The organism is Tepidimonas taiwanensis (assembly GCF_020162115.1).
GTDB lineage: Bacteria > Pseudomonadota > Gammaproteobacteria > Burkholderiales > Burkholderiaceae_C > Tepidimonas > Tepidimonas taiwanensis.
The window spans coordinates 2,648,049-2,750,000 of the sequence record NZ_CP083911.1 but is presented as its reverse complement, the minus strand read 5'-3'; the positions used below and the strand labels follow the sequence as shown (position 1 = coordinate 2,750,000).

98 protein-coding genes, 1 tRNA gene and 2 pseudogenes (2 of these 101 running past the window's edge) are annotated in these 101,952 nt (G+C 69.2%); 33 read left to right on the top strand and 68 right to left on the bottom strand.

Annotated elements, in window-relative coordinates; all coding sequences use genetic code 11:
- The 3 genes from LCC91_RS12995 to LCC91_RS12985 form a co-directional block, all read left to right on the top strand.
- A protein-coding gene (locus LCC91_RS12995) for an ABC-F family ATP-binding cassette domain-containing protein (protein ID WP_082007538.1) crosses the window boundary here: on the top strand, window positions 1-1,511 show its 3' portion. It extends 496 nt beyond the left edge of the window; 1,511 of the gene's 2,007 nt are visible here — the last part of the coding sequence; the start codon falls outside the window, past its left edge; the stop codon is at window positions 1,509-1,511.
- On the top strand, window positions 1,508-2,152 hold the full coding sequence (locus LCC91_RS12990; RefSeq protein WP_043700319.1) for a LysE family translocator: 645 nt from the start codon (window positions 1,508-1,510) through the stop codon (window positions 2,150-2,152). The genes LCC91_RS12995 and LCC91_RS12990 overlap by 4 nt, the downstream gene beginning before the upstream one ends.
- 224 nt (window positions 2,153-2,376) lie before the next feature.
- The gene (locus tag LCC91_RS12985; protein WP_043700317.1) at window positions 2,377-3,045 is read left to right on the top strand and encodes a histidine phosphatase family protein; all 669 of its coding nucleotides are present in this window, start codon (window positions 2,377-2,379) and stop codon (window positions 3,043-3,045) included.
- Between the two features lie 105 nt (window positions 3,046-3,150).
- Here LCC91_RS12985 and LCC91_RS12980 read toward each other — a convergent pair whose 3' ends face one another.
- Window positions 3,151-4,011 (bottom strand): creatininase family protein, encoded by an 861-nt coding sequence (locus LCC91_RS12980; RefSeq protein WP_143897712.1) that lies wholly within the window; start codon window positions 4,009-4,011, stop codon window positions 3,151-3,153.
- A gap of 217 nt (window positions 4,012-4,228) precedes the next feature.
- Window positions 4,229-5,467 (bottom strand): SAM-dependent methyltransferase, encoded by a 1,239-nt coding sequence (locus LCC91_RS12975; RefSeq protein ID WP_043700313.1) that lies wholly within the window; start codon window positions 5,465-5,467, stop codon window positions 4,229-4,231.
- Between the two features lie 188 nt (window positions 5,468-5,655).
- Between LCC91_RS12975 and LCC91_RS12970 the strand changes: the two genes are divergently transcribed.
- The 3 genes from LCC91_RS12970 (at window position 5,656) to priA (ending at window position 11,400) form a co-directional block, all read left to right on the top strand.
- Window positions 5,656-7,863: a protein-disulfide reductase DsbD family protein gene (locus tag LCC91_RS12970; RefSeq protein WP_082007537.1), complete on the top strand. Its 2,208-nt coding sequence runs from the start codon at window positions 5,656-5,658 to the stop codon at window positions 7,861-7,863.
- Between the two features lie 35 nt (window positions 7,864-7,898).
- Entirely contained in the window at window positions 7,899-9,011 is a 1,113-nt protein-coding gene (gene hemE, locus LCC91_RS12965; RefSeq protein ID WP_043700310.1) for a uroporphyrinogen decarboxylase, read from the top strand.
- Between the two features lie 262 nt (window positions 9,012-9,273).
- Window positions 9,274-11,400 carry a replication restart helicase PriA gene (priA, locus tag LCC91_RS12960; protein WP_082007536.1) on the top strand — a complete coding sequence of 709 codons (2,127 nt, stop codon included), beginning with the start codon at window positions 9,274-9,276 and terminating at the stop codon, window positions 11,398-11,400.
- Window positions 11,401-11,536: 136 nt separating this feature from the next.
- Here the strand turns inward: priA and LCC91_RS12955 are convergent, their stop codons facing one another.
- Window positions 11,537-12,487 carry an AEC family transporter gene (locus tag LCC91_RS12955; protein ID WP_043700308.1) on the bottom strand — a complete coding sequence of 317 codons (951 nt, stop codon included), beginning with the start codon at window positions 12,485-12,487 and terminating at the stop codon, window positions 11,537-11,539.
- A gap of 143 nt (window positions 12,488-12,630) precedes the next feature.
- Between LCC91_RS12955 and LCC91_RS12950 the strand changes: the two genes are divergently transcribed.
- The 3 genes from LCC91_RS12950 to LCC91_RS12940 all read left to right on the top strand — a co-directional run bounded on the left by LCC91_RS12950 (window position 12,631) and on the right by LCC91_RS12940 (window position 17,274).
- The gene (locus tag LCC91_RS12950; RefSeq protein WP_043700306.1) at window positions 12,631-14,682 is read left to right on the top strand and encodes an ATP-dependent helicase; all 2,052 of its coding nucleotides are present in this window, start codon (window positions 12,631-12,633) and stop codon (window positions 14,680-14,682) included.
- 67 nt (window positions 14,683-14,749) lie between these two features.
- Complete coding sequence (locus tag LCC91_RS12945) at window positions 14,750-15,280, top strand: molybdopterin-dependent oxidoreductase (protein ID WP_043700305.1); 531 nt, start codon at window positions 14,750-14,752, stop codon at window positions 15,278-15,280.
- Window positions 15,277-17,274, top strand: a complete 1,998-nt coding sequence (locus LCC91_RS12940) for a response regulator (RefSeq protein WP_052231512.1) — start codon at window positions 15,277-15,279, stop codon at window positions 17,272-17,274. The genes LCC91_RS12945 and LCC91_RS12940 overlap by 4 nt, the downstream gene beginning before the upstream one ends.
- On the opposite strand, the gene LCC91_RS12935 is transcribed toward LCC91_RS12940, so the two are convergent.
- The 4 genes and pseudogenes from LCC91_RS12935 to def form a co-directional block, all read right to left on the bottom strand.
- Window positions 17,225-17,560 (bottom strand): AzlD domain-containing protein, encoded by a 336-nt coding sequence (locus LCC91_RS12935; protein ID WP_043700303.1) that lies wholly within the window; start codon window positions 17,558-17,560, stop codon window positions 17,225-17,227. The genes LCC91_RS12940 and LCC91_RS12935 overlap by 50 nt on opposite strands.
- Window positions 17,553-18,362: an AzlC family ABC transporter permease gene (locus LCC91_RS12930; RefSeq protein WP_082007535.1), complete on the bottom strand. Its 810-nt coding sequence runs from the start codon at window positions 18,360-18,362 to the stop codon at window positions 17,553-17,555. The genes LCC91_RS12935 and LCC91_RS12930 overlap by 8 nt, the downstream gene beginning before the upstream one ends.
- Window positions 18,359-19,321: a methionyl-tRNA formyltransferase gene (gene fmt, locus LCC91_RS12925; protein WP_143897726.1), complete on the bottom strand. Its 963-nt coding sequence runs from the start codon at window positions 19,319-19,321 to the stop codon at window positions 18,359-18,361. The genes LCC91_RS12930 and fmt overlap by 4 nt, the downstream gene beginning before the upstream one ends.
- Before the next feature lie 122 nt (window positions 19,322-19,443).
- Window positions 19,444-19,974: pseudogene (def, locus tag LCC91_RS12920) on the bottom strand (peptide deformylase); the annotation flags it as partial.
- Between the two features lie 226 nt (window positions 19,975-20,200).
- Between def and LCC91_RS12915 the strand changes: the two are divergent.
- Both LCC91_RS12915 and dprA read left to right on the top strand, forming a co-directional pair.
- The gene (locus LCC91_RS12915) at window positions 20,201-21,352 is read left to right on the top strand and encodes a LysM peptidoglycan-binding domain-containing protein (RefSeq protein WP_043700302.1); all 1,152 of its coding nucleotides are present in this window, start codon (window positions 20,201-20,203) and stop codon (window positions 21,350-21,352) included.
- A 21-nt stretch (window positions 21,353-21,373) separates the two neighbouring features.
- Window positions 21,374-22,498 carry a DNA-processing protein DprA gene (gene dprA, locus LCC91_RS12910; protein WP_043700301.1) on the top strand — a complete coding sequence of 375 codons (1,125 nt, stop codon included), beginning with the start codon at window positions 21,374-21,376 and terminating at the stop codon, window positions 22,496-22,498.
- A gap of 18 nt (window positions 22,499-22,516) precedes the next feature.
- Here dprA and secF read toward each other — a convergent pair whose 3' ends face one another.
- The 5 genes from secF to LCC91_RS12885 form a co-directional block, all read right to left on the bottom strand.
- Entirely contained in the window at window positions 22,517-23,467 is a 951-nt protein-coding gene (secF, locus tag LCC91_RS12905) for a protein translocase subunit SecF (protein WP_143897710.1), read from the bottom strand.
- A gap of 24 nt (window positions 23,468-23,491) precedes the next feature.
- Window positions 23,492-25,372, bottom strand: coding sequence for a protein translocase subunit SecD (secD, locus tag LCC91_RS12900; RefSeq protein WP_143897708.1), 1,881 nt, complete (start codon window positions 25,370-25,372; stop codon window positions 23,492-23,494).
- Window positions 25,373-25,436: 64 nt separating this feature from the next.
- Window positions 25,437-25,757, bottom strand: coding sequence for a preprotein translocase subunit YajC (gene yajC, locus LCC91_RS12895; RefSeq protein WP_043700383.1), 321 nt, complete (start codon window positions 25,755-25,757; stop codon window positions 25,437-25,439).
- A 134-nt stretch (window positions 25,758-25,891) separates the two neighbouring features.
- A complete protein-coding gene (locus LCC91_RS12890; protein WP_043700298.1) occupies window positions 25,892-26,866 on the bottom strand; it encodes a DMT family transporter in 975 nt (324 codons plus the stop codon).
- Between the two features lie 173 nt (window positions 26,867-27,039).
- Window positions 27,040-30,678 (bottom strand): indolepyruvate ferredoxin oxidoreductase family protein, encoded by a 3,639-nt coding sequence (locus LCC91_RS12885; protein ID WP_043700297.1) that lies wholly within the window; start codon window positions 30,676-30,678, stop codon window positions 27,040-27,042.
- 285 nt (window positions 30,679-30,963) lie between these two features.
- Here LCC91_RS12885 and LCC91_RS12880 point away from each other — a divergent pair, with 285 nt between their 5' ends.
- From LCC91_RS12880 to LCC91_RS12870, 3 genes are read left to right on the top strand one after another with little or no spacing between them, the layout of a single operon-like run.
- Window positions 30,964-31,587, top strand: a complete 624-nt coding sequence (locus LCC91_RS12880; protein WP_043700295.1) for a MarC family protein — start codon at window positions 30,964-30,966, stop codon at window positions 31,585-31,587.
- A gap of 48 nt (window positions 31,588-31,635) precedes the next feature.
- Window positions 31,636-32,319: a response regulator transcription factor gene (locus LCC91_RS12875; RefSeq protein ID WP_043700289.1), complete on the top strand. Its 684-nt coding sequence runs from the start codon at window positions 31,636-31,638 to the stop codon at window positions 32,317-32,319.
- Complete coding sequence (locus tag LCC91_RS12870) at window positions 32,316-33,755, top strand: sensor histidine kinase (RefSeq protein WP_043700287.1); 1,440 nt, start codon at window positions 32,316-32,318, stop codon at window positions 33,753-33,755. Before LCC91_RS12875 ends, LCC91_RS12870 begins: the two co-directional genes overlap by 4 nt.
- Here LCC91_RS12870 and LCC91_RS12865 read toward each other — a convergent pair.
- The 4 genes from LCC91_RS12865 to LCC91_RS12850 form a co-directional block, all read right to left on the bottom strand.
- Entirely contained in the window at window positions 33,739-34,893 is a 1,155-nt protein-coding gene (locus LCC91_RS12865) for an ROK family transcriptional regulator (RefSeq protein ID WP_231572174.1), read from the bottom strand. The two genes, LCC91_RS12870 and LCC91_RS12865, sit on opposite strands and share 17 nt — an antisense overlap.
- A gap of 133 nt (window positions 34,894-35,026) precedes the next feature.
- Entirely contained in the window at window positions 35,027-35,824 is a 798-nt protein-coding gene (locus LCC91_RS12860; RefSeq protein ID WP_043700285.1) for an ATP-binding cassette domain-containing protein, read from the bottom strand.
- Window positions 35,824-36,792: an ABC transporter permease gene (locus LCC91_RS12855; protein WP_052231510.1), complete on the bottom strand. Its 969-nt coding sequence runs from the start codon at window positions 36,790-36,792 to the stop codon at window positions 35,824-35,826. Before LCC91_RS12855 ends, LCC91_RS12860 begins: the two co-directional genes overlap by 1 nt.
- A gap of 70 nt (window positions 36,793-36,862) precedes the next feature.
- Window positions 36,863-37,870, bottom strand: a complete 1,008-nt coding sequence (locus LCC91_RS12850; protein WP_143897706.1) for a sugar ABC transporter substrate-binding protein — start codon at window positions 37,868-37,870, stop codon at window positions 36,863-36,865.
- 174 nt (window positions 37,871-38,044) lie between these two features.
- Between LCC91_RS12850 and LCC91_RS12845 the strand changes: the two genes are divergently transcribed.
- The 7 genes from LCC91_RS12845 to LCC91_RS12815 all read left to right on the top strand — a co-directional run bounded on the left by LCC91_RS12845 (window position 38,045) and on the right by LCC91_RS12815 (window position 46,331).
- Window positions 38,045-38,965: a PfkB family carbohydrate kinase gene (locus tag LCC91_RS12845; protein WP_043700278.1), complete on the top strand. Its 921-nt coding sequence runs from the start codon at window positions 38,045-38,047 to the stop codon at window positions 38,963-38,965.
- Between the two features lie 96 nt (window positions 38,966-39,061).
- On the top strand, window positions 39,062-40,498 hold the full coding sequence (gene zwf, locus LCC91_RS12840) for a glucose-6-phosphate dehydrogenase (RefSeq protein WP_224440955.1): 1,437 nt from the start codon (window positions 39,062-39,064) through the stop codon (window positions 40,496-40,498).
- Between the two features lie 6 nt (window positions 40,499-40,504).
- Window positions 40,505-41,248 carry a 6-phosphogluconolactonase gene (pgl, locus tag LCC91_RS12835; protein ID WP_052231509.1) on the top strand — a complete coding sequence of 248 codons (744 nt, stop codon included), beginning with the start codon at window positions 40,505-40,507 and terminating at the stop codon, window positions 41,246-41,248.
- Window positions 41,249-41,252: 4 nt separating this feature from the next.
- Window positions 41,253-43,109: a phosphogluconate dehydratase gene (gene edd, locus LCC91_RS12830; RefSeq protein ID WP_052231508.1), complete on the top strand. Its 1,857-nt coding sequence runs from the start codon at window positions 41,253-41,255 to the stop codon at window positions 43,107-43,109.
- Window positions 43,106-43,774, top strand: coding sequence for a bifunctional 4-hydroxy-2-oxoglutarate aldolase/2-dehydro-3-deoxy-phosphogluconate aldolase (eda, locus tag LCC91_RS12825; RefSeq protein WP_052231507.1), 669 nt, complete (start codon window positions 43,106-43,108; stop codon window positions 43,772-43,774). The genes edd and eda overlap by 4 nt, the downstream gene beginning before the upstream one ends.
- 90 nt (window positions 43,775-43,864) lie before the next feature.
- Window positions 43,865-45,451 carry a glucose-6-phosphate isomerase gene (pgi, locus tag LCC91_RS12820; RefSeq protein WP_143897704.1) on the top strand — a complete coding sequence of 529 codons (1,587 nt, stop codon included), beginning with the start codon at window positions 43,865-43,867 and terminating at the stop codon, window positions 45,449-45,451.
- Between the two features lie 31 nt (window positions 45,452-45,482).
- Window positions 45,483-46,331: a MurR/RpiR family transcriptional regulator gene (locus LCC91_RS12815; protein WP_058616787.1), complete on the top strand. Its 849-nt coding sequence runs from the start codon at window positions 45,483-45,485 to the stop codon at window positions 46,329-46,331.
- Here LCC91_RS12815 and glk read toward each other — a convergent pair.
- From glk to LCC91_RS12785, 6 genes are all read right to left on the bottom strand, one after another.
- Window positions 46,322-47,302 carry a glucokinase gene (glk, locus tag LCC91_RS12810; RefSeq protein WP_143897702.1) on the bottom strand — a complete coding sequence of 327 codons (981 nt, stop codon included), beginning with the start codon at window positions 47,300-47,302 and terminating at the stop codon, window positions 46,322-46,324. The two genes, LCC91_RS12815 and glk, sit on opposite strands and share 10 nt — an antisense overlap.
- Window positions 47,289-48,320: an oxidoreductase gene (locus tag LCC91_RS12805; protein ID WP_058615885.1), complete on the bottom strand. Its 1,032-nt coding sequence runs from the start codon at window positions 48,318-48,320 to the stop codon at window positions 47,289-47,291. The genes glk and LCC91_RS12805 overlap by 14 nt, the downstream gene beginning before the upstream one ends.
- A 99-nt stretch (window positions 48,321-48,419) precedes the next feature.
- The gene (locus tag LCC91_RS12800) at window positions 48,420-49,490 is read right to left on the bottom strand and encodes an ABC transporter ATP-binding protein (protein ID WP_058615880.1); all 1,071 of its coding nucleotides are present in this window, start codon (window positions 49,488-49,490) and stop codon (window positions 48,420-48,422) included.
- A 5-nt stretch (window positions 49,491-49,495) separates the two neighbouring features.
- A complete protein-coding gene (locus LCC91_RS12795; protein WP_058615879.1) occupies window positions 49,496-50,353 on the bottom strand; it encodes a carbohydrate ABC transporter permease in 858 nt (285 codons plus the stop codon).
- Window positions 50,350-51,228: a carbohydrate ABC transporter permease gene (locus LCC91_RS12790; protein ID WP_043700262.1), complete on the bottom strand. Its 879-nt coding sequence runs from the start codon at window positions 51,226-51,228 to the stop codon at window positions 50,350-50,352. The genes LCC91_RS12795 and LCC91_RS12790 overlap by 4 nt, the downstream gene beginning before the upstream one ends.
- Before the next feature lie 125 nt (window positions 51,229-51,353).
- Window positions 51,354-52,592 carry an ABC transporter substrate-binding protein gene (locus LCC91_RS12785; protein ID WP_224441088.1) on the bottom strand — a complete coding sequence of 413 codons (1,239 nt, stop codon included), beginning with the start codon at window positions 52,590-52,592 and terminating at the stop codon, window positions 51,354-51,356.
- A 178-nt stretch (window positions 52,593-52,770) separates the two neighbouring features.
- Between LCC91_RS12785 and LCC91_RS12780 the strand changes: the two genes are divergently transcribed.
- Both LCC91_RS12780 and LCC91_RS12775 read left to right on the top strand, forming a co-directional pair.
- The gene (locus LCC91_RS12780) at window positions 52,771-53,295 is read left to right on the top strand and encodes a low molecular weight protein-tyrosine-phosphatase (RefSeq protein WP_043700260.1); all 525 of its coding nucleotides are present in this window, start codon (window positions 52,771-52,773) and stop codon (window positions 53,293-53,295) included.
- Window positions 53,292-54,605 (top strand): CaiB/BaiF CoA transferase family protein, encoded by a 1,314-nt coding sequence (locus LCC91_RS12775; protein WP_082668307.1) that lies wholly within the window; start codon window positions 53,292-53,294, stop codon window positions 54,603-54,605. Before LCC91_RS12780 ends, LCC91_RS12775 begins: the two co-directional genes overlap by 4 nt.
- A gap of 177 nt (window positions 54,606-54,782) precedes the next feature.
- Here LCC91_RS12775 and LCC91_RS12770 read toward each other — a convergent pair.
- The 20 genes from LCC91_RS12770 to LCC91_RS12675 form a co-directional block, all read right to left on the bottom strand.
- Window positions 54,783-54,859, bottom strand: a tRNA-Met gene (locus LCC91_RS12770).
- Between the two features lie 24 nt (window positions 54,860-54,883).
- Window positions 54,884-55,291: a 50S ribosomal protein L17 gene (gene rplQ / locus LCC91_RS12765; RefSeq protein ID WP_058615878.1), complete on the bottom strand. Its 408-nt coding sequence runs from the start codon at window positions 55,289-55,291 to the stop codon at window positions 54,884-54,886.
- A gap of 82 nt (window positions 55,292-55,373) precedes the next feature.
- On the bottom strand, window positions 55,374-56,360 hold the full coding sequence (locus tag LCC91_RS12760) for a DNA-directed RNA polymerase subunit alpha (RefSeq protein WP_043700255.1): 987 nt from the start codon (window positions 56,358-56,360) through the stop codon (window positions 55,374-55,376).
- Between the two features lie 115 nt (window positions 56,361-56,475).
- On the bottom strand, window positions 56,476-57,099 hold the full coding sequence (gene rpsD / locus LCC91_RS12755) for a 30S ribosomal protein S4 (RefSeq protein ID WP_043700252.1): 624 nt from the start codon (window positions 57,097-57,099) through the stop codon (window positions 56,476-56,478).
- A 237-nt stretch (window positions 57,100-57,336) separates the two neighbouring features.
- Complete coding sequence (rpsK, locus tag LCC91_RS12750; protein WP_043700250.1) at window positions 57,337-57,741, bottom strand: 30S ribosomal protein S11; 405 nt, start codon at window positions 57,739-57,741, stop codon at window positions 57,337-57,339.
- 21 nt (window positions 57,742-57,762) lie between these two features.
- On the bottom strand, window positions 57,763-58,128 hold the full coding sequence (gene rpsM / locus LCC91_RS12745) for a 30S ribosomal protein S13 (RefSeq protein WP_043700247.1): 366 nt from the start codon (window positions 58,126-58,128) through the stop codon (window positions 57,763-57,765).
- Window positions 58,129-58,146: 18 nt separating this feature from the next.
- Window positions 58,147-58,260, bottom strand: a complete 114-nt coding sequence (gene rpmJ / locus LCC91_RS12740; RefSeq protein WP_072242940.1) for a 50S ribosomal protein L36 — start codon at window positions 58,258-58,260, stop codon at window positions 58,147-58,149.
- Between the two features lie 34 nt (window positions 58,261-58,294).
- Entirely contained in the window at window positions 58,295-58,513 is a 219-nt protein-coding gene (gene infA / locus LCC91_RS12735) for a translation initiation factor IF-1 (protein WP_043700245.1), read from the bottom strand.
- Between the two features lie 4 nt (window positions 58,514-58,517).
- Window positions 58,518-59,834 carry a preprotein translocase subunit SecY gene (gene secY, locus LCC91_RS12730; protein ID WP_043700242.1) on the bottom strand — a complete coding sequence of 439 codons (1,317 nt, stop codon included), beginning with the start codon at window positions 59,832-59,834 and terminating at the stop codon, window positions 58,518-58,520.
- Window positions 59,835-59,863: 29 nt separating this feature from the next.
- Window positions 59,864-60,295 carry a 50S ribosomal protein L15 gene (gene rplO, locus LCC91_RS12725; protein ID WP_043700239.1) on the bottom strand — a complete coding sequence of 144 codons (432 nt, stop codon included), beginning with the start codon at window positions 60,293-60,295 and terminating at the stop codon, window positions 59,864-59,866.
- A 13-nt stretch (window positions 60,296-60,308) separates the two neighbouring features.
- Window positions 60,309-60,491 (bottom strand): 50S ribosomal protein L30, encoded by a 183-nt coding sequence (gene rpmD / locus LCC91_RS12720; RefSeq protein WP_043700237.1) that lies wholly within the window; start codon window positions 60,489-60,491, stop codon window positions 60,309-60,311.
- Between the two features lie 13 nt (window positions 60,492-60,504).
- On the bottom strand, window positions 60,505-61,023 hold the full coding sequence (gene rpsE / locus LCC91_RS12715) for a 30S ribosomal protein S5 (protein WP_043700235.1): 519 nt from the start codon (window positions 61,021-61,023) through the stop codon (window positions 60,505-60,507).
- A gap of 17 nt (window positions 61,024-61,040) precedes the next feature.
- Window positions 61,041-61,406, bottom strand: a complete 366-nt coding sequence (rplR, locus tag LCC91_RS12710) for a 50S ribosomal protein L18 (RefSeq protein WP_058615874.1) — start codon at window positions 61,404-61,406, stop codon at window positions 61,041-61,043.
- Window positions 61,407-61,417: 11 nt separating this feature from the next.
- A complete protein-coding gene (rplF, locus tag LCC91_RS12705; RefSeq protein WP_058615873.1) occupies window positions 61,418-61,951 on the bottom strand; it encodes a 50S ribosomal protein L6 in 534 nt (177 codons plus the stop codon).
- A gap of 25 nt (window positions 61,952-61,976) precedes the next feature.
- On the bottom strand, window positions 61,977-62,372 hold the full coding sequence (rpsH, locus tag LCC91_RS12700; RefSeq protein ID WP_043700228.1) for a 30S ribosomal protein S8: 396 nt from the start codon (window positions 62,370-62,372) through the stop codon (window positions 61,977-61,979).
- Window positions 62,373-62,392: 20 nt separating this feature from the next.
- Window positions 62,393-62,698, bottom strand: a complete 306-nt coding sequence (gene rpsN, locus LCC91_RS12695; RefSeq protein ID WP_043700225.1) for a 30S ribosomal protein S14 — start codon at window positions 62,696-62,698, stop codon at window positions 62,393-62,395.
- An 8-nt stretch (window positions 62,699-62,706) separates the two neighbouring features.
- On the bottom strand, window positions 62,707-63,246 hold the full coding sequence (gene rplE / locus LCC91_RS12690) for a 50S ribosomal protein L5 (RefSeq protein WP_043700222.1): 540 nt from the start codon (window positions 63,244-63,246) through the stop codon (window positions 62,707-62,709).
- 2 nt (window positions 63,247-63,248) lie between these two features.
- The gene (gene rplX, locus LCC91_RS12685) at window positions 63,249-63,569 is read right to left on the bottom strand and encodes a 50S ribosomal protein L24 (protein ID WP_043700219.1); all 321 of its coding nucleotides are present in this window, start codon (window positions 63,567-63,569) and stop codon (window positions 63,249-63,251) included.
- A gap of 9 nt (window positions 63,570-63,578) precedes the next feature.
- Window positions 63,579-63,947: a 50S ribosomal protein L14 gene (gene rplN, locus LCC91_RS12680; RefSeq protein WP_043700216.1), complete on the bottom strand. Its 369-nt coding sequence runs from the start codon at window positions 63,945-63,947 to the stop codon at window positions 63,579-63,581.
- 321 nt (window positions 63,948-64,268) lie between these two features.
- On the bottom strand, window positions 64,269-65,729 hold the full coding sequence (locus LCC91_RS12675) for an alanine/glycine:cation symporter family protein (protein ID WP_143897901.1): 1,461 nt from the start codon (window positions 65,727-65,729) through the stop codon (window positions 64,269-64,271).
- A gap of 183 nt (window positions 65,730-65,912) precedes the next feature.
- Between LCC91_RS12675 and proC the strand changes: the two genes are divergently transcribed.
- Window positions 65,913-66,764 carry a pyrroline-5-carboxylate reductase gene (gene proC / locus LCC91_RS12670; RefSeq protein WP_143897899.1) on the top strand — a complete coding sequence of 284 codons (852 nt, stop codon included), beginning with the start codon at window positions 65,913-65,915 and terminating at the stop codon, window positions 66,762-66,764.
- A gap of 176 nt (window positions 66,765-66,940) precedes the next feature.
- Here proC and ubiA read toward each other — a convergent pair whose 3' ends face one another.
- The 5 genes from ubiA to LCC91_RS12645 all read right to left on the bottom strand — a co-directional run bounded on the left by ubiA (window position 66,941) and on the right by LCC91_RS12645 (window position 73,328).
- Complete coding sequence (gene ubiA, locus LCC91_RS12665; RefSeq protein ID WP_143897897.1) at window positions 66,941-67,843, bottom strand: 4-hydroxybenzoate octaprenyltransferase; 903 nt, start codon at window positions 67,841-67,843, stop codon at window positions 66,941-66,943.
- Window positions 67,825-68,793 (bottom strand): hydrogen peroxide-inducible genes activator, encoded by a 969-nt coding sequence (locus LCC91_RS12660; protein ID WP_143897895.1) that lies wholly within the window; start codon window positions 68,791-68,793, stop codon window positions 67,825-67,827. The genes ubiA and LCC91_RS12660 overlap by 19 nt, the downstream gene beginning before the upstream one ends.
- Window positions 68,794-68,864: 71 nt before the next feature.
- Window positions 68,865-71,045, bottom strand: coding sequence for an ATP-dependent DNA helicase RecG (gene recG / locus LCC91_RS12655; protein ID WP_143897893.1), 2,181 nt, complete (start codon window positions 71,043-71,045; stop codon window positions 68,865-68,867).
- A 57-nt stretch (window positions 71,046-71,102) separates the two neighbouring features.
- Window positions 71,103-72,146: a GGDEF domain-containing protein gene (locus tag LCC91_RS12650; RefSeq protein WP_143897891.1), complete on the bottom strand. Its 1,044-nt coding sequence runs from the start codon at window positions 72,144-72,146 to the stop codon at window positions 71,103-71,105.
- Window positions 72,147-72,248: 102 nt separating this feature from the next.
- Window positions 72,249-73,328 (bottom strand): calcium/sodium antiporter, encoded by a 1,080-nt coding sequence (locus LCC91_RS12645; protein WP_143897888.1) that lies wholly within the window; start codon window positions 73,326-73,328, stop codon window positions 72,249-72,251.
- Window positions 73,329-73,456: 128 nt separating this feature from the next.
- Here LCC91_RS12645 and queA point away from each other — a divergent pair, with 128 nt between their 5' ends.
- On the top strand, window positions 73,457-74,539 hold the full coding sequence (gene queA / locus LCC91_RS12640) for a tRNA preQ1(34) S-adenosylmethionine ribosyltransferase-isomerase QueA (RefSeq protein ID WP_143897886.1): 1,083 nt from the start codon (window positions 73,457-73,459) through the stop codon (window positions 74,537-74,539).
- Between the two features lie 57 nt (window positions 74,540-74,596).
- Here the strand turns inward: queA and LCC91_RS12635 are convergent, their stop codons facing one another.
- Both LCC91_RS12635 and LCC91_RS12630 read right to left on the bottom strand, forming a co-directional pair.
- Window positions 74,597-74,980: a type II toxin-antitoxin system VapC family toxin gene (locus LCC91_RS12635; protein WP_143897884.1), complete on the bottom strand. Its 384-nt coding sequence runs from the start codon at window positions 74,978-74,980 to the stop codon at window positions 74,597-74,599.
- Entirely contained in the window at window positions 74,981-75,208 is a 228-nt protein-coding gene (locus tag LCC91_RS12630) for an AbrB/MazE/SpoVT family DNA-binding domain-containing protein (protein ID WP_143897882.1), read from the bottom strand.
- Window positions 75,209-75,314: 106 nt separating this feature from the next.
- On the opposite strand from LCC91_RS12630, the gene tgt reads away from it, so the two are divergent.
- The gene (gene tgt / locus LCC91_RS12625) at window positions 75,315-76,499 is read left to right on the top strand and encodes a tRNA guanosine(34) transglycosylase Tgt (protein ID WP_143897880.1); all 1,185 of its coding nucleotides are present in this window, start codon (window positions 75,315-75,317) and stop codon (window positions 76,497-76,499) included.
- A gap of 202 nt (window positions 76,500-76,701) precedes the next feature.
- Here the strand turns inward: tgt and ftsH are convergent, their stop codons facing one another.
- The 5 genes from ftsH to LCC91_RS12600 all read right to left on the bottom strand — a co-directional run bounded on the left by ftsH (window position 76,702) and on the right by LCC91_RS12600 (window position 81,909).
- Entirely contained in the window at window positions 76,702-78,543 is a 1,842-nt protein-coding gene (gene ftsH / locus LCC91_RS12620) for an ATP-dependent zinc metalloprotease FtsH (protein WP_058615858.1), read from the bottom strand.
- 14 nt (window positions 78,544-78,557) lie between these two features.
- Window positions 78,558-78,857, bottom strand: coding sequence for a hypothetical protein (locus LCC91_RS12615; RefSeq protein WP_058615857.1), 300 nt, complete (start codon window positions 78,855-78,857; stop codon window positions 78,558-78,560).
- Between the two features lies 1 nt (window position 78,858).
- Window positions 78,859-79,833, bottom strand: coding sequence for a DnaJ C-terminal domain-containing protein (locus LCC91_RS12610; protein ID WP_058615856.1), 975 nt, complete (start codon window positions 79,831-79,833; stop codon window positions 78,859-78,861).
- A 67-nt stretch (window positions 79,834-79,900) separates the two neighbouring features.
- Window positions 79,901-81,220: an FIST signal transduction protein gene (locus tag LCC91_RS12605; protein WP_143897878.1), complete on the bottom strand. Its 1,320-nt coding sequence runs from the start codon at window positions 81,218-81,220 to the stop codon at window positions 79,901-79,903.
- On the bottom strand, window positions 81,217-81,909 hold the full coding sequence (locus LCC91_RS12600; RefSeq protein WP_058615854.1) for a PhaM family polyhydroxyalkanoate granule multifunctional regulatory protein: 693 nt from the start codon (window positions 81,907-81,909) through the stop codon (window positions 81,217-81,219). The genes LCC91_RS12605 and LCC91_RS12600 overlap by 4 nt, the downstream gene beginning before the upstream one ends.
- Window positions 81,910-82,211: 302 nt before the next feature.
- On the opposite strand from LCC91_RS12600, the gene LCC91_RS12595 reads away from it, so the two are divergent.
- Entirely contained in the window at window positions 82,212-82,598 is a 387-nt protein-coding gene (locus LCC91_RS12595) for a TraR/DksA family transcriptional regulator (protein ID WP_043700186.1), read from the top strand.
- Here LCC91_RS12595 and LCC91_RS12590 read toward each other — a convergent pair.
- Window positions 82,559-83,518, bottom strand: coding sequence for a fumarylacetoacetate hydrolase family protein (locus tag LCC91_RS12590; RefSeq protein ID WP_052231499.1), 960 nt, complete (start codon window positions 83,516-83,518; stop codon window positions 82,559-82,561). The two genes, LCC91_RS12595 and LCC91_RS12590, sit on opposite strands and share 40 nt — an antisense overlap.
- A 359-nt stretch (window positions 83,519-83,877) precedes the next feature.
- Between LCC91_RS12590 and LCC91_RS12585 the strand changes: the two genes are divergently transcribed.
- A complete protein-coding gene (locus LCC91_RS12585; RefSeq protein ID WP_185974893.1) occupies window positions 83,878-84,768 on the top strand; it encodes a DUF3108 domain-containing protein in 891 nt (296 codons plus the stop codon).
- A gap of 153 nt (window positions 84,769-84,921) precedes the next feature.
- Window positions 84,922-85,212 (top strand): BTH_I0359 family protein, encoded by a 291-nt coding sequence (locus tag LCC91_RS12580; RefSeq protein ID WP_043700183.1) that lies wholly within the window; start codon window positions 84,922-84,924, stop codon window positions 85,210-85,212.
- A gap of 60 nt (window positions 85,213-85,272) precedes the next feature.
- Here LCC91_RS12580 and LCC91_RS12575 read toward each other — a convergent pair whose 3' ends face one another.
- From LCC91_RS12575 to LCC91_RS13950, 4 genes and pseudogenes are all read right to left on the bottom strand, one after another.
- Window positions 85,273-86,295, bottom strand: coding sequence for a cytochrome-c peroxidase (locus LCC91_RS12575; protein WP_224440954.1), 1,023 nt, complete (start codon window positions 86,293-86,295; stop codon window positions 85,273-85,275).
- A gap of 207 nt (window positions 86,296-86,502) precedes the next feature.
- On the bottom strand, window positions 86,503-87,018 hold the full coding sequence (locus tag LCC91_RS12570; RefSeq protein ID WP_043700177.1) for a Dps family protein: 516 nt from the start codon (window positions 87,016-87,018) through the stop codon (window positions 86,503-86,505).
- Window positions 87,019-87,209: 191 nt separating this feature from the next.
- Window positions 87,210-87,947, bottom strand: coding sequence for a methyl-accepting chemotaxis protein (locus LCC91_RS12565; RefSeq protein ID WP_143897874.1), 738 nt, complete (start codon window positions 87,945-87,947; stop codon window positions 87,210-87,212).
- Window positions 87,948-88,623: 676 nt separating this feature from the next.
- A pseudogene (locus tag LCC91_RS13950) lies at window positions 88,624-88,977 on the bottom strand (cache domain-containing protein); the annotation flags it as partial.
- A gap of 417 nt (window positions 88,978-89,394) precedes the next feature.
- On the opposite strand from LCC91_RS13950, the gene LCC91_RS12555 reads away from it, so the two are divergent.
- On the top strand, window positions 89,395-90,288 hold the full coding sequence (locus LCC91_RS12555; protein WP_052231496.1) for a ChaN family lipoprotein: 894 nt from the start codon (window positions 89,395-89,397) through the stop codon (window positions 90,286-90,288).
- A gap of 6 nt (window positions 90,289-90,294) precedes the next feature.
- Here LCC91_RS12555 and recQ read toward each other — a convergent pair whose 3' ends face one another.
- Genes recQ through hemB form a run of 3 tightly spaced genes read right to left on the bottom strand, consistent with a single transcriptional unit; the run spans window position 90,295 to window position 93,674 of the window.
- The gene (gene recQ / locus LCC91_RS12550; RefSeq protein WP_224440953.1) at window positions 90,295-92,214 is read right to left on the bottom strand and encodes a DNA helicase RecQ; all 1,920 of its coding nucleotides are present in this window, start codon (window positions 92,212-92,214) and stop codon (window positions 90,295-90,297) included.
- A complete protein-coding gene (locus LCC91_RS12545; protein WP_143897870.1) occupies window positions 92,211-92,624 on the bottom strand; it encodes a rhodanese-like domain-containing protein in 414 nt (137 codons plus the stop codon). Before LCC91_RS12545 ends, recQ begins: the two co-directional genes overlap by 4 nt.
- Window positions 92,625-92,645: 21 nt before the next feature.
- Complete coding sequence (hemB, locus tag LCC91_RS12540; protein WP_043700173.1) at window positions 92,646-93,674, bottom strand: porphobilinogen synthase; 1,029 nt, start codon at window positions 93,672-93,674, stop codon at window positions 92,646-92,648.
- Window positions 93,675-93,878: 204 nt separating this feature from the next.
- Between hemB and LCC91_RS12535 the strand changes: the two genes are divergently transcribed.
- Complete coding sequence (locus LCC91_RS12535) at window positions 93,879-94,580, top strand: hypothetical protein (protein ID WP_043700171.1); 702 nt, start codon at window positions 93,879-93,881, stop codon at window positions 94,578-94,580.
- A 34-nt stretch (window positions 94,581-94,614) separates the two neighbouring features.
- Here LCC91_RS12535 and LCC91_RS12530 read toward each other — a convergent pair whose 3' ends face one another.
- Complete coding sequence (locus tag LCC91_RS12530) at window positions 94,615-94,707, bottom strand: hypothetical protein (RefSeq protein WP_224440952.1); 93 nt, start codon at window positions 94,705-94,707, stop codon at window positions 94,615-94,617.
- Between the two features lie 411 nt (window positions 94,708-95,118).
- Between LCC91_RS12530 and LCC91_RS12525 the strand changes: the two genes are divergently transcribed.
- Window positions 95,119-96,081: a diguanylate cyclase domain-containing protein gene (locus tag LCC91_RS12525; protein WP_224440951.1), complete on the top strand. Its 963-nt coding sequence runs from the start codon at window positions 95,119-95,121 to the stop codon at window positions 96,079-96,081.
- On the opposite strand, the gene LCC91_RS12520 is transcribed toward LCC91_RS12525, so the two are convergent.
- Window positions 96,078-98,303 (bottom strand): malate synthase G, encoded by a 2,226-nt coding sequence (locus LCC91_RS12520; RefSeq protein WP_043700169.1) that lies wholly within the window; start codon window positions 98,301-98,303, stop codon window positions 96,078-96,080. The two genes, LCC91_RS12525 and LCC91_RS12520, sit on opposite strands and share 4 nt — an antisense overlap.
- 147 nt (window positions 98,304-98,450) lie before the next feature.
- Here LCC91_RS12520 and LCC91_RS12515 point away from each other — a divergent pair, with 147 nt between their 5' ends.
- The gene (locus tag LCC91_RS12515) at window positions 98,451-99,398 is read left to right on the top strand and encodes a LysR family transcriptional regulator (protein WP_043700167.1); all 948 of its coding nucleotides are present in this window, start codon (window positions 98,451-98,453) and stop codon (window positions 99,396-99,398) included.
- A gap of 64 nt (window positions 99,399-99,462) precedes the next feature.
- Here LCC91_RS12515 and LCC91_RS12510 read toward each other — a convergent pair whose 3' ends face one another.
- From LCC91_RS12510 to LCC91_RS12495, 4 genes are all read right to left on the bottom strand, one after another.
- Entirely contained in the window at window positions 99,463-99,885 is a 423-nt protein-coding gene (locus LCC91_RS12510) for a type II toxin-antitoxin system VapC family toxin (protein ID WP_043700163.1), read from the bottom strand.
- A complete protein-coding gene (locus tag LCC91_RS12505) occupies window positions 99,882-100,136 on the bottom strand; it encodes a FitA-like ribbon-helix-helix domain-containing protein (RefSeq protein ID WP_043700160.1) in 255 nt (84 codons plus the stop codon). Before LCC91_RS12505 ends, LCC91_RS12510 begins: the two co-directional genes overlap by 4 nt.
- 94 nt (window positions 100,137-100,230) lie before the next feature.
- Entirely contained in the window at window positions 100,231-100,956 is a 726-nt protein-coding gene (locus LCC91_RS12500; RefSeq protein ID WP_043700333.1) for a nitrilase-related carbon-nitrogen hydrolase, read from the bottom strand.
- A gap of 50 nt (window positions 100,957-101,006) precedes the next feature.
- Window positions 101,007-101,952, bottom strand: partial view of a flavin monoamine oxidase family protein gene (locus LCC91_RS12495; RefSeq protein WP_052231494.1) — the 3' portion only. Its footprint extends 746 nt past the window's final position; the window shows 946 of its 1,692 coding nt (coding positions 747-1,692); its start codon lies beyond the right edge, outside the window; the stop codon is at window positions 101,007-101,009.

The following is a 101,952-nucleotide window of genomic DNA, read 5'->3' as shown; positions in this document are numbered from 1 at the left end:
ACGTGCTGCTGCTCGACGAACCGACGAACCACCTGGACATCGACGCGATCGACTGGCTGGCCGAGCACCTGCTGGCGTTTCGCGGCAGCGTGGTGGTGGTGAGCCACGACCGGTATTTTCTGGATCGGGTGACGACGCGCATCGTCGAGCTGGATCGCGGGCGCCTACGGGACTACCCCGGCAACTACGGTCGCTACGAGGCGCTCAAGGCGGAGCAGCTGGCCCAGGAGGCGGTGGTGCAGGCGAAGGCCGATCGGCTGCTCGCGCAGGAAGAAGCGTGGATCCGCAAAGGGGTCGAGGCCCGCCGCACGCGGGCGCAGGCGCGCATCGAGCGGCTGCAGCAGCTGCGGCAGGCCCGCGCGGCGCGACGCGAGGCGCTGGGGCAGGTGCGGCTGGAGCTGGTGCGCGGACAGGCCAGTGCGCGGCTGGTGGCCGAGCTGGAGAACGTGAGCCTGTCGTTCGGCGAGGGCGAGCAGCGCGTGACCGTCGTGCGCGACCTGACGACGACGGTGCTGCGCGGGGACAAGATCGGCGTGATCGGCCCCAACGGGGCCGGCAAGACGACGCTGTTGCGACTGCTGCTGGGCGAGCTGGCACCCGACACCGGGCGCGTGCGGCTGGGCAGCCAGTTGACCGTGGCGTATTTCGACCAACTGCGCGCGGCGCTGAACCTGGACGCCACGCTGGAGGATTTCATCAGCCCGGGCAGCGAGTGGATCGAATGGGAGGGTCGGCGCACACACGTGCGCAGTTACCTGGCGGACTTTTTGTTTTCGCCCGCGCACGCGCAGCGGCCGGTGCGATCGCTGTCGGGTGGCGAGCGCAATCGCCTGCTGCTGGCACGGCTGTTCGCGCGCCCGGCGAACGTGCTGGTGCTGGACGAGCCGACCAACGATCTGGACATCGACACGCTGGAGCTGCTGGAGCAGCGGCTGGCGGCGTACACGGGAACGGTGTTTCTGGTGAGCCACGACCGGCGCTTTCTGGACGCGGTGGTAACGAGCACGCTGGTGTTCGAGGGCGATGGCGTCTGGCGCGAGTACGAGGGCGGTGTGGAGGACTGGATGGCGCAGTCGATGCGGCTGCACGGACGCGTGCCGGTATGGCCGTCGGCCTGGCGAGAGGCGGACACGGCCGTCCCGGCAACCGGCGAGGCCGCGGTCCCACGCCGCTCCCCCCGCGCGGCGCCGGAGGGGGCGGAGCCGGCACCCCACGGCGCTTCCGCACCGGCGCGCCGCCGGCTGGGTTACAAAGAGCGGCGGGAGCTGGACGGACTGCCGGCGCGCATCGAGGCGCTCGAAGCCGAGCAGCGCGCGATCGAGGCCGCACTGGCCGACGGCACCCTCTACGGCCGTGATCCGCAGCAGGCGCAGACGCTGGCACAACGGCACGGCGCCATCGAGCAGGAACTGATGGCGGCGCTGGAGCGCTGGGAGGCGCTCGAAGCGCTGACGAAAGACGACCCGAACGGCGCGCCCGCGCCGGCCGCCACCCCCCGGGAGGCCCGATGAGCGCGAGCGAATTTCTGGCGCTCATCACACTGGCGACGGTGACCAGCTTTACCCCGGGACCGAACACCACGCTGTCCACCGCGCTCGCGGCCAACGGCGGCCTGCGGCGGGCGCTGCCGTTCGTGTGCGCGGTGCCGGTGGGTTGGACCCTGCTGCTGGCGTTGTGCGCCGCGGGGCTGGGGGCGGTGGTGCTGGCGGTGCCGGCGCTGCGGCTGGGGATCCTATGGGGGGGCGTGGGGTATCTGCTTTGGCTGGCCTGGCGCCTGGCGCGGGCGTCGACGCTGACACAGGCCCGCACAGAAGGACTGCGGATATCGTTCGTGCGCGGGGTGGGTCTGCAGTTCCTCAATATCAAGGCGTGGATGCTGGCGCTGTCCATCGTGGCCGGCTGGATCGCCGGGCACCCCCAGGCGTGGGGGCGCTTCTGGCTGGTGCTGCCCGTGATGGTCGTGTACGCGTTCAGCAGCAACCTGACCTATGCGCTGGTGGGGTCGGTGCTGCGCGGGTGGCTGGCGGGCCCCATCGTCGATGGGCGACCGATCGGGCGGCGGCTGCGCGTGTTCAACCGGCTGATGGCGGGTGCGCTGGCGTTGACGGGCATGTGGATGCTGGCGAGCGGGATCCGGGCCCCTGCCGTCTGACCGGGCGCTGGGCCCGGGTCGCGATCCGCGCCTTCCGGCTCGCCGTGCCGCCGCGCTGTCGGGTGCGGATAGGGTGTAACCGGGGCGAGGGCACACGCCGGAGCCTGAGTGGCGCCCGACCGGGGTGCCCCCGTATCCCAAAACGGTGGGCGGCTGGACCGGGACATCGGCGCGCGTCGCCCGCGTGACGGGCGACTGCACGACAGCAGCCGAGAATGCCGCGCATGGGAACGATCCACCTCGTGCGGCACGGGCAGGCGTCTTTCGGCAGCGACGACTACGACCGGCTGAGCCCGCTGGGCTGGCAGCAGGGGCGGCGGCTGGGCGAGCACTGGCGCGCGCACGGCCAGCGCTTTGAGGCCGTGTACACGGGAACGCTGCGCCGGCACCAGGAGACGTGGCAGGCGATCCGGGAGGGATGGGGAGAGGCGCTAGAGGCCCAGGTCTGGCCCGGACTGGATGAATACGACAGCGCCGCGCTGATCGAGGCGCTGCATGCCCCGCCCCCGGGAGATCCGCACACGCCCGACGGGTACCGCGCGCACTTCCGGCTGTTGCGCGATGCGCTGCGGCAGTGGATGGACGGGGTGATCTCGCCGCGCGGCATGCCCGATTACGAAACGTTCCGCCGCGAGGCGGTGGCGCTGCTCGAACATGTGCGGCGCGCGCACACGGGCGACGTGCTGGTCGTCAGCAGCGGCGGGCCGATCGCGACGCTGGTGGGCCACCTGCTGGGCGCGCCGCCGGAGACGACCATCGAGCTCAACCTGCGCATCCGCAACACCGCGGTCAGCGAGGTCGCGCACACCCCCAAGCGCTGCGCACTGGTGAGCTTCAACGCGCTGCCCCACCTGACGGCACCGGAGCACCGCGACTGGATCACGCACGCGTGACGACCGGCCGCGGGGTCACGGGGGTGAAGGGTCACACCGGACCCATGGCATGCGCGCCACCCGTGGCTGGTCGCCCGATCGGAGGGCGCAGCAGCATCAGATAGGCTACGGCCACGCCGGGCCGTCGACCGCGGTCGCGAGCGGCAGCGCGACCACCTCCTGCAGCAGCTGCGCGAGCGACCGGCCGGCGGCGGCGATGGCGCGCCGGCCCCAGTCGGCGTCGGCGGCTGCGGCATGGCCCGCTGAACCCGCGGGATTGAGGTCCTGCATGGCCCAGGCGAATTTGGCGCTGCGCCCGTTGCCCAGCAGCGGGTAGCGCTGCGCCCGTTGCGCCGAGGTGGACGCAAAGTCCGCGCGGGCCGCATCGTGCACCCGCTCGGGCACGAGGGCCAGCATCAGCGCGGTTTCCACCTGGCCCGCGTGCACGCCGAAGCGCCGCTCGTGGGCCGACAGGTCCGCCTCCAGGTCGTGACCGTCGGGCTCGATGAGCGGGAGCTGGAACCAGTGCACGCTCCAGACGAGCAGGTCGTGGTGCGCGCGCAGCTCGCGCCCGACGACGTCCATCAGGCCGACATGCCCGCCGTGACCGTTGAAGAGCACGAGCTTGCGCACGCCAGCGCGCGCCACCGACGCGCCGATGTCGCGCCAGAGGGCCAGCGCGGTATCGGCCGAGAGCGTCAGCGTGCCGGGAAAGCGCGCGTGCTCGGGGCTGAAGCCGACGGGCTGCGTGGGCAGCACGTAGATCGGCGCATCGCCGGGGAGGTGCGGTCCCGCGGCGGCCAGCACCGCCTCGGCGATCGCGGTGTCCACCGCCAGCGGCAGGTGGGGGCCGTGCTGTTCGGTCGCACCCAGCGGCAATACGGCAACGGTGCGCTCCGGGTCGAGCGCGGCGACCTCGGGCCAGCGCAAATCGGCCCAGCGCTTGAGGCCCGGGGCAGCCACCGGGCTATCCGGGGAGGTATCCATGCGCACATCTTATTGCGCCGGCACGGCTTTGTCTTGAGCCCCCAGCTTTCCTCACGAGCACAGAACGCTGCGAGGGAGGCAAAACTTCTTTGCGCCGAATGAATAGCCGCGCGCGCCCCGGGGTGCAGCAGCCCGGGGCGGCGCCACCCCGAAGGGGCGTCGATTCAGTGCCGCGAGGGACAGCCAGTCGGCGCTGCCGTGGGTTGGCTTACCCCTATCACCCCCGCGGGGCGTAGATCCAGTGGCGCGACCACGGCAGTTCCTGTGCCGAGCGGCCCGCGGGGCGGCACAGCACTTGGAAAATGGAAATCTGGTCGTGCTCGAACGCCCACGCACAGCCGGCCAGGTAGACCCGCCAGATGCGCCAGATGCGCTCCGGCACCATCGCGCGCAGGCGCTCGGCCTTGGCCTCGAAGGTCTGGCTCCAGCAGGTAAGTGTGCGCGCGTAATGGCGGCGCAGGCTCTCGACGTCGAAGGGCTCGAGGCCGCCTTCCTGCATCGTGCGCAGCACCGTCGAGATATGCGGCAGCTCGCCGTGTGGAAAGACGTACTTGTCGATGAAGCGGCCGCCGCCGTGCGGGGTCTCGCCGTCGTGTGCGTCCGCCGTCGTGATGCCGTGGTTGAGCGCCCAGCCGTCCGGCGCCAAGCGCTCGCGGATGAGGCGGAAATAGTCGGCCAGGTGCTTGAGGCCCACGTGCTCGAACATGCCGACGCTGGTGATGCGGTCGAATGTGCCGGTGACGTCGCGGTAGTCCTGCAGCCGGATCTCGACCCGGTCGGCCAGTCCGGCGGCGGCGACGCGCTCGCGCGCGAGGTCGTACTGGGCCTGCGACAGGGTGATGCCGACGCAGCGCGCCCCGAACGCCTCGGCCGCACGCATCACCAGCGCGCCCCAGCCGCAGCCGATGTCGAGCAACGTCTGCCCCGGTTGCAGCCGGATCTTGGTCAGGATGTGGTCGATCTTTTTGCGCTGTGCGGTGGCCAGGTCCTCGTCGCCATGCTCGAAGTAGGCGCACGAGTACACCATCGCCGGGTCGAGCCATTCCGCGTAGAACGCGTTGGAGACGTCGTAGTGGTACTGGATCGACTCGCGGTCGAGCTTGCGGTTATGCGTGAACGCCTTGACCATGCGCTGCAGCGCGCCGGGGCGGCGGTCCTCGTCATCGGCCTGGGCGACGAGCGTGTGGGCCATCGCCAGCACGTCGTCGATGGCACCCTCGACGTCGATGCGACCCTCGACATAGGCCTCGCCGAGCGAGTCGAGACTCGGCGACAGCAGCGCGGGCAACGCCGCCACATCGCGCATGGCGATGGTCACGCGCGGCTGCGCGAAATCGCCCAGATCCCACTGCGGCCCGGTCTCGCCCCCGACGGCCCAGCGCACCCGCAGTGGCAGATTGACCCGCGCGCGCCACCGCCGCACCCAACCGTCCAATGCCTTGTCGATCGACAGCATGCCGTCTCCTCGCTCCGGTTCGTGGTGATGCCGATTGCGAGCACCGATTGTTGGCCAATCCGCCGGCGCTGAAAAGGTCCTGGACCCTATCGCGCGGATAGGCATGGCCGCGGTTGGCGGCTGGCGCACAATCACGGCGCAGTCCGCCCGGGGAACCTCCCGCGGTACCGTCCGATCCATCGTCCACCATGGCTGTTTTTGATTGGTTGCTCCGAGCCGGCGCGCGTGTTGCCCGCGCGTTCGCCCCGCTGTTGCTGGCCGCGGGCGTAACGGCGCTCGCACAAGGCGGCCCTGCCGCTGCTCCCTCGGCAGGCCCGACGGCACAAACGGAATACGCACGCGTCGAACTGTTGGTGCACGCGCCGCAGGGCGTGACCCCGGGGCAGCCGGTGTGGCTGGGCCTGCGGCTGGACCACGCGCCCGGGTGGCACACGTACTGGCGCAACCCGGGCGACTCGGGCCTGCCGATCGAGCTGCAGTGGACGCTGCCGCCGGGGGTGCGCGCGGGTGAGATCGCCTGGCCCACGCCGCGCAAATTCCCGCTTGGGGAGCTGGCGAATTACGGCTTCGACGGAACGCTGCTGCTGCCCGTGCCGGTGACGGTCGAGCCGGGGTTCACCGGCGACACACTGGACGTGCAACTGCACGCGACGTGGCTGATCTGCCGCACCGAATGCGTGCCGGAGGAAGCGTGGTTGCGGCTGCGTGTGCCGACCCAGTCGGCGCAGACGGCGCATGGCTCTCTGTTTGAATCCGCGTGGGCCGCGGCGCCGCGTGCGCTGGACGGCGCCAGCGGCGAGCTGCGCGTCGAGGGCGACCGGCTGTTGCTCGACATCACCGGGCTGCCCGCCGCGTGGCGGGGGCAGCGGCTGGAGTTTTTCCCGGAGACGGGCAACCTGATCGCGCCGGGCCTGCCATGGGAGCAGCGGTGGGACGGCGCGCGCTGGCAGGCGTCGGTGCCGCTGTCGCCGTACCGCAGTGAGTCGCCGACGCGGCTCGCGTTCGTGGTGGCGCCACCGCCGGCCGAGGCGCACGGCCCGGCCACCGCGGGGGTGCGGCTGGAGTGGCCGGTCGCGGGTACGTGGCCGGCGGTGGCGGCGCCGCCCGCGCCACGGGAGCCGCTGCCGGCACCGTCCGCCCCGGCCGGTGCCGCGGGCCCGACGGCCTTGGGCCTGGGGTTGGCGCTGCTTGGGGCACTGGTGGGCGGAATGATCCTCAACCTGATGCCGTGCGTTTTTCCGGTGCTGGCGATCAAGGTGATGGCCTTTCAGGCGCACGGCGCGGACCGGCGCGCCCACCGCGTCGGGGGGCTGGCCTACACCGCCGGGGTGGTCCTGTCGTTCGTCGCGCTCGGCGCGGCGCTGCTCGCGCTGCGCACGGCGGGGGAGGCGGTCGGCTGGGGCTTCCAGCTACAGAACCCGTGGGTGGTGGCGGCGCTGGCCACCCTGTTCGTCGTCATCGGCCTCAATCTGGCGGGGCTGTTCGAGTTCGGCCAGCTCGCGCCGCCGGGGCTGGCCGGGCTGCAACTGCGCCACCCGGTGGCGGACGCCTTCCTGACCGGCGTGCTCGCCTCGGTCGTCGCGTCGCCGTGTACCGCGCCGTTCATGGGGGCGTCGCTCGGGCTGGCGCTGACGCTGCCGGCGGCACAGGCACTGGCGGTGTTCGGGGCGCTGGGGCTGGGCATGGCGCTGCCCTACCTGGCCGCGAGTCAGTGGCCGGCGCTGGCACGGCGGCTGCCGCGGCCGGGGCCGTGGATGGTGACGTTCCGGCAGGCGATGGCGTTTCCGATGTTCGCCGCGGCGCTGTGGCTGTGGTGGGTGCTCGGCCAGCAGACCGGCATGGATGGGGCGGGCGCGCTGGGCCTGATCCTGCTGGCGCTGGCGTGGCTGCTGTGGGCTCTGGGCCGCCCGGGGGCGGCGCGGCGCTGGCTCGGCGCCATCGGCGCCGTGCTGCTGGCAGCGGCGCTGGTGTGGGCCGGCCCGTACGTGGGCCGGGAGGCGAACGCTGGCGCCACCGCCGATACGCGCGACGCCACGTGGGACGCGTGGACGCCGCAGCGGCAGGCCGAGCTGCTCGCTGCGGGGCGGCCGGTGTTCGTGGACTTCACCGCCGCGTGGTGCGTGACCTGCCAGGTGAACAAGGCCGCTGTGCTGTCAGACGCGGACGTGCTGGCCGATGCGCGCGCGGCCAACATTGCCCTGCTGCGCGCCGACTGGACGCGGCGCGACCCCGTGATCACCGAAGCGCTCGCCGCGCTGGGGCGCAGCGGCGTGCCGGTGTATGTGCTACACGTGCCAGGGCGCGCGCCGCAGGTGCTCAGCGAAATCCTGCGCAAGGAAGACGTGCGCGCGGCCTTCCGGGCGGCCGCCCAACGACAGGCGGCATCGGCGGGATAAGTGGCCGACAGGCCGCCCGACGATAATCGGGCGCCATGACATTCCCTGCGCTGCGCAACGACACCTTTTTGCGCGCCTGCCTGGGGCAGGCGACCGACCACACCCCGATCTGGCTGATGCGCCAGGCCGGGCGCTACCTGCCGGAGTACTGCGCCACGCGCGCCAAGGCCGGCAGCTTCATGGGGCTGGCCACGAACGTCGACTACGCCACCGAGGTGACGCTGCAGCCGCTGGAGCGCTACCCGCTGGACGCGGCGATTCTGTTTTCCGACATCCTGACGGTGCCGGATGCCATGGGGCTGGGGCTCCGTTTTGCCGCCGGTGAGGGCCCGCGCTTCGAGCGCACCGTGCGCACCGAAAGCGACGTCGCGGCGCTGGCCGTGCCGGACATGGAGCGGCTGCGCTACGTGTTCGATGCGGTCACGTCGATCCGGCGCGCGCTCGACGGACGGGTGCCGCTGATCGGGTTTTCCGGCAGCCCGTGGACACTGGCGTGCTACATGGTCGAGGGCGGCGGCTCGGACGACTACCGCCACGTCAAGACGCTGCTGTACAGCCGCCCGGACCTGATGCACCGGCTGCTGGCCGTCAACGCCGACGCGGTGGCGCTGTACCTGACAACCCAGATCGAAGCCGGCGCGCAGGCGGTGATGGTGTTCGACAGCTGGGGCGGCGTGCTCGCGGACGGCGCGTTCCAGGCGTTCAGTCTGGCCTACACGCAGCGGGTGCTGGCGCAACTGCCGCGGGAATACGCGGGGCAGGTCATCCCGCGCATCGTCTTCACCAAGGGCGGCGGGCTGTGGCTGGAGGAAATGGCGACGCTGGACTGCGACGTGCTGGGGGTCGACTGGACCGTGCATCTGGGACGGGCGCGGCGGCTGGTGGGTGGCGAGCCGGGCGGGCCAGGCAAGGCCCTGCAGGGCAACCTCGACCCGGCGGTACTGCTGAGTACGCCGGAGGCGATCGCGCGCGAGGCGGTGCGGGTGCTGGAATCGTTCGGCGCGCCGCACACGGACCGCACCCGGCGGGGCCCGACGCACATCTTCAACCTCGGCCACGGCATCAGCCTGCACACGCCACCGGAAAACGTCGCTGCGCTCGTCGAAACGGTGCATGCGCACTCGCGGCGCATGCGGGGCGGCGCGTAAACCTCGCCGCCGGAGCGGGACGCCGATGGGTTGTGCACAGCAACACAGGGGGCGGTCACGGCCGGCGGCGTTCGTGCAGCACCCGGGGCGCACCCGGGAGAAGCCATCAATTCATTGATTTATCGAGACTTTTTGGTGCTGCGTTTTTGCGCAACCCGACGCCGGGCCTTGAGAATCAAGGCTTTCCGCACGGCATCCGCAGCTTGCCAACAAACTTATCCACAGGATCTTGGGACAACCACGAAATCCCCGCGCCGATCATATGGTTGCCGAAGCATCCTGCGACCCCGTCGAAACAGGTGACGCCAACCCCGCGACCGAAGTCCTCCTCGACGTCGTGGTTCCGACGCCGGCGCACAGCGGGCTCGGGGACCGGCTGACCTACTGCCACACCGTGGCGCTGCCGCCGGGCACGCTGGTGCGCGTCCCGCTCGGTGCACGGGCGGTCGTCGGGATTGTGTGGGGGACGCCCGCCACCGCGCCGGCGACGCCGGTGCGTCCGATCTCGGAAGCGTGGCAGGCGCTGCCGCCGCTGGCCGCCGAGTGGCGCGAGCTGGTGGGCTTTGCCGCCCGCTATTACCAGCGGGCGCTGGGCGAGGTCGCATTGGCGGCGCTGCCGCCGGCGCTGCGCGAGCTCGACGCGGCGCGGCTGCAGCGGCGCCTGCAGCGGGCCCCGGAGCCGGTACCGCCGGTCTCCCCGCCACCGGCCGAGACGCCACCGCCGCTGACGGATGCGCAGGCCGCGGCGCTGGCGGCGATCGAGACCGTCGACCAGCCGATCCTGCTGTTTGGCGCCACCGGCAGCGGCAAGACCGAGGTGTACCTACAAGCCACGGCGCGGCTGCTCGCGCGCGACCCGCAGGCCCAGGCGCTGGTGCTGGTGCCGGAGATCAACCTGACGCCACAGCTCGAACAGCGCTTTCGCGCACGCTTCGGCGACGCGGTCACGACGCTGCACTCGCGCCTGACGCCCGCGCAGCGCCTGCAGCACTGGCTGGCCGCCCACCTCGGCCACGCACGCATCGTTTTGGGCACGCGCATGGCGATCTTCGCCAGCCTGCCGCAACTGCGGCTGATCGTCGTGGACGAGGAGCACGACCCGAGCTACAAGAGCCAGGAAGGGGCGCGTTACTCGGCGCGCGATCTGGCGGTGTACCGCGCGCGGCTGGGCGCCGACGCGGGCTGTCGGGTCATCCTCGGCTCGGCCACGCCGTCGCTGGAGTCGTGGCACGCGGCAGACAGCGGCCGCTACCGGCGCGTGCACATGGACGACCGCATGGGCGGCGCCCGCTGGCCGCGGCTGCGTCTGGTGGACCTGCGCCAGCAGCCGCGGGGTACGCTGCTGGCCCCGCCGTTGCAGGCCGCGATCGAGGCGCGCGTGGCGCGCGGCGAACAGGCGCTCGTCCTGCTCAACCGCCGCGGCTACGCGCCCGTGATCGCCTGCGACGCCTGTGGCTGGAAGAGTGGCTGTCCGCACTGCAGCGCGCACCTGGTCTTTCACAAGGCGGACCGGCGCCTGCGCTGCCACCATTGCGGCCACACCGCCCCGATCCCGCGGGCCTGTCCCGATTGCGGCAACGTCGATCTCGCGCCGCTCGGGCGCGGCACGGAGCAGCTCGAGGAGCAGCTTGCGGCGGCGCTGGCGACGCTACAGCGAGCAGACGGGACACCCGTGCGTGTGGGGCGACTCGATGCGGACACGTCACGGGCCCGCGGGGCGCTGGAGCGCACGCTGCAGGCCGTGCACGACGGCGCAATCGACGTGCTGGTGGGCACGCAGATGATCGCCAAGGGACACGACTTTCGCCGCATCACGCTGGTGGCCAGCGTGAACACGGACGGGGCGCTGTTTGCCAGCGACTGGCGCGCGCCCGAGCGGCTGTTCGCGCTGCTGATGCAGGCGGCGGGCCGCGCCGGGCGCGACGCCGCCTTCGTCGCGGCGCAGGGCAGCGCCGTCGAGCTGTGGGTGCAGACCGCGTACCCCGAGCACCCGATGTTCGCGGCGCTGGCGCGGCACGACTACGCGGCATTTGCCGCGCAACAGCTGGAAGAGCGCCGCAGCGCCGGCATGCCGCCGTTCAGTCACCAGGCGCTGCTGCGCGCCGAGGCGCGCCAGCTGGAGGCGGCGCTCGCCTGGCTGCGCCACGCCGCCGAGGCCGCGCACGACCTTCCCGGACGGGCACACGTCATGCTCTACGCGCCGGTGCCGATGGCGCTGACGCGCGTGGCCGGCATCGAGCGCGCGCAACTGCTGTTGGAAAGCCCCCACCGCCCGGCGTTGCAGGCGCTGCTGGCCGCGTGGATGCCGCGCCTGCACGCGCTGCGCGGCCTGCCGGACACACGCGGCCTCGTGCGCTGGGCGATCGACGTCGATCCGTTGAGTTTTTGAGTGTGGTTATTGATCCGGAACCAAGACGTTTCGTGCCCCTCCGCAGCGTCCAGTACCGGTGATGAACGCCGGTGTCTCCAGACAAACCCCCCAGCCATGCGGAAGCGGTCGTGTGCGCGACCTCACCCGCACACCCTCACCGCAGCCACGCCACCGCCGCGGAAAAGCTGAAAAACGCCAGCGCCGTCGACACCAGGATGATGCGCGCGATGCGCCCGTTGTCGGCGCCCATGCGCTCGGCCAGCAGCGAGACGTTGCTCGCGCTGGGCAGCGCGGCGGTGAGCACGAGCACGGTGAGCGCCGTCGGCTGCAGCGGCACGCCGAGCTGGATCGCCGCAGCACCGAGCAGCAACACCAGCAGCGGGTGCAGCACGAGCTTCATCAGCGCCAGCGGCACGTAGTCGCGCCACGGCATCGGGTGATCCGCCTGCATCTGCGAGCGCGCCAGCACCGCCCCGATCGTGAACAGCGCCACCGGACTGGCCGCGTCGGCCAGCAGCGCCACCGTCTTGTCCAGCGGTGCGGGCAACGTCAGCCCCCTCGCCGAGGCCAGCGCCCCGAGGCCGATCGCCCACGGCATCGGGTTGCGCAGCACCCCCAGCAGCGCCTGCTTCAGTGCCGCGCGCGCGCCGCCCTCCCCCGCGTCCAGCCGCGACAGCGCGATGCACAGCGAGCTCGTGATCACCATGTCGACGACGATGACCACGATCACCGTGCCGACCGCCTGCGGCCCGAGCAGCGCGGCGATCAGCGGCACGCCCATGAAGCCCGAGTTGGGGAACGCCGCCACCAGAGCGCCAAACGCCGCGTCGTTCCAGCGGATGCGCCCGCCCAGGCTGACCGCGACCGCCAGGCCGACGACGAGCAGCGCGCACAGCAGCCACACCCCCGCCACCGCCGCGTCGAGCAGCTGCGCGATCGGCGTCGACGCCCCGAAGCGGTACAGCATCGCGGGCAGCGCAAAAAAGAGCACGAAACCGTTGAGCCCGGGGATCGCCTCCAGCGGCAGCCAGCGCCGGCGTGCCGCGCCATAACCGGCCGCCACCAGCGCAAAGAACGGAAACGTCACCAGCAGGATCGAGCCCATGGGCCGCGATGGTAAACGCGCCCCCGCGGCGGGGCTGTCGCCCGCTGGCGCCGCTATCATCACGGCCCTCGCGCAGCGAACGACCGGCCCCCGTCCCGCGGGGCCGTGCCCCGACGATCGCTGCCCCTCCACGGTGCCGGCCGATGCACGACACGCTCAACCCCGCCCAGCTCCAAGCCGTCTGCCACCTGCACGGGCCCTCGCTCGTGCTCGCCGGGGCCGGCTCGGGCAAAACGCGCGTCATCACCCACAAAATCGCGCGCCTCATCCACGCCGGGCTCGCCCCCGAGCGCATCGCCGCGATCACTTTTACCAACAAGGCCGCCGCCGAAATGCGCGAGCGCGCCCGCGCCCTCGTGGGCAAGGCTGCGCAGGGCGTGCTGCTGTGCACCTTCCACGCGCTGGGGGTGCGCATCCTGCGCGAGGACGGCGCGGCCATCGGCTTGAAGCCGCAGTTTTCCATCCTGGACACGGACGACATCACCGGGCTGCTCAAGGACTGCGGCGGCACCACCGACAGCACCACCGCGCGCCACTGGCAGTGGCGCATCAGCCAGTGGAAAGGCGCGGGGCTGGACGCCGCCGCGGCGCTGGCGCAAGCGCGCGACGACGCGGAGCGCCAGATCGCCCTCGTGATGGCGCGCTACCAGGAACGGCTCGCCGCGTACCAGGCGGTGGACTTCGACGACCTGATCCTGCTGCCGCTCAAACTCCTGCGGGAACACGCCGAGGTGCGCGCGCGCTGGCAGCAGCGCCTCGGCCACGTGCTGGTGGACGAATACCAGGACACCAGCGCCACACAGTACGAGCTGCTCAAGGCGCTGGTGGGGCACGGCGAGCGGCCCGACCCGCGCCTGACCTGCGTCGGCGACGACGACCAGTCGATCTACGGCTGGCGCGGTGCGACGCTGGACAACCTGCGGCGGCTGCCGCAGGACTTTCCCACGCTCACCGTCATCAAGCTGGAGCAGAACTACCGCTCGACCAACGCCATCCTGCGCGCGGCCAACGCGGTCATCGGCCCCAACCCCAAGCTGTTCCCCAAGACGCTGTGGAGCGCGCTGGGCGAGGGTGAGCCGGTGCGCGTGCTCGCCTGCGACCACGAGGAGCACGAGGCCGAGCGCGCCGTGGCGCGCATCCAGGGCCTGCGCGCGCAGGGTGCCGCGTGGCGCGACTTTGCCATCCTGTACCGCGCCAACCACCAGTCGCGCGCGTTCGAGGTGGCGCTGCGCCGCGCCAACATCCCGTACAAGGTGTCGGGCGGCACGAGCTTCTTCGACCGCGCCGAGATCAAGGATTTGTGCGCGTGGCTGCGGCTGCTGGCCAACGAAAACGACGACCCGGCGTTTTTGCGGGCGATCACGACCCCGAAGCGCGGCATCGGCCACCAGACGCTGGCGCAACTCGGCGCGGTGGCCGCGGGGCTGCGCCTGAGCCTCTTTGAGACGCTGTTCGCCCCCACGCTGGAGGCGACGCTGTCGCCCAAGGCGCTCGCGGCGCTGCACGAATTCGGCCGCTTCGTCAACGAGCTGCAATACCGCGCGCGCCACGCCGTCGGACACGAAGCGGCACGCGAGGTGCTCGCGCAGTGGCTCGCCGACATCGGCTACGAGCGCCACCTCTACGACCACGCCGACAGCGAGCCGCAGGCCGCGGCGCGCTGGGGCAACGTACAGGACTTCGTCGACTGGATGGTGCAGCGCTGCGGCGGCCAGCTCGACGACACGGGCGGCATGACCACGCAGCGCGAACCGCGCCCGCTGCTGGAGGTGGCGCAGACGGTTGCGCTCATCAGCACCCTGTCGGAGCGGGAGCAGGACCAGGACGTCGTGACGCTGTCCACGCTGCACGCCGCCAAGGGACTGGAGTGGCCGCACGTGATCCTGGCCGGCGTCAACGAGGGGCTGCTGCCCTTCAAGCCCGACGCCGACGGCGACCCGGAGGCGCTGGCCGCACGCATCGAGGAGGAGCGCCGCCTGATGTACGTGGGCATCACGCGCGCGCAGCGCACGCTGGTCGTCAGTTGGCTCAAACAGCGCAAGCAGGGACGCGAGCGCGTGCCCGCGCAGGCCAGCCGCTTCATCGCCGAAATGCAGCTCGACCCCGCCACCACCCAGGAAGACCCGCGCGCCAAGCTGCGCGCGCTGCGCGAGGAGTTTGCCGCACGCGCCGCCGGCCGGGCCCCGGCCCGATGACCCTGTGCCGACAGGCCGATACCGCCGCTACAATTTCGCGCAATTTGGCACAAATGCATCGGTCTCGATGGTTTTTAGCACTTTCAGTCGAGTGCTGATCGTGTCGCTCGCGGCGGCGTTGGGGGCCGTGGCCGGTGCGGGCGCGGCCGACGCGCGGTCGGCGCTCGCCGCGCCCAAGGAACGCGTGGTGCTGACCATCAGCGGCAAGATCGGCACCACCAACCGGGGGGCCAACGCCGTGTTCGACATGGCGATGCTGGAGGCGCTGCCGCAGCACACCTTCACGACGCAAACCCCTTGGGAGGACAAACCATTGCAATTCCGCGGCCCGCGCCTGCGCGACGTGCTGGCGGCGGTCCAGGCGCGCGGCACCCAGATCAAGGCCACCGCGCTCAACGATTACCGCATCGTCATCCCGGTCGAGGACGCGCAGCGCTTCGACGTCATCGTCGCCACGCGCAAGAACGGCGAGCCGATGCCGGTGCGCGACAAGGGGCCGCTTTTCATCGTTTACCCGTTTGACAGCGACCCGGTCCTGAAGGACAAACGCTACTACGAGCGCTCGATCTGGCAGCTCAAGGCGCTCGAGATCGAATGACGTCACCGCCGCCGTCGCCACCACCGGTCACGGGTGCCGCCGAAGGGCGGCGTTTTCTCATTGGCGTGGCGGTGACGACGATGCTGCTGGCCGCAGGGCTCGCGGCGCTGTTGGTCGTCTTCCTGCGCCAGACGCGCACCGCCGAGGAATCGGCCCAGCTGCAGACCGACTCGATGACCGCGCTCGTCTTCCAGCACGAGCGTGAGTTTCTGCGCCTGCAAGCCGCGCTCGCGCTCGCGCTGCAGGCGCGCCAGCCGCCGGACTGGGACGCCGTGATGCTGCGGCACGAGATTTACGCCAGCCGGGTGCGGCTGCTGGACAACAGCCCGTCGGTCGCGGCGCTGCAAGCCCAGCCCGAGTACCAGGCCCTGCTGCCGCGCCTGCGGGCGCTGGTGCACGAGCTGGACGCGGCGCTGCCCACCAAGGACCGGCGTCGGCTGGACGCGGCGCTGGAGCGGATGAACGAACTGGGCCCCGACGTACAGGCCCTGTCGTTCACCGCCGATGCGTTCCTCTCGGACACCGTCAAGACCAAGCTGCGCGAAGTGCGCCGGCTGCGCGACGCCGTCGTCGCCCTGATGGCGATGCAGATCGCCGGGCTGCTGGCGGCCGCCGCGGCGCTGTGGCTGCGGCAGCGCCGCCAACAGCGCGAACGCGCCGAGCTCGAGGCACTCAACGCGGCGCTACGCGCGGCACGCGACGCCGCCGAGAGCGCGAGCCGCACGAAGAGCCGGTTCCTTGCCAACATGAGCCACGAGCTGCGCACCCCGTTCAACGGCATCCTCGGCATGCTCACGGTGCTCGACGACGGCTCGCTCTCCCCGGTGCAGCGCGACCAGATCCAGACCGCGCGCGCATCGGCCGAGCACCTGCTGTCGCTGCTCAACGACATCCTCGACGTCTCCGCGCTCGAGGCGGGCCAGGTGCGCATCGTCCCGGAGCCGCTGGACATGCCGCAGCTCGTGCGCGACGTACACCGCTGGCTGCAACCGCAGGCGGCGGCCAAGGGGATCGCCTTCGACTGCCGCATCGACGACGGCGGCACGCCCTGGGTCGAGGCCGACGCGACGCGCGTGCGGCAGATCCTGATCAACCTGCTCGGCAATGCGATCAAGTTCACCGAGCGAGGACAGGTGTCGCTAACGGTGTCGGCGCAGCGCCTGGCGGACGACCCCGCGCGCGTGCGCTGGACCGCGGTCGTACGCGACACCGGCATCGGCATCGACCGCGCCACGCAGGCGCGGCTGTTCCAGCGCTTCCAGCAGGCCGACCCCTCGATCACGCGCCGCTACGGCGGCAGCGGCCTGGGGCTGGAGATCTCGCGCACGCTGGCGCGCCTGATGGGCGGCGACATCCAGGTCCACAGCGTCCCGGGCGAAGGGTCGACCTTCACCGCGACGTGGATTACCCCGGTAGCCGCGCCGGACGCGCCCGTGAGTGGCTTTGCCGCGCCCCCGCCCTCCGCGTGGCCGACGACCGCGCCACCGGCGCCCGCCCCGGCCGGGGCCGACGGGGCCAATTCCCCAGCCCCGGCCACGGCACCCGCGCCCGCGGGCGACGGTGAAGCGCGCTGGCGCGTGCTCGTCGTCGAGGACCACCCGGTCAACCGCCAGATCGTGGGCCTGCTGCTGGAAAAGCTCGGCCACACCGTGGTGTTCGCCGAGGACGGCCGAGAAGCCGTGGCGCTGGCCGCGCAGGAGGACTACGACATCGTGCTGATGGACCTGCACATGCCGCAGATGGACGGCTTCGAGGCCACCGAGCGGATCCGGGCCCTGCCCGGACCGCGCGGCCGGGTGCCGATCGTCGCCCTCACCGCCGACGTGATGGACGGCTCGGTGCAACGCGCGCAGGCGGTGGGCATGGACGGCTTTCTGGGCAAGCCCGTGCAGCGCGCCCAGCTGGAGGCGGTGATGCGCCGCTGCGTGAAGGCGCGCGCGGGCGTCACCACCCCAGACCCAGCCGCAGCGGCAGATACACCGCCATCCCCGTGACGATCGTCCCGAGCACACCGCCGCGCCAGAAGAACCACGCCGCCCCGGCGACCGCCGCGTAGAGCCGCGCGTCCTGCCAAGTGTGGATCAGCTGGCCCTGCTGCATCACCACTTCTGGCACGACCACCGCCGCCAGCGCGGCGATCGGCGCGTACTGCAGCCCCCGCTCGGCCCAGTGCGGCAGCCGCCACGGCCGATCCGACAGAAAGAAGAAGCCGCGCGTGACCACCGTCACCGCGCCCAGCGCGGCGAAGATCAGCAGCCGCCACGGATCGAGTTCAGCCATGCGCGCGCCCCGAACCAACCGGTGCGCCGCGCAGCCAGCGCGGCCCGTGCGCCTCGGCGACCAGGCACACCGCCACCGCCGCGGCGATCGCGACGACGATGTTGAGCTTGAGCGGCAGCGCCCACGCGGCCACGGCCGCCGTGCCCGCCACCGCCGCCGACAGCACGCGCAGCCGCGATGTCGCCAGCGAACACCCCACCCCCAGCAGCGCCAGAATCCCGGCAAAACCCAGCCCCCACGCGGTCGGAATCGCGTTGGCCGCCGCGATGCCGATGACGCTCGCCGTCATCCAGAACGCGTAGTTGACCCCACAGCTGCCGGCCAGGTACGCCTCCTGGTCGAGCCGTTCGGCCTCGGTGCGGCCCGGGTGCGGGTAGCGCCGCGCAAAGAAAACGTAGCTCATATCGCCCGTGAGGTAGCCCGTCAGCAGCCGCTGGCCGCGCGGCAGGTGCGCCAGGTACGCCCGCAGGTGCGCGGAAAACACCACGAAGCGCAGGTTCACACAGAACGCCGCGGCCAGGATCACCCACAGCGGTGCCCCGGCCATGATGAGCGGCACCGCGGTCAGCTGGGCACTGCCGGCATAGACCAGCAGCGTCATCAGCAGCGCCTCCAGCGGCGTCAGGCCCGACTTGACCATCGCCACACCGGTCATCAGCCCCCAAGCGCCGATGCCCGACGCCGCGCCCAGCAGCTCGCGCGCGCCGGTGGCGAACGCCGGACGCCGCCACAGGTCGGCGTTGAGGAACGACGTGCGCCACCATGGCGCGGGGACGGTCGCCCCGGAGCCGGCCGCGCTCAATCGCCGCCCCCCAGCCAGGTGCCGATCCCCAGCGGCGCGCCACGCAGGAAGTCGCGCACCGGCAAGCGCCGGCCACCGGCACGCTGCACCTCGGTCAGCACCAGCACGCCGTCGCCCGTCTGCACGCGGATGCCGGCGTCGTCCGCCGCGAGCACGGTGCCCGGCGCTGCGTCCGTGGAACCCGTCTCGGCCCGCGCCGCCCACACCTTCAGCGGTACCCCGTCCCACGTCGTGACCGCCCCGGGTACGGGATCGAACGCGCGCACGCGCCGCGCCAGGACCGCGGCCGGCGCGCGCCAGTCCAGCACGCCCTCCGCCTTGTCGATCTTGTGCGCGTAGGTCACGCCATCGGCGGGCTGTGGCCGCCGCGGCAGCGGACCAGCCGCGGCGGCCGCCAGCGTCTGCACCATCAGGCGCGCGCCCAGCGCCGCCAGCCGGTCGTGCAGCGACCCGGCCGACTCGTCCGGCCCGATGGGCACCGCCGCCATCGCCACGATGTCGCCGGTGTCCAGCCCCTCGTCCATCTGCATGATGGTGACGCCGGTTTCGGTGTCACCCGCCTCGATCGCGCGCTGGATCGGCGCGGCGCCGCGCCAGCGCGGCAGCAGCGACGCGTGGATGTTGAGGCACCCCAGCCGCGGCGCCTCCAGCACCCAGCGGGGCAGGATCAGCCCGTATGCGGCCACGACCATCACGTCGGGGCGGGCCTGCGCGATCGCCGCCTGCGCCGCGCGCGCGTCCTCGGCCCAGCGGCCGTCCAGCCGCAGCCCCCGCGGCTGGGCGAGCGGCCACCCGTGCTGCTGCGCCAGCGCCTTCACCGGCGAGGCCTGGGGCTTGAGCCCACGGCCCGCCGGCCGGTCGGGCTGCGTGAGCACGAGCACCACCTCGTGCCCGGCCGCGGCGATCGCGGCCAGCGCGGTCGCGGCGAACACCGGCGTACCGGCAAACACCACGCGCAACGGACGCGCCCCCCCTCCCCGGCCCGCGTCGGCCGGGTCCCCCCCGCCGGCGGGGGTCAAAGCCCGGCCTCCGCCACCGCGTGCGCGCTGCGCCGGCGCGGCAGGGACGCCGCGCCCCCCTGGCGCGCCGCTTCGCGCTCGGCCTTGAGCAGCTTCATCTTGATGCGCTCGCGCTTGAGCGGTGAGAGGTATTCGACGAACACTTTGCCCATCAGGTGGTCCATCTCGTGCTGGATGCACACGGCGAGCAACCCTTCGGCCTCGATGACGCGGCTCACCCCGTGCTCATCGAGCGCGCGCACCCGCACGGCGACGGAGCGCTCCACGCCGTCGTAGATCCCGGGCACCGACAGGCACCCCTCCTCGCCCTTGCGCTTTTCGTCGCTGGCCCACTCGATCTCGGGGTTGATCAGCACCAGCGGCTGGTCGCGCGTGTCGCTGACGTCGATGACGATGATGCGCTCGTGGATGTCCACCTGCGTCGCCGCCAGGCCGATGCCGTTGGCCGCGTACATCGTGGCGAACATGCGCGGGATGATCGCGCGCACACGCTCGTCCACCGCCGCCACCGGCTTGGCCACCTTGTGCAGGCGCGGATCCGGATAGCGCAATATGGGCAGCGGTTCGATCGAGGGATTTTTGTTGGTGTTCATAGGTGTCGCTGTCGCTATTTTCACAATTTTTCGCCCGGCGCGCCAACGCAACCCCCGTTTGCCATTGCCACGGATGTGGTCAGACCGCAAAATTCGCCCCGGAGGAACCCGATTGATGATGACCGCGCCGAAACGCCGCTGCACCTTTGTTGCCACACACGAGACACAAACGAATCCAACACCCCACCGGAAGCGCGCCACCATCCGGTGGGCCGCCTCCGCCGCGATGCTCACACTGGCCACGACACTCACCTGGGCGACTCCGCCGTATCCCGTCACGGCACAACAGCGCAACACCGCCCAGCTCGTTGCCGAGTCCGGCGTGCCGTTGAGCGAGCTCGCTCCCAATGCACCCGAGCGCTACACCGTCAAGCGGGGGGACACCCTGTGGGCGATTTCGGCGCTCTACCTCAAAAAGCCGTGGCGCTGGCCCGAGCTGTGGGGGATGAACCTGCAGCAGATCCGCAACCCGCACCTGATCTACCCCGGTCAAGTGCTCGTGCTCACCCGCGTCGGCGATCGCGCCATGTTGCAGCTCGCCGATGACGCGCTGCCTACGGTCAAACTCTCACCGCGCGTGCGCGTCGAGCCGCTGGAAGCGAGTGCCATCCCGGCGCTGCCGCCCGGCGTGATCGAACCGTTCCTCGCGGATGTGCACGTGGTCGACGAGGCCGCGCACCAGAACGCGCCGCGTATCGTTGCCGGCCCCGAGCAGCGCGTGCTGCTCGCTCGCGGGGACCGCGCCTACGCCCGCGGCCAGACCGGCCCGAGCGAGGCCCTGAGCGGCGAGCCGCTGGAGCCGGAAACCGGCACCCCGCGGCTGCTGGCCATCTACCGCAACGCGGTGCCGCTGCGCGACCCGCAGACCGGCGAACTGCTCGGTCACGAAGCGCACGCGGTCGGGCGCGCGCGGCTCGTGCGCGCCGAGCGCGCCGACACGGCCGCCGATGGCCAGCCGATGCTGGTGCCGGCGACGATCGACATCGTGCACGCCAGCGAAGAGATCCGCATCGGCGACCGGCTGCTGCCGCCCATGCCACGGGAATCGCGCGCCTACGTGCCGCACGCACCCACCCAGCCGGTGCAGGGACAGATCATCAAGGTGCACGGTGACGCGGTGCGCTACGCGGGACAGCACCAGATCGTCGTGCTCAACCGCGGCCGCGCCGACGGGCTGGAGCCGGGGCACGTGCTCGGCCTGCTGAAAAACGCCGAACGCGTAACCGACCGCACCGACGATGCCCGCCCGACCGTCGTGTTGCCGGGCGAACGCAACGGCGTGATGATGGTCTTTCGCGTCTTCGAGCGCGTCTCCTACGCGCTGGTGATGCAGATCACCGACGGCGTGCGCGTCGGCGACCGCTTCGTCAACCCCTGACCCCGGTGCCCGAACGACCCGATGGCGCCCGACGATTGGGAGGGTTGGCTGCGGCTGATGGCGACCGACGGCGTCGGCGCGGCCACGGCGCGCCGGCTGCTGGCGGCCTTCGGACCACCCGACGCGATCTTCGCGCAGTCCCTGCGCGCGCTGGCCGACGCGGTCGGTGAGGGGATCGCCCGCCGCCTACACGGGACACCCGCGGACTGGGACGCGCTGCGGGCGCGCACCCGTGACTGGCTGTGTGCGCCCGACTGCCACCTGATCGCCCTTGGCGACGCGGCCTACCCCGCCGCGCTGCTCGCCACGCCCGACCCGCCCGTGCTGCTGCACGCGCGCGGCGACCCCACGGCGCTCAACGCCCCGCGCACGCTCGCCATCGTCGGCAGCCGTAACCCCACCGCGCAGGGGGCGGAAAACGCCCGCGCCTTCGCCCAGGCGCTGGCCGCCGAGGGGGTGTGCATCGCCTCGGGCCTGGCCGCCGGGATCGACGCCGCCGCGCACGAGGGGGCGCTGGCCGCCGGCGGCCTGACCGTCGCGGTCGTCGGCACCGGGCTGGACCGCGTCTATCCGGCGCGTCATCGGACGCTTGCGCAGCGCATCGCGGCCAGCGGCTGCCTGCTCAGCGAATACCTGCTCGGCACGCCGCCGCTGGCGCCGCACTTCCCGCGGCGCAACCGCCTCATCGCCGGCCTGGCCCAGGGCACGCTGGTGGTGGAGGCCTCGCTCGGCTCCGGCTCGCTGATCACCGCGGAGCTGGCCACCCAAATGGGGCGCGAGGTGTTCGCCATCCCCGGCTCGATCCACTCGCCGCAGTCGCGCGGCTGCCACGCGCTGATCCGCCAGGGCGCCAAGCTGGTGGAGACCGTCGCCCACATCCACGAGGAACTCACCGGATTGTGGGGTGCCCATGCCTCCGCCACCCGGCCGGCGGCAGACCCGGCCGCCACCGGTGCCGCAGACCCCGCCGACGACGGGGACGCGGTGCTCGCCGCGCTCGGCTATGAACCGACGGCGTTCGACGTGCTGCAGGCGCGCTGCGGGTGGGACACCGCGGCGCTGCAGGCCCACCTGCTGATGCTGGAGCTCGACGGCCGCGTGCAGCGTCTGCCCGGCGGACTGCTGCAGCGCGTGGTGCGCGCCTAAGCGACGCGCCTGGGACGTTCAGACCACCGCGCCGGCGTTCGGGTCGTCACCTTCGCCGGGCTTCTTCGCGGGCTTGACCAGGTCCTCGCGCTTGATGCCCAGCCATATCGCAATCCCCGCGGCGACGAATACCGACGAGTAGATGCCAAACAGGATGCCGATCGTCAGCGCCAGCGCGAAGTAGTGCAGCGTCGGGCCGCCAAAGAGCAGCATCGACAGCACCATCGCCTCGGTCGAGCCGTGCGTGATGATGGTGCGGCTCATCGTCGAGGTGATCGCGTAGTCGATCACCTCGCGCACGCTCATCTTGCGCTGGCGACGGAAGGTCTCGCGGATACGGTCGAAGATGACCACCGACTCGTTGACCGAGTACCCCAGCACCGCGAGCACCGCGGCGAGCACCGACAGCGAAAACTCCCACTGGAAGGCCGCGAAGAAGCCGAGGATGATGACGACGTCGTGCAGGTTGGCGATGATCGCGGCGACCGCGTACTTCCACTCGAAGCGCACGGCCAGATAGAGCATGATGCCGCCGATGACGAAGGCCAGCGCCAGCAGCCCGTTTTCGACGAGTTCACGCCCGACCTGCGGGCCGACGAACTCGGTGCGGCGCAGCTCGACGCCCGGGTGCTGGGCGCGCAGCGCGGCGAGCAGCTCCTCGGCCTGCGCCCCGGAGCCCACGCCTTCGCGCAGCGGCAGGCGCAGCAGCACGTCGCGCGCACTGCCGAAGTGCTGCACCGGCACCTCGGCGTAGCCCAGCCGGGCGACCGCCTCGCGCACCGGCGCCAGCTCCACCGGCTCGGGGTACGCGACCTCGATCACCGTGCCGCCGGTGAACTCCACCGACAGGTTGAGCCCGCGCACCAGCAAAAACCCGACCGAAGCCGCGAACAGCAGCAGCGACACCACGTTGAGCACCAGCATGTGGCGCGTGAACGGGATCGTGCGGCGGATGTGAAAAAGTTCCATGGGTGTCACTCTCCTGGGGCCGCCTCAGTTGCCCTTGGCCGCCGCCGTGCCGGGCTCGACGCGGATGCCGATCGCGATGGCGCGCAGCTTTTTCTGCCGTCCGTACCAGAGGTTGACCAGCGCGCGCGAGAACATCACCGCCGACAGCATGCTGGTGAGGATGCCGATGCAGTGCACGACGGCAAAGCCGCGGACCGGCCCGGAGCCGAACGTCAGCAGCGCCAGCCCCGCCAGCAGCGACGTGAGGTTGGAATCCACGATCGTCCCCCAGGCGTGCTCGTAGCCCTTGGCGATCGCCGTCTGCGGCGCGGAGCCGTTGCGCAACTCCTCGCGGATGCGCTCGTTGATGAGCACGTTGGCGTCGATCGCCATCCCGAGCGTCAGCGCCATCGCGGCGATGCCGGGCAGCGTCAGCGTCGCTTGCAGCATCGACAGCACGGCCACCAGCAGCATCAGGTTGAACACGAGCGCCAGGCTCGAGACCAGCCCGAAGAACGTGTAGTAGACGCACATGAACGCCACCACCGCCACGAACCCCCACACGACGCTGTTGAAGCCCATGCGGATGTTGTCGGCCCCCAGGCTCGGGCCGACGGTGCGCTCCTCGACGATCTCCATCGGCGCGGCCAGCGACCCGGCGCGCAGCAGCAGCGCGGTGTCGTTGGCCTCCTGCGTCGTCATGCGACCGGAAATCTGCACGCGGCCGCCACCGATTTCGGTGCGGATCACGGGCGCGGTGACCACCTCGCCACGGCCCTTTTCGAACAGGATGATGGCCATGCGCTTGCCGACGTTGGCGCGCGTGACGTCGCGAAACACCCGCGCGCCCTTGCCGTCGAGCGTCAGGTTGACCACCGGTTCCTGCGTCTGGCTGTCGAAGCCGGCTTGCGCATCGGTGAGGTTTTCGCCGGTCAGGATCACCTCGCGCTTGACGATCACCGGGCGGCCGCTGCGGTCCAGGTAGCGCTCCGAACCGAACGGCACCGGGGCGTTGACGTCGCGCTCGGCCGCCAGCCCCTCGGGGCTTTCGTCGACCATGCGGATTTCCAGCGTCGCCGTGCGGCCCAGGATATCCTTGGCCTTGGCGGTGTCCTGCACACCCGGCAGCTGCACGACGATGCGGTCCAGCCCCTGCTGCTGGATGACCGGCTCGGCCACGCCCAGTTCGTTGATGCGGTTGTGCAGCGTCAGGACATTCTGCTTGAGCGCCTGCTCCTGCACGCGGCGCGCGGCGTCCGGCCGCAGCGTGGCGACGACGACCGTCTGCCCGTCCTCGGCGCGTTCGGTGACAACGAGGTCCGCAAACTCCCGCGCGATCAGGTCGGCCACGGCCCGCGCGGTGGCGGCGTCGGCCGCGCGCACGAGCACCGCGTCCCCTTCGCGGCGCACCCCACCGTGGCGGATCCCTTTGTCGCGCAACGCCGTGCGCAAATCCCCCGCCAGGCTCTCGACACGCTTGGTCAACGCCGCGGGCATGTCCACCTGCAGCAGGAAGTGCACGCCGCCACGCAAATCCAGCCCGAGGTACATCGGTTGCGCACCGATGGCCTGCAGCCACGCCGGGGTGCGCGGCAGCAGGTTGAGCGCGACCACGTGCGTCGGGTTTCCCGGGTCGGGGTTGAGCGCGCGCTCGATCGCGTCGCGCGCCTGCAGCTGGGCGTCGGTGGTGGCGAAGCGCACCTTGACCGACTGCCCGTCGGCCTGGATCGCCTCCGCGCGCAGCTGGGCCGCCGCGAGCGCCTGTTCGATGCGCGCGACGACGTCCTCGCCGAGGCGGTGGCCCGCGCGCGCGGGCGAGACCTGCACCGCGGGCGATTCACCGAACAGGTTGGGCAGCGTGTAGAGGACGGCGATGACGAACACGACCGCCAGGGTCGCGTACTTCCACCACGGGTAACGGTTCATGGACGAAGACCTTGCGGCACGCGCGGTGCCGCGGTGGGATGGCCACGCGCGGGCGCGGCGCCGATCACTTCAGCGTGCCTTTGGGCAGCACCTGCACGACAGCGGTGCGCTGCAGCTGCACCTCGACGCCGTCGGCGAGCTCGATGCCGATGTAGGGGTCGCCGAGCTTGGACACCTTGCCCAGCAGTCCGCCGGCGGTGATGACCTCGTCCCCCTTGGCCAGGGCGTCGATCATCGCCTTGTGCTCCTTCTGGCGCTTCATCTGGGGCCGGATCATCACGAAATACAGCACCACGAACATGAGCACCAGCGGCAGCAGGCTCATGAGCGTCGAGGGCGCGTCGCCGCCCGCGGCGGCCTGGGCATAAGCGGTGGAGATGAACACGTCGAAATCCTCAGGCGTGTGAAAAACGGTGAAAAACGCACGGGCCGCCGGGCGCGCGAGCGCAGCGCCGCCCGCACCGACAGGCAAACGGCCATTGTAGCCCCAGCCCGCGACCCGCACGGGGCGCCACGGTTTCAGTCCGGATGCGCCTGTGCCACGACCGGCTGGGGCCGCACCCGCACGCCCCACCACACCCCCGCCACCAGCGCCACGATGCCCGCCAGCGACGGCCACGCCGGCCACTGCCCGCGCCACAGGTACGCGTACAGCAGCGCGGCCAGCGTCTCGAAGACGATCAGCTGTCCGGCCAGCGCGGTGGGCAGCCGCTGGCTCGCCGCGTTCCAGCACAGCGTCCCGAGCCACGACGCGAGCAGCCCGATCGCCACCATCAGCCCGACGAAGACCGCGGGCCGCGGCCCGAACGGCAGGGGAAAGGCGCTGCCGTGCGCGGCGCTCCAGCCCCAGAACGCCGCAAACCCCAGCGCCGCCAGCGGCAGCGTGGCCAGCCCCTGCGCCGTGGACCACGCGCGCGGGCTGCGCTGCGGGTGCGCGCGCAGCCAGTCCGCGTTGTGCAGCGGGTACCACGTCCAGCACGCGACCGCCCCCACCGCGAGCAGCGCCCCCAGCGCATATCCGGCGACGTCGCGCGCCGGATCGGCCAACACCGCCTGCAACTCCGTGTGGTTGACCAGCGCGATGCCAAGGGCGATCAGCGCGAGCGCCGGCCACAACCGCCGCCACGGCAGCCGGCCGTCGCGCGCCGCGTCGCGCCGGTTCGCCACCACCGCGATCACCACCGGCAATGTACCGATGATGACCGTGGACAGCGGCCCGCCGGTGCGCTGGATCGAACTGGCGAGCAGCAGGTAGTACAGCAGGTTGCCGACCAGCGCCAGCTTGAGCGCGTGCCACCAGTCCGCCGGGCGCAGCTGCCGCAGCTCCGCGCGATCCCACCACGCCAGCGGCAGGCACAGCAGGCCGAACGCCAGGTAGCGCCCGAACGACTGCAGCGCCGCCGGGTACTCCGGCAGCATCAGCGGCGCGACGAAGACGAGGCCCCACAGCAGCCCCGCGGCCAGCGCCCACGCGACACCGGCGCCAAACGCCATGCCCGCCCCCCGCTGTACCGCTTTGTCTGCCGCCCCCTGTGGTGTCACCGCCCCTTTCATGCGCCTGCCATCCTCCCGTTCGCCGGAAAAATACAGCAGTGTAGGCGCACCGGGCACCGACGCGGCGGCGATACGGCGCCGCCGCGGTCAACAGCGTGACGACCGCGCGGCGGTCAGGCTGCCTTGGCCGCCGGCTCGGCCGACGACTCGCCGGCGCGCCAGCGGCGCAGCAGCTCGTCCCACAGCGGGCGCGCGGCCTGCAGGTGACGCTCTTTCACGTGACCGAAGCCCTTGACCCGCCCGGGCCAGCGCGCGATCTCCAGCGCCAGCGGCAGCCGCTCGGCGGTGAGGCCGGCGAGCACCTCCTCGATCGCCGCTTCGTACTCGCGGATGAGCGCGCGCTCGGTGCGCCGCTCCTCGGTGTGGCCGAAGGGGTCGAGCCACGTGCCGCGCAAGCCCTTGAGCCGGGCCAGCAGCCGGAACGCGTGCATCACCCACGGGCCGTAGGCGCGCTTGACCAGCTCGCCTTTTTCGTTGCGCTTGGCCAGCAGCGGCGGCGCGAGGTGAAAGCGCAGCGTGAAGTCCCCGTCGAACTGCTCGCGCAGCTTGGCCATGAAGGCCCCGTCGGTGTAGAGGCGCGCGACCTCGTACTCGTCCTTGTACGCCATCAGCTGCGCGAGGTGCCGCGCCACCGCTTCGGTCAGTGCCGTGGAGCCGGTGCCCAGCGCCGCTTCGGCCTGCTGCACGCGTCGCACCAGCGCCTCGTAGCGCTGCGCGTAGGCGGCGTTCTGGTAGCCCGTGAGGTGCTCGACGCGCGTGTGGATCACATGCTCCAGCGTCGGGCGCGGGCGCAGCTCGACCACCTGCGCCGGCTGCAGCCACCGCTTGACGGCGGCCTCGTCGTGCGCGGCGCGGCGGCCCCACTCGAACGCGGCCTTGTTGGCCGACACCGCCACCCCGTTGAGTTCGATGGCGCGCTCGATCGACTCGCGCCGCAGCGGAATCCAGCCCTTTTGCCACGCGTAGCCCAGCACCATCGGGTTGACGTAGAGGGTGTCACCGAGCACGCGCAGCGCCAGCGACTCGGCATCAAACGCTCCCACCCCCGCACCGCCGACGGCCTCGGTGATCGCCGCCACGCAACGCGCCGACGGGTTGTGCCAGCCACCGTCCTTGATGAACGCCGCGGTCGGGGTCGCCTGGGCGTTGAGCGCGACGTGCGTGCGCCCGGGACGCATGCGCGCCAGCGTCTCGGGGCTCGCGCTCACGATCGGGTCGCACGCCAGGATCAGGTCCGCCGCCGCGGTGCCCACGCGCGTGGTGAGGATGTCCTGCTGCCGCGCGCCGATCAGCACGTGGCTCCAGGTCGCGCCGCCCTTTTGCGCGAGACCCGCCGCGTCCTGTGTGACGATGCCCTTGCCCTCGATGTGCGCGGCCACACCCAGGATCTGGCCGATGGTGATGACGCCGGTGCCGCCCACCCCTGCGACGACGATGCCCCACGCGTCGCCGCCGGGCTGCAACGTCGGCAGGTTCGGCTCGGGCAGCGGCGGCAAACTCTTCGCATCCGGTACCCCGGCGTCGCGGCCGGGCTTGCGCGGCTTGGCGCCCTGCACCGTCACGAAGCTCGGGCAAAAGCCCTTGACGCAGGAGAAATCCTTGTTGCAGGTGCTCTGGTTGATGGTGCGCTTGCGGCCGAACTCGGTCTCCAGCGGCTCCACCGACAGGCAGTTGCTCTGCACGCTGCAGTCGCCACAGCCTTCGCAGACGCGCTCGTTGATGACGGCGCGTTGATCCGGATCGGCCATCAGACCGCGCTTGCGCCGGCGGCGCTTTTCGGTGGCGCAGGTCTGGTCATAAATGATGGCGGTCACGCCCTCGGTCTCGCGGCACTCGCGCTGCACGCGATCCAGCGCGTCGCGATGCAACACCGGCACGTCCGGCGGCAGCGTCAGCGTCACGCCGCCGACGGTGGTGTGGTGGGCGTTGGCGTACTTGGCCGGCTCGTCGGTGACGATGAAGAGCTTGCGCACCCCCTCGCTGCGCAGGCTGTGCACGATCTGCAACACCGAGTGGCCTTCCGGGCGCTCGCCCACCGGCTGGCCGCCGGTCATCGCCACCGCGTCGTTGTACAGGATCTTGTAGGTGATATTGACGCCCGCGGCGATCGCCTGCCGGATCGCGAGCAACCCGCTGTGGAAGTACGTGCCGTCGCCCAGGTTGGCGAAGATGTGCTTCTCGTTGGAAAACGGCTGCTGCCCCACCCACGGCACGCCCTCGCCGCCCATCTGCGTGAAGGCGACGGTGTTGCGGTCCATCCAGATCGCCATGTAGTGGCAGCCGATGCCGGCCATCGCACGCGAGCCCTCGGGCACGCGGGTGGAGGTGTTGTGCGGGCAGCCCGAGCAGAACCACGGCACGCGCTGCGCGTCGGCAGTACTCACCTGCAGCGGCTGCAGCGAGCGCTCACGCGCCTCGATGACAGCGAGCTGCGCCTGTACGCGCGCGGCGATGTCGCTGCCCTCGGGCAGGATGCCACGGCGCGTCAGGCGCCGCGCCAGCGCGCGCGCGATGATCGCGGGCGTCAGGTCCGCGTTGGCGCGCAGCAGCGTATTGGCCGTCGGGTTGGGCATGGACCACTCGCCGCCCGAGTGATCCCCCTCGATTTCGTCGAACTTGCCCAAGACGTCCGGCCGCACGTCCGGGCGCCAGTTGTAGAGCTCTTCCTTGAGCTGGTATTCAATGACCTGGCGCTTTTCCTCCACCACCAGGATTTCGCGCAGCCCTTCGGCAAACGCGCGCGTGAGCTGCGCCTCCAGCGGCCACACGACCGCCACCTTGTGCACGCGGATGCCCAGCTGGCGGCACGTCTCGTCGTCCAGCCCCAAGTCGTGCAGCGCCTGGCGCAGGTCGTTGTAGGCCTTGCCGCTGGCGATGATGCCGTAGCGGTCGTGGGGGCCTTCGATGACGTTGTGGTTGAGGCGGTTGGCGCGCACATAGGCCAGCGCCGCGTACCACTTGTAGTCCATCAGCCGCGCTTCCTGCTCCAGCGGCATGTCCGGCCAGCGGATGTGCACGCCGCCCGGCGGCATCTCGAAGTCGTCCGGCAGGACGATGCGCACCCGCTCGGGGTCGATCTCGACGGTGGCGCTGGACTCGACGATCTCCTGGATCGTCTTCATGCCGGTCCACACGCCTGCGTAGCGGCTCATCGCCCACGCGTGCAGCCCGAGGTCGAGGATCTCCTGCACGCTGGCGGGAAAGAACACCGGCAGCCCGCAGGCTTTGAAGATGTGGTCGCTCTGGTGCGCGGCAGTCGAGCTCTTGGCGACGTGGTCGTCGCCCGCGACCGCGATCACCCCGCCCCACGGCGTCGTGCCCGCCATGTTGGCGTGCTTGAACACGTCCGAGCAGCGGTCCACGCCCGGCCCCTTGCCGTACCACAGCCCGAACACCCCGTCGTAACGGTTGCTCCCCGGCGGCGCAAACCCCAGCTGCTGCGTGCCCCAGACGGCGGTGGCCGCCAGCTCCTCGTTGACGCCGGGCTGGAAGACGACATGGTGCGCCTTCAAGTGCTCGCGCGCCTTCCACAGCGCCTGGTCGTAGCCGCCCAGCGGCGAGCCGCGGTAGCCGCTGATGAAGCCGGCGGTGTGCTTGCCCAACAGCTTGTCGCGCTGGTGCTGCAGCATCGGCAGGCGCACCAGCGCGTGGATGCCGCTCATGAAGGCGCGGCCACGCTCCAGAGCGTATTTGTCGTCCAGCGACAGCGTCGCGAGCGCGTGCGCAACGGACGCGGGCAGTTCCGTGGTCATGGCAGTGTCTCCTCTGCAGAATCGTGGCCGGTAAGCCACACCACCCGGGCAGGGGGCCTGCCTGCGCCCCCGGGCACGCGCGGGATCGCCGCCGCGCGCCGGTTCACCCGGCTCCGCGCGGAAGTGTACGGGCAAATCGCCACCGGCGCATCCCGCCCGCTGTCACCCTCGCCACGGCGTGGCGCGGCGGCCGCGATAGCCACGACCACGCCATCCCATCCGTAGAAAAAATCCTCCGCCCGGCCGCTGTGCAAGCCCCCACTGCAGCGGCACAATCTGGAGCCGATGGACCTCAAACCGCTCATTACGCTGCTGGCCATCGTCAACCCGTTGGCGATCGTGCCCTTTTTCATCCACTACACGCTGGGGTTTTCGCGCGCGCAGCGGCGGCGCACGATCGCGATCTCGGCGCTGACGGCGTTTGCGGTGATCGCGATCTCGGCGCTCGCGGGGCTGCAGATCCTCGCGTTTTTCGGCATTTCGCTGGCGAGCTTTCAGGTCGGCGGCGGCATGCTGCTGCTGATGTCGGCGCTGGCGATGCTCAACGCCCAGCCGGCCGAGGCCAAAGCCACACCCGACGAAGTCGACGACGCCGCCAGCCGCGCCTCCATCGCCGTGGTGCCGCTGACCATCCCGCTGCTGACCGGCCCGGCGACGATGTCCACCGTCGTCATCTACGCCGACCAGGCCAAAACCTTCTGGCAGCACGCGGCGCTCGTCGGCTACGGCGTCGTCATCGCGGCCGCCACGGCCGTGTGCTTCGCGCTGGCCGAGCCGATCGCGCGCGTGCTCGGCAAGACCGGCATCAACGTGATGACGCGGCTGATGGGCCTGATCCTGGCGGCGCTGGCGGTGGAGGTCATGGCCAGCGGCTTACAACGACTATTTCCGGTTTTGGACGGGGCGTGACACCCCGACGGCGTCACGCCCGCGCCCCCTCACGAGCACACGAGCCCCATGCACATTCTGGTTGCCGAAGACGACCCCACGCTGGCCGAGGCCCTGTGCACCCGCTTGCGCCAAGAGGGTCACACCGTCGAGTGGGCACCCAACGGCCCTGTCGCTCTTTACTTGATGCAAAAAGGCGGGCTCGATGCCGTCATCCTCGACCTGGGCCTGCCGTTGCAGGACGGATTGGAGGTGCTGGCGCAAGTGCGCCAGAGCCAACCCGATTTACCCATCCTCATTCTCTCGGCCCGCGACGGCCTCAACGATCGCGTGCGCGGGCTGCAGCTCGGAGCCGACGACTACCTGATCAAACCTTTCGAGTGGGTCGAACTGATGGCACGCCTGCACGCCATCACCCGCCGGCAACAAAGCAGCGGCCACGCAACACTGAGCTGCGGTGACGTCTCACTCGACCCGGCGGGGCGACGCGCCATCGTCGCGGGTCAGCCGGTAGAGCTCAGCGGTCGCGAGTGGAGCTTGCTGCAGCTGCTGCTGCACCGCCAGGGGCAGGTCGTCACCAAAGCCGACATCCAACGCGCGTGGTCCGATGGCCACGCGGAGACCGAGCCGGGCAATACCATCGAGGTCTATATCCACCGTTTGCGACGCAAGCTCGAGCCTTCCACCGTCACCATCCGGACCGTGCGCGGTTTGGGTTACCTGCTCGAGGCCGGCACCGCATCCACACCATGAGCCCCCCTCACAACGCTCCGCGCCTGAGCCGGCTGTTGCTGTGGTGGGTGTTACTGCCGCAGCTGGTGCTGTGGGTCGCCGGAGGGGCCGCCGCATACTTTCTGACGGCCCGCTACGTCAACGCCATTCTGGATCAAGACCTGCTGCGCGCCAGCCGCTCGCTGGCGCGCCAACTCAAGCCCATCGGCAACGGGCTGCTGATCGATTTTCCCCGTGCGGCACAAGCCATTTTGGAGGCCGACCCCGATGACCGGCACTACTACATGGTCAGCCTGCCGCCGGGGCATTTCGTCCTGGGTAACCAGCAGTTGCCCCCGGTGCCCGCCGCGCTCGCCCAGACCGCGCGCCCCGCCTCCCCTCTGCTCTACGACGGCCACATGCCCTTGCCGCCCGACGGTGCCCTTCGCCCGGTGCGGGTGGTGGCACTCTACGTGGCATTGGACGGGGAGCCCGGCGAGCCTCCGGCACTGGCTTTGGTACAAATCGCGCGCGCCGCGGTCGTACGCGAGCGGCTGGCACGCAGCATCTTGTTTGACATGTTGCTGCCACTATCGGCGCTGATGGTGGGCTTGAGCGCGCTTGTCTGGATGGGCATCCAGCGTGGGCTACGGCCGCTCACGCGCCTGACCGAGCAAGTCGCCGGCAGGGCTCCGACGGACCTGGCCCCCTTGCATTTGCAAGCCGCGCCACAGGAGCTGCATGCACTGGCCCACGCAGTCAACACACTGCTGGCCGAGGTGCAGCGGCACGTACAAACCGAACAACGTTTTTTGGCCGACGCCGCCCATCAGCTGCGCACGCCTCTGGCAGGCTTGAAAAGCCAAGTCGAGCTGGCGCTGCAAAGCGCGCCACCCGTGCCGGCGCAACACCGCGAGCGGCTGCAGCGGGTGTTGGCCAGCGCCACCCGGGCCAGCCATTTGGTGAACCAGCTGCTGGCCATGGCGCGCCTCGGGGCGCGCGGTGGCCTGCCCAACCGAGAGCGCCTTGAGCTCACCACATGGGCACAGGACGTGGTGGCCCGTTGGGTCCCGCGCGCGATGCGACACGGGGTCGATCTCGGCTGGACCGAAGAGACGTGTCCGGCGCTGCCCGTGCAGGCCAACCCTTTGCTGCTGGAAGAAGCGTTGGCCAATGTGTTGGATAACGCGCTGCGCTACGCCGGCAGCGGCCATGAAGTCACAGTGGGCACCCGCCTGCGCGACGCCAGCACGGCCGAGCTGTGGGTGCGCGACAACGGCCCCGGCATCGCCCCGGCGCATCGCGCCCATGTCTTCGATCGCTTCTATCGCGCCACGCACGACGACCAAGGATGCGGGCTGGGCCTGGCGATCGTGCACGACATCATGCAGCGCCACGGCGGCGGTGTGTCGCTGCACCATCCCGACGGCGGCGGCCTGGAAGTCCGGCTATACCTGCCCCTCACTCCTGCGGCTTGAGAAACACCGCCCGATCCGGGAAGAACGCCGCGTGCAGCGGCAGCAACGCGCCCCCCAAGGCACGCGCGTGCCGCCCCACCCTGCCCGCCATCACCCGCGGCGGGCGCAGACCCCACCAACGGTAGTGGCCCAGCTGGCTCTGCACCGACGACACCAGCGCTTGCAGCAACGCCGGCGGCAAACTCGCGTCGATGATGACCGCATCGACATCCAACATGGCGGCGGCGGTGGTCACCGTCATCGCCAAAGCGTCCCCCGCGCGCAACAACCACGCTTGCACCACGTCAGCCACTGGCGCTGGCACTTCCGCGTCGCCCAGCGCGCGTTGAGAGTCCCAGCCGCGCTCCTGTAACGCGCGCTCCAGTGACCACACCGATGCCACCTCCAACAGCTGCGCGGCATCGGCGCGCTCTGACCGCCCCAGAGGCATCGATCCGATAGCACCGGCGTTGCCGTGCAGCCCGCCCATGATGTGCCCGCCCAGAACGACTCCTCCGCCAACGAACGTGCCCACAAAAATATAGAGAAAATTGGCACACGTCTGCCCGTGCCCCTGCCACAACTCGGCCGCACAGGCGGCCAATGTATCCCGCGCCAACACCACGGGCACATCGACCATGCGCTGCACGGTGGCGAGCAAATCCACCCCCTGCCAGCGCGCCAAGACGGGCGCAGCCGCTGGCCCGAGCACTTCTGTCCACAGGTGCATGTCCCGCGGCGCGGCCAACCCCACCCCTGACACACGCGGCCACTGCGCCGCCCAACGGCGGCGCACACCGCGCAACTCCTGCTCGATGTGGGGCAGCAACCGCTGTGGATCCGGAGCCTCGTATTGCAACGAATGACGATAGCGGACCTGTCCCACGAAATCCGCCACCAGCACCTCCAAGCTACGGCGGCCCAACTGCACCCCGATGCCAAACGCCCCGTCCGGATTGAGCGCCAGCGGCACCGACGGCTGACCGATGCCCCCGCGGATGCGCGCCTGTTTCAGCAGCAGCCCGTCCGCGAGCAAGCGATCGACGATGGTGCCCACGGTCTGTTTCGACAGCCGGGTCAGCCGCGCCAGCTCGGCTTTGGGCGTCGGTCCGTGCAAGCGCAACGCCTGCAAAATCGTGCGCTCGTTGAACTGCCGCATGCCGTGGTGATTTGACCCATACACCGCCAGAGGCTCCGGCATGGCGACTTCCGCGTTTCGCTCCCAAGCGCGCACCATGACGACGTGGGACGGGTCGGTTTCGCGTACGCGCGACGACACCGCGCGCCTCCTCTCAATACGCCAGCGCCTCGGGGGGGATGGCCTGCGGCGGCATCGCCCCCGTCATAACCGCCACCGTGTCGGACATGGAAATTTTGCGGGGATCGAGCACCGCGACCCGCTTGCCCAGCCGCGCCACGTGGATACGGTCGGCCACCTCGAACACGTGGGGCATGTTGTGAGAGATCAACACCACCGACAACCCCCGATCGCGCACCCGACGGATCAGCTCCAACACCATCTGACCCTCTTTGACACCCAACGCCGCCGTGGGCTCATCCATGATAACGACGTGCCGTGCAAACGCCGCCGCGCGCGCCACCGCCACACACTGGCGCTGCCCGCCCGAGAGTGTCTCTACCGGCTGTGCCATCGAGCGAATGCCGACTTTGAGCTCCTGCAGCCGCGCAACACTCTGCTCCAGCATCGCCTTTTTGTCGAGCACACGCAACCACCGTCCCAACCAACTCGAGCGCCGAATTTCTCGGCCCAAAAACAGATTCTCGGCTATCGTCATCGCCGGGGCAACTGCCAGCTCCTGGTACACCGTCTCGACACCGGCGCACCGCGCATCCATGGGGTTGCGGAATTGAACGGGTTGCCCATTCATGCGAATTTCGCCCTCATCCGGCACCACGGCACCCGACAGACATTTGATGAGCGATGACTTGCCGGCCCCGTTGTCGCCAATGACGGCCAAAATTTCGCCCGCGCGCAAATCGAAATCGGCCCCATCGAGGGCGGTCACGTGACCGTAGCGCTTGACCAGCCCGCGCGCTTGCAACACCACCGGCGCGTTATCTGCATGCATCACCGCCCTCCCCTGCGCGCGACATTATCGAACGCCACCGCCAAAATCACCAAAATGCCCGTCACCAGCACCTGGTAGATAGAGGGCAAACCCATCAAGGTCAACCCGTTGCGAAATACGCCCACGATCAACACCCCCAACAACGTACCCATCACGGAGCCGCGCCCCCCGAAAAGACTGGTGCCCCCCAGCACCACCGCCGTGATGGCGTCGAGGTTGTCGGTCTGGCCGGCATACGGATCGCCCGCCCCCGTGCGAGCCACAGAAAGCATCGCGGCCACGCCATACAGCGCACCGGCCACAACGTACACCCCGAATAGCACGCGGTGTGTGGCAATCCCGACCAGGCGCGTGGCCTCCGGATGGTTACCCACCGCGTACACGTGGCGACCTGGCTGCGTCTCGCGCAGCGCCCACCACGCCACGGCGTATAGCAACAGCAACACTACCACGCCATAGGCAACAGCCGTCTCACCAAGACGAAAGGTGTTGCCCAGCCACACCATGCCTTCGGGGATATCCGTGATGGTCTGCGACCGGGAATACAGCTGCGTCACCGCAAACGCGATGTTGAGTGTGCCCAGCGTGACGATAAAGGAGGGCAGCCGCCACTGCGTGACCAACCATCCGTTGAGGGCACCGAGCAGCGTCGTGACAGCCAGCCCCAACGCCATCGCGGCCGGTGCACTCCAGCCCCAGTCGGCCGCGACCTTGGCCATGACCACCCCGCCCAGGGCCATGATCATGCCGCAGCTCAAATCGATGCCCGCGGTCAGAATGATCAGCGTCTGCCCCAGGGCCAACACCCCCACCACCATCACCTGCTGCAAGATCAGGCTGAAATTCTGCGGGGTCAAAAATCGCTCATTCTGGGTAGCAAAAAAAGCGACTGCCGCCAATAAAGCAAAGGCAGGCCCCAAAGCCGCGAGGGACGGCATATTGGCAAGACGTATGGCTGGCGTTTTCATCACGACGTTTACATTTGGCTAACCAACAGGCGTGGCCGAAGCTGCTCCATCCCCGGCCACGCGCTGCCCTTCAGCGTTTGCCCCAGCAATTGGCCAAACCAAAGTCGACATCTTTGCTGGGCACGCCCGGCACGGGTTTGGCCGCGATCAACTCAACCCCCGTGTCGGTGTAGCCACTCACCTTGCGGCCGGTTTTGGCATATTCGACACCCGCCGCCACCCCCATAGCCGCCATACGCAAGGGATATTGCTGGCTGGTCGCCGCGATGACGCCTTTGCCCACATTGGCCACCCCCTCACACCCGCCATCGACAGAGACGATCAAAACATCCTTTTCCTTGCCTGCGGCTTTGAGCGCGTTGTAGGCTCCGGCCGCCGCTGGCTCGTTGATGGTGTAGACCACATTGATGCTTGGGTTCTTTTGCAGACAGTTCTCCATGGCCGTCTGCCCTTTGGCCCGATCACCGTGGGTATCGGCCATGCACACCACCGCGTCGGGCCGAGCCAGCTCGTTGCTTTTTGCATCAAACGACGGCAGCCCAAAACCTTTCAAAAAGCCATTGTGGCGCTGCGCTCCCACGGGGTGCCCAGGGAACAGATCCAGTGTCGCAACGACCGGTTTCTTGCCCTGCAGCGCGGCTCGCGCATATGCACCGACGAGCTCGCCCGCTTTGTAATTGTTGGTAGCAAACAACGCGTCCGCGGCATTCTCGGGGTCGGTAGGACTGTCCAACGCGATCACCATGACCCCTTGCGCCTGCGCTTTTTTAATGGCTGGCACGATGGCCTTGGCGTCACTCGGGGTGATCAGAATGGTTTTGGCCCCGGCTGCCACCATATTCTCGATGGCCGTCACCTGCGAGGCATTGTCGCCATCAAATTTACCGGACGCCGTCAAGAGGGTAGCGCCCAGCTTTTTCGCTTCGGCCTCCGCCCCCTCTTTCATTTTGACAAAAAACGGATTGGTCTCGGTTTTGGTGATGAGCCCGATGATCGGTTGTGCTGAGCAAACGCCCGCCACCAAGCTGCTCAACAGCGCAAGCGCGAAACGGCTGCGCGCGCGATGGATCGCCTTCATGTTGTCTCCTTGAAACAAATGACCTTTGTCCGCGACAAGGGGTGCAACACGACGCAAGTGTCACCACCCCTTGACGTGCGGCATTGTGCCCAGCGCAAGCAAGTAAATCAAGGAGGTTTACTTAGTATTTTCCCTAGTACCCGCCCCCCTTCGACTCACTAGACTTGCCAGCCCATGAATCGCCCGATTTACGTCTATGGCGAAGCCTTGATGGACTGCGTCGTCGAGCCCGACGGCCGCTTGCGCCCCGTGCGCGGCGGCAGTCCCTACAACCTGGCGCGCGCGGCGGCCCGCTTGGGTGCGCGCGTCCACTTTCTGTGCCCGTTTTCGCGCGACCGCTTTGGCCAACAACTCAAAGCCGCTTTGGCAGCCGACGGCGCGGCCGCACTCTCGCCCGACAGCACGCTGCCCACGGCACTGGCCGTGGTGCATCTGCACGACGGACGCGCCGAGTACGCGTTCTATCGCGAAGGCGTCGCGGATCGCGACGTCAACGCCGCCCAGTTGGCGGCGTTGTTGCACGCCCGCGAACCGGGAATCCTGCACAGCGGCTCACTGGCGCTCATGCCACCCGACCACCAACGCACACTCGAGTTGCTGCGGCAGTTGCGACAAGCCGGCTGGACGATCAGCCTGGACCTCAACCTGCGGCCTCAAGTGGCCCAGGACTTGCAGGCCTACCGCGCGGCCGTGGCGCAGGCCTTGACCGTGGCCGATTGGATCAAAGCCAGCGATGAAGATTTGGTGGCCATGGGCTGCAGCGCCGACGCGCACGACCCCGAGCGCACCTTCGAGCCGCTGCTGCGCCATGGCGCGCGCCACGTGGCGGTCACTTTCGGCGCAGCCGGTGCTTGCCTGTGGGTCGACGGCTCACTGGCGCAAGCCCCCGCGCCGCCGGTCACCGTGCGCGACACCGTTGGCGCGGGCGACACTTTCTGGGGGGCCTGCCTGGCCGATTGGGCCAGCGGCGACCAGCCTGCACAACGCATCACCCAAACCCTGTCGCGCGCGCTGGTGGCGGCCGCCCTCAACTGCGAGCGCACAGGGTGCGACCCGCCGTGGCAACAGGAGGTGGAAGCGCGTCTGCGCATGTAACTTTATTACTCTATTTTTGCGATATCGCAGTACCTGCGTTACACTAGCCCATGTGCCCGCCCCGTCTCAACACCCATGACAGACACCGACCCCGCGATGACTGACATCGTCATTTTTGGCGGCAGCGGCGACTTGGCTTGGCGCAAGCTCATCCCCGCGCTGTACATGGCCGACCTCCACGGCCGGCTGCCCGAAGACACACGCATCCTCGGCTTGGGGCGGCAGCCCTGGAGCACGCAACAGTACGCGGCATTCTTGACGCAGCACAGCGCCCCTCAGCTGCGCGAGCAAGGCGATGACGAGCGCTGGCATCGCTTCCTGCAGCGCATTCAATACGTCGCGCTCGACGCCAACGATGCCAACGGTTATGCCGTGCTCGGCCCCTTGCTGCGCCCGCCCGCCACGCGGGTGTACTACCTGGCAACGGCACCCGCGCTCTTTGCCGCGATCTGCCAGCACCTCGACACCGCCGGGCTCATCACGCCGCAGTCTCGCGTCGTGCTGGAAAAACCATTGGGGCACGATCTGCCCACGGCGCAAGCCATCAACGCGGCGGTGGCGCAGCACTTCGCCGAGCACCAAATCTTTCGTATCGACCACTACCTGGGCAAAGAGACGGTACAAAACTTGATGGTGCTGCGCTTTGGCAACGCCATCTTCGAGCCCATTTGGCGCGCCCCCTATATCCGCAGCGTGCAAATCACGGTGGCGGAGACCGTGGGCGTGGGCAACCGCGCGGGCTTCTATGACCAAACCGGGGCGCTGCGCGACATGGTGCAAAACCACCTGTTGCAGCTGCTGTGCATCGTGGCCATGGAGCCTCCCCTGTCGTTGGAGCCTGACGATGTGCGGGATGAAAAGCTCAAAGTCCTGCGCAGCCTGCCGCGCATGGACCTGCCCACCATCCGCACGCACACCGTACGCGGCCAGTACACCGCGGGAGCCGTGGAGGGGCAATCCGTCTCGGGGTACCTCGAGGAGCCGGGCGTGCCCGCCGACAGCCAGACCGAAACTTTTGTCGCGCTGCAAACACAGGTGCGCAACGCGCGCTGGGCGGGCGTGCCGTTTTTCCTGCGCACTGGCAAGCGCATGGCCACGCGCCGCTCGCAAATCGTCATCGACTTTGCACCGCTGCCATTCTCCATCTTCGGGCACAGTGGCGACGCCATCGTCAACCGCCTGATCCTGACGCTGCAGCCCGAAGAGTCCGTCCAGCTGCAAATGATGGCCAAGGAGCCCGGCTCCGGCATGAACACCAAGCCCGTTTATCTGAATCTGGACCTGGAATCCGCACTGGAGGGACGGCGCGCCGAGGCGTATGAGCGGCTGCTGATCGACGTCATCAAAGGACGCTTGACGCACTTCATGCGTCGCGATGAGTTGGAAGCGGCGTGGCGCTTCATCGACCCCATTCTGGAAGGTTGGCGTGCGCTGGGCGAAAAACCGCGCCCATACACCGCGGGCACCTGGGGGCCGGCCGCCTCCTCCGCTCTGATGGCGCGCGCGGGCTGCTCGTGGTTCGAGGAAAGCTGACGATCCATGTCCAACACCGCCTCCCGCGGCGCGGCTGCGGCCGTCACCGAACACCGACACGATACCCCCGCGCAGCAGGCCCACGCTTTGGCCGACGCGGTGGCCGCGCAGCTGCAGCAAGCGCTGCGCGCCCGCGCCGTGGCCACACTGGCCGTCTCCGGCGGGCGCTCGCCCGTGGCATTTTTGCAGGCGCTGGCGCAACAGCCCCTGCCGTGGGAGCGGGTGCTCATCACGCTGGTGGATGAGCGCTGCCTGCCCGATGGGCACACCGAACGCAACGCCACGCTCGTTACGCAACACCTGCTCCACGCTGGCGCGCAGCGCGCCACGTGGATCGATTGGCTGGCTGGGCTACCCGATCCACAAACGGTGCCCGACGATGCGCTGCTGCAGTGGGCCGCCGAGCGCGGCGCAACACTGCCATGGCCGCTGGACGTCGTGGTGCTGGGCATGGGGGAGGACGGGCATACCGCTTCGTGGTTTGCGGACAGCCCCGGGCTGGACGTCGCGCTGCACGGATTGGCGCGATTGACCGTGACACACCCGCGCCACGCCCCCTATCGGCGCTTGACATTGACGCGCCGCGCCATCACCGAGGCCCGCCACCGCCACCTGGCGCTGGCGGGGGCCCGCAAGGGCAGCGTTTACGCACGAGCGCGGCTGGCCCCTACCGCGTCGTTGCCCGTTTCGCTGCTGTTGCACGACCCGCGCAGCCCGATCGACGTTTGGTTGGCCGACACGCAATCCTGACCGTATGACCACCGCCGCCCTACACCCGACGCTACAGCGGGTCACCGAACGCATCGTCGAGCGCAGCCGCACCACCCGCGCGACCTACCTCGACACCGTGGCTCGCAACCGCAAACCCGGCCCCTACCGCCAGGCCCTCGGCTGCGCCAACCTTGCCCACGCCTGGGCCGCGATGCCCGGTGAGGACAAGTTGCGGTTGCGCGAGATGCGCGTCCCCAACTTGGCCATCATCACCGCCTACAACGACATGCTCTCGGCACACCAGCCCTATGAGCACTACCCGCCCATGCTGCGCGAAGCCGCACGCCGCCGCGGGGCCACGGCCCAGGTTGCCGCGGGCGTCCCCGCCATGTGTGACGGCGTCACGCAAGGCTACGAGGGGATGGAGCTGTCGCTGTTTTCGCGCGACACCATTGCACTGGCCACCGCCGTGGGGCTGTCGCACGCCATGTTCGATGGCGTGCTGTTGTTGGGCATTTGCGACAAAATCGTGCCCGGCTTGCTCATGGGGGCGTTGGCCTTTGGTCACTTGCCCGCCGTTTTCGTGCCTTCCGGCCCCATGCCCTCGGGCCTGTCGAATGCCGACAAATCCCGCATTCGCCAACAATACGCCGAAGGCAAGGTGGGCCGCGACGCCCTGTTGGCAGCCGAAGAGGCGGCCTACCACGGCCCCGGTACCTGCACGTTTTACGGCACGGCCAACAGCAACCAGATGCTGCTGGAGCTGATGGGGCTGCAGCTGCCCGGTTCCTCGTTCGTGCCGCCCGGCACGCCGTTGCGCTCGGCGCTGACGGAGGCCGCTGTCGAGCAGGTGTTGCGGCTGCACCAACAGGGCCACACGCTGGCCAGCATGGTCGATGAGCGCGCGATCGTCAACGCCATGGTCGGCTTGCTGGCCACGGGCGGCTCGACCAACCATACCATCCACTGGGTGGCGGTTGCGCGCAGCGCCGGCATCCTCATCGACTGGGACGATTTTGCCGAGTTGTCCGCCGTGGTGCCGCTGCTGGCGCGTGTCTACCCCAACGGCAGCGCCGACGTCAATCAGTTCCACGCAGCGGGAGGCTTGGGCTTCGTGGTGCGCGAGTTGCTCGATGCCGGACTGCTGCACGAAGACGTTTTGACCATCGCCGCGGAGGGTTTGCGCGCCTACACCCGCGCCCCCGAGCTGCGCGACGGTCAGCTGCACTGGGCTGCGGTGCCCGCCGACAGCGGTGATGAAACCATCCTGCGCCCCGCCAGCCGCCCATTTGCCCCGGACGGCGGCCTCAAATGCCTGCGTGGCAACCTCGGGCGTGCCGTCGTCAAAACGTCGGCCGTCAAGCCCGAGCACTGGTATGTGCGAGCCCCGGCACGCGTTTTTCACGAGCAAAGCGAACTCATCGCCGCACACCAGCGCGGCGAATTGCAGCGCGACTTTGTCGCCGTCGTGCGCTTCCAGGGCCCGCGCGCCAACGGCATGCCCGAGCTGCACAAACTCACGCCCATCCTCGGGGCACTGCAAGACCAGGGGTTTCGCGTCGCGCTCGTCACCGACGGGCGCATGTCCGGGGCCTCTGGCAAAGTGCCCGCCGCGATCCACGTCAGCCCCGAGGCCGCCGACGGCGGACCGCTGGCGCGCGTGCGCGACGGCGACCTCATCGAACTGGACTGCCGCAGCGGCACTCTCAACGCACTGGTCGACGCGGCCGAGTGGCAAGCCCGCCCCACCGCCGCTTGGGATGGTGGCACCCACGCCGGCGGCTGTGGACGCGAGCTCTTTGCCCTCTTCCGTGCACATGCCACCCCGGCCGAAGCGGGTGCCAGTGCGCTGCAAAGTGTCTGGCCCCAGTCCTTCCCTTCCTCCACCACTGCACCATGACCGATATCGCTGCTCAAAAGGCTGCCACCCTGCCCGCCTTTCGCACGCGGGTGTTACCGGTGGTCGTCGTCGACGATGCAGACCATGCCGTCGATCTGGCCCGCGCCCTGTGGGCTGGTGGCATCGACGCCATCGAAGTAACGTTGCGCTCCGATGCTGCCCTGGCCGCCATCGAGCGCATCGCTCGCCACGCCCCGGAAGTGGTCGTCGGGGCCGGCACCGTGCTGTCTGCCCAACAGCTGCACCAAGCGCGCGACGCGGGTGCCCGATTCGCCCTCTCGCCGGGCTGTACACCCGCGCTGTTGCAGGCGGCCCTGAGCGCCCGGCTGCCATTCGTGCCCGGTGTGGCCACCCCCAGCGAAGCCATGCGGGCCGCCGAAGCGGGCTATTCCCTGCTCAAATTTTTCCCGGCCGAGTCGCTCGGCGGCCCCGACACCCTGCGCGCATGGGCGGGGCCGCTGCCGCACTTGCGCTGGTGCCCGACAGGCGGAATCACAGCCGCGCGTGTGGCAGACTATCTGGCGTTGCCCACCGTGGCCATGGTCGGAGGGTCGTGGCTGACGCCACGCAGCGCCCTGCAGGCCAAGGACTGGGGTGCCATCACCGCGCTGGCCCGTGATGCCGTGCAGCGCAGCGCCACGGGTGCCGCCGCGCCTCAGCCCTGACCGCCGCGGTCGCACGCGCGATGCGGTGCATCCCCAGCGTCGCGTGAAAGAGCCCAGCGCACCACCACAAGTCCCCACCTCTCACCAACCATGAACCCGCAGGCTTTTGTCGCCCCCACCGAACGCCGCGCTTGGAAGACCCTGCAAACCCTCGCGGCCCAACCCCAGCCGCACCTGCGCGAGTTACTCGCCAGCGGCGACGCGCTGCGCTCGGCCGCGCTGCAGTTCGAAGCGGCCGGCCTGACTTTGGACGCGACACGGCAGGGCGTCACACTGCCCGTGTGGCAAGCGCTGCTCGCCTTGGCCGAGGAAAGTGGGGTCCACGCACAGGCCAAGGCGATGTGGCGCGGCGACCCCATCAATGCGACGGAAAGGCGTGCCGTCTTGCACGTGGCCCTGCGCGGCAGCCACCGCGACGACAACCCATGGGAGCCCGCGATCACCGCAGCGGTGCGCGCCGAGCTGCAGCGCTTCCTCGACGCGGCCGAGCGGCTGCGCAGCGGACGCTGGCCCAACGACACCGAGACCACGCCCGTGCGGGACGTGGTCAACATTGGCATTGGCGGCTCCGACCTGGGCCCGCGCATGGCGGTGCAGGCCCTCGGTCCCGATCACCGTGGATCGGTGCGCGTGCACTTTGTCTCCAACCCGGACGCGTGGGCGTTGTATGAAATCTTGCGCGATCTCAACCCACGCGAGACGGCCTTCATCGTTCAGAGCAAGACATTCACCACGCAAGAGACCCTGACGCTTGCCGAGAGCGCACGGCGCTGGTTGGCCGATGGCGGGATAGCGGTGTCCGCGCAAGGCCCGCACTGGATGGCCGTGACGGCGAATCCCGAACGCGCACAACACTGGGGCGTCCCACCAGCGCAGATTTTTCGCTTCTGGGACTGGGTCGGCGGGCGCTACTCGTTGTGGAGCGCCATCGGGCTGCCGCTGGCCATCGCGATCGGTGCCGACGCGTTCCGACAATTGCTCGCGGGCGGACACGCCATGGACGAACATTTCCGGCACGCGCCGCCAGCGCACAACCTGCCGCTGGCGCTGGCGCTGCTGGGTATCTGGAACCGCAACTTCCTCGGCTGCCCGACACTGCTGCAATCGGTCTACAGCGCACGGCTGGCCGAATGGGCCCGTTTCGTGCAGCAAATGGACATGGAGTCCAACGGCAAGTCGGTGCACATCGACGGCCGCCCGGTCACGGTCGACACCGGCCCGATCGTCTGGGGTGGCCTGGGCATCGATGGCCAGCACGCCTATTTTCAGTTGCTGCACCAAGGCACCCACCGCGTACCCGTTGAATTCATCGGAGTGCGGGACATGGGCGCGCCCTTGCCGCTGGCCGCCGAACACCAGCGCGTGGTACACACCAACCTTTTGGCACAAGCGCAAGCGCTGGCCGAAGGGCGCGACGCTGACGCCACCGCGGCTGCGCTGCGCGCCGAAGGGCTAAATGAAGAGGACGTGGAGCGCCTCACCCCGCATCGAACGTACCGCGGCAACGTGCCCAGCAGCATCGTGTGGCTACCGCGGTTGGATCCGTTTCACTTGGGCGCGCTCATCGCGGCGTACGAGCACAAAGTGTTTTGCCAAGCCGCCATTTGGGGCGTACACGCGTACGACCAATGGGGGGTGGAGCTGGGCAAAACCTTGGTGCGCCGCCTGCAAGCGTAGCCGCACTCCACGCCGACCGCGCGCCCCGGCCATGCTCGATCGCATCCGCACTTGCCTGGCTGAGTTGCCACCCGCCGAACGGCGCGTGGCCCAGCTCGTGCTGGACGATCCACGCCGTTTCGCCCAACTGCCGGTGGGTGAACTGGCCCGTCTGGCTAACGTGAGCAAACCCACCGTTTTGCGGTTCTGCCGCCACCTCGGCTGCGAGGGACTGACCGACTTCAAATTCCGTCTGGCGGCGACCGTCGGCGATGGCGTACCCTATATCCACCGCAGCATCAGCGAAGACGATGACCTGCCCACCATCGCCCACAAAGTCGTCGACAACGCCGTTGCAGCGCTGCTGAAATTCCGCCACGAACTGTCAGATGCCGCCCTGGCGCAGGCGGTGGACGCGCTCGAGCATGCCTGGCGCGGCCAGCATCGCATCGAGCTCTATGGCGTGGGCAACTCTGGCGTCGTGGCCGAGGACGCGCAGCACAAGCTCTTTCGCCTGGGCGTCAACAGCCGCGCCTTCGCCGACGGACATTTGCAGCTGATGAGTGCGGCCCTGCTGCAGCCCGGCGATGTGGCGGTGATCTTTTCCAACTCGGGGCGCACGCGCGATTTGATCGATGCCACCGAGGTGGCGCGCCGCAACGGGGCCACGACCATTGCCGTCACCCGCACGCGCACCCCGCTGGCGCAAGTGGCCGCCATTGTGTTGGCCGCCGACCACAGTGAGCGCGATGATCAGGACATCCCCATGATCTCGCGCCTCATCCACTTGCAATACGTCGACATTTTGACGATCAACCTGGCGCTGCGCATGGGCACCCAGCGCGTGCAACCCCTGCTCAAAACCGTCAAAGCGCATCTGAGCAACAAGCGCTACCGGTAACGCGCGCTATCCAGCGCAGCCGCGGCACCGGCCAGCGCAGGCGATGGGTCGGCCACGATCAACCACACCGGGATCGCCGCCAGATACGCGGCAAAGCGCCCCTTGGCCTCGAAGCGCTCGCGAAACACTGCCTCATCAAAGGCATCCCCCAAGCGCTGCACCACCCCACCGCCGATATAGACACCCCCACGGGCCCCCAACGTCAAGGCCAGATTTCCAGCACACGACCCCAGCCAACCGCTGAACAGCTGCGCCGCCTCCCACGCACGCTCGTCTTGCCTTTGCTGCGCCAAGGCCACCACGGCCTGGGGGGTATCGGCCTGTGCGGTAACGCCGTCGGCCTCACACAACACGGTATAGAGGTCGCGCAGTCCAGGGCCACTGAGCACGCGCTCGGCCGACACATGGCCATAGCGACGTTGCAAGGCCCGCACCACGCACCACTCGCGCTCGGTGATCGCGGCCAGCGTCACATGGCCGCCCTCGCCCTCCAGCGGAATCCACCCGCCTTGGCCATCGGGAACCAAGCCCGACACCCCCAATCCGGTTCCCGGGCCGATGAGACCCACCGCCGCCCCCGCCACCGCCGGACCACCCCCCAGCGGCCGTAGCGCCGCGGCGGGCAACCCCGGCAGCGCCAACGCCAACGCGGTGAAGTCGTTGAGCACCAGCAGCCGCTGCAAACCCAGCGCCTGACGTAATTGCTCGATCGAAAACGACCAATGGTGATTGGTCATACACACCGCGTCCCCGCACACCGGGTTGGCGATGGCCACTGCAGCGTACAACGGGCGCGGCACCGCAGCACGCGCCACATACGCCTCGATGGCCGCCTGCAGACTGGGAAACTCCGCACAAGGCAACACCTGCACGTGCTCAATGGGTCCACCCGGCGCGCGTTGCCAACCAAACCGCGCGTTGGTACCGCCGACGTCCGCCAACAGGCGGGGCCCCTTTTCACATTGATGCATCGTCCTGACACCCCATGGCCAAAGCGCGCATGGTTTGGCGGATCTGCGCCCCGCTCACCGGCACGTCACCCCGCCCCGCCAGCGCATCGCGCAACTGCGCATAAAACATCCGATAGTCACCCGCGCAGCCCGGCACGGGCTGCGGGACGCTGGGGGCCGTCACGCCATCTGGCGACAACCACAGCTCGCCCGGACGCGCCAACCAACCCCACCCCGCTTCCCCCGGCCGCGCACCAGCCTTGAGCTGGGTCTCTTGCGGATCCCATTCATGGGCCACATAGCTGCCCAGCGTGCCGTGAATCACCCAGCGCGGCGCGGGACGGGCGCTGGCCATGCATGCTTGCAGGGTGACGCACAAGCCGTCGTAGTCCAGCGTGGCGACAAACCAGTCGTCCGCCACCGCACCGGGGCGCAGCCGCGCACGCTGCACGAACCAGCGGCGCGGCCAACCCCATTGCAGCAAGGCCTGATCCAGCAAGTGAGGAGCGAGGTCGTACCACAGGCCCGCCCCGGGCCCCGCCCCTTCGCGCCAGCGCGCACGCACTTGCGGGCGGTAGCGCTCCATGCGCCCCTCCACCCGCACGACGCGGCCCAAGCGGCCCTCGGCCAGCACAGTTTGCACGGCCAGCCAATCGGCATCCCAACGGCGGTTTTGAAACACCGTCAGCACCCGGCGCTGCGAGCGCGCCGCCTGCAACAGCGTCTCGGTTTGCGCCATGTCCAGCGCCAAGGGCTTGTCCACCACCACGTGCCGACCCGCCGACAACGCCTGCAACGCCAGCGCGGCGTGCGTCTCGTTGGGCGTGGCCACCACGACGATGGGCGCATCACAGCGCGACAAGGCCGTCGCCATATCCGGATAAACCGGCACGCCGGGCCAGTCGGCCCGAACCTTGTCAGGCTGGCGGCTGACCACGGCGGCCAGCGCCATGCCCGGCACCGACTGAATCAACGGAGCGTGTATCGTCGCGCCCGCATACCCGTAGCCCACGAGCAACACGCGCCAAGCATCGGCCACGACCATCCCTCCTCTTCAAAAGCGCCCGCGGTGCGACGAAACCGGACATAGATCATCCGCACGCCGGTCACCGCCAGCGTCTTCGCCGCCGCTTGGTCGTCAGTCCACCAACCGTTGGCCGCCGTTGCGGTCGAACAAGTGCACGTCGCCGGGCTGCCAGCCCACGTGAACGCGGTCGCCCTCACGGGCAGCGAGCAGTCCCGGCGTGCGCACCGTCAGCGTGCCCACCGGGGTCTCGACCATGGCGTACGTCTCGGGCCCCGTGGGCTCGATCAGCTGCAACACGCCCGGCAGCCCCGTCTCGCCCAGTGTCAGATGCTCCGGCCGGATACCGTAGAGCACCTCCGCCACGCCGCTGGCGTTGAGCGCCTGCTGCTGCGCCGCCGTCAACGGCAGCGACTGCCCGCGGGCCTGCAATCCGTCGGCAGCGCGCTGCGCCGCCACCATGTTCATGGCCGGCGAGCCAATGAACTCCGCGACGAATGTATTAGCCGGTCGGCTGTAGATGTCCGCCGGCGTGCCAAACTGCTGCACCACGCCGTCTTTCATCACGGCAATGCGGTCGCCCAACGTCATCGCCTCCACCTGGTCATGCGTGACGTAGACCGTGGTGGTGCGGGTGCGCTGATGCAGCTGCTTGATCTCGGCGCGCATCTCCACGCGCAGCTTGGCGTCGAGGTTGGACAGCGGCTCGTCGAACAAAAACAGCTTGGGGTTGCGCGCCAGCGCGCGGCCCATGGCGACACGCTGACGTTGCCCCCCAGAAAGCTGCCCCGGCTTGCGATCCAACAAGTGACCGATCTGTAACATCTGCGCGACGCGCTGCACCGCCGCGTCACGCTCTGCTTTGGGCACACGCCGAATCTCCAGCCCAAACGCGATGTTTTGCGCCACCGTCATGTTGGGATAGAGCGCGTAACTCTGGAACACCATCGCGATGTCCCGATCCTTGCTGGGCAGCCAGGTGACATCGCGGTCACCGATCCACACGCTACCCGACGTGGGGGTGTCTAGCCCCGCGATGATACTCAGCAGAGTGGACTTCCCGCAGCCGGAAGGCCCCACCAAAATCAGAAACTCACCCGCCTCGATCTCCAGGTCGATGCCTTTCAGAATATGCGTGTGTTGCTGATAGACCTTGTGAATGTTGCGGAGGGACAAAGCACCCATGGATGTCAACCTTTGATGGCACCGGCGGTGAGACCGCGCACGAAAAACTTACCAGCCACGACGTAGACGACCAACGTCGGCAGCGCAGCGATGAGCGCCGCCGCCATGTCGACGTGGTACTCCTTGACCGTGCTGGAGGTATTGGCGAGGTTGTTCAGCCCCACCGTAATCGGCTTGCTGTCTGCGCCCGAGAACACCACGCCGTAGAGAAAGTCGTTCCAGATCGCCGTGAACTGCCAGATCAGCGTGACCACGATGATCGGCGTCGACAGGGGCAGAACGATGCGAAAGAAAATCTGCCAGAACGACGCGCCATCGAGCTGCGCGGCCTTGACCAGCTCGTCCGGCAGGTTCACGTAATAGTTCCGGAAAAACAGCGTCGTGGTGGGCAGCCCCGCGACCACGTGCACCAGCACCAGCCCCCACAGCGAGCTGGCCAGCCCCAGCCAACCCAAAATCTGACTGGCCGGCAGCAACACCACTTGCATGGGCATGAACACGCCGAACAGCATCAGGGCAAACAGCGTGTCGGCCCCGCGGAACTTCCACTTCGTCAGCACGTAGCCGTTGATGGCCCCCAGCGCTGTGGAGATGAGCACGGCGGGGACCACCATCTGCACCGAGTTCCAGAAAAACGGCCGCAGCCCGTTGCAGTCCACACCCGTGCAAGCCTCGGACCAGGCCTTGTGCCACGCCGCGAGCGTCGGTGCCGTTGGCAGGCTCAACAGGTGGCCCTGACGGATCTGCTCGGCATCTTTGAGCGAAGTCACCACCATCACGTACAGCGGTGCCAAAAACCACGCTGCCCACACCAGCAGTAAGACCCAAATGAACAGTCTCGACCAACTCACCCGCGCGGTCATCGCTTGCTCCTGAGTTCCGAATACAGATATGGCACGACGATGGCTGCCACCGTGATCAGCATCACCATCGCGCTGGCGGCACCCAGACCGATCTGGCCACGGGTGAAGGCGTGCGTATACATGAACGTTGCAGGCAGGTCCGTCGCATAGCCCGGCCCACCGCCGGTGAGTGCCATCACCAAGTCGAACGACTTGATCGCCATGTGCGACACCACCATCAAGGTGCTGAAAAATACCGGGCGCAAGCTCGGCAAAATGATGCGCAAATAGATGGTGGGCAGACTCGCACCGTCGACCTGCGCGGCCTTGATGATTGCGTCATCGATCCCGCGCAGCGCCGCCAAAAACAGCGCCATCACAAAGCCCGCACTCTGCCAAACGCCCGCGATCACCACACAGTAAATGGCCCGGTCCGGATCGACCAGCCAATCGAAGCGAAACGACTCAAACCCCCACTGGTGCATGAGGTGCTCCAGCCCCAGCCCCGGGTTCAGAATCCATTTCCAAGCGGTACCGGTGACGATGAACGAAATCGCCATCGGGTACAAGTAAATCGTGCGTAGAACGCCTTCGCCACGGATTTTTTGATCCAGCAGCACCGCCAGCAAAATGCCCAGCGCCATCGCGCCGAAGATGAACAGCGAGCCAAAGACGCCCAGGTTGCGCATGGCCACATGAAAGCGCTCGTTCTCCCACAGCGCCTGGTATTGCGCCCAGCCCGCCCACTCGTACGTCGGCAACAGGCGCGAGGGCGTCAACGACAGGTAGCCGTTCCACACCATCAAGCCATAGATGAAAAACAGCGAGAGCGCAAAACTCGGGGCCACGACCAGCTTGGGCAGCCAGGCGGTGGCCGGGCGCGTCTGGGTTGTCATATCAGTCGGGAAAGAAAAAAGGCGAAAGTCTTCGCATTGCAAAAAAGGGGGGCCAAGCAAGCCCCCTGGTTGCCGAACACGGACACCGTGTCACACCCGGTGCCCGCAGACCCGAACGGGCCCAATCAGCGCGTCTTGGCTGCTCGTGCGAGACGTTCCTGCGCCTGCTGGACCGTCATGCGATCGTCGTTCCAGAACTGGCTGACCACGTCCTGCATCGCCCCCTGGGCGGCCGAGGGCACCGCCATGCCATGCGCGATCGACGGCACGAGGCCACCGCTCTTGGCCGTCTGCACGAAGTCTTTCGCGCTCAGCTTGGCGCAATCGTCGAACTTGGACAGATCCATGTTCAGCCGCACCGGGATCGAGCCCTTGTTGAGGTTGAACACCTCCTGGAACTGCGGCGACATGATGGCGGCGGCCAAGTCTTTTTGCGCCTTGATCTTGGACTCGTCACGCAGCTTGAACATCGCGAACGAGTCGACGTTGAAGGTGAATGCCTGGGCCGTGCCGGGCGCGTGCGTGCAGACAAAATCCTTGCCCGGCACCTTGCCCGCGGCCAAAAACTCACCTTTGGCCCAGTCGCCCATCAGCTGCATGCCCGCTTCGCCCTTGATGACCATCGCCGTGGCCAGGTTCCAGTCGCGACCCGGTGCATTCTTGTCGGTGTACCCCTTGATGCGGCGGAAAGTTTCCAGCACCTTGGTCATCGTTGGGCCTTTGATCGTCGCGTCGTCGAGCTGAACGAGCGCCTTCTTATAGAAGTCGCCTCCCCCGAGGCCCAGCGCAACACTTTCAAACGTCGTGAAGTCTTGCCAGTTCTGCCCTCCATGCGCCACGGGAATGATGCCGGCCTTCTTCAGCGCCTCGGCTGCCGCGAAAAATTCGTCCCAGTTGGTGGGCACCTTCGCGCCAGCCTTCTTGAATGCCTCGGGGTTGATCCACAACCAGTTGACGCGGTGGACATTGACGGGCACGGCGATATAGCTGCCCTTGTACTTCATCACATCGGCCACGACCTTGGGCAGCAGGCTGTCCCATTGGTTGGCCTTGGCCACGTCGTCGATGTTGGCCAGCACACCCTCTGCCGCCCACTCTTGCAGCGACGGCCCCTTGATTTGCGCAGCGGCAGGCGGGTTGCCCGAAACGACACGGGACTTGAGCACCGTCATCGCGTTGTCCCCGCCACCACCGGCCACCGCAAAATCCTTCCACGTGTGGCCTTGCGCTTGTAACTGCTGCTTCAGAGCAGCGGCGGCTTTGGCCTCGCCACCACTGGTCCACCAGTGCAGCACCTCCACCTCACCGGCTTGCACCCATCCGGCCGCAGTCACGGCCGCTGCGGCCAGCGCCACGCGGCGCAACGAACCAAACACTAGCTTTTTCACGTTGGGGTCTCCTGTGTTGAACATCACCGCCACCAGCCACCCGCTGATACCGATCGTGGCGGGCGCGCGGATATTAACGCAGCATTAATGCTCTTAATATGAGGTTAAACCCTTACCCATGCTGCACCCAAGGTGGGTGCGGCACAATCTGCCCATGGCGAGGAGTGTTGGGCTTTACCACGTCGTGTTCTTCTGCATGGGCAATATCTGCCGCAGCCCGACCGCGCACGGGGTGTTTCGCCAGCGCCTCGACGCCCGGGGGCTCGGCGCGCAAGTGGCCGTCGACTCCGCCGGCACCCACGCGTACCACGTCGGCGAGCCGCCGGACCCCCGCGCACAGCGGCACGCGGCCCGGCGGGGCTACGACCTGAGTGACCTGCGTGCCCGGCAGCTCACCGCCGCCGATTTCGTGCGCGCGGACCTGCTGCTCGCGATGGACTGGGACAACCTGGCGCTCGCCGAGGCGATGTGCCCGAGCGGCCATCGGCGCAAGCTGCGGCGCCTCACCGAGTTTTGCCGCCGGCACGACAGCCCCATCGTGCCCGACCCCTACTACGGCGGCGCCGACGCCTTCGAGACCGTGCTCGACCTGGTCGAAGACGCCTGCGACGGGCTGCTCGACCACATCGAGGGCGTGCTCGCCGCACGCCGCCTGTTGCACCCCCCGCCCGCGCCATGAACACAGCGCCCACGCCGCCCGCCACACCGCACACCGCTCGCGATCAGACCGGCACCGTCCACGCCGCCACCGATCCCGTTGCCGCCGACCACGCCGCTTCAGGCACCGAAACGGCCGCCGCCCCGCCCGCCGCGCACGGACCGCTCGCCGGCATCCGCGTGCTGGAGCTGGGCCAGCTCATCGCCGGCCCGTTCGCCGCGAAGACGCTGGCCGACTTCGGGGCCGACGTCATCAAGATCGAGCCGCCGGGCACCGGCGACCCGCTGCGCAAGTGGCGACTGCTGCGCAACGGCACGTCTGTCTGGTGGGAGGTGCAGTCGCGCAACAAGCGCTCCGTGTGCGCGGATCTGCGCACGGCCGACGGTCAGGCGCTGGTGCGGCGGCTCGCCGCCGAAGCGGACGTGCTGATCGAAAACTTCAAACCCGGCACGCTCGAGGGCTGGGGGCTGGGGTGGGAGGCGCTGCGCGCGCTCAACCCGCGCCTCGTCATGCTGCGGCTGTCGGGCTACGGACAGACCGGCCCCTACGCGCACAAGCCAGGCTTTGGCATCCTCGGCGAGGCGATGGGGGGCCTGCGCTACCTGACCGGCGAGCCGGGCCGCGTGCCGGTGCGCACCGGCGTCTCGATCGGCGACTCCATCGCCGCGCTGCATGGCGTCATCGGTGTGCTGATGGCGCTCTATCACCGCGACGCGCGCGGTGGCGAGGGCCAGATGGTGGACGTCGCGCTCTACGAGAGCGTCTTCAACCTGATGGAGAGCCTGCTGCCGGAGTACGATGCCTTTGGCGTCGTGCGCGAGCGCGCCGGCAGCGCGCTGCCCGGCATCGCGCCGTCCAACGCCTATCGCTGCCGCGCCAGCGCCGACGGGCAGGACGCCTATGTCCTCATCGGCGGCAACGGCGACGGCATCTTCCGCCGCCTGATGCGTGCGATCGGCCGTGACGACCTGGCGGCCGATCCCGACCTCGCGCACAACGACGGTCGCGCGCGCCGCGCCGCCGAGCTCGACGCCGCCATCGAGGCATGGACGCGCCAGCGCACCGTGGACGAGGTGATCGCCGTGCTCGACGCCGCGGACGTCCCGGTCGGCAAGATCTACACCGCCGCCGACATCGCCCACGACCCGCAGTACCTCGCACGCGATATGGTCGTGCAAAGCCGCGACCGCGAAGGCCGTCCGCTGAAGGTGCCGGGCATTGCGCCAAAGCTCAGCGCCACGCCGGGTGCCCTGCGCTACCCCGCGCCGCGGCTGGGTGAGCACGACGCCGAGGTCTGGCGCGCGCACGGCTGGCCCGTGCGGCGCGACTGACCCCCCCAATGGGCAACAGCCACGGTGCCGGCGCCGCCCCACGCGGCCGGCGCTGTGGGATCGCGCCCGTGACGTGTCTGGACCGACCCCGGACGCTGCCCGTTTTGCATGCACGGCCGGAGAATCCACGCAGGCAAGAAAAAACCCGCTGGTGTTACACCAGCGGGTTGTGTGTCTTGGTTGCGCGGGATGGATTTGAACCACCGACCTTTGGGTTATGAGCCCAACGAGCTACCAGACTGCTCCACCGCGCGTCAGAGACTGAAATTATAACACACTCATTCGGCCTTGTCAGCCGCCGGGGCCGCCTCGCCTTCGGCCTTGGGCTCCGGGCGATCGACCAGCTCCATGTAGGCCATCGGCGCGTTGTCGCCCACGCGGAAGCCCATCTTCAGGATGCGCGTGTAGCCGCCCGGGCGGTTCGCGAAGCGCGGCCCCAGCTCGTTGAACAGCTTGACGACCGTCTCGCGGTCACGCAGGCGGTCGAACGCCAGGCGGCGGTTGGCCAGCGTCGGCTTCTTCGCCAGCGTGATCAGCGGCTCGACGACGCGGCGCAGTTCCTTCGCCTTCGGCAGCGTGGTCTTGATGGCCTCGTGCTTGAGCAGCGAGTTGGCCATGTTGCGCAGCATCGCCTTGCGGTGGGCACTGGTGCGGTTGAGTTTGCGCAGTCCGTTTCCGTGACGCATGGGAATATCCTTTCTGTCTTGTCACCGGCGGCCGGATCAGGTACCGCCGGGGGTCACTGGGAGGAAAAGGGGAAGACGGCGGTCAGTGTTTTTCCAGACCGGCCGGCGGCCAGTTTTCGAGCTTCATGCCCAGCGTCAGGCCACGCGACGCCAGCACCTCTTTGATCTCGTTGAGCGACTTGCGCCCCAGGTTCGGGGTCTTGAGCAGCTCGTTCTCGGTGCGCTGGATCAGGTCACCAATGTAGTAGATATTTTCGGCCTTGAGGCAGTTGGCCGAGCGCACGGTGAGTTCGAGCTCGTCCACCGGACGCAGCAGGATCGGGTCGAACGCCGGCGCGGCGGCCTTGGCCGGGCTGCCGGCGTCGAAGGCGGTGCCGCCTTCGAGCTGCGCAAAGACCGAGAGCTGCTCCACCAGGATCTTGGCCGCGGCGCGCACCGCTTCCTCGGGGCCGATCGCCCCGTTGGTCTCGATGTCCAGCACCAGCTTGTCGAGGTCGGTGCGCTGCTCCACCCGCGCGTTTTCCACGGCGTAGCTGACGCGCTTGATCGGCGAGAACGACGCATCCAGCACGATGCGCCCGATGCTGTTGCGGTGATCGTCGCCCTTGCGCACGTTCCCCGGCACATAGCCGCGGCCCTTCTCGACCTTGATCTGCATGTCGAGCTTGGCACCCGGCGCGAGCGTGGCGATCGGGTGATCCGGGTTGAGGATTTCGACGTCGTGCGGCGTCTGGATGTCACCGGCCGTCACGACGCCTTCGCCTTCCTTGCGCAGCGAGAGCGTGACCTCGTCGCGGTTGTGCAGCTTGAACACCACGCCCTTGAGGTTGAGCAGGATGTGGACGACGTCTTCCTGCACCCCTTCGATGGTGGAAAATTCGTGCACGACGCCCGCGATCGTGACCTCCGTCGGCGCGTGTCCGACCATCGACGACAGCAGCACCCGCCGCAGGGCGTTGCCCAGCGTGTGGCCGTAGCCCCGCTCGAAGGGCTCGAGCGTGACCTCGGCGCGGTTGGCCGACAGGCGCTCGACGTGAATGGTCTTGGGTTTGAGCAGGTTATTCAGCATTCGGACTTCCTTCCATACCCTCGGCTCGTGAGCCGATTCCAGGCCGATGGAGCACAAAATCCCGGACCCCGCGGCACGCGGGATCCGGGCTCTTTCAATGGGGCACGCCCGAGGATCAACGCGAGTACAGTTCGACGATCAGCGATTCGTTGATATCGGCGCCGAACTCGTCACGGTCCGGCACCTTCTTGAAGACGCCTTCGCACTTGTCGGCGGCCACCTCGACCCAAGCGGGGAAACCGACCTGCTTGGCCAGCTCCAGCGCTTCCTTGACGCGCGTCTGGTTGCGGGCCTTCTCGCGCACGGCGATCACGTCACCGGGGCTGACCAGGTACGACGGGATGTTGACCGTCTGGCCGTTGACGCTGATGCCCTTGTGCGACACGAGCTGGCGCGCTTCGGCGCGGGTGGACGCAAAGCCCATGCGGTAAACGACGTTGTCCAGCCGCGACTCCAGAATCGCGAGCAGGTTCGTACCGGTGTTGCCGCGGCGACGGTCCGCTTCCGCGAAATAGCGGCGGAACTGGCGTTCCAGCACGCCGTACATGCGCTTGACCTTCTGCTTCTCGCGCAGCTGCAGGCCGAAGTCCGAGGTGCGCGAGCCGGAGGTGCGACCGTGCTGGCCGGGCTTGGAGTCGAACTTGGCCTTGTCGCTGATCGCGCGGCGCGCGCTCTTCAGGAACAGGTCGGTGCCTTCACGGCGGGAGAGTTTGGCCTTGGGGCCGAGATAACGTGCCACTGGTTGTCCTTTCCGTACTGCCGCAACCCACCCGCGACCGGGTCATTGCGGGAGCCAGCGGGTGGAGGGGTATCGGATCGCGCGGTTCATCGCGCGCCGCTCGACGCCCCACGGCCCACACTGGCGGTGGTCCTCTAAAAATGAGAGCGACATCGACGAATGCCGCCCCCAACACTGCAAAAAGCCAAGTATTTTAGTGAACTTGGCCCGTTTTTGCCAACCGCGCGCGGTGCCGCTTTAGATGCGGCGACGCTTCGGCGGACGGCAGCCGTTGTGCGGCACCGGCGTCACGTCGGAAATCGACGTGATCTTGATGCCCAGGGCGCCCAGCGCGCGCACCGACGATTCGCGACCCGGGCCGGGGCCTTTGATCTCGACGTCCAGGTTCTTGATGCCCTGCTCCATCGCGGCACGGCCGGCCGCTTCGGAGGCGACCTGCGCGGCAAACGGCGTGGACTTGCGCGAGCCCTTGAAGCCCTGGCCACCGGCCGACGCCCAGGCCAGCGCGTTGCCCTGGCGGTCGGTGATGGTGATGATGGTGTTGTTGAAAGACGCGTGCACGTGCGCGATGCCGTCGGCGATGTTCTTGCGAACCTTCTTGCGCACGCGCGCCGCGGCGTTGGCGGAGGGAGACTTGGCCATGACTGTCCTTTATGCGGCGGATTACTTCTTCAGCGGCTGGGCGGCCTTGCGCGGACCCTTGCGCGTGCGCGCGTTGGTCTTGGTGCGCTGGCCCCGCACCGGCAGGCCGCGGCGGTGACGGAAACCGCGGTAGCAGCCGATGTCCATCAGACGCTTGATGTTCATCGTCACTTCACGACGCAGGTCGCCCTCGATCGTGAACTGACCGACCTGTTCACGCACCTTTTCCAGCTCGGCGTCCGTCAGGTCTTTGATCTTTTTCGAATACGGAATCCCGCAGGCGTCGCAGATCTGACGCGCGCGCGTGCGGCCGATGCCGTAGATCGCCGTCAAGCCGATTTCGGCGTGCTTGTGCGGCGGAATGTTGATACCAGCAATACGTGCCATGGTGGTCCTCTACTCGAATCAGCCTTGACGCTGCTTGTGTCGCGGGTCGGTGCAAATCACGCGCACGACGCCATGGCGACGGATGATCTTACAGTTGCGGCACATTTTCTTGACGGAAGCCGAAACTCGCATGTTGCTCTCCTAAAAACGTCTCTGGATCGATCGCTCACTTGGCGCGGAACACGATGCGGGCACGCGTCAGGTCGTAGGGCGTCAGCTCGACCTTGACCTTGTCGCCGGGCAGGATGCGGATGTAGTGCATGCGCATCTTCCCGGAGATATGCCCCAGCACGACGTGGCCATTTTCCAGCTTGACCCGGAAGGTGGCGTTGGGGAGGTTTTCGATCACCTCACCCTGCATCTCGATGACATCGTCCTTCGCCATGTTCTCACGCACCCGAGGCCTTGAACGAGGCCTTCTTCAACAGCGACTCGTACTGCTGCGACATCACGTAGTTCTGCACCTGGGCCATGAAGTCCATCGTCACCACGACGATGATCAGCAGCGACGTGCCACCGAAATAGAACGGCACGTTGTACTTCAGGATCAGGAACTCGGGCAGCAGGCACACCAGCGTGATGTACACCGCCCCCACCGCCGTCAGGCGCAGCAGGATCTTGTCGATGTAGCGCGCGGTCTGGTCACCGGGACGGATCCCGGGGATGAACGCGCCGCTCTTCTTCAGGTTGTCGGCGGTCTCGCGGCTGTTGAAGACGAGCGCCGTGTAGAAGAAGCAGAAGAACACGATCGCTGCGGCGTAGAACGCCACGTAGATCGGCTGCCCCGGCGACAGCGCCGCCGCCAGATCGCGCAGCCAGCGCGTACCGTCGCCCGTGCTCATCCAGCTCACCACGGTCGTGGGCAACAGGATGATCGAGGAGGCGAAGATCGGCGGGATCACGCCGGCCATGTTGAGCTTGAGCGGCAGGTGCGACGCCTGGCCCCCGTAGATCTTGTTGCCGACCTGGCGGCGCGCGTAGTTGACGAGGATGCGGCGCTGGCCACGCTCGACGAACACCACGCCGTAGGTGACGACCACCACCAGTGCGACGATGAAGATCGCCGCCAGGATGCTCATCGCCCCGGTGCGCACCAGTTCCAGCAAACCACCGATCGCGTTGGGCAGTCCCGCGGCGATCCCCGCGAAGATCAGGATCGAAATCCCGTTGCCCAGCCCGCGCTCGGTGATCTGCTCGCCCAGCCACATCAGGAACATCGTGCCCGCCACGAGGCTGACCACCGCGGTGAAGCGGAACCCGAGGCCCGGGTCGATCACCAGCCCCGGCGACCCTTCCAGCGCCAGCGCGATTCCCAGCGCCTGGAAGACCGCCAGGACCAGCGTGCCGTAGCGCGTGTACTGGGTGATCTTGCGCCGGCCGGCTTCGCCTTCCTTCTTGAGCTGCTCGAACGCCGGCACCGCGTACGTCATCAACTGCATGATGATGGACGCCGAGATGTACGGCATGATCCCGAGCGCGAACACCGTGAAGCGCGACAGCGCCCCGCCCGAGAACATGTTGAACAGGCTCAGGATGCCGCCCTGCTGCCCCTTGAAGAGCTGCTCGAGCTGCACCGGGTCGATGCCGGGCACGGGGATGTGCGCCCCGATGCGGTACACCACCAAGGCCAGCAGCAAAAACACCAGCCGGCGACGCAGGTCGCCGAACTTGCCGGTCTTGGCCAGAGTCGTTGCGTTGGTGGCCACGAGCGATTCCCGTCGCGTTGCGCGTCCGATCAGGCCACCGAGCCGCCCGCCGCCTCGATCGCGGCCTTGGCACCCGCGGTCGCGGCGACGTTGGTCAGCTTGACGGCGATGCTGATCTCACCGGTCTTGATGACCTTGACCTTCTTCGCGAGTTGCGGCACGAGGCCCGCCTGCTTGAGCGTGAGCAGGTCCACTTCGGACTGCCCCAGCGCCTGCAGATCGGCCAGCGTCACCTCGGCGTTGAACTTGAGCGACTGCGACTTGAAGCCACGCTTGGGCAGGCGGCGCTGCAGCGGCATCTGGCCGCCTTCGAAGCCCACCTTGTGGAAGCCACCGGAGCGCGACTTCTGGCCCTTGTGACCGCGGCCGCCGGTCTTGCCGAGACCCGAGCCGATGCCACGGCCGACGCGACGGCGCGGCTTCTTCGAGCCCGCGGCGGGTTTGAGGGTGTTGAGATCCATCACGAGTCTCCGATCAGAGCACCTGCACCAGGTAGCTCACCTTGTTGATCATGCCGCGCACGGCCGGCGTGTCCTGCAGTTCGCGCACGCTGCCGAGTTTGCGCAGGCCCAGCCCGCGCACCGTGGCGCGGTGCGATGCCTTGCAGCCGATCGGGCTGCGCACCAGCTTGACTTTGACGGTGTTGGGGGTCGTCATCGCGTTCTCCCGATCAGCCCACGAGCTCTTCGACCGACTTGCCGCGCTTGGCGGCGACCTCGGCCGGCGTGGTCGACTTGCGCAGCGCGTCCAGCGTCGCGCGCACCAGGTTGTAGGGGTTGGTCGAGCCATGGCTCTTGGCCACGACGTCGGTGATGCCCATCACCTCGAACACCGCGCGCATCGGACCACCGGCGATGATGCCCGTGCCCTTCGGCGCCGGCATCATGATGACGGTGGAGGCGCCGTGGTGGCCCTTGACCTCGTGGTGCAGCGTGCCACCCTTGAGCGACACCTTGAACATGCTGCGGCGGGCTTCGTCCATCGCCTTTTGCACGGACACCGGCACTTCACGCGCCTTGCCCTTGCCCATGCCGATGCGGCCGTCGCCGTCGCCGACCACGGTCAGCGCCGCGAAGCCCATGATGCGGCCGCCCTTGACCACCTTGGTCACGCGGTTGACCGCGATCATCTTCTCGCGCAGGCCGTCGTCGTTGCCCTCGGTCTTCACATTCGCTTGCATTTTTGCCATTTGCGTCACCTGCTGCGTCAGAATTGCAGGCCGGCTTCACGCGCGGCCTCGGCCAGCGCCTTGACACGGCCGTGGTAGGCAAAGCCCGAGCGGTCGAACGCCACCTTCTCGATGCCGGCGGCCTTGGCCTTCTCGGCGATGCGCTTGCCGATCAGGGCCGCGGCGGCGACATTGCCACCCTTGCCGTGACCGCCGAGCTGCGCGCGCACCTCGGGCTCCAGCGTCGACGCAGAGGCCAGCACGCGGCCGCCGTCGCTGGAGATGATGTTGGCGTAGATGTGCAGGTTGGTGCGGTGCACGGCGAGGCGCACGGCACCCTGCTGGGCGATGCGGATGCGGGTCTGGCGAGCGCGGCGCAAACGCTGTTCTTTCTTGTTCAACATGTTCGCTGTCCTCACTTCTTCTTGGTCTCTTTGATGACGACCTTCTCATCCGCATACCGGATGCCCTTGCCCTTGTAGGGCTCGGGGGGACGCACCGCCCGCACTTCGGCGGCGACCTGGCCCACGCGCTGACGGTCCGCACCCTTGATCAGGATCTCGGTCGGCGTCGGCGTCTCGGCCTTGATGCCGGCCGGCATCTCGATTTCCACCGGGTGCGAGAACCCGACGTTGATGTTGAGCTTGTTGCCCTGCGCGGCGGCCTTGTAACCCACGCCCACCAGCGTCAGCTTGCGCTCGAAGCCCTTGCTGACACCGATGACCATGTTGTTGACGAGCTGGCGCACCGTGCCGCTGAGCGCATCGGCTTCGCGCGTGTCGTCGGTGGGGGCAAAGGTGAGTTTGCCACCGTCTTGCACCACCTTGACGCGCGGGTTGAGCGGCAGGCTCAGCGCACCCAGCGCACCCTTGACGTTGATGCTGTCCTGGCCAATCGCCACCTCGACGCCTTGCGGGATGGTGATGGCGGCTTTCGCTACACGAGACATTGGTATTGCTCCTTCCTGCCCCGCATCAGGCGACGTAGCACAAGACTTCGCCGCCGACACCGGCAGCACGCGCCTTGCGATCGGTCATCACGCCCTTGGGCGTGGTGACGATGGCCACGCCCAGCCCGTTCATGACCTGGGGGATGGACTTGGCGCCGCGGTAGACGCGCAGGCCCGGGCGGCTGACGCGCTCGATGCGCTCGATGACCGGACGGCCGGCGTAGTACTTGAGCGCGATCTCGAGCTCTTTCTTGCCGCCTTCTTCCTTGACCTGGAAGCCGTCGATGTAGCCCTCATCCTTGAGCACCTGGGCGATGGCGGTCTTCAGCTTCGAAGCCGGCATCGTCACAGAGGCCTTCTCGACCATCTGCGCGTTGCGGATGCGGGTCAGCATGTCGGCGATCGGATCACTCATGCTCATTTGGGGTTCTCCTTCGCGCCTTACCAGCTGGCCTTGATCACGCCGGGGATCTCACCGGCGAACGCCAGCTCGCGAATCTTGGTGCGGGCCAGACCGAATTGCTTGAACGTCCCGCGCGGGCGGCCGGTGATGCCGCAGCGGTTGCGCTGGCGCGTCGGGTTGGCGTTGCGCGGCAGCTTCTGCAGCGCGGCGCGCGCGGCGTCGCGCTCCTCGGGGCTGCGCTTGGCGTCCTTGGCGATGGCCTTCAACTCGTTGTACTTGTTGGCGAACTTGGCGACCAGCTTGTCGCGCTTGAGTTCACGCTGGAGCAGTGCTTGCTTAGCCACGGACCACCTCAGTTCTTGAACGGGAAACGGAAACCGGCGAGCAGCGCCTTGCACTCGTCGTCGGTCTTGGCCGTCGTCGTGATGCTGATGTTCAGACCCCGCACCGCGTCGACCTTGTCGTACTCGATCTCGGGGAAGATGATCTGCTCTTTGACGCCGATGTTGTAGTTGCCGCGGCCGTCGAACGCGCGGCCCGAGATCCCGCGGAAGTCACGCACGCGCGGCAGCGCGATCGTCACGAAGCGGTCCAGGAATTCGTACATGCGCGCGCCACGCAGCGTGACCATGCAGCCAATGGGCTGCCCTTCGCGGATCTTGAACCCGGCGATCGCCTTGCGGGCGCGGGTCACGACGGGCTTCTGGCCCGCGATCTTGGTCAGGTCGGCGACGGCGTTTTCCAGCACCTTCTTGTCGGCCACCGCCTCACCCACGCCCATGTTGAGCGTGATCTTGGTGATGCGCGGCACCTCCATGACGGACTTGTAGCCGAACTGCTTCTGCAGCGCCGGCGCGATCTTTTCGCGGTAGAGCTGTTGGAAACGTGCCATGGTCATGCCACCTTGATTTCTTCGCCGCTGGACTTGTAGACGCGCACCTTCTTGCCGTCGGCCAGCACCTTGATGCCCACGCGATCGGCCTTGCCGGTGGTGGGGTTGTAGATGGCGACGTTGGACTGGTGGATGGGCATGGTCTTCTCGACGATGCCGCCCGGCACGCCCTTGAGCGGGTTGGGGCGCACGTGCTTCTTGACCACATTGACGCCCTCGACCACCACGCGCTGCTCGTCGGCACGGCGCAGCACGCGACCACGCTTGCCCTTGTCGCGCCCCGCGATGACGATGACTTCGTCGCCTGTACGGATCTTGTTCATGACGGTTCCTCAGAGAACTTCGGGCGCCAGGGACACGATCTTCATGAAGCGCTCGGTGCGCAGCTCGCGCGTGACCGGGCCGAAGATGCGGGTGCCGATCGGCTCCAGCTTGTTGTTGAGCAGAACGGCGGCGTTGCCGTCGAACTTGATGAGCGCGCCGTCGGGACGACGAATGCCCTTGGCCGTGCGCACCACCACCGCGTTGTAGACCTCGCCCTTCTTGACGCGGCCCCGCGGCGCGGCTTCCTTGATGCTGACCTTGATGATGTCGCCCACGCTGGCGTAGCGGCGCTTGGAGCCGCCGAGCACCTTGATGCACATCACGGACTTGGCACCCGTGTTGTCAGCAACATCGAGTCGAGTTTGCGTTTGGATCATGATGAAAGTCCCAACTTGAATCCCTGGGCCACCACGGCCGAGGAGATCAGTCTTGGGCCCGTCGTCGCACGCGCCGCACGCAGCCTTCGCCGGCCCTGACGGACCCACCCCGCTGCGCCGCCACCGTGCTTCGGTGGGCAGATGGTCTTCACCCTATCGGGCGAAGTCGAAGATTATGGATGAAGGGCACCTTGCTGTCAAGTGCCCCAAGCGCGTTTTGGACGTGGCCTATTGTCAGCAACGGTCGCCTCCACCGGTAGCGGGCCCGATGGAGGCGGGCGTCGTGGCGTCACGCGCATCGCGCGCGATCATCCGCACCCCTTATTGGGCAGCTTGTGCGCCCTTCAGCCGCGCCAGGCGCTTCGCCTCGTCTTCCTCCAACGTCCACGCGCGGGGGTCCACCCCCCACTGCTCGAAGCGCTGGGCATCAAACACCGGCTCCTCGCGGCTGCGCTTGGCCTGCGCGTCGTAGTCTTGCAGCAGCGCACGTGCCACAGGGAAGAGCTTGATCAGCGCAACCAAATTGACCAGTGCCAACAGCCCCATGGTCACGTCGGCAAACGCAAAGGCCGTGGCCAGATCGGTCGTGGCGCCCCAGCCGCACAACGCAATCACCAGCAACCGGTAGAGCACCAGTCCCCAGCGGCGCACGCCGAAATAGCTCAGGCTGTTTTCGCCGAGGTAGTAGTTGTACACCATCGTGGTGAAGGCAAACAGCATGAGCGCGACGCTGACGAACATCCGCCCCCACTCGCCAACGTGGCTGGCCAGCGAGGCTTGCGTCAGCGGCACACCTGCCCACTCGCCAGCGCTGCCCGGTTGATACACCCCACCGACCAAAACGATGAAGGCCGTGCACGAGCAGATGATCAGGGTGTCGATGAAGACGGAAAATGCCTGGATGATCCCCTGGCTGGCCGGGTGCGGAACATAGGCGACGGCGGCCACGTTGGGCGCACTGCCCAGCCCTGCTTCGTTGGAGAACAGCCCTCGCTTGACGCCCATCATGATGGCCGCGCCGACACCGCCAGCCAGTGCCGGCTCCAACCCCAGGGCGCTCTTGACAATGAGAGCCAAGACCCCCGGCAGCTCGGTGATGTTCAGCACGACCACGACCAGCGCGACGGTGATGTAGCCCAGCGCCATGATCGGCACGAGAAAGTCGGCCACGCTGGCGATGCGGCGCACCCCGCCAAAAACGATGGCCGCCACCACCAACGCCAGCACAATGGCCGACGCCAACACCGGCACCCCAAACGCATCGTTGACGGAGGTCGCCACGGCGTAGGACTGCAGCGCGTTAAAGCCAAAGCCAAACGTGACCAGCAGCAGCAACGAATATAGCCACGCCAGCCACCGCCACGACGGCCCCATGCCGCGGGCGATGTAATATGCGGGCCCGCCTCGGTAGGTGCCGTCAGGCTCGGACTGCTTGTACGCCTGTGCCAGCGTGCACTCCACGAAGCTCGTGGCCATGCCCAGCAGGCCGACCACCCACATCCAGAAGACGGCACCCGGTCCCCCGAGCGTGATGGCCACGGCAACCCCGGCGATATTGCCGCCTCCAACGCGCCCCGCCACCGACAACATCAGGGCCTGGAACGATGAGAGATGGCCGTGTTGGTCACCGGCGAAGGCCTGACCCGACGTCAGAATACCAAACATGCGCCGGAAATACCGGAATTGCACAAATCGCGTGCCCACCGTAAAGTACACGCCGACCACGAGCAAGACCGCGATCAGGATCTTGCCCCATAACCAATCGTTGATGAGGTCCAGCACTTTTCACTCCTGTAAAAAAGGATTCCCTTGATGCCTGGCCGCTGCACGGGGGCCGTTTTCCCCCGGCAGTGCGTTCGTTCTGCGCCCAGATACGGTGCAAAATCGGGCCAAGCGTGCTAGTTTACGGGGTGACGTGGCCGCCATCTCGTGCACGGCCACCGCTGTATCGATTCGTCCCGCTGCATGAATACCGCTGCCCCTGTGTGTTCTTCGTCTGCCTTGATCGGCCAGCGCATCGCCTTCATCGGCGGCGGTAACATGGCCAGCGCGTTGATCGGCGGCCTGTTGCGCGCGGGCTGCCGCGCCGCCGATCTTGTCGTCGTCGACCCCGGTGAGGAGGCGCGCCAGCGGCTGCGGGAGCGCTATGGTGTGACGGCGCTGGCGGCCGCGGACCCGACGCTGGCCGGGTGTCGGCTGGCCGTGTGGGCCGTCAAGCCACAGACCTTCCGCGACGCCGCGGCGGCGGCCGCCCCCCACCTGCGCGACGCGCTACACGTCAGCGTCGCCGCGGGCATCCGCTGCGCCAGCATGCAGGCGTGGTTCGGCAGCGCGCGCATCGTGCGCACGATGCCCAACACCCCGGCGCTGGTCGGCCAGGGCATGACCGGCGCGTACGCGCTGCCCGGCGTCAACGCCGAAGACCGGACACTGGCCGAGGCGCTGATCGCCGTGACCGGCCGCTGGGTGTGGGTGGACGACGAGACGGCGCTGGATGCGGTGACCGCGCTGTCCGGCTCCGGCCCGGCGTATGTGTTTTATTTCCTGGAAGCGATGCGGGAGGCCGGCGCGCAGATGGGCCTGCCACCGGCGGTCGCCCTCGAATTGGCGGTCGGCACCTTTGTCGGTGCGGCGCGCCTGGCGCAGGACGCGGGGGAGCCGCCCGAGGTGCTGCGCGAGCGCGTCACCTCCAAGGGCGGCACCACCGCCGCGGCACTGGCCGTGCTGGAGGCCGCCGACGTCAAGGGGCGCTTCATCGACGCGCTGCACGCGGCCCGGCGCCGCGCGCAGGAACTGGGCGACGCGTTTGGCACCTGACCCTTGGGGCTACGGCAACCCTCACGCATCCCGCCCGCGCCGCGGGAGCCGATGCGGGCCGACACAGTCGCGAACCGCAGTGCGGGCGCGCACCGAAACGACCGGTGTGGCCTCGTATGGCGGCTGCGCCGCCGACGGCCAGCCTGTGCGTCAGACTGCGGCGCATGTTGCAACGGTTAGCCCAGGGCGAGCTGCAACGCCAGCCCGGCGAAGAGCGCCGCGCCCAGCCAGTGGTTGAGGCGAAACGCGCGGAAACACCCCTCGCGCGTGCGTTCGCGGATGAGCCGCGCGTGCCACAGCACCTGCGCCGCCGCGGCCACCACCCCCGCGGCGAACCACGGCCCGCCGGCGTGCGGCCACACGAGCGCGGTCCACAGCAGCAGGTGCAGCGCATAGAACGCCAGCACGGCGGCGACGTCCCAGCGGCCCAGCGTGATGGCCGAGGTACGGATGCCGATGCGCAGGTCGTCGTCGCGGTCGACCATCGCGTACTCGGTGTCGTAGGCCAGCACCCAGAAGGCGTTGGCGAGCAGCAGCCCCCACGCGAGCACCGGCACCTCGCCGCGCACCGCGGCGAATGCCATCGGGATGCCAAAGCTGAACGCCACCCCGAGCACCGCCTGCGGCATCGCGAAAAACCGCTTGGTGTATGGGTAAAAGACGGCCACCGCCAGCGCGGCGAACGACCACGCCACCGCGGCCGGGTGGGTGGTCAGCACGAGGGCGAACGCGACGAGCGCCAGCGCCGCGCCGACCGCCAGCGCCTCGCGCGTGCCGATGCGGCCGCTGGTGACGGGCCGCTGCGCGGTGCGCTTGACGTGGCGGTCGAAATCGCGGTCGGCCACGTCGTTGACGCAGCAGCCGGCCGAGCGCATCAGGATGGTGCCCGCGACGAACACGATCAGCAGGTGCCAGCCCGGCCAGCCGCCGGCAGCCAGCCACAGCGCCGACAGCGTCGGCCACAGCAGCAGCAGCCAACCTGCCGGCCGGTCCCAGCGGATGAGGTCCAGGTACAGCGCCAGGCGCTCGCGCCAGGCCGGTCGTCGCGGGGCGGGGGGCATCAGGTCAGTCGCTTGCATCCGGGCAGCTCGCAGGCATAAATGGCGTTACGCAGCGCGGCGATCGCCTCGTAGCGGGTGAAGCTGCGCCGCCACGCCAGCACCACGCGGCGCGTCGGCGGCTCGCCCGCGAACGGAATGTAGCGCACGTAGGCGGCGTCGCCGGGCGCGCTGGCGGCCACCACGTCGCGCTGGGCGGGGTCGAGCGCGCCCTTGGGCACCGACAGGCGCGGCACCAGCGTCACCCCCATGCCGGCGGCCACCATGTGCTTGATCGTCTCCAGCGACGAGCCCTCGAAGCTCTTCTGGATCCCCTCGGCCGTGTCGGAAAAGCGCGCGAACTCCGGGCACACCTGCAGCACGTGGTCGCGAAAACAGTGCCCGTTGCCGAGCAGCAGCATGGTTTCGCGCTTGAGCTCCTCGGCGGTGATGCTGTCGCGCTTGGCCAGCGGGTGGTCGCGCGGTACGACGGCGACGAACGGCTCGTCATACAGCGGGGCGACGGCGAGGTTCGTGTCCGGAAACGGCTCGGCCAGAATCGCCGCGTCGATCTCGCCCAGGCGCAGCTGCTCCAGCAGCTTGGCGGTGAAGTTTTCCTGCAGGATCAGCGGCATCTGGCGCGCGCGCTCGATCACCTGCTTGACCAGGTCGGGCAGCAGGTACGGCGCGATGGTGTAGATCAGCCCCAGGCGCAGCGGACCGGCCAGCGGGTCCTTGCCGCGCTTGGCGATTTCCTTGATCGCGGCGGCCTGCTCCAGCACGACCTGTGCTTGGCGCACGATCTCCTCGCCCAGCGGCGTGACGGAGACTTCGCTGGCGCTGCGCTCGAAGATTTTGACCTCGAGCTCCTCTTCCAGCTTCTTGATCGCCACCGACAGCGTCGGCTGCGACACGAAGCAAGCCTCGGCCGCACGGCCGAAGTGGCGCTCGCGCGCCACCGCGACGACGTATTTGAGTTCGGTCAGGGTCATGGGCAGCCTCCGGCTCGACGCGGTCCGCGGGATGCGCCCCGCGGGCGGTACCGACGATGCCGATTATCGGATCAGGCCTTCAGATAGTCCAATTTCCCGCCCAACCAGCGCTCCAGATGGCGCTGCGCCGCCGCCGGGTCGCGCGCCCACAGCCGCGGTGCCCAGCGGCGCGCCCACTCGATCAGCGGCTCGTCGGTGTCCAGGTCGGCAAAGCGCAGCAGCGGCGTGCCGGACTGGCGCGAGCCCAAAAACTCGCCGGGGCCGCGAATCGCCAGGTCGCGCCGCGCGATCTCGAAGCCATCCTGCGTCTCGACCATTGCCCGCAGGCGCTCGCGTGCGCTGTCGCTGACGCGCCCCGACTCGCCCGGCGAGTACAGCAACAGGCATACCGACGCCACCGTCCCCCGCCCGACGCGCCCGCGCAACTGATGCAGCTGGCTCAGGCCGAAGCGCTCGGCGTGCTCGATGACCATCAGCGACGCGTTGGGCACGTCCACGCCGACCTCGATCACCGTGGTGCTGACCAGCACCGCGAGCGCCCCCGCGGCAAACGCGGCCATGATGGCTTTTTTCTCGGCCGCGGCCAGCCGCGCGTGCAGCAGCCCCACCTGCACCGGCCGCCCGTCGGGGCCGTGCACCCCGGCGAGCGCCTGCGCAAGCTCTGCGTGCGTCGCGGTGGCGGCGCGCAAATCGAGCGCTTCGCTCTCCTCGATCAGCGGGCACACCCAGTACACCTGCCGCCCTTGCGCCACCTGGGCGCGGATGCGCTCGATCACCGCGGGCCGCCGGTGCGCGGCCAGCACCTTGGTGACGATGGGGCTGCGCCCGGGGGGCAGCTCGTCTATGGTTGAGACGTCGAGGTCGCCGTACACCGTCATCGCCAGCGTGCGCGGGATGGGGGTGGCGCTCATCATCAGCAGGTGCGGCTCCAGCCCGGCCGCGGACGCGCCGGCCTTGCGCCGCAGCGCCAGCCGCTGCGCGACACCGAAGCGGTGCTGCTCGTCGATCACCGCCAGCCCCAGCCGGGCGAACGCCACCTGCTCCTGGATCACCGCGTGCGTGCCCACCACCAGCGCCGCCTCGCCCGAGGCGATGCGCGCCAACATCGCCTGCCGCTGCGCGCGCGGCTGGCTGCCGGTGAGCCACGCCACCGTGCGCCCGAGCGGCGCGAGCAGCGGTTCGATCCACTGCACCAGCTTGCCGAAATGCTGCTCGGCCAGGATTTCGGTGGGGGCCATCAGCGCGCACTGCCAGCCCGCGTCGATCGCCACCGCCGCGGCCAGCGCCGCCACCACCGTCTTGCCGCTGCCCACATCGCCCTGCAACAGCCGGTGCATCGGCACCGGGCGCGCCAGGTCCGCGGCGATCTCGGCCACCACGCGCCGCTGCGCGCCGGTCAGCGCAAACGGCAACGCCGCCTGCAGGCGCTGCGGCAGGCCCTCGGGCGCGGCGCGCAATACCGGTGCCCGCAGCGCGTCGCGCTCGCGCCGCGCCTGCACCTGCGCGAGCTGCTGCGCCAGCAGCTCCTCGGCCTTGAGCCGCTGCCACGCCGGATGCTGCCGGTCCTGCAGCGCGGCGAGCGGCTCGCGCGGGTCGGGCTGGTGCAGATACTGCAGGGCGGCGCGCAACGTCCAATGGCCCCCCGGGCCACCCGCCAAGGGCAGCGGCAAGTCCGCCAGGGCGTCGGACGGCACCGTCTCCGTCAGGTCCACCTGCCGCAGCGCGTGCGCGATGGCCGCGCGCAGATACGCCTGCGGCAGCCCCGCGGTCGTCGGGTACACGGGTGTGAGCCCCTGCGACAGCGGCGCGTCGGCCGACAGCAGCCGCGGGTGCATCATGGTCCAGCCCGCCCAGTCGCTGCCGCGCAGCTCCCCGTGCGCGCGCACGCGGCTGCCCACCGCCAGCGCCTTCTGGTGGCTGGGGTAGAAGGTGAAAAAACGCAACGTACAGCGACCGCCGCCGGCGACCTGCAGCGTCGCGACGAGCTGGCGGCGGGGATGCGGACGCACCTCGGTCGCGATGACGCTGCCCTCGATCAACACCTCGTCACCCGCACGCGCCTCGGACAAGGTTCGAACGCGGGTCAGGTCCTCGTAGCGCAGTGGCAGGTGCAACGCCAGATCGATCGGCCGCACCAAGCCCAGCCGCCGCAGCGCGCGCTGTGGCCCACTGTCGGCGCGCGCGGGCACCGCACCGGTCGCGGTCGCCGGTGCCGCAACGGGCTCGGGTGCGGGGGACATGGCGCGGGCCATGCGGCGATGCTAGCAGTACCGCCCCACGTCCGCGGCGGCGCGCGCCGCTTGGCCCCGTCACACCCGGGCGGGCAACCCTTCGTCAACGGTCGGCCACAGCACACGGTCGCGCCCGGCACGCTTGGCTCGGTACAGTGCCTGGTCGGCGCGCGCGATGCACACCTCCCACGGCTCGCCGGCCACATGTGCAGACACCCCGGCCGAGAACGTGACCGCCTCGCCCGCCACCCGCACCTGCCCCCGCACCACGCTGCGCACGCGCTCCAGCACCGCGGCGGCGGCTGCGCGGTCGCCCTGCGGCAGCCAGACGACGAACTCCTCACCTCCCACGCGGTAGAGCCGGTCGGTCTTGCGCAGCGCGGACTGCACGGCCATGGCGAAATCGCGCAGCACCGCGTCGCCCGCGTCGTGACCGTGGCGGTCGTTGATCGATTTGAAGTGGTCCAGGTCGAGCACCGCCAGCGTGCCCGCCGAGCCGGGGCGCGCACACGCCTGCGCCAGTTCCACCGACATCAGCCGGCGGTTGCCCACGCCGGTGAGCGGGTCGACGAAACTGAGGGTCTGCCAGCGCGCGATGCGGGCTTGCGCCTGCTGCGAGACGACGTAGCCGAACACCCCCGTCAGCACATTGGTGATGACGAAGAACGGCAGCCCTCCGGTGCCCCCCAGCTCGCGCCACGACAGGCCCGCCGCGCCAAGAACGGCCGCGATCCCGAGCAACGCGGCGGCCGGCGCCGGCACCAGGAAAAACATCATCAGCACGCCGGGATAGGCCCAGAACAGCGCCGCGAACTGTGCCGCCACGCCAATCGCCCAGATCCCCGCGACGATCGCCAGCGCCATCACCCACCCGGGCCAGCGCGTGTTGCCGGTGCGCCACGCGTGCCACGCCGCCCAGCCAAGCACGAGCGATAGGATCGTGTCGTTGGCCGCGGCGAGCCAGTTGCCCGTCACCGCGCGGTACACCGCGAACGGCGCGAGCCACGCGACCGCCACCACACCCCCCAGCGTCAGCACCGCGAGCGTGTAGTCCTCCCGCACCGTCTCCCACCACCGCGACCAGCGGGTGCCGTCGGGGGACACGTGGGCAGGGCGGATCATGGCGGGGCAGTCTCCTCTGCGGGGCGTCGGGCGCCCCTGTCGTTCTGCGAAAAATGCCTCCCAATTGTGCCGCAGCGGAACGATTTCCGCACGACCGTTCGTCTATTTCGCGCTATTTGCGGAGCGCAACACGCTCGTGATCAGGGCCACGACCGTCAGCGGGACGACGAAGCCCAGCATCACCGATGAGAACGCGGGCAGCGCCGCGTGCGACTGCGCCGCGAGAATCAGATACGCCGTGTACGCCACGTAGTAACCGAGAAACAACGCCCCCTCCCAGCGCGCGATCTCGCGCCCGGTGAGAAACACCGGCAGGCACGCCAGCGCCACCGCCAGCATCACCCACAGGTCGAACGCCAGCACCGACGGGGCCAACACCAGCCCGGCGCTGCCCGACGCCACCCCGGCCACGCCGACGCAGCCGAGGATGTTGAACGTGTTGCTGCCCACCACGTTTCCGACCGCGATGTCGCGTTCACCCTTGAACGCGGCAGCGAGCGACGTCGCCACCTCGGGCATCGAGGTGCCCGCCGCGACGATCGTCAGCCCGATGACCACGTCGCTCACGCCCAGCGCCCGGGCGAACACCACCGCCGCGTCCACCATCCAGCCGGAGCCGACCACGAGCAGAGCCAGCCCCACCGCGATCAGCGCCAGCTGCACCGGCCACTTCGCATCCCAGGCATCGGGCGCGGGCGGCTGCAGCTCGGCATCGAACTCTGCGGTCGCGGCGGCCGACTCACGCCGCGACTGGATGACGAGAAAGGCGGTGTAGGCCACGAGCAGCGCCAGCAACAGCGCCGCCTCGTACCACGCGATGCGGCCGTCGAGCCCGAGCACCACCAACAGGATCGTCGCGCCCACCATGATCGGCACCTCCTGCCGGATGAGCTGTACGTGGACCACCAAAGGCGTGATGACGGCGCTCGCCCCCAGGATGAGCAGCACGTTGAGGATGTTGCTGCCCACCACGTTGCCGACCGCGATGTCGGTCTGGCCACCCAGCACCGCACCGGTGGAGACGGCCACCTCCGGCGCGCTGGTGCCGAAGGCCACGATGGTCAAGCCCACCACCAGCGGCGAAATGCCCAGCGACAGCGCCAGCTTGGACGCGCCCCGCACCAACGCGTCGGCCCCCACCACCAGCGCGACCAGCCCCGCAACGAACCACACCACTTGCATCCACATCTCGTTCGCCTCTTACCGGTTGTCGATCGGCGTGACTGTAGTCGATTGCGGCGGGCGGCGCGGGCCGTGCGACAATTGGAAGCCCTTGGACTTGGTACGGGCCCGTCCGGCCCTCGAGCGACATGACGACCTCCCCGCCCCCCGCGCCGGCGCGCACCTGGACCACCGGCGACTTCGACTTTCCCCTCCCCCCCGAGCTGATCGCCCAGCACCCGGCACCCGAGCGCAGCGCCTCTCGGCTGCTCGATGGGCGCACGTGGCCGCCGGTGGACCGCGTCTTCCGCGAGCTGCCGGGGCTGCTGGAACCCGGTGATCTGCTGGTGTTCAACGACACGCAGGTCATCAAGGCCCGGCTGTTTGGCGAAAAGCCCACCGGCGGGCGGCTGGAGCTGCTGGTCGAGCGCGTGCTGGCCGACGGCGAGGTCGTCGCGCACATGAAGGTCAGCAAAAAACCGACGCCGGGAACGGTGCTGCGCATGGCCATCGGCGCGGACGGCCAGCCGGGCTTCACCGCCACGCTGCTCGGTCGCTGGCCCGACGTCGACGGGCCGCTGTTTCGCCTGCGGTTTTCCGACGACCCGTACACGCTGATGGCGCGCCACGGCCACGTGCCGCTGCCCCCGTACATCGAGCACGCCGACACGGCGGAGGACGAGCGCCGTTACCAAACCATTTTCGCCAAGAACCCCGGGGCGGTGGCCGCGCCCACGGCGGCGCTGCATTTCGACGAGAGCGTGCTCGCCGCATTGGACGCGCGCGGGGTGCAGCGCGCCAGCGTCACGCTGCACGTTGGCGCCGGGACGTTCCAGCCGGTCAAGGTCGACGACATCCGTCAGCACCGCATGCACAGTGAGTGGTACCGCATCCCGCCCGAGACGCTGGCCGCGCTCGAGCGCACGCGCCGCGCGGGCGGCCGCGTGCTGGCCGTGGGCACGACCACCGTGCGCACACTGGAGAGCTGGGCGCGCACCGGTGCCACCGAGGGCGACACCGACATCTTCATCACGCCCGGGTTCGATTTCCGCGTGGTGGACGGGATGATCACCAACTTCCACCTGCCGCGCAGCACGCTGATGATGCTGGTCAGCGCCTTCGCCGGCTACGACCACATCATGGCGCTGTACCGCCACGCGATCGCGCAGCGCTACCGCTTTTTCAGCTACGGGGATGCGATGCTGCTGCAACGATCGACGGGTTCGCCGTGACGGGGTAGACGCCCGGGCGTCCTGGCCGTCAGGACGTCGTCTATCGCGCCGACGTGTTCAGCCCGGCGACGGCTTCGGGAAGTACCGCACCCCCGCCAACCCGGCGTAGTCGGCATCCTGCGTCCAGAGCGTGGCGTTGAACTCGCGCGCGATGCTGAGCATCACCGCGTCGGCCATGGCCAGGTTGTGCTCGCGCGCGACGTGCGCCGCCGCCACGGCACGGGCGTCCGTGAGGTCGACGACGCGGCCGAGCCGCATCACGTCCAGGCAGCGCGCGACCACCGCGTCTGGCACCTTGCGGCTGAGCACGCGGCACACCTCGAACAGCGACAGCGTGGGCACCAGCAGGCGGTGGCGGTCGTCGATCACCGCCTTGAAAATCGGGCCGTTCGGCCCTGCACGAAAAAATTCGATCCAACCCGAGGAGTCGACGACGTTCATTCAGTCGAACTCCCGGTCCGGCTCTTTCGGTGGTTCGATATCGCCCAGGTCGTAACCCTTGAGCATGCCGTAGTACGCGCTCATCGGCGGCTCTGGTCGGATGACGAGTTCCTCGCCGCGCAGCTCGAACTGGATGTGCGAGCCGGGGCGGATGCCCAGCTTGGCGCGCATGGCGGCGGGCAGCGTCACCTGCCCTTTGCTGGAGACGACGGCTTCGACGACGTCCATGACCCCACTCCTACTCGGATCGGCGTAAAGCACTCCATAAAGTCAAGCCCATTCTAAAGTAAAGCCATACCCCTGAGTAAAGCAACACCCCCGGTAAAATGCCACGATGCTCCAGTTCCAGCTCCTTGCCACCGACCCGACCTCGCACGCGCGCCGCGGACGGCTGACGCTCAACCACGGCGTGGTCGAGACGCCGATCTTCATGCCGGTGGGCACCTACGGCACGGTCAAGGGCGTCACGCCGCGCAGCCTGCGCGAGATGGGGGCGCAGATCATCCTGGGCAACACCTTTCACCTGTGGATGCGGCCGGGGCTGGACGTCATCCGCGCTTTTGGCGGGCTGCACGGGTTCGAACGGTGGGAGCGGCCGATCCTGACCGACTCTGGCGGCTTCCAGGTCTGGTCGCTCGGGGCGATGCGCAAGATCACCGAGGAGGGCGTGCGCTTTGCCTCACCGGTCAACGGGGACAAGCTGTTTTTGTCGCCCGAGGTGAGCATGCAGATCCAGACCGTGCTCAACAGCGACATCGTGATGCAGCTCGACGAGTGCACGCCCTACTGGCAGGGCGACAAGGCGAGCGGCCACGTCACCACCGAGGCCGAGGCGCGCGCCAGCATGGAGCTGAGCCTGCGCTGGGCGCGACGGTCGAAGGCCGAGTTCGAGCGGCTGGGCAACCCGAACGCGCTCTTTGGCATCGTGCAGGGCGGCATGTTCGAGCACCTGCGCGAAGCGTCGCTGGAGGCACTGGTGGCGATGGACTTCCACGGTTACGCGATCGGCGGCGTCAGCGTCGGCGAACCGAAAGAAGAGATGCGCCGCATCATGGCGCACACGCCGCACCGGCTGCCCGCGCACAAGCCGCGCTACCTAATGGGGGTGGGCACCCCCGAGGACCTGGTGGAGGGCGTGGCCTGCGGGGTGGACATGTTCGACTGTGTCATGCCCACGCGCAACGCGCGCAACGGCCACCTGTTCACGCGCTACGGTGACGTCAAGATCCGCAACGCGCGCTACAAGGACGACCCGCTGCCGATCGACCCGGACTGCACCTGCTACGCCTGTGCGGGTGACGCCGGGGTGAGTTGGAACGACGGCGGGCGCGAGGGCTTCAGCCGCGCGTATCTGCACCACCTGGACCGCTGCGGCGAGATGCTGGGGCCGATGCTGGCCACGATCCACAACCTGCACTACTACCTGAACCTGATGCGCGAAGTGCGCGCGGCACTGGAGGCGGGGACGTTCGCGGCGTTTCGCCAGCGCTTTGCGGCGGAGCGCAGCCGCGGGGTGTGACGTCGCCTTCTGGCGGGGTGGCTGTCGGTCGAGCGGCTCGCGGGATCGCACCCGCGATCTCCCGCGGCAAACAAAGAGCAGACGCTACCGGCCACCCAGTGTGCTTGGCAGCCCTGCCCGATCACCGCTCGCGGCTCCGCCGTGTCCGCCCGGTACGACCGCCGGCGACCGAACCACCGCCTCTCTCACCGGCGCCAAGCCGTCACGCGGGCTCGGGCGCGGATGCCGCGCGCACCGGGGCGGTGAGCGCCTGCAGCTGCGCCTCGTCCAGCGTCTCGCGCTGCAGCAGCTCGCGCGCGCAGCGCTCCAGCACGTCGCGGTGGCGCTGCAGGATCTCGGTGGCGCGCGCAAACGCGTCCATGACGATGCGCCGCACGGCCTCGTCGATGCGCGCCTGCGTCTCGGGACTGCGCGGACAGCCGCCGCTGGCCAACCCCGGCACGTCCAGAAACTGCGGGCGTTGCGCCTCGTAGGCGATGTAGCCGAGCGACTCTTCCATGCCGTAGCGCATCACCATGTCGCGCGCGATGTCGGTGGCCTTGGCGATGTCGTCGGCCGCACCGGTCGACAAGTGCCCAAAGACGAGTTTTTCCGCCGCACGCCCACCCAGCAGCACCATCAGCTTGCGCTCCAGCTCCTCGCGCGTCATCAGGTAGCGGTCCTCGGTGGGGCGCTGGATGGTGTAGCCCAGCGCGCCGATGCCGCGCGGGATGATCGAAACCTTGTGCACCGGGTCGGTGCCGGGCAGCACCAGCGCCACCAGCGCATGGCCCATCTCGTGGTAGGCGACGATCTCCCGCTCGCGCGGGTTGAGCAGGCGGTTTTTCTTTTCCAGCCCGGCGACGATGCGCTCGATCGCCGCGGTGAAGTCCGCCAGCGTCACCGCCTCCGCACCGCGTCGGGTGGCCGCCAGCGCCGCCTCGTTGCACAGGTTGGCCAAATCCGCCCCGGAAAAGCCGGGCGTGAGCGCCGCGATCTGCTCCAGATCGACGTCCGGTGCCAGCCGGATCTTGCGCGCGTGCACACGCAGGATCTGCACACGGCCGGCCTTGTCCGGGCGATCGACCAGCACCTGCCGGTCGAAGCGCCCGGCGCGCAGCAGCGCCGGGTCCAGGATCTCGGGCCGGTTGGTGGCGGCCAGCAGCACCAGGCCCGACGCGCTGTCGAAGCCGTCGAGCTCGACGAGCAGCTGGTTGAGCGTCTGCTCGCGCTCGTCGTGCCCGCCGATCGGGCCGCCTGCGCCGCGCGCGCGGCCCAGCGCATCGAGCTCGTCGATGAAGATGATGGCCGGGGCCTTCGCGCGCGCCTGCTCGAAGAGGTCGCGCACGCGCGCCGCGCCGACGCCGACGAACATCTCGACGAACTCGCTGCCGCTGATGCTGAAAAACGGCACGCCCGCCTCGCCCGCCACCGCCTTGGCCAGCAGCGTCTTGCCGGTTCCGGGCGGCCCGACGAGCAGCACGCCCTTGGGCGCGCGCGCGCCGAGGCGCCCGTAGCCCTGCGGGTCCTTCAGAAAGGCGACGATTTCCTGCAGCTCGGCCTTGGCCTCGTCCACCCCGGCCACGTCGGCAAAGGTCACACCGGTGTTGGCCTCGACGTAGACCTTGGCGCGGCTTTTGCCGATGCTCATGAAGCCGCCCATGCCCTGGCGTTCGAGCACGCGCCGCACGACGAAAAACCACAGCGCAAAAAAGACCAGGGTCGGCGCCACCCACGACAGCACGTCGCGCAGCCAGGTGTTCTCGACGACGCGCGTGTACGGCACCTCGTAGCGCCCCAATCGCTCGGCCAAATCGGGCTCGACCCGGTTGGCCACAATCACCGTCTTGCCGCTCGCGTCCGGGGCCTTGAGCCGCCCCGTGATCGTGGTGTCGCTGACGATCACCTCGGCCACGCGCCCTTCGGCCAGCGCCTGCTCGAACGCGCTGTAGGGCACCGGCTCCACGGTGCGCGCCGTTTGCCAGACGTTCTGGAACCACAGCACGAGCAGAAACGCGAGCACCCAGTACCCGGCGTTCCAGGTGGCTTTTTGTTGCGGGTTCATCGATCCCCCCGTACTCAACAGCCTGCGCCCAGGCGGCGCAGCCGCGCGCGCAGGCGCTCGATTTCGTCCTCGAGCTGCACGACCAGCGCCGCCAGCTCCGGGTCGGCGTCGAAGTGCGCGTGCAGCCACGCCAGCCGGCGCAGGCGCTGCAGCGCGCGCGCATCGAACCCCTCGTCGGGTGTGCCCGCGATCAGTCCGGCACGCACCGCGACCTCGGCCCACTGCGGACCCAGCCCGGCCGCACGACACAAAACGTCCAGTTCGACCACGGTGCCGCCCGTGCCCGCTTCGATGACGGTGTATCCGTTGCCCATGTCATCCCCTCCTTTGCGCTTCGGCCGCCGCCACCTTGCGCGCGTCGAAGTCCGTCAGTTGCGCAGCCATCTGTTCGTACAGCGCGCGGGCGCGCGGATCGTAGGCGCTGGGCAGGATCACGCGCAGCTGCAGCTCCAGGTCACCTGGCTCGCGCGCGGGCAGCCCCTTGCCGCGCACCGTCAGCGTCTGGCCGTTCTGGCTGTGCGCAGGCACGCGCACCTTGAGCGTGCTGCCATCGGGCAGCCTCACCGGCACCACCGCGCCCAATGCCGCCTCCCACGGCGCCACCGGCAACTCCATGATGAGCGTCTTGCCATCGAGCCGGTAGCGCGCATCGGGCCGGATGTGCACCTCCAGATAAAGATCCCCCGGCGGATCGCCCGGCCCGCCCTGGCCGGCCAGGCGGATGAGCTGCCCCTCGCGCACCCCAGCGGGAATGCGCACCTCCAGCGTGCGCGTGCGCAGCGCCAGATGGCCCTGCGCGTCGAGCTCGGGCACCTGTAGGCTGATGGTGTGCGTGCCGCCCTGCCACGCCTGCGCGAGGTCGAGCACGACCTTGGCATGGTGGTCTTCGCCGCGGCGGCCGTGTGCGCCCCCAGCGCCCGCGCCGCCGCGCCGGGCGTGGCGCGCACGCGCCATGTGGCCGAACAGCTCGCTGAAAAAGTCGCTGAACCCCTCGGCGTCCATGCCCTCGGGCGCGCCGTGGAACTCGAATCCCGCGTCCCAGTCCGGCGGCGGCGTGAAGCGCTGCCCCGCCCGGTGCGCCTGCGCGAGGCGGTCGTACGCGGCACGCTTCTCCGCGTCAGAGAGCACCGCGTAGGCCTCGTTGACCTCGCTCATGCGCGTGGCCGCGTCCGGCTCCGTGCTGACGTCCGGATGGTATTTGCGCGCCAGTTTGCGGTACGCCTTCTTGATCTCGTCGGCGCTGGCGTCGCGCGCCACGCCCAGCACCGCGTAGTAATCCTTGAACTCCACCGCTGCTCCTTGTTTGTGTTCGGTGAACAGACGGAAAAATGGTTACCGGCCGCCCGCGTTTCAATGGTCAGGCGGAGGCCGGCGCCGCATCCGCCACGAACACTGTGAGCACGCCGGTGTAGCCGTAAAGCCGGTGGTAGGCGATCTCGCCCGCTGCAAAAAAGCCCACCAGCGGCACGTCGCCCAACGCCTGGCGGATGATGGCCAGCTCCGCGTGCGGCGCGCCGAAATGCGGCCCGCCGCGGCCGTTGCAGCTCACGTACACCGCGCCCGCGATGCGCTGCACAGGGTCGGCGAGGGCCGTGCCGTCTTCACCGGCGAGCTCGTCGCGGATTTCGGCGCAGATGCGCACCAGATCGGCGCGGGCCGCCTCCCGGTGGCGCTCACAGGGGGTCAGCACCGTCCCCGGCGGCACCTCGTCGGCCACGATGAAGGCCCGCCGCCCCGGGTCCAACCCCACCAGATGCCGCACCAGCACGTCATCCCCCAGCCGCAGCGGCACCCGCCCGACGCGGGGGGTGGCACGCGCCGGATCGGCCGTGGCAGGGCGCTGCAAACCCACCAGCGTTTCGCGCAAGCGCGCGACGACCGCCGGCAGGTCCTGCAGCGACAGCCCCAGATCGCCGAGCAGCACATCCAGCGCCGGCATGCCGTCGAGCACCTCCACCCGCTGCCCCGTGGCAGCCGTCACGCGCCGCGCGGGCGCCACCGGGCGCACGCCCTGCGTAACGCGCGACACGATGCCCACGTCCGGGCCGAACGCCACGCCGCTGAAGCCGCCGCGGAACCAGCCACTGGCCGCTTCGCGGCCGTGCCCCCCGATCCCGCCGCGGCTGGAGCGGGCGATCTGCAGCGACCCCGCGCGGCTGGCCACCAGTCCACCGAAGAGGTAGTGCGACAGCGTGCGCTCCGCCAGCTCCTGCACCAGCTCCGTCAGGTCCGGGGTCGCCGGGTCGGCGTGCACGAGCGCCGTCTGGGGCACGAATCCGTCCGTGCCCTGCGTCGCGGCCAGCGGCGCCACACCGCTGAAAACGCGGTAGCGCCCGGGCGCGAGGTCGCACAGCATCACCGCGATGCCGGGTTCGTCGATGAACTCGGTGCCGCTGGCGCAAATGCCCACCGTCACGGCGCCCACCCAGTCGGTGACTTGGGGCAAGGCGTCGGCCAACTGGTCCAGGATCTCGGGGAGTGCGTCGGCGTGGTGGTCCGTCACGTACAGCAGCGCCAGCGGCGTGACCGCTGCGCCCCCGTCGGCCACCGCCCCGCCGGCCTCCGGTGCCTGCGTCGGCGCGCCCGCCCGGCGCTGCGCGCGCAGCTGCGCCAGCACCCGGCGCACTGCCTCCGGCCATTGCGGGTGGGTCGCGTGGGCGCAGACGAAGCGCTTCACCGGCGCGATCTCCGTGCGGCCGCCGGGGCGGGCGCTGACGCGCCCGGTGCGGGTGCCGCCCGGCGTGCCGGCGTCTTGCGCCCGGTGCGCGCCGGTGCCTCGCCCGACGCGGCGGTGGCAGTCGGCGCAGGGGCGGGCGGCACCGGCGCCATCGCCGCCGCGGCCTGTTGCGTCATCTCCTGCAGCGTGCGCTGGGCGATGCCCTGAAACTGCTCGGTCAGCGCCTGCCACCAGCGCATCGGATCCACCGCGGGCGCCGCGGCGTCACCGCCCGACGGGGCTTGCGGCGCCGGGTCGGCGCCAGAGGCCGGCGCCTCCCCCGACACCGCATCGGCCCGGGGCGAGCCGCCTGCCGCCCCCGGTGCCCACGCCTGCGCGACCTCGCCCAAGCTGACGTTGAGCCCCTTGAGCGTCGCCAGCGTCATGCGCTGCACCTCCAGCGCCTGGATCGTGGCCTGCACGGCGCGAGCGTTTTGCTCCAGCCAGAAATGCACCGCGCGCAGGTCGCGGATGCGGCGCTCCAGCTCGTCCGGGTCGAAGACGGGGGCCACCCACTGCGCCATCGCCGGTGCCTGCCCGGCGGGCGCGGCCGCGCCCCCCGCCAACCCCTGAAGGAAGGCAAACCCCGGCACGTAGCGGGCGTAAGGGGCGAAGGCCGCCTGCACGGCGCTGAAATCGGGTGGGGTCATGTGAAATCCGGGCGGGAAGGGTTCGGGGATGACGTTGTCACGGAGACGGTGCGGTAAGCATGCCACAGACGGCGGCCGCGCGCCATGTTCTTAGGCGGGCAACAACCTCGGGCGAACGCGCCCGACACGGCTCCGCGGGGGATCGCGCCAACCCCGCTGCCGCTTGACCCAGGTCAAGGCAAGCCCGAACGCCTGGCCGCGGCGCTTGGCCACGGCGGGCTTTCGCGCCACAATCTGTTCAACGGGGTCGCATCCCCGCCTGATGCGGCAAGCCCCCGCGACGTTCGGCAGACAGGATTACGATGAGCAACGCCCCCATTTCCGACACCTTCGCCCAACAACTGCAGCAGATGCGCGCCGAGCTGATCGCCCAGATCCGGGCGCAACGCGGCGGCAAGGTGGGGCGCGCCGAAGCGGCGCTCGACCCGCACGAGGTGCAAAGCGGCGACTGGGCCCAGGTGGACGGCGAGCGCGACCTGGCGCAGGCGCTGGACGAGCGCGAAACGGCCGCCCTGCGGGCCATCGACGACGCCCTGCAGCGCATCGCCGACGGCCGCTACGGCCTGTGCGTGGACTGCGGCGTCGAGATCCCCACGGCGCGGCTGCACGCGTCGCCGACGACGCTGCGCTGCATCGACTGCCAGACGCGCTACGAGCGCGCCCACCCGACCGCCACGCCCTCGCTGTGAGCGGGGGCCGGCGGCCACGTCACGTCGATCACCCCGAACGGGGTGCTGCCATCCGGCAGCCGCGCCTCGACCTGCACCCTATCGCCCGGCACGAGCCAGGGCGTGCGCGCGGCGCCCAGCGTTCGCCGCTCCGCTGCGCGCCGCGCGGCGATCGTCGCGTAACCGCGCGGCCAGACGGGCGACCCGGACGGGTCGCCCGGGATTTCCGGCGTGGGCAGCGTGCCGCCAGCCACGACGACGCCGGCCGCGATTCCGCGCCCGCGCGCGGCGGCGGCGATGAGCGCGCCGAAGTCGCGCGCCTGCGCCCCGCCGTCGGCGATGCCGAGCTTGCGCCCGTTGATCGACGTGGTCACGCTGGCGTCGAGCCGGCCGCCCGCCCACGCAGCCCCCAGTTCGTCGGGCGTGACGGCACACGGGGCAACGGCGATGCCCCACGGCTGCGCCGGGGCCTCTTTGCCCTCCCCGCCGAGCCACCAGTGGCAGGCCAGCACCAGCAGGCGCACCCCCTCGAGCGCGGCGGCCGCCTCGACATCGGACGCCACATCCCCGCACACCACCCCGACCGTCGCGCCAATGTCGGCGACACCGGCCACCGCCGGCAGCCCGCGCGTCGGCCCCCACAGCGCGTCGCTGCGCCACGGCTGCAAGACACCGCCATCCTCCGCGGGCGCCAGCCACCCCCAAGCGCGGGGCAGCGGCGCGGCGCACTGTCCCGGGTCGAAGGCAAAGGCGTGCCGCGCCTTGCCGTGCTCCAGCGTCAGCGCCAAGTCCTGCAGCTGCGGCGCGACGAAATTCCAGTCGTCCAGCGCCTGCTGCAGGGTGTCGGCGATGCCGGTGGCGTAGTGGGCCAGGGTTCCGTCGCGCGAGACGACGACGAGCTGGCCATCGCGGCTGCCGTCACGGTAGGTGGCGAGCTTCATGGGTGCAAAGGGAAGAAGTCAACGAGGGGGTCTGAGCCACAGCCGCTAGTATCGCGTGCATGGACGGTGAGTTGCCGCAACGCTCGCGCCTGCTGGCTTCCGTCGGGGTCGCCCTGGCGCTGCACGCCGCTGCGCTCGGCTGGCTCTGGGGCGCACGCGACCGCAGTATCGCCCCCGATCGGGCGATCCCCGCCCCTGTCCAGGCCCACCTCGTGACGCCCGCGGCGCGGGCGGTCGCGGTGCCGCCGCCAGGAGTCACCCCCACCCCGCGGGGACGACCGGCGCCCTTGGCCCCCTCGAATCCGTCGGCCCCCTCGCATCCCGCGGACGGCGCGAAGCACCCGGCGACACTCCCCGCCGTGGCGGTCTCGCCGGCGGGCGGCGACGACCCGATGGCGGTGGCGGACCCGCCCCTACCCGTCACCGACGCCCGTGGTACCGCCGATCCCGCCCCCTCGCCCCCCCACGAGGACCGCAGCGAGACGCCATCGGGCGTGGAAGCTGGCAACGACGAGCCCCGCGCCACGCTGGCGCAGGCCATGCCAGCGCCGGACAGCGATGCCAGCGGGCCGACCGCGGAAGCGGCGACGCGTTGGGCCATCACTGGGCCCCTGCGCGTCGCCTACGACGTGCAAGGCGAGGCCAAGGGACTGTCCTACCGCGCCGCAGCGACGCTGACGTGGCATGTCACGGCGGAGGGCTACACGCTCGAAATGGCGCTGCGGGCCTTTCTGGTCGGTGAGCGCGTGCAGCGCAGCACGGGCCTGCTCCGGGCGGACGGGCTCGTGCCCCTGCGCTTCGAGGATCGCGCCCGGCGCGAGCGCGTGCTGCAATTCGACTGGTCCGCGGACGCGCCGCACGGCAGCGCCCGGCGCGACGATGGCACCGTGTACGACGCGATCCCGCGCGGCGCGCAGGACCGGCTCAGCGTGTTCGCGCAGCTGGGTACCGTCGTGGCGCTCGGCGACGCCGGCGCAGGCGCGGGCCGGCGCTGGCGCATCCCCGTGGTGGGGTTGGGCGGGCTCGAGCACTGGTCGTTCGAGGCCGTCGGCAGGGAGCGCATCACACTGCCTGCGGGCGAAACGGACGCGTTGCACGTGCGCCGCCTCGCCAGCGAACGCGCGCTGGACGTGGACCTGTGGTACAGCCCGGCCCTGCCCGGTCTGCCGGTGCGCATCGTGCTGCAACAGCCCAACGGCGACCGGGTGGACCAGCGCCTGCGCGAATGGCCCGCCGTGCCGCCCTCCTGAGCGCCGACTACGCGCGCAGTGTTGGGATGGACGCCCCCTCTTGAAATCCGCCCGCCGGGAACCGATATCAGGGACGAGCGGTCCGTGTCGGGTGCCCCCGTACCCAGCGTCCCGCGACTTGCAGGGACAATCTGTTTCGAGGATAGTGTGGTCATGCACATGCTCTACAACTCCGACAGCTTCGCGGTGGTCCACATCCTGGCCAACGCCCAGGAGGTGGCGAGCGCGGCCGAGGGCGATGCGCCCCGTCCGGTGCTGCCGCGTCACGGCTTCGAAATCGTGGACAAGCGCTCCGGCAAGGAGGTGTACCTGGACGGCTCCTGGGCCGAGCTGTTCCAGCAGCAAATCGAGTCGTGGCAGCGCGACACGCCGACCCAAGAAGAGGTCGAGGACACGCTGGAACGCTACGCCTCGCTCGCGCAGATGCCGCTGGTGGTGCACTGAGCAGGAGCAGTGCGGTGGCCGCGCGCTGGGCGGCCACCCCTGTCGGCCCGGCGTTGGTCGTCAGTCAAACGGACGGGGCCGCGGCGTCTTTTCGGTGGAAGGCGGCAGGATCGGGAGCTGGAACACCGGCTGCTCCCCCGTCAGCGTCTTGAGAAACGCCACGAGCTGGGCGTTCTCCTCGGGCGTGAATTTTTTACCCAACTGCAGACGCCCCATCACATCCACCGCTTCGGACAACGACCACACGGCCCCATCGTGGAAGTACGGATAGGTCAACTCGACGTTGCGCAGTGCCGGCACTTTGAAGGTAAAGCGGTCGATCTCCTTGCCCGTCACGGCCGAGCGTCCCTCCACCCCCGGCGAAGCGGATTTGTAGGGCGCCACGACGCCCATTTTTTGGAAAGAGTTGCCGCCCAGGTTCGGGCCGTTGTGGCAGGCCACGCAGCCGCTCTCGTTGAAGAGCTTGTAGCCGGCCAGCTCGTCCTTGGTCAGCGCCTGCTTGTTGCCCAGCAGGTATTGGTCGAAGCGCGAGTTGGGCGTGACCAACGTTTTCTCGAACTCCGCGATCGCATCGGTGACCATGTCGATATCGATCTTGTCCTTGCCGTAGATGAGCTTGAACTCCCGGGCATACGCGGGGATCGATTGCAGCACGTCCACGGCCAGCGTGTGCGTAAATGCCATCTCCCCGGGATTGGCGATCGGCCCACCCGCCTGTTCCTTGAGGTCGGCCGCTCGGCCGTCCCAGAACTGGGCGAGGTTGAGGCTGGAGTTGAGCACGGTCGGCGCGTTGATGGGGCCCTTTTGCCAGCGATCCCCGATCGAGGTGCTGATGTTGTCGGTGCCGCCCATGCTCAGGTTGTGACACGAATTACACGAGATGAAGCCCGACTTCGACAGCCGAGGATCGAAGTAGAGCTTTTTGCCCAGCTCGACCTTGCCCAAGTCGATCTGTTTGGGTGGCTGGATGGGGGCATACAGGCGATCGAAAGAGTCACTCTGCGCCACCGCAACCGCACCACCCGCGGCGAGTGCGGCCACGACGGCTGCCATGCGAATACGACGCATCGATCTCGTTGTCATGGTGGGATCCTTTCTCCGATGTTGACCGCAAGGCCGGTGCCCATCCGGCGCGCGGCAAAGACCATGCTAGGCGCATGGTCACCGAAGAATTTGACCCGCATCAAAGATCAGGGATATCCCTGATTGACACGCTGCATCATCAAAATAGCCGCCCCCTATGAAGAATCCCAGGGGCAGCTGCAACAGCGCGCAAAATCGTGCACGCGCTCAGGCTTCCAGCAAGCTACGCAGCATCCACGCCGTCTGTTCGTGCACGGCCAGCCGCTGCGTCAACAAGTCAGCGGTCGGCTCGTCGTGCGCTTGGTCCACCAACGGGAAGAGGCTGCGCGCCGTGCGCGCCACCGTCTCGTGGCCCTGTACGAGCATGCGCACCATTTCCAGCGCCTTGGGAGGCTCGGTCGGCGCATCCGGCACGGCACTCAGGCGCGCAAACTCCGCGTACGACCCTGGCGCGACATGGCCCAGCGCCCGAATGCGCTCGGCAATCGGGTCCACCGCGTTCCACAGCTCCGTGTACTGCTGCATGAACATATCGTGCAGCGTGTTGAACATGGGCCCGGTAACGTTCCAGTGGAAATTGTGCGTGGTGAGGTACAACGTATACGTGTCCGCCAGCAACCGGCTCAGCCCCTGCGCAATCGCTGCGCGATCTTGCGCATCAATGCCGATATCGATATCGGTGCCACCACGCACGGCAGCCAACCGGGAAGACTTTTTGGCCATGACAGACTCCGTCTACAACTACGCCTGATGGAGCCCCATCCTCCATCGCATTACCGGCCCCCATCTTAGCCGTAAAACGGGCCATCTCGCGCGCTTTGACCCCCGCCGCGCGCGCTTCCAGCCCGGCTTAAGCCCGCAGCCACTGTCTTCCCCCGGGAACGGGCGGCATACCCACCGCCACACACCGCGCCTTAGTTGGGAAGCAATGCCGCTGCCCCCGCGCGCAGCGGAGCCACCACGGGTGCCGCCGCGGCCGCGTCGCCCGTGCGGAATTGCGCCACGACCTGCAGCAGCGCCTGCGCCTGGGTATTGAGGCTGGCGGCCGCCGCCGCGGCCTGCTCCACCAGTGCCGCGTTTTGCTGCGTCGTGGTGTCGAGTTGCCCCACGGCAGCGTTGACCTGCGCGATGTTGTCGCTCTGCTCTTGCGCGGCGGCGGTGACCTCGCCGATCATGTCCGCCACGCGCTGGATCGACTGCACGATCTCTTCCATCGTCCGCCCGGCCGCGTCCACCTGGGCGCTGCCGGCCTGCACGCGCTGCACGCTCTCTTCAATGAGCGCTTTGATCTGCTTGGCCGCCTCGGCGCTGCGCTGCGCGAGCGAGCGCACTTCGCCGGCCACGACGGCAAAGCCGCGCCCCGCCTCCCCGGCGCGTGCCGCCTCCACCGCGGCGTTGAGCGCGAGGATGTTGGTCTGAAACGCGATGCCGTCGATGACGTTGGTGATGTCGGCGATTTTCTGGCTGCTGGCCTCGATGCCCTTCATCGACTCCACGGCTTGTGCCACTGTCTGGCCGCCGCTGCGTGCGGCATCGGCCGCCTGGGCGGCGAGCTGGTTGGCGATGCGCGCCGCGTCGGCGCTGTGGCGCACCGCGTCGGTGAGCTGCTGCAGGCTCGCTGACGTCTCTTCGACGCTGGCGGCGGCATTCATTCTCCGTGCGGGCGGAGAGGTCCTGGTTGCCTTGGGCAATCTCGGCGCTGGCGGCCGCCACCTGGTCGGCGCTGGCGCGGATGCGCTCTACCACCCCTCGCAGTTGGTCGCGCATCGCCAGCGCTGCGGCCAACACACTGCCAGCGGCGGCGCTGCGCTCGTGTGGGTCGGCCACCAAATCTTGCTGCGCGATGCGATGCACGATGCGCCCCACTTCCGCGGGCTCTCCGCCCAGTGGCTGCAGCACCCAGCGGCGCACTTGCCACAACAGCGTACCCGCAACGAGCGCAATGCCCAAACAGGCAACGACCGCCGCGGCACCGATCATTCGCCCGACACCCTCGCGCAAATCCGCCTGGGGCACGACGCCGAGCAGTACCCATGTCGCGTTCGTTTGTCCCGGCGTGAACGGCTCGATGACGTACAGGTTCGTCCCCACCGGGAGTTGCGCCGCGCGACCCGCGCGCACCGCCTGAACCACCTCGGGTGGTATCCCAGCTTCTTCAGCCGTTTTGCCGGCCATTCGCTCGTCGGGGTGCGCGACCACCTTACCGCTGCCGCTGACCAGTGTCACCCAGCCCGAACGCAAGAGCGTTGTATGCGCCAACAGTCGCGAAACGTCATCCAGCGGCAAATCGACTGTGGTGATGCCGAGGAAACGCTCACCCTCGAGAATGGGAGCGCTGATGGTGGTCATGAGCACCTGCTTGCCCTCGACAGGATAGAGGTAGGGCTCCATGATGGTTTCGCGCTTTTGGCGGCGCGGCTCCAGGTACCAGTCGCCATCGCCGGGTTTTTCGTAGTCAATCAGCTTTTCCACACCGATGCGCTGGCCCGTCCGATACCACCACGGGATGAGCCGCCCCGTTTCGTCGTGCGCCGCATCGGCGTTGACGAATTCCGCGTCGCGCCCATCGAACGCATTCGGCTCCCACGCGGTCGACGCCCCAATTAGCGTGGGATTGCTCACCAGCGCGCCGCGCACCACCGCGTTCGCCTGCCGCCGATCCGCCAAGCCCTCGCGCCGCATGGTGTCGAGCGCTGCCGCCGCCGCGCGAGCGGTGGCAGCAGCGCGCTCCAGCAGGGTTTTCATCTCGTCGGCGCGGACCTGTACCAAATCGCGCACCTCGCCCAGCCGAGCGCTGCGCAACTGCGTCAGCGCAACCCAGGCCTGTGCGGCGGCACTGATCGCAAAGCCCAAAATCACGACCGTCAAGGTCACGAAAACCAACCGCCGCTGCAGGGTCATGGCCACCTCTATCGAGTTATCGTCGGCACGACAACCCTATCATAAAATGGATGCCATATTTATCATTTGTATTGTTTTGTGCGGCTTATAGGCCAATTGGGGTTCAGGGAAGGCGATGCCGTTGTGCCAACACCACAAAGCGGGCCTGTACCACGGTGCCCAAGACGGCAAAACCCCTCCGGTGTTGACCCGGCTATCATGAAAACCATGCGCGGCCTGTATTACCCGAATCGACGGACGTGGCTGAGCGCGGCCTTGGCCGTGGTGGCGCTACCCGCTCGGCACGTGCGCGCCTCGACGATGGATGCCCGTGCGGGACTGGCTGGCAGTGCATTGCTCCCGTGGGTGCGTGAGTCACTCGCCGTGATCGGCCGGCCGCGCTGGCTGCTGTTGGGCGAGCAGCACGACGCCGACGCGCACCAGGCGCTGCAGGCAGCCGTGGTGCAGGTGCTGGCGGAACAGGGGCGGCTCGCGGCACTGGTGCTCGAGATGGCCGAACGCGGCGTGGACACGCGCGGCCTTGCGCCCGATGCGACGGAAGCGACGGCGCAGGCGGCGCTGCAGTGGAACGATCGCAGCTGGCCGTGGCGGCGCTACGGGCCGGTGGTGATGGCGGCGGTGCGCGCGGGCGTGCCGGTGGTGGGCGGCAACCTGCCACGCGCGGCGCAGCGTGAGGTCATGGGCCAATCGCACTGGGACACGCTGCTGCCACCCCCCGCATACGACACCCTGCTGCGCGCGATCGACGAGGGACACTGCGGGCAATTACCGCGCTCGCAGTGGGGGCCGATGGCGCGCATCCAGCTCGCGCGCGACGACGCGATGGCCGCCACGCTGCTCGACGAAGGGCGGGACGGCGCGACGGTGGTGCTGGTGGCCGGCCAGCAGCACGTGCGACGCGACCGCGGCGTGCCGTTTCACCTGCAGCGGCGTGCGCCCGACCGGGCAGGGGCGCTGCACAGCGTCGCGTTCGTCAGCGCCGGTGAGGCCCCCGCCACCCCGCACGAGATGAGCACCGACGCGGTGTGGCTGACGCCTGCGACGCCGCCGGTCGACCACTGCGCCGCTTTCCGCGGTCGCGCGCCGACCTGAGCGCGCTCACGCCCACTTGGTGAGCGGGCTGGGCGCTGTGCGAGCCAACGCCTCGGCGACGATGTGCAACACGTCCGCGCCGTAGGCCTCGCGCTTCTTGTCACCCAGGCCGGGGATGTCGAGCAGGTCCGACCACTCGCGCGGCAGGCACTCGGCGATCGCACGCAGCGTCGCGTCGTGAAAGATCACGTAGGCCGGCAGGTCGTGCTCGCGCGCCACGCCCGCGCGCCATGCCTTGAGGGCCGCGAGCACCTCGCGCCCGATCAGCGGCAGCCGCGCCTCGCTGCTCACCGCGCGGGCCCGGCGCTCGCTGCGGTCGCGCGCACGCCCACCGCCGTCGGCGGCGACGCGCAGGCGCACCGCCTGCTCGCCGCGCAGGATCGGACGCGCCGCCGCGGTCAGGTGCAGCGTGTGGAACTCCCCCGCCACCTGCACCGCGCCGAGCGCGATGAGCTGGCGCAACAGCCGGCGCCACTGCGTCTCGTCCAGCTCGCGCCCTATGCCATAGGTGGACAGCGCCGCATGGCCGTACTGGCGGATCTTCTCCGTCTCCTGCCCGCGCAGCACGTCGATCACGTGGCCGGCACCGAACGCCGTTCCGCTCTGCTGCAGCCGATAGATACACGACAGCAGCTTGCGCGCCGGCTCGGTCGCGTCCCAGGTCTGCGGCGGTGCCAGGCAGTTGTCGCAGTTGCCGCACGGGGCGCTCGCCTCGCCAAAGTAGGCCAACAATTGCTGGCGGCGGCAGCCGGTGGACTCCGCCAGCGCCAGCAGCGCGTCGAGCTTGCCGCGCAGCACGCGCTTGAACTCGTCGCTGGCGGCGCTCTCGTCGATCAGCCGGCGCTGCTGCACCACGTCCTGCAGCCCGTAGGCCATCCACGCGTTCGCCGGCTCGCCATCACGCCCCGCGCGGCCGGTTTCCTGGTAGTAGCCCTCGATATTTTTCGGCAGGTCCAGGTGGGCGACGAAGCGCACGTCCGGCTTGTCGATGCCCATGCCGAAGGCGATGGTGGCGACGATGATGAGGCCGTCCTCGCGCAGAAAGCGGTCCTGGTGCCGCTGGCGCGTGGCGGCGTCGAGCCCCGCGTGGTAGGGCAGCGCGCGCAAGCCCGCCGCCTGCAGCCGCGCGGCGACGTCCTCCACCTTGCGCCGCGACGCGCAGTAGACGATGCCGCTGTCGTGCCCGCCGGGGCCGCCGTGCTCCTGTTCGATGAAGCGCAGCAACTGCCGCAGGCTGTCGCGCTTTTCGACGATGGTGTAGCGGATGTTGGGCCGGTCGAAGCTGGCGACGAACGTGGCCGCGCCCTCCAGCCGCAGGTGCGCCACGATGTCGGCGCGCGTGAGCGCGTCGGCCGTGGCGGTCAGCGCCACGCGCGGCACGCCGGGAAAGCGCTCGGGCAGCACCGCCAGCTCGCGGTACTCGGGCCGGAAATCGTGCCCCCACTGGCTGACGCAGTGCGCCTCGTCGATGGCGAACAGCGCCAGCCGCCCGGCCTCGAACAGCGCCTGCAGCCGGGCCAAAAAGCGCGGCGTGACGATGCGCTCCGGCGCGGCGTACAACAGGGTGAGCTCGCCGCGCATCAGGCGCTGCTCGACGGCCGCGGCCTGCTCCGCCGTCAGGCTCGAATTCAGGTACGCCGCCTCCACCCCCGCCTCGTGCAGCGCCCCCACCTGGTCGTGCATCAGCGCGATCAGCGGTGAGACGACGATGGTGGTCCCCAGGCCGGCGCGCTGGCGCACGATGGCCGGGATCTGGTAGCACAGCGACTTGCCGCCCCCGGTGGGCATCAGCACCAGCGCGTCGCCACCCGCGCCCACGTGCGTGACGATGTCCGCCTGCTGGCCGCGGAAGGCCGGGTAGCCGAATACCTCAGCCAGCACGGCCCGCGCGTCGGCCAGGGCCTGCTGCGGCGTCAGTGGCTTCACATCTGTTCCCAGGGCAGTCCCTCGTAGCGCCAGCCGTTGCGGCTGGAGCGGTGGAAATGCTCGTCGAGCTCCCCCTCGAACCCGTGCACCACGTGCGCCACGTCGGTAAAGCCCGCCGCCTCCAGCGCCGCGCCGGCGTCCAGCGTGCGCTTACTGCTGCGGCAGATCAGCAGCACCGGGCGGGTCTTGTCGCCGTCGGCTTCGGCCAGCACCCGCGCGACGAACGCGTCCGGATCGGGCGTGAGGTCCGGGTACTCGTACCACGGGATGTTGATCACCCCCGGCGGGCGGCCGACGTAGAGCGACTCGATCTCCATGCGCACGTCGATGAAAAGCGGCGCGCGCTCGGGCGGGTCACCAGCATGCGCCTGCAGCCACTGCCACGCCTCGGTGGGCATCAGGTGTTTCATGGATCGCGTCCCCCGGGGCACTCACGCCGCGGCGCGCAGCAGCCGCGCCGCCTCGCGCGCGAAATAGGTCAGCACCCCGTCGGCACCGGCGCGCTTGAACGCCAGCAGGCTCTCCATCATCACCGCATCGTGGTCCAGCCAGCCGTTGGCGGCGGCGGCCTTGATCATCGCGTACTCGCCGCTGACCTGATAGGCAAAGGTGGGCACCTTGAATTCGTCCTTGACGCGGCGCACCACGTCCAGGTACGGCATCCCCGGCTTGACCATCACCATGTCCGCACCTTCGGCCAGGTCGAGTGCCACCTCGCGCAGCGCCTCGTCGGTGTTGGCCGGGTCCATCTGGTAGACCTTTTTGTCGGCCTTGCCGAGGTTGGCGGCGCTGCCGACCGCGTCGCGGAACGGCCCGTAGAAGCTGCTTGCGTACTTGGCGCTGTAGGCCATGATGCGCGTATGCACGTAGCCGCGCGCCTCCAGCGCCTGACGGATCGCGCCGATGCGCCCGTCCATCATGTCGCTGGGCGCGACGATGTCCACGCCCGCAGCCGCCTGCACCAGCGCCTGCTTGACCAGTACCTCGACGGTGGCGTCGTTGAGGATGTAGCCCGTCTCATCCAGCAGCCCGTCCTGCCCGTGGCTGGTGTAGGGGTCCAGCGCCACGTCGGTCATGATGCCGAGGTTGGGCACCTTGGCCTTGAGCTCGGCCACCACACGCGGCACCAGTCCGTCCGGGTTCCATGCCTCGCGCCCGTCCGGGGTCTTGAGCGCCGGATCGATGACCGGAAACAGCGCCATCACCGGAATGCCCAGCTCCACGCACTCCTGCGCCACCGGCAGCAGCAGGTCGAGGCTGAGCCGCTCCACGCCGGGCATCGACGCCACCGGCTCGCGCCGGCCGCGCCCGTCGAGCACGAAGACGGGGTAGATCAGGTCGTGCACCGTCAAGTGGTGCTCGCGCACCAGGTTGCGGGTGAACACGTCGCGGCGCAGGCGGCGCGGCCGCGACAGCGGATAGGGGGCCGGGTGGCCCGCGGTGGGGGTGATCGCATCCATGGTCGTTATTGTGGCCCGTCGGCGGCTCGACTACACTGGAGTGGATCGCATCACCGGCATCGCAAGCCGCTTCAATGGGCCAACAACCCACGCTGGCAGGCACTGCGCACAGCCATGACGGAGCCCTCTGCACCCCACGCGCCGCCATCCCCAGCCCTCGCGCAGCGGCCGCTTCAAGGCCTCGCTGCGCCGGATGCATCTCTGTTGATCGAGGCCTGGGCGGAACTGGCCAACGCCATCACCGCGCAAGCGGTCGATACGGTGGATCACCTGCTGCGCGGACTGGAGCTGCTCCAACAACGGGGGCGTTTGTCCGCGGCAGAGGTCGAGATCCTGGCCCGGCCGGCCTTGTGCCTGAAGCGCGGCGGCATGCAGAGTCAGCAGATTGCGCGGCTGCTGCGCGGACAGGTTCGACAAACCCACGAAAAAATCGATCTCGCCGACGTGACGGCGGCGGCACTGGCCGAGCGCTGCGAAACGCTGGCCGCGCTGGGCATCACGGTCGAGCAGCAGCTCTCGGCTGCCCCGGTCCTCGTCGACCCCACGCTGGCGTATGGCCTGGTGCAAGCGCTGCTGGATTGGGCCATCCAACACGGTTCGCATGTGGATATCGCGGTGGCTCCTATCGACTGCTTGACCGGTGATCCCAGCGCCACCGCGGTCTCATCGAGCACCACCATGTACCGCGGTGCCCGTTTGACGCTGAGCGTCCGGGCCGGTACGGTCGAAAGCGCAGCCAACCCGCCGCCGGCCCACAGCATGCCGTGGTTGCTCGCGCAACGGCTGGCCGACACCGATGGTGCCATCGAGCTGCGGCAAGACGCCGCAGCGGCTCAGCTTCGGGCTCAGGTGACTTTCGTGCGGGCCATCGAGCCGTCATCGCCGCCTTCGGTGCCCCCGGCCTGATGGTCCCTCGCTGGCACACCGAAGACACACCGCGTCAGTCTTGCGCACGCGCGCACTGCGCGCACACACACGCTCGCCCGCGCGCCGCAGGTGGCACCCGCTTCAGCACGGCCTCACTGAACGTCATGTGCGTGCACCAACACGGTGGCTGGGGCCGGCCCGGCCCGTCTCACGCTCGTGAACCATCGCGCATCCATTGGGGCCGCCACACAGAGGACAACGAGCGGCATCCATCGCTGCTGACCCGACAGCCAACTCAGCACTCGCACCCACCACTGCCGCTGCCGTCGGGAAGCGCCGATGCGCTGTGTGCGTGGCGCTGTCCGCCGTGTCCATCGCAATATCTCCTCACACCCCATGAAACGAACCTTGCGTGCAACACACGCCGCCGCGGCACCGCCAGCGACGCGCCAGGGGTAACGCCCGTGCCATGCAACGCCCGCCTCCCCGGCCGTTCCCTTGGCATTGCCGCTGCTGAACAACGTAAAGATAATCGAAACACCGGCACATCATCCTTCGCATCATGACGCACCCCACGATGCCAGCCCCCGCCGACGGGGACGTGGCATCCCAACTGGCACGGGATATCGACGCTGCCATCGCGCAGCACCTGGCATGGACACACCGCGTCCTGCGCTGTGCGCTGCTGCACCAGACGCCGCCCGGCGACATCTGCGCCGACAATGCGCACGAGCAATGTGAACTGGGAAAATGGCTGGCGCATGCGCCCGCGCCGTTGCAGCTGCACAACGCTGAGCTGCTCAACGAAATCCGCCGCGAACACATGGCCATGCACGCGGCGGTCGCCGGTCTGTGGGCTGCCGGCGCGCGCACCGACCCGAACCGTGTGCAGCAGGCGCTGAGCGGCTTCGAACGTCACCAACGCCATCTGGTCAGTGCGCTGGAGCGGCTCAAAACGGCGGTGCTGTCCAATCTGCTGACATGTGACCCGCTCACCCAGCTGCCGCTGCGTCACCGCTTGCCTGAGCAGTTCGGCGCCCTGCGCGCGCAAGCCAACCGCCGTGGCGAAGCGGTGTATGCGTTGCTGCTGGATTTGGATCACTTCAAGGCCATCAACGACACCCACGGGCATGCAGCGGGCGACGCTGTGTTGCGCGAAGTGGCGCAGCGCCTGCGGGCGTGCACGCGCCAGGGCGAGCCGCTGCTGCGCTACGGCGGCGAGGAGTTTTTGTTGCTTTTTACCGCCACGGATCGGGCCCACGCCCACCGAACGGCCGATCGCATGCTCGCCGCCGTCTCCGGCCAACCTGTGCGCTACCAGGGCGAGGAAATTGCCGTATCCGCCAGCGCCGGGCTCGCACGCCACCACGACGAGACGGGCAAGTCACTGGAAAACCTGCTGCAACGCAGTGACGAGGCACTGTACCGGGCCAAGCGTGCTGGGCGGCGTCGCTGGATGGAAAGCGAAATCGCCCGCCCAGGCCGCTGCGACCAAGCACGCCCGCCCCGGCAGGGGCGGGCCCCGTCGGTAACAGCCTAGCCGCGCGCGGCCTTGACCTTCTGCCGCCAGGCGTGCAGCAGCGGCTCGGTGTAGCCGCTGGGCTGCTCCTTGCCCTTGAAGACGAGGTCCAGTGCCGCCTGGAACGCCATGCTCTGCGCGAAGTTCGGCGCCATCGGGCGGTAGTTGGGGTCACCCGCGTTTTGCTGGTCGACCTTGGCCGCCATGCGCTCGAAGGTGGCGCGCACCTGCTCGGCCGTGACGACGCCGTGGTGCAGCCAGTTGGCCACGTGCTGGCTGCTGATGCGCAGCGTCGCACGGTCTTCCATCAGGCCGACATCGTTGATGTCCGGCACCTTGGAGCAGCCCACGCCCTGGTCCACCCAGCGCACCACGTAGCCCAGGATGCCCTGGATGTTGTTGTCCAGCTCCTGCTGCTTCTCGGCGTCGCTCCAGTTCGGGTTGGGGCTGACGGGCACGGTCAGCAGGCCAGCGAGCAGCGTGTCGCGCTCGGCGTCGGCGTCGATCTTTTCCAGCTCCTGCTGGATGGCGAACACGTCCACCTGGTGGTAGTGCAGCGCGTGCAGCGTCGCCGCGGTGGGGCTCGGCACCCAGGCGGTGTTGGCACCGGCCTTCGGGTGCGCGATCTTTTGCTCCAGCATCGCCGCCATCAGGTCCGGCATGGCCCACATACCCTTGCCGATCTGCGCGCGGCCGCGCAGCCCGCACTTGAGGCCCACGAGCACGTTGTTGCGCTCGTACGCCTGGATCCAGGCGCTGCTCTTCATGTCGTTCTTGCGGATCATCGGGCCGGCGAGCATCGCGGTGTGGATCTCGTCGCCGGTGCGGTCCAGGAACCCGGTGTTGATGAACGCCACGCGGCTGCTGGCGGCGGCGATGCAGGCCTTGAGGTTGACGCTGGTGCGGCGCTCCTCGTCCATGATGCCGAGCTTGACCGTGCTGTCGGGCAGGCCGAGCATCTGCTCCACGCGGCTGAACAGCTCGGCGGCGAACGCCACCTCGCGCGGGCCGTGCATCTTGGGCTTGACGATGTAGATGCTGCCGGTGCGGCTGTTGCGGATTGGCTCGCCGCTGGGCAGCTTGCCGTGGCCCTGCAGGTCGTGCAGCGCGATCGTCGTCGTCACGACGGCGTCCATGATGCCTTCCGGGATCTCGCGCACCGTGCCGTCGGCGTCGGTGTAGAGGATGGCCGGGTTGGTCATCAAGTGGCCGACGTTGCGCACGAACAGCAGCGAGCGCCCGGGCAACACCACCTCACCCCGGCCGTCCGGCGCGGTGTAGCGGCGGTCGCCGTGCAGCCCGCGCGTCATCGTGCGGCCGCCCTTGTCGAACGACTCGGTCAGCCACCCCTGCAGAATGCCCAGCCAGTTGCGGTAGCCGAGCACCTTGTCTTCGGCGTCCACCGCGGCGACCGAGTCCTCCAGATCGAGGATGGTGGACAGCGCCGCCTCCACCACGACGTCGCACACGCCGGCCGGGTCGGTGGCGCCGATCGGGTGCGCGCGGTCGATGCGGATGTCCAGGTGCAGGCCGTGGTGGCGCAGCAGCACCGACGACGGCGCCGCGGCGTCCCCCTGATAGCCGACGAACTGCACCGGGTCTCGCAACCCGGTCACCGCCCCGTCGCGCAGCGTCACGCGCAGCGCACCGCCCTCCACGGCGTAACGGGTGGCGTCGGCGTGCGAACCCTGTGCCAGCGGCGCGGCCTGATCCAGCACGTTGCGCGCGTAGGCGATGACTTTGGCGCCGCGCTTCTCGTTATAGCCCGGGCCTTTCTCGCAGCCGTCGGCCTCGGGGATTGCATCCGTCCCGTAGAGCGCGTCGTAGAGGCTGCCCCAGCGCGCGTTGGCCGCGTTGAGCGCGTAGCGCGCGTTGAGGATGGGCACGACCAGCTGCGGCCCGGCCTGCGTGGCCAGTTCCGCGTCCACGTTGGCCGTGGTCACGCGCACGTCACCCGGCGGCGGCACGAGGTAGCCGATCGTTTCCAGAAACTGCCGGTACGCCGCCGGGTTACGGATCGGTCCCGGGTTGGCGCTGTGCCACTTGTCCAGCTCGGCCTGCAGGCGGTCGCGCTCGGCCAGCAGCGCGCGGTTCTTCGGCGCCAGGTCCGCCACGATGGCGTCGAAGCCGCTCCAGAAACGCGCGCTGTCGATACCGGTGCCGGGCAGCACCTGATCCTCGATGAAACGGTACAGCACCTCGGCCACCTGCAGGCGGCCCACCGTGATGCGCGAAGTCGTCATGATCCCGATTGCTCCAGATAAATCACTTTCCGCCCCGGGGAGCCGGAACGGCATAGGTCCGAGCGTGTGACTGTAGGGGAAAACCCGCCGGCGATCGACCCCCTGCCCCGGGCAACAGCCATGACTTTTTGTTGAATAATCGTCCGCATGGACCGGCTCCGGGCGATGGAAACCTTCGTGGCCGTCGCGCAGCGCGGCAGCCTGGCCGCCGCCGCCCGCGCCGAAGGGGTCGTGCCCGCCATCATCGCCCGACGCCTCGACGCGCTGGAGGAGCACCTCGGCGTCAAGCTGCTGGTGCGCACGACGCGGCGCCTGACCCTCACGCCCGAAGGCAGCGCGTTTCTGGAAGACTGCCAGCGGCTGCTCGCCGAACTCGCGCAGGCCGAAGCCAACGTCAGCGCCGGCGGCAGCGCCGTGCGCGGCCACCTGCGCATCACCGCCCCGGCCGGCTTTGGCCGGCGGCACGTCGCGCCGCTGGTGCCCGCCTTTCGCGCGCGGTATCCGGAAATCACGGTCTCGCTCAACCTCAGCGATCGCGTCGTCGACCTCATCGCCGAAGGCTACGACTGCGCGGTGCGCGTCGGCGACCTGCCGGATTCGTCGCTGGTGAGCGTGCGGCTGGCCGACAACCGCCGCCGCGTCGTCGCCGCGCCGTCCTACCTGCAGCGCCGCGGCGTGCCACGCCACCCACACGACCTGCTGCAACACGACTGCCTGGTGCTGTCGTCGGACGCGTCACAAACGCGCGGCTGGGCCTTCAGCGTGCCCGCCGAAGCGGGCCAGCGCCAGCTGCTGCACGTGCGCCCGCGCGGCCCGCTGGACTGCACCGACGGGCAGGTGCTGTACGAATGGTGCCTCGCGGGCCTGGGGCTGGCATGGCGCAGCACGTGGGAGGTGCAAGCCGACCTCGACGCCGGGCGGCTCGTCGCCGTGCTGGACGACTACGCCGCCCCGCCGAACGGCATCTACGCCGTCTTTCCCAGCGCCCGCCACCTGCCGCGCCGTGTGCGCGCGTGGGTGGACTTCCTGAAGGAGCACTATGGACAGCCGGGGTTTTGGGGGCTGCGCGAAGGGGCAGCCCCATCCGGCGGGTGATTCGGTCCTCCGTGGCGGTGTCGGCAGACCACCACCTTGCCACCGCTGACGGCAGGACCCTCCATCACCCTTCCTCCCAGGGGTTGATGACCGTCAGGCCAACGGTGCGAAAGGGTCGGACGTCGCGGGTGGCAACGATCAATCCGTGGGTCAACGCCACTGCCGCGATACAGACATCGGCCGTCGCGATGGCGCAGCCCGCCTCGCGCGCCGCCGCCAACACCCGGGCATAGGCGCTGGTACACGCCAGGTCAAACGGCAACACACGCCCGGCAAAAGAGGGCAGCAGCTGCGTTTCCACGGCGTCGTGCAGCTGAGCGCGGCGCCGCCCCACCGGCAGCAGCGCCACGCCCGCGCGCAACTCGGCCACCGTCATCACCGACAAATGAAGCGTCTCGAGCGGTTGTTGGTCGAGCCAGTCGATGACGCGGGTTGCTGGCGTCGGCCGCAGCGGCTCGGACACCACGTTGGTGTCGAGCAAGATCATTCAAAGCTCGCGGCACGGGCCGGCGTCTGATCGCGCGCGCTCTGCAGAACGCGAAATTCTTCCTCCGTCAGCCCCACCTGACGACCAGCGGCGGCCAGCAGGGATCCGAGCTTCAAGCGGTTGGATGGACGAACCGCCGCCTCCAGGATGGCGCGCATCTCCGCCTCCGCGCTGCGCCCGTGCTGCGCGGCGCGCACCCGAATCGCGCGGTGCACCTCGTCCGGCACATGGCGAATCGTTACGGAGGGCATGTCAAGCGAAACTCCAGCATGCTGCAGATGCTTGCATTCTACCGACTTGACAGCAACCGTGCACCAAGGAAGCGCCTGCTCCCTGCCGTGACTGTCATCCCGGAACGTCGGCCACCAGGAGCGTCGCCCCGCGCCCCGCGCGGGCCAGCACTTCGCCGTTGGGGCCGACGAGCGTGCTGTAGCCACCGTAGTAGGTGCTGCCCTCCGCCCCGCAGGCGTTGGCGTACGCGATGGCGACACGCTGCTCGGCCGCCAGGCGCGGCACGGTCAGCAGCGGGGCGTCGTCGTAGGGCAGCATGTTGGCCGTGGGCACGAGGATCAGCCGTGCGCCCTGTTGCGCCAGCGCCCGCACCGCCGCGGGCTGCTCGACGTCGTAGCAGATGAGCAGGCCGATGCGCTGCCCTTCCCAGTCGAACGGTGGCGCGACCGCATCCCCGGGCGTGAAGCGCTCGGCGTCCGCCGCGCCGAAGAGGTGCACCTTGCGGTGCACGGCCAGGCGTGTCCCGTCCGGGCCGATCGCTTGCACGGCGTTGTACGGCTTGCCATCTTCCGGGTGACGCTCCGGCCAGCCGTAGGCGATGCCGATACCGCGCGAGCGGGCGATGGCGGCCACGGCCTGTGCGAGCGGCCCGTCGGCCGCCTCGGCCAGCGCGGCCAGCCGCGCGGGGTCGATCAGGTAGCCGGTGAGCGCCATCTCCGGCGTGACCAGCCAGCGCGCCCCCTGCGCGGCCGCGTCACGCGCGGCGGCGTCCAGCCGTTGCAGAGCGGCGGCGGTGTCGCCGGGGGATGGGTGTTCGGTTTGCCACAGCGCAATGCGCATATGCGGTCGGGTCCTCCTGTCGTTCGCTCCAGCGCCCGTGCGGCGCGGCGTCAGTCCGGCAGCGCCACCGGGCCGATGTGCGGATAGTAATCGCCCGGGCCGGGGTTGTCCGGATGGCTCGCGCCGCCCAAGTGGCGCACGATGCCCCACACGGCGTTGAGCGCCGTCTGCACCGCCCCCTCGACCCACGCCGGCGTGAACGAGATATCGTCACCGGCGAGGAAGATGCCGCGCTCCCGCTCGGGCAGCGCGTCCTGCATGAAGTGCCCGTACATGCGGTGGTTGTAGCGGTAATGCCCGGGCAGCGCGCCCTTGAACGCCCCGAGGAAGTGCGGATCGGCCTCCCACGAGATGGTGATCGGGTCGCCGATGATGTGGCTCGCGATATCGACGTCCGGATAGATCTTGCGCAGCGCGTCCAGCGCGAGCTGCACGCGCTTGGTGCTGTCGTACGGCAGCATCTTGAGCGCGTCGCTCATCCACGCGTAGGACAGACAAATCACGCCGGGCTTGTCCGGCCCGTTGTCGAACAGATAGGTGCCGCGCGTGAGGCGGTCGGTCAGCGTCATGCCCATCACCGGCCAGCCGTTGTCGCGCAGGTCGTTCCAGAACGGCCGGTCCACCATCACGAAGGTCTTGGACGACTGCATGTAGCGCGTGCGGTCCAGCGCCATCCAGAGTTTTTGCGAGAACAGCGACTCCTCGCACGCGATCTGCGTGGTCAGCAGCCAGCTCTGGCACGTCACGAGCACGGCGTCGTAACGCCGGGTCGTGCCCCAAGCGTCGGTGACCTCCAGCTGGCCGTTGCCGGCACGTTGGATGGCGCGCACGCCCGGGCGGGGCGCCCCGTGGTGCAATTTGGCGAGCGTCGTGCCGCTGGGCCAATGCACGAGGCGCTGCGGCGCGTGGTGCCACAGGCCCATCGGCACCTGCTGCACACCACCGACGATGTAGTGCTGGTTTTCGTCGCAGCCGGTCAGCACCACGCGCAGGATT

Coding starts and splice junctions, on each gene's coding strand:
- LCC91_RS12990 (WP_043700319.1), top strand. CDS start 1,508: ATGAGCGCGAGCGAATTTCTGGCGCTCATCACACTGGCGACGGTGACC.
- LCC91_RS12985 (WP_043700317.1), top strand. CDS start 2,377: ATGGGAACGATCCACCTCGTGCGGCACGGGCAGGCGTCTTTCGGCAGC.
- LCC91_RS12980 (WP_143897712.1), bottom strand. CDS start 4,011: ATGGATACCTCCCCGGATAGCCCGGTGGCTGCCCCGGGCCTCAAGCGC.
- LCC91_RS12975 (WP_043700313.1), bottom strand. CDS start 5,467: ATGCTGTCGATCGACAAGGCATTGGACGGTTGGGTGCGGCGGTGGCGC.
- LCC91_RS12970 (WP_082007537.1), top strand. CDS start 5,656: ATGGCTGTTTTTGATTGGTTGCTCCGAGCCGGCGCGCGTGTTGCCCGC.
- hemE (WP_043700310.1), top strand. CDS start 7,899: ATGACATTCCCTGCGCTGCGCAACGACACCTTTTTGCGCGCCTGCCTG.
- priA (WP_082007536.1), top strand. CDS start 9,274: ATGGTTGCCGAAGCATCCTGCGACCCCGTCGAAACAGGTGACGCCAAC.
- LCC91_RS12955 (WP_043700308.1), bottom strand. CDS start 12,487: ATGGGCTCGATCCTGCTGGTGACGTTTCCGTTCTTTGCGCTGGTGGCG.
- LCC91_RS12950 (WP_043700306.1), top strand. CDS start 12,631: ATGCACGACACGCTCAACCCCGCCCAGCTCCAAGCCGTCTGCCACCTG.
- LCC91_RS12945 (WP_043700305.1), top strand. CDS start 14,750: ATGGTTTTTAGCACTTTCAGTCGAGTGCTGATCGTGTCGCTCGCGGCG.
- LCC91_RS12940 (WP_052231512.1), top strand. CDS start 15,277: ATGACGTCACCGCCGCCGTCGCCACCACCGGTCACGGGTGCCGCCGAA.
- LCC91_RS12935 (WP_043700303.1), bottom strand. CDS start 17,560: ATGGCTGAACTCGATCCGTGGCGGCTGCTGATCTTCGCCGCGCTGGGC.
- LCC91_RS12915 (WP_043700302.1), top strand. CDS start 20,201: ATGCTCACACTGGCCACGACACTCACCTGGGCGACTCCGCCGTATCCC.
- dprA (WP_043700301.1), top strand. CDS start 21,374: ATGGCGCCCGACGATTGGGAGGGTTGGCTGCGGCTGATGGCGACCGAC.
- secF (WP_143897710.1), bottom strand. CDS start 23,467: ATGGAACTTTTTCACATCCGCCGCACGATCCCGTTCACGCGCCACATG.
- secD (WP_143897708.1), bottom strand. CDS start 25,372: ATGAACCGTTACCCGTGGTGGAAGTACGCGACCCTGGCGGTCGTGTTC.
- LCC91_RS12890 (WP_043700298.1), bottom strand. CDS start 26,866: ATGGCGTTTGGCGCCGGTGTCGCGTGGGCGCTGGCCGCGGGGCTGCTG.
- LCC91_RS12885 (WP_043700297.1), bottom strand. CDS start 30,678: ATGACCACGGAACTGCCCGCGTCCGTTGCGCACGCGCTCGCGACGCTG.
- LCC91_RS12880 (WP_043700295.1), top strand. CDS start 30,964: ATGGACCTCAAACCGCTCATTACGCTGCTGGCCATCGTCAACCCGTTG.
- LCC91_RS12875 (WP_043700289.1), top strand. CDS start 31,636: ATGCACATTCTGGTTGCCGAAGACGACCCCACGCTGGCCGAGGCCCTG.
- LCC91_RS12870 (WP_043700287.1), top strand. CDS start 32,316: ATGAGCCCCCCTCACAACGCTCCGCGCCTGAGCCGGCTGTTGCTGTGG.
- LCC91_RS12865 (WP_231572174.1), bottom strand. CDS start 34,893: ATGCGGCAGTTCAACGAGCGCACGATTTTGCAGGCGTTGCGCTTGCAC.
- LCC91_RS12860 (WP_043700285.1), bottom strand. CDS start 35,824: ATGCATGCAGATAACGCGCCGGTGGTGTTGCAAGCGCGCGGGCTGGTC.
- LCC91_RS12855 (WP_052231510.1), bottom strand. CDS start 36,792: ATGAAAACGCCAGCCATACGTCTTGCCAATATGCCGTCCCTCGCGGCT.
- LCC91_RS12850 (WP_143897706.1), bottom strand. CDS start 37,870: ATGAAGGCGATCCATCGCGCGCGCAGCCGTTTCGCGCTTGCGCTGTTG.
- LCC91_RS12845 (WP_043700278.1), top strand. CDS start 38,045: ATGAATCGCCCGATTTACGTCTATGGCGAAGCCTTGATGGACTGCGTC.
- zwf (WP_224440955.1), top strand. CDS start 39,062: ATGACTGACATCGTCATTTTTGGCGGCAGCGGCGACTTGGCTTGGCGC.
- pgl (WP_052231509.1), top strand. CDS start 40,505: ATGTCCAACACCGCCTCCCGCGGCGCGGCTGCGGCCGTCACCGAACAC.
- edd (WP_052231508.1), top strand. CDS start 41,253: ATGACCACCGCCGCCCTACACCCGACGCTACAGCGGGTCACCGAACGC.
- eda (WP_052231507.1), top strand. CDS start 43,106: ATGACCGATATCGCTGCTCAAAAGGCTGCCACCCTGCCCGCCTTTCGC.
- pgi (WP_143897704.1), top strand. CDS start 43,865: ATGAACCCGCAGGCTTTTGTCGCCCCCACCGAACGCCGCGCTTGGAAG.
- LCC91_RS12815 (WP_058616787.1), top strand. CDS start 45,483: ATGCTCGATCGCATCCGCACTTGCCTGGCTGAGTTGCCACCCGCCGAA.
- glk (WP_143897702.1), bottom strand. CDS start 47,302: ATGCATCAATGTGAAAAGGGGCCCCGCCTGTTGGCGGACGTCGGCGGT.
- LCC91_RS12800 (WP_058615880.1), bottom strand. CDS start 49,490: ATGGGTGCTTTGTCCCTCCGCAACATTCACAAGGTCTATCAGCAACAC.
- LCC91_RS12795 (WP_058615879.1), bottom strand. CDS start 50,353: ATGACCGCGCGGGTGAGTTGGTCGAGACTGTTCATTTGGGTCTTACTG.
- LCC91_RS12790 (WP_043700262.1), bottom strand. CDS start 51,228: ATGACAACCCAGACGCGCCCGGCCACCGCCTGGCTGCCCAAGCTGGTC.
- LCC91_RS12780 (WP_043700260.1), top strand. CDS start 52,771: ATGGCGAGGAGTGTTGGGCTTTACCACGTCGTGTTCTTCTGCATGGGC.
- LCC91_RS12775 (WP_082668307.1), top strand. CDS start 53,292: ATGAACACAGCGCCCACGCCGCCCGCCACACCGCACACCGCTCGCGAT.
- rplQ (WP_058615878.1), bottom strand. CDS start 55,291: ATGCGTCACGGAAACGGACTGCGCAAACTCAACCGCACCAGTGCCCAC.
- LCC91_RS12760 (WP_043700255.1), bottom strand. CDS start 56,360: ATGCTGAATAACCTGCTCAAACCCAAGACCATTCACGTCGAGCGCCTG.
- rpsK (WP_043700250.1), bottom strand. CDS start 57,741: ATGGCCAAGTCTCCCTCCGCCAACGCCGCGGCGCGCGTGCGCAAGAAG.
- rpsM (WP_043700247.1), bottom strand. CDS start 58,128: ATGGCACGTATTGCTGGTATCAACATTCCGCCGCACAAGCACGCCGAA.
- rpmJ (WP_072242940.1), bottom strand. CDS start 58,260: ATGCGAGTTTCGGCTTCCGTCAAGAAAATGTGCCGCAACTGTAAGATC.
- infA (WP_043700245.1), bottom strand. CDS start 58,513: ATGGCGAAGGACGATGTCATCGAGATGCAGGGTGAGGTGATCGAAAAC.
- rplO (WP_043700239.1), bottom strand. CDS start 60,295: ATGGATCTCAACACCCTCAAACCCGCCGCGGGCTCGAAGAAGCCGCGC.
- rpmD (WP_043700237.1), bottom strand. CDS start 60,491: ATGACGACCCCCAACACCGTCAAAGTCAAGCTGGTGCGCAGCCCGATC.
- rpsE (WP_043700235.1), bottom strand. CDS start 61,023: ATGGCAAAAATGCAAGCGAATGTGAAGACCGAGGGCAACGACGACGGC.
- rplR (WP_058615874.1), bottom strand. CDS start 61,406: ATGTTGAACAAGAAAGAACAGCGTTTGCGCCGCGCTCGCCAGACCCGC.
- rplF (WP_058615873.1), bottom strand. CDS start 61,951: ATGTCTCGTGTAGCGAAAGCCGCCATCACCATCCCGCAAGGCGTCGAG.
- rpsH (WP_043700228.1), bottom strand. CDS start 62,372: ATGAGCATGAGTGATCCGATCGCCGACATGCTGACCCGCATCCGCAAC.
- rplE (WP_043700222.1), bottom strand. CDS start 63,246: ATGGCACGTTTCCAACAGCTCTACCGCGAAAAGATCGCGCCGGCGCTG.
- rplX (WP_043700219.1), bottom strand. CDS start 63,569: ATGAACAAGATCCGTACAGGCGACGAAGTCATCGTCATCGCGGGGCGC.
- rplN (WP_043700216.1), bottom strand. CDS start 63,947: ATGATCCAAACGCAAACTCGACTCGATGTTGCTGACAACACGGGTGCC.
- proC (WP_143897899.1), top strand. CDS start 65,913: ATGAATACCGCTGCCCCTGTGTGTTCTTCGTCTGCCTTGATCGGCCAG.
- ubiA (WP_143897897.1), bottom strand. CDS start 67,843: ATGCAAGCGACTGACCTGATGCCCCCCGCCCCGCGACGACCGGCCTGG.
- LCC91_RS12660 (WP_143897895.1), bottom strand. CDS start 68,793: ATGACCCTGACCGAACTCAAATACGTCGTCGCGGTGGCGCGCGAGCGC.
- recG (WP_143897893.1), bottom strand. CDS start 71,045: ATGGCCCGCGCCATGTCCCCCGCACCCGAGCCCGTTGCGGCACCGGCG.
- LCC91_RS12650 (WP_143897891.1), bottom strand. CDS start 72,146: ATGATCCGCCCTGCCCACGTGTCCCCCGACGGCACCCGCTGGTCGCGG.
- LCC91_RS12645 (WP_143897888.1), bottom strand. CDS start 73,328: ATGCAAGTGGTGTGGTTCGTTGCGGGGCTGGTCGCGCTGGTGGTGGGG.
- queA (WP_143897886.1), top strand. CDS start 73,457: ATGACGACCTCCCCGCCCCCCGCGCCGGCGCGCACCTGGACCACCGGC.
- LCC91_RS12635 (WP_143897884.1), bottom strand. CDS start 74,980: ATGAACGTCGTCGACTCCTCGGGTTGGATCGAATTTTTTCGTGCAGGG.
- LCC91_RS12630 (WP_143897882.1), bottom strand. CDS start 75,208: ATGGACGTCGTCGAAGCCGTCGTCTCCAGCAAAGGGCAGGTGACGCTG.
- tgt (WP_143897880.1), top strand. CDS start 75,315: ATGCTCCAGTTCCAGCTCCTTGCCACCGACCCGACCTCGCACGCGCGC.
- ftsH (WP_058615858.1), bottom strand. CDS start 78,543: ATGAACCCGCAACAAAAAGCCACCTGGAACGCCGGGTACTGGGTGCTC.
- LCC91_RS12615 (WP_058615857.1), bottom strand. CDS start 78,857: ATGGGCAACGGATACACCGTCATCGAAGCGGGCACGGGCGGCACCGTG.
- LCC91_RS12600 (WP_058615854.1), bottom strand. CDS start 81,909: ATGACCCCACCCGATTTCAGCGCCGTGCAGGCGGCCTTCGCCCCTTAC.
- LCC91_RS12595 (WP_043700186.1), top strand. CDS start 82,212: ATGAGCAACGCCCCCATTTCCGACACCTTCGCCCAACAACTGCAGCAG.
- LCC91_RS12590 (WP_052231499.1), bottom strand. CDS start 83,518: ATGAAGCTCGCCACCTACCGTGACGGCAGCCGCGATGGCCAGCTCGTC.
- LCC91_RS12580 (WP_043700183.1), top strand. CDS start 84,922: ATGCACATGCTCTACAACTCCGACAGCTTCGCGGTGGTCCACATCCTG.
- LCC91_RS12575 (WP_224440954.1), bottom strand. CDS start 86,295: ATGACAACGAGATCGATGCGTCGTATTCGCATGGCAGCCGTCGTGGCC.
- LCC91_RS12570 (WP_043700177.1), bottom strand. CDS start 87,018: ATGGCCAAAAAGTCTTCCCGGTTGGCTGCCGTGCGTGGTGGCACCGAT.
- LCC91_RS12565 (WP_143897874.1), bottom strand. CDS start 87,947: ATGAATGCCGCCGCCAGCGTCGAAGAGACGTCAGCGAGCCTGCAGCAG.
- LCC91_RS12555 (WP_052231496.1), top strand. CDS start 89,395: ATGAAAACCATGCGCGGCCTGTATTACCCGAATCGACGGACGTGGCTG.
- LCC91_RS12545 (WP_143897870.1), bottom strand. CDS start 92,624: ATGAAACACCTGATGCCCACCGAGGCGTGGCAGTGGCTGCAGGCGCAT.
- hemB (WP_043700173.1), bottom strand. CDS start 93,674: ATGGATGCGATCACCCCCACCGCGGGCCACCCGGCCCCCTATCCGCTG.
- LCC91_RS12530 (WP_224440952.1), bottom strand. CDS start 94,707: ATGACGTTCAGTGAGGCCGTGCTGAAGCGGGTGCCACCTGCGGCGCGC.
- LCC91_RS12525 (WP_224440951.1), top strand. CDS start 95,119: ATGCCAGCCCCCGCCGACGGGGACGTGGCATCCCAACTGGCACGGGAT.
- LCC91_RS12520 (WP_043700169.1), bottom strand. CDS start 98,303: ATGACGACTTCGCGCATCACGGTGGGCCGCCTGCAGGTGGCCGAGGTG.
- LCC91_RS12515 (WP_043700167.1), top strand. CDS start 98,451: ATGGACCGGCTCCGGGCGATGGAAACCTTCGTGGCCGTCGCGCAGCGC.
- LCC91_RS12510 (WP_043700163.1), bottom strand. CDS start 99,885: ATGATCTTGCTCGACACCAACGTGGTGTCCGAGCCGCTGCGGCCGACG.
- LCC91_RS12505 (WP_043700160.1), bottom strand. CDS start 100,136: ATGCCCTCCGTAACGATTCGCCATGTGCCGGACGAGGTGCACCGCGCG.
- LCC91_RS12500 (WP_043700333.1), bottom strand. CDS start 100,956: ATGCGCATTGCGCTGTGGCAAACCGAACACCCATCCCCCGGCGACACC.